We start from the raw sequence: 115,343 nt of genomic DNA, 5'->3' as shown, positions 1-115,343 counted from the left end.
ATGTCACGCTAGGACAGCCAGCTACCACCCTTTCTGGGGGAGAAGCCCAGCGTATGAAACTGGCTAGTGAACTTCACAAACGATCGACAGGAAAATCTTTCTACATTCTGGATGAGCCGACGACAGGTCTTCATACTGAGGATATTGCTCGCTTGCTTAAGGTTTTAGCTCGCTTTGTAGACGATGGCAATACAGTCCTTGTTATCGAGCACAATCTAGATGTTATTAAGACTGCAGACCATATTATTGACTTGGGTCCTGAGGGCGGTGTCGGTGGTGGAACCATCATCGCAACAGGAACTCCAGAAGAAGTAGCTGCTAACCAAGCCAGCTACACAGGACAGTATTTGAAAGGAAAGTTACATCATGAATAAACGTGTACAAGCATTTCTAGCTAAAATGCAAGAAAAAGAACTAGATGGTATCATCATCAATAACCTTAAAAACGTCTATTACCTGACTGGTTTTTGGGGCTCAAACGGAACAGTCTTTATCAGCCGTGACCGTCAGGTCTTGGTGACAGACTCTCGCTATATCATTGCAGCCAAGCAAGAAACCAATGGTTTTGAGATTGTGGCTGATCGTGATGAATTGGCTGTCATTGCAGGAATTGTTAAGGACATGGGCTTGTCTCGCATTGGTTTTGAAGATGAGATTTCAGTATCTTATTACCACCGTATGCAGGCAGCCTTTGAAGGAATTGACTTGCTTCCACAAACTCAGTTTGTCGAAGGACTCCGAATGATTAAGGATGAAGCGGAGATTGCAGCTATTCGCAAGGCTTGTTCTATCTCAGACCAAGCTTTCCGCGATGCGCTTGACTTTATCAAACCAGGAAAGACTGAAATTGAGATTGCCAACTTCCTTGACTTCCGCATGCGTGAGTTGGGAGCATCTGGCTTGTCTTTTGACACCATTCTAGCTAGCGGTATCAACTCTTCTAAACCTCATGCCCATCCCATGCACAAACCAGTTGAGCTAGGAGAAGCCATTACTATGGACTTTGGATGCCTCTACGACCACTATGTCAGTGATATGACACGGACTATCTATCTAGGACATGTTAGCGACGAGCAAGCAGAGATTTACAATACAGTTCTAAAAGCTAACCAAGCCTTGATTGACCAAGCCAAGGCTGGTTTAGGTTTCCGTGACTTTGACAAAATCCCTCGTGATATTATCATCGAGGCAGGCTATGGCGACTACTTTACTCACGGTATCGGACACGGTATTGGACTGGATATTCATGAGGAACCATACTTTAGCCAGACTTCTACAGAAACTATTAAGGCAGGTATGGCCTTGACCGATGAACCAGGTATCTACATCGAAGGCAAATATGGTGTTCGTATCGAGGATGATATTCTGATTACAGAGACAGGTTGTGAATTGTTGACCCTAGCTCCAAAAGAGTTGATAGTTATTTAAGAGTTAAACAACTCAAATGATTGACTTTTAAATTTTAAAGGTTTATACTGAAAGACGAAAACGGTAGGTGAGGCTACCATAGGGATACGGATGACTACCGCAAAGCAGTGGAGACACTACTCGTTGGTCAACAGTCCTGGTCGCGAAGGCCAAGACTAAGCTCATTACATTGCCCTATGGAGTTAAAGCTTGAACGAAAAAACAGATAACTAGTTTTTTAATCCTGCCATTTTATGGTGGGATTTTCTACTGTTTAAATCAAAGAAAGGAGATAGACGATGCAAATTGACGACCATCCGGAACCGCACATACACAGCCAATCGCTGATTTGTGTCGTTCTGCCCTTATAAAGTGATTGGTCTCTGTGTATGAAACACATCATTCATACAGATAGGAGAAACCAATGAAAACTACAAAAGAAAGATTAGCAACAGCTATTCATACATCTTTAAACGAAACTCTATCTTTTTATAAGACAAGTCTAACAGGCTTGGCTGAGGAGCAGGTGGAGAAAAATCGTGACCTATATGGCGAAAATACCATCACAAAGGGTCAAGAAGACAGTATCCTCAAAAAGATTTACGAATCCATTATCAATCCTTTTACGATCATCTTACTGGTCATCGCCGTGATTTCCTTGGTGACCAATGTCTGGTTGGCAAAACCAGGTCAAGAGGATCCGACGACTTCTATTATCATCGTTGTCCTAGTCCTCATTTCTGGTGGCATACGCTTTGTCCAAGAGCTCCGTAGTGATAAGGCTGCGACCAATCTATCAAAAATGATTGTCAACACAGCGACTGTCATTCGTCAAGGAGAAATCCAAGAAGTGCCTATCGATGATTTGGTAGTGGGTGACGTGGTTAAATTAAGTGCTGGAGACATGATTCCAGCAGATCTTCTTTTATTTGAGTCGCGCGATTTCTTTGTACAACAGTCGGGCTTGACAGGTGAAAGTGAATCGGTTGAAAAATTGGCCTTGACCAAGGCAACAGTTCAACAATCTGATAGTCTGCTAGAAGCAGAAGCGCTCGCCTTTATGGGAACCAATGTCTTGTCTGGTAGTGCCAAGGCCGTGGTTTTAGCAGTTGGTGATGATACCATGATGGGGGCCATTGAGCAGACTTTGAACACCTATGACGAGCCTACTTCGTTTGAGCGGGAGATGAATAGTATTTCGTGGCTCTTGATTCGTTTGATGCTGGTCATGGTGCCCATCGTTTTCTTGTCCAATGGTTTAACAGATGGTGACTGGCTGGAAGCTGGCGTATTTGCTTTGAGTGTTGGTGTTGGATTGACACCTGAGATGCTTCCTATGATTATCACGGCCAGTCTAGCAAAAGGCTCCATCATTATGGCCAAGGAAAAAGTGGTTATCAAGAAACTCAATGCCATACAGGACTTAGGGGCGATTGATATTTTGTGTACAGATAAGACAGGAACTATAACCCAAGACGAAATCGTTCTAGAATATCCCTTGGACATCCACGGACGCTTGGATTTGACCGTCTTGAGACGAGCTTATCTTAATTCCTATTTTCAAACTGGCTTGAAAAATTTGATGGACAGAGCTATCATCAAACGGACTGAAAAGGAAGCAAAAGAACACGATATCCTCCAAAATCTGGCTCAAACTTTTCAAAAAATAGATGAGCTTCCCTTTGATTTTGAACGCAGACGGATGAGTGTCATCGTTAAGGATGAACACGAAGTGGTTAGTTTGGTAACCAAGGGTGCCCTAGAGGAAATGTTGACGATTTCCAGTTATGCGGAATACCAAGGAGTGATTACTCCCTTGACAGATGCTATTAGAGAAGAAATTTTAGCAGAAGTCAGACAACTAAATCAACAAGGTTTGCGTGTCTTGGGAGTGGCCTATAAGTCAGGTTTGAGGGAAGGCCATGCCTATACAGTTGATGATGAAGGGGATATGATTCTAACTGGTTATTTAGCCTTCCTAGATCCTCCTAAACCATCTGCAGCACCAGCAATTAAGGCTCTGTTAGAACATGGAGTTCAAACAAAGATTTTGACGGGAGACAACGAAAAAGTTACCCAAGCAGTCTGTGAAAAGGTTGGTTTGGATATCAATCAGATGCTGTTTGGATCTGAAATTGATCAGATGAGTGATCAAGAATTGGCCCAAGCCGTAGAGGAGGTAACAGTCTTTGCCAAACTTTCTCCTGACCAAAAAGCGAGGATTATTTTGCAATTTAAGGCCAATGGTCATGCTGTCGGTTATATGGGAGATGGGATCAATGATGCTCCTTCTATGAAAGTTGCAGATGTGGGGATTTCTGTTGATACAGCAGTAGATATTGCCAAAGAAACAGCTGATGTTATCCTACTTGATAAGGATCTCATGGTGCTTGAAAAAGGACTTGTTGAAGGTCGTAAGGTCTATGCCAATATGACTAAATATATTAAAATGACAGTGAGTTCTAATTTTGGAAATATCTTATCCCTATTGGTCTCTGGAATCTTTTTGCCATTTTTACCAATGGCACCAGTCCATTTGATTATCCTAAATCTAGTCTATGATTTGTCTTGTATTGCCTTACCTTTTGACAAGGTGGATAAAGATTTTTTGAGAAATCCGCATACCTGGGAAGCTAAGTCTATCACACGTTTCATGGTTTGGATGGGACCTATCTCTTCTGCCTTTGATATTTTGACCTTTATTTTGCTCTATTTTATCATTGTACCCATGACAACAGGTCAAGTTTATGTTCATGGGGCAGAGTCGGCCGTAGGCTTTATTGTCTTGTTTCAGACAGGTTGGTTCATTGAATCCATGTGGTCACAGACCATGGTTATACATATGCTACGTTCAGCCAAAATTCCCTTTTTACAAAGTCGTCCAGCTTGGCTAGTCCTTGTGACAACCTTATTGGCTGCAGCCTTTGTGACCTTCCTTCCCTACAGTCCACTAGCTAGCCTACTTCATCTAACTCCTTTAAAACCGATTTATTTCATCTTTTTACTTTTCATCATTATTTTGTATATGATTAGCGTGACAACTGTGAAAAAAATCTATATCAAGAAATATCAAGAATGGCTGTGAATTTCATTTTGTCAAGAAAAAAGTACGAAAATGACGAAAAAAGTCAAAAAAATTTAAAAATAGGTCGCAAGTCGGATGTTTTTTATGGTATAATAGACTAAACTGATAGTAACATGTAGCGAAAGGGGTAGGTACATGATTAAAATTTATACAGTCTCAAGTTGTACTAGCTGTAAAAAAGCAAAAACCTGGCTCAATGCCCACCAGTTAAGTTATAAAGAACAAAACCTTGGTAAAGAAGGAATTACGCGAGAAGAATTACTGGATATTCTGACCAAAACAGATAACGGAATAGCCAGCATCGTTTCGTCTAAAAATCGCTATGCTAAAGCCCTTGGAGTGGATATTGAAGATTTGAGCGTCAATGAAGTCCTCAATCTGATTATGGAAACACCGAGAATTTTAAAGAGCCCAATCCTTGTGGATGAAAAACGCCTGCAAGTTGGCTACAAGGAAGACGATATTCGTGCCTTCCTACCACGCTCTGTCCGTAATGTAGAAAATGCAGAAGCACGTTTGCGTGCAGCTCTATAAACATCAAGGCTGGGAGCAACTCCCAGTCTTATTCTATTTTAATCTCAAAAAGAAAGAAGAAAGAAATGAAAAAAATAGTTCTTGTTAGTCTAGCTTTCCTTTTTGTCCTGGTTGGTTGCGGACAGAAAAAAGAAACTGGACCAGCTACAAAAACAGAAAAGGATACGCTTCAGTCGGCATTGCCAGTTATTGAGAATGCTGAGAAGAATACAGTTGTCACCAAGACTTTGGTCTTGCCGAAATCAGATGATGGTAGCCAGCAAACCCAAACCATTACATACAAGGACAAGACTTTTTTGAGCTTAACGATTCAACAAAAACGTCCAGTTTCTGATGAGTTGAAGACTTATATTGACCAACATGGAGTGGAAGAAACCCAAAAAGCTCTCCTTGAGGCGGAGGAGAAGGATGAGTCCATCATAGAAGCTCGTAAATTAGCAGGCTTTAAGCTTGAAACAAAACTATTAAGCGCAACAGAACTTCAAACAACGACTAGTTTTGATTTTCAAGTTTTGGACGTCAAAAAGGCTTCCCAGTTGGAATATTTGAAGAATATTGGCTTGGAAAATCTTTTGAAAAATGAACCAAGCAAATATATTTCAGACAGATTGGCAAATGGCGCGACAGAACAGTAGAAAATCCAAATAAATAGACTGCCTGAATTGTAGAAGGTAAGGAATTATGCTATAATGGTACTATTCTAAGGAAAGAGGGTGTTAGAATGGGATTTACTGAAGAAACAGTACGTTTTAAATTGGACGATTCCAATAAAAAAGAAATTAGTGAAACTTTGACTGATGTCTATGCTTCGTTGAACGATAAGGGCTACAACCCAATTAACCAAATCGTAGGTTACGTATTGAGTGGAGACCCTGCCTACGTTCCTCGTTATAATAATGCACGAAATCAAATCCGTAAGTATGAGCGTGATGAAATCGTTGAGGAATTGGTCCGCTACTACCTTAAAGGACAAGGAGTCGATCTATAACCTATGAGAATTATGGGATTGGACGTCGGTTCAAAAACGGTAGGGGTGGCGATTAGCGATCCGCTCGGTTTTACAGCTCAAGGGCTTGAAATCATCCAAATCAATGAGGAGCAAGGCCAATTTGGTTTTGATCGCGTTAAGGAGTTGGTTGATACTTACAAGGTGGAACGATTTGTAGTGGGCTTACCTAAAAACATGAACAATACAAGCGGACCGCGCGTGGAAGCTAGTCAAGCCTACGGAGCAAAGTTAGAAGAGCTTTTTAGTTTACCAGTAGACTATCAGGATGAACGCTTGACAACAGTGGCTGCTGAGCGCATGTTGATTGAACAAGCAGATATCAGCCGTAACAAGCGCAAGAAAGTCATTGATAAGTTAGCAGCTCAGCTGATTTTACAAAATTATTTAGATAGAAAATTTTAATATAAAGGAGAGGCTATGTCACACGATCATAACCACGACCACGAAGAACGTGAACTAATCACACTAGTAGATGAGCAAGGGAATGAAACCTTGTTTGAAATCCTTTTGACGATTGACGGAAAAGAAGAATTTGGTAAAAACTATGTTCTTCTAGTACCAGTTAACGCAGAAGAAGACGAAGATGGACAAGTTGAAATCCAAGCTTACTCATTCATCGAAAACGAAGATGGAACAGAAGGCGAATTGCAACCAATCCCAGAAGACTCAGAAGACGAATGGAACATGATTGAAGAAGTTTTCAATAGTTTTATGGAGGAGTAAAAATGTTCAGTGAACATTTTTACCCTTACGCTAAAAATAAAGACCGTAAGTAAGTCTGGGAGACTGTATCAGCCCAACTCCTGAAAATTAGAAGAGTTGGAATGTCCGGGGGATGTTTTTACCCCAACTCCTAGAAATTGGAAGAGTTGGAACGTCCGGAGGACGTTTTTAGCCCAAGTTAATATTCATAGTTGCTAGTGATTAGCTAACCAGGTGAGAGGTCGGGACGAAAATCCTGGCCTCGTTTTTGTTAGTTATGAGACTTTATTGAGGCAGTTGATTGAACCTGTAATTAAGGAGATGTATATGTTTGAAGTAGAAGAATGGCTCCATAGTAGGATTGGTTTGAATTTTCGATCAGGTTTGGATCGGATGCAAGAAGCAGTGGATTTGTTAGGAAATCCTGAGCAGTCTTACCCTATTATCCACGTAACAGGGACTAATGGGAAAGGATCTACCATTGCTTTTATGAGGGAGTTATTTATGGGGCATGGCAAAAAAGTTGCGACCTTTACCTCCCCTCATATCGTCTCTATCAATGATCGAATCTGCATTAATGGGCAACCAATAGCTGATGCAGACTTTATCCGTTTGGCTGAGCAGGTCAAGGAGATGGAGAAAACGCTTCTGCAAACTCATGACCAGTTGTCTTTTTTTGAGTTGCTGACCTTGCTTGCTTTTCTCTATTTTAGGGAGCAAGAAGTGGATTTGGTTTTACTAGAAGTGGGAATTGGCGGCTTACTTGACACGACCAATGTGGTAACTGGAGAGATTGCTGTCATCAGCTCCATCGGGCTTGACCATCAGGAGACCTTGGGTGATAGTCTGGAAGCAATCGCAGAGCAGAAAGCTGGTATTTTTAAGGTTGGTAAAAAGGCAGTGATTGCTAAGTTGCCTCCAGAAGCTAGGCTTGTCTGTCAGAAAAAAGCAGACTCTTTAGCTGTTGACCTTTATCAGGCAGGTCAGGATTTTTCAATGCTGAATGGGGATTTTTCAAGTTCTTTGGGAACTTTTTCGCAGTTGAAAATAGGATTGGAAGGAGCTTATCAGCAGGAGAATGCGGCCTTGGCATTGCAAACTTTTCTTCTCTTTATGAGGGAAGAAAAGGAAATTGTTGATGAGCAGGCTGTAAGACAGGCTTTAGCGAAAACCTATTGGGCTGGTCGTTTGGAGCGTATTCGTCCTCAGATTTATTTGGATGGTGCTCATAACCTCCCTGCCTTGACTCGCTTGGTTGAATTTATCAAAGAAAAAGAGCAGGAAAGCTATCGACTTCAAATCCTCTTTGGAGCCTTGAAACGTAAGGATTATCAAAGGATGTTGGGTTATCTGACTGAAAATTTACCTCAAGTGGGACTCAAGGTGACTGGTTTTGACTATCAAGGTTCTCTGGATGAGACAGATGTAATAGGCTACCATGTCATTCCTTCTTACAGAGAATTTATCAGCAGTTTTGAAGAAAGAGCAGATACGCAGGACTTGTTATTCATTACAGGGTCTCTCTATTTTATCTCAGAAGTACGGGGCTACCTGCTGGATCGTGAGCAGATAAATTGACCTCTTCTTTTGTCTTTGTTATACTAGATGAATTGCTGGCTAAGGAAAAATCTATTTCTTTAGCATGGCAAGAGAAAGGACATTTATTATGACATTCAAAACAGCAGCACTTTCTATTATTTCTTTAGCGAGTGTATCTTTGCTAGTTGCTTGTTCCCAAAGAACACAACCAGTTCAACAGCCTGTGGCTCAGCGGCAGGTCCAACAACCTGCTCAACAACCTGCTCAACAGAATACCAATACTGCAAATGCAGGGACTAATCAAAATCAAGCGGCTCCAGTACAGAACCAACCTGTTGCTCAACCGACTGATATTGATGGGACTTATACAGGCCAAGATGATGGAGACCGTATCACTTTAGTGGTCACTGGAACGACTGGTACGTGGACTGAGCTTGAATCTGACGGGGATCAGAAAGTCAAACAGGTCACATTTGATGCAGCAAATCAACGCATGATTATTGGTGATGATGTCAAAATTTACACTGTAAACGGTAATCAAATCATCGTAGATGATATGGATAGAGATCCATCGGACCAAATCGTTTTAACTAAATAAGACTATGCAAGTAGGAAGGGCTGGATTTTTCAGCCTTTTTACTTTTACCTAGAAAATAATCATAAATACTTGCCTTCTACCGAATACCTGAGTTATACTAGTATCAATTACCTGTTTTTAGTGTTCAAAATATCAAGGAGGGGATATGAAATATAGAAAATTTCAATTATTGATGTCCAAGTATGGCTTTAGTCTTTCGATTATGCTACTTGAACTTTGTCTGGTTTTTGGTCTCTTTCTTTATTTAGGACGCATGGCCCCCATTTTATGGATTACTGTCCTCATTCTACTGAGTATCATCACAATCATTTCGATAGTCAACCGTAATACGACTCCTGAGAATAAGGTAACCTGGTTGTTAGTAGCCTTTGTACCAGTATTTGGACCCCTGCTCTATCTGATGTTCGGGGAAAGGCGATTGTCCAAAAAAGAAATCAAACAATTGAAGAAGCTAGGCTCCATGCATTTCCAAGAAGCAAATAGCCAGTTACTCAAAGAGGAATTAAAAGAAAGTGACAAGGCGGCATATGGCGTCATCAAGTCCTTATTGAGTATGGATACCAATGCTGACATCTATGATCAAACTGCCTCTACATTTTTTCCTAACGGAGAAGCTATGTGGAAAAAGATGGTAGAAGATCTCAAAAAAGCTGAGAAATTTATCTTCTTGGAATATTATATTATAGAAGAAGGTTTGATGTGGAATCGTATTTTAGAAATCTTGGAGCAAAAAGTCGCTCAAGGCATTGAAGTTAAACTGCTCTATGACGATATTGGCTGTATGGCTACTTTAACAGGAGATTATGCACATCGACTTCGTCAGCTGGGCATCGAGGCCCATAAATTCAATAAAGTTATTCCTCGTTTGACAGTAGCCTATAATAACAGAGATCATAGAAAAATATTGATTGTTGATGGTCAGATAGCCTATACTGGTGGGGTCAATCTGGCAGATGAGTACATTAACCACGTCGAGAGATTTGGTTATTGGAAGGATAGTGGAATTCGCTTGGACGGGCTAGCAGTAAAAGCCCTGACACGCTTATTTTTGACCACTTGGTACATCAATCGAGGAGAAATTAGTGATTTTGATCAATATCATTTAGAAAATCATTCTATCCCAAGTGACGGTTTAACCATTCCATACGGAAGTGGACCCAAGCCAATTTTTCGAACGCAGGTAGGGAAAAAGGTTTATCAGAGTTTGATCAATCAAGCAACGGAATCGGTCTATATTACGACACCTTATTTGATCATAGATTATGATTTAACGGAGACAATCAAAAATGCAGCTATGAGAGGGGTCGATGTTCGAATTATCACCCCTTACATACCAGATAAGAAGTTCATTCAGTTAGTCACAAGAGGGGCTTATCCAGACCTTCTTTCTGCTGGAGTTCGGATTTATGAGTATAGTCCAGGTTTTATTCATAGTAAGCAGATGTTGGTAGACGAAGATTTTGCGGTGGTGGGGACAATCAATCTCGACTACCGAAGCTTGGTACACCATTATGAAAATGCAGTCTTACTCTATAAAACTCCTTCTATAATGGAAATCGCCCGAGATTTTCAAAATATATTTGCAGATTCTCAGGAAGTCTATCCTCATTCTATCAAAACGAGCTGGTATCAAAAGCTTGTAAAAGAAATTGCCCAGTTATTCGCCCCAATCTTATAAGAAATCTAGGACTGAGGATACCAACCAGTCCTCTTTTTCTTGCTTTTTACGAATAGAAAGATATAGGGGAGGGACGATGCTGACTCAGAAAGAAATAAACTATATCCTGACATTCAAACAGACACAGTTACACCGCTTTCGGGAAATTGAAACCTTTGTGAAACTATACAAAAAATCACTCAAACAGCCATCGCAAGCTGACAATCCTAGGACTTTTTGATATACTAAGACAGATAAATTGAATAGGAGAAACGATATGAGTGTGTATGGTAGAGTAGAAGAAGTTCATCAGGAGAATCGTGAACCTCTAGAATACCAAATCGAACAAGAATCGCATCATCGTGAATCAAGTCGTCTTCCTTTGGTGAAAATTTTACTATGGAGTACGCTTGTAACAGGAATAACTCTAGGAGTACCGCTATTACTCGATTTAATGAGTGCACAGGAAGTGCAGGATTTTTATGCAGGTTGGGCGCTTCATCAGACAGGGAAGATTTACAGCGACTATTATGGAAGTCAAGGTTTGCTTTATTATTTGCTGACTTACGTGACTCAGGGCGGATTTTTCTTTGCCATCTTTGAGTGGTTAGCCTTGGTAGCAGGAGGATTTTTCCTTTTTAGATCAGCGGACACCTTGACAAAGCAAGGAGAGCAAGCTGGACAAGTGGTGACTATTTTTTACATGCTAGTTACAGGTCTTGCTTTTGGTGGAGGCTATGCGACTCTTTTAGCGCTTCCTTTCTTATTCGCGGCCTTTAGTTTAGTTGCGACTTATCTAAGCAATCCAAGCCATGATAAGGGATTTGTACGGATTGGGCTGGCTTTGGCAGGCGGATTTTTCTTTGCTCCCTTGTCATCGCTCCTGTTTATTGCTGTAGTGAGTTTAGGCTTGTTGGTCTTTAACCTTGGGCATAGACGTTTTGCACATGGATTTTATCAGTTTCTTGCAGTGGCTTTAGGTTTTTCACTTGTCTTTTATCCAACTGCCTACTATAGTGTTGCAACAGGAAGTTTTGGGGATGCCATTAGTGGTATTCGTTATCCTATTGACAGTATTCGCTTTGATTTCACTTCTAAAATTTTAGAGAATATGGCTTTTTATGGCTTGTTGTCCCTTGGTTTGGGATTTGTAGTTTGTATCTTTTTAGGTCTCTTTCAATCCAAGCCCTCTAAACTATACGTCATTTCGGTTCCTGCAAGTCTTGTGACAATTTTAGGTTTGATTTTGCTTTTCTTTTCACAAGAGCCTCTGCACGCTTCCTATTTGATGGTCGTCTTCCCTGTTTTCCTACTTTTATTGGTAACCAATATTAAGAGTCAACAGAGGGGGCGTAGTGTTAGACGAAGAGAAACGCCAGTTAGTCTATGGAGTCGTTTCTTCAAAGGAAATCTATATCTGCCAGTTTTAGGGCTTGTCTATCTTTTGTCTGTTCCCTTTTTGATGAAGTTTGTCCTTTATCCAGTACCTTATCAAGAACGTAATCGTCTTGCTGATTTGGTAAAAGAGGAGACAAATACGGAAGATGCTATCTATGCATGGGATGATACTGCGACTCTCTATCGTAAGAGTGAGCGCTTGTCGCCATCGGCTATTTTGTCCCCATTGCACTATACAGCAACTGAGGAAAACCGGAATAAGCTACTCAATGACTTGAAAGAAAAACAACCTAAGGTGATTGTGGTAAACGATAAGGTGCCAGTCTGGTCTGAAGTGGAGATACTCTTAAAAGAAAATTACCAACAAGTAAAGACGGATTACTCAGAGTTTAAAGTCTATAAAATTAAATAGTTAAATCAATATCTTGTGTATTTTTAAAAATTTTAGGATTTTTACCACAAGATATTGATTTTTCTTTTTAGAGTGGTATAATACTTTTTAGAAAGAACATTTTAGAAAAGAGAATGCATATGATTGCACTAGAAGAAAAAATTACAATTTTGCCAACTCTCTTCGTCGAGAAACGAGATGGGAGACGTGTTGTATTTGATGTGGACAAGATTGACAAGGCTCTCCACAAGGCGGCAGACAAGGTTATGGATGTGACACCCTTGGTCGAAAAACGCCTCAATGCTCTGACCGAGCGAATTGTCACAGAAATTCATAGTCGTTTTCCGCAGGGAGTTAAGATTTATGAAATCCAAAATATCGTAGAACATGAACTCCTTGAAGCCAAAGAATATGCGCTGGCTGAGGAGTATATTACTTATCGGACGCAGAGGGATTTTGAGCGCTCAAAAGCGACAGATATTAACTTTAGTATCCATAAACTACTCAACAAAGACCAAGCAGTTGTCAATGAAAATGCTAATAAAGACAGCGATGTCTTTAATACCCAGCGTGATTTGACAGCAGGGATTGTTGGGAAATCAATCGGACTGCAAATGCTGCCTAAGCACGTAGCCAATGCCCACCAAAAAGGGGATATCCACTATCACGACTTGGACTACAGCCCCTATACCCCTATGACCAACTGCTGTTTGATTGACTTTAAAGGTATGTTGGAAAATGGTTTTAAGATTGGAAATGCAGAGGTAGAAAGTCCCAAGTCTATCCAGACTGCGACAGCTCAGATTTCCCAAATCATTGCCAACGTTGCTTCTAGCCAGTATGGAGGCTGTTCAGCTGACCGTATCGATGAAGTTTTGGCGCCTTATGCGGAGAAGAACTATCAAAAACATCTCAAAGATGCAGAAGAATGGGTCTTGCCTGAAAAACGGGAAGATTATGCCTGGAAGAAAACGCAAAAAGACATCTATGATGCTATGCAATCTCTTGAGTATGAAATCAATACTCTCTTCACTTCAAATGGTCAAACACCTTTTACTTCACTAGGTTTTGGTCTAGGAACTAGTCGTTTTGAGCGAGAAATTCAAAAGGCAATTTTAAACATTCGTATCAATGGGCTTGGTTCGGAACACCGCACAGCTATCTTCCCTAAACTTATCTTCACGCTTAAAAGAGGACTCAACTTAGAGGAAGGGACACCCAACTACGACATTAAGCAGTTGGCTCTTGAGTGTGCAACCAAGCGGATGTACCCAGACGTCTTGTCTTACGATAAGATTGTTGACTTGACAGGTTCTTTTAAGGTGCCTATGGGTTGCCGTTCTTTCCTTCAAGGATGGAAAGACGAGAATGGTGTAGAAGTCAATTCAGGCCGTATGAATCTGGGTGTTGTGACAGTTAACCTACCTCGTATCGCTCTCGAGTCTGAAGGAGACATGAATAAGTTCTGGGAAATCTTTAACGAGCGGATGAATATCGCTGAAGATGCTCTGGTTTACCGTGTCGAACGAACTAAGGAAGCAACACCAGCAAATGCTCCTATCCTGTATCAATACGGTGCTTTTGGTCATCGTCTAGGTAAAGAAGAAAGCGTTGACCAGCTCTTTAAGAATCGTCGTGCGACAGTTTCACTGGGCTATATCGGCTTGTATGAAGTAGCGACAGTTTTCTTTGGTAACAGCTGGGAAAGCAATCCAGATGCTAAGGAATTCACGCTAGACATTATTCGAGATATAAAACGCCGTGTAGAAGAGTGGTCTGACCAATATGGATATCATTTTTCTATCTACTCAACACCGTCTGAAAGTTTGACAGACCGTTTCTGCCGACTAGATACAGAGAAGTTTGGTTCTATTCCTGATATTACAGATAAGGAATACTACACTAACTCTTTCCACTACGATGTTCGTAAAAATCCAACACCGTTTGAAAAATTAGACTTTGAGAAAGTCTATCCAGAAGCGGGTGCGTCAGGTGGTTTCATTCATTATTGTGAGTATCCAGTCCTCCAGCAAAATCCAAAGGCCTTGGAAGCTGTCTGGGACTATGCCTATGACCGTGTGGGCTATCTTGGAACCAATACACCAATAGACCGTTGCTACAAGTGTGACTTTGAAGGGGATTTTGAACCAACTGAGAGAGGATTTGCTTGTCCAAACTGTGGCAATAGTGACCCTAAAACAGTAGACGTTGTTAAACGGACTTGTGGCTACTTAGGTAATCCTCAAGCGAGACCTATGGTCAATGGGCGTCACAAGGAAATCGCTGCGCGTGTCAAACACATGAATGGCTCAACGATTAAAATAGCTGGTCACCAAGTAACCAATTAGAAAGAACTGAAATGGGAAAATATCAATTAGACGATAAGGGGCGTGCACAAGTGACCCGTTATCACGAGAAACACTCTAAAGGTGGAGCTGGTAAAAAAGAACGCTTGCTCAACCTCAAAGAACAATTTTTAAACAAGAATAAGAAGAAATAAAAGTGAGAGTCAACTCTCGCTTTTCTCATAGTGGGAGGTAAGGATGGAACTACGCAGACCAAGATTAGCAGATAAAGAAACAGTTTTAGACATGATGGCAGAGTTTGAAAAGAGCCAATCAGCCCATGATGGTGGATTTTGGGATACAGAGAACTTTGTGTATGAAGAGTGGTTGGAAACAAATATGCAAAAAGAGATGGGAATAAACTTGCCTGAAAATCGTGTTCCTTCTATTCAATTTGTATCATTTGATGATGTAGGTCGTGCTCTAGGATTTTTGAATCTGCGATTGAGACTGAATGAGGGATTATTGAATTATGCTGGCCACATTGGCTACTCCATTCGTCCATCAGAAAGAGGCAAAGGTTATGCTAAGGAAACTTTCCGTCAGGGCTTGCAAGTTGCTAAGGAAAAGAACATCAAGAGAACTCTTGTGACCTGTAGCGTGAATAATCCTGCTAGCAGAGCAGTCATTCTAGCAAATGGTGGGCTCCTTGAAGATGTTCGTAATGGAGTTGAGCGTTATTGGGTAGAGGTAGCGAATGAATAATCCAAAACCACAAGAATGGAAAAGCGAGGAACTCAGTCAAGGGCGTATCATCGACTACAAGGCCTTTAACTTTGTAGATGGAGAAGGCGTGCGCAACTCTCTCTATGTAGCAGGTTGTATGTTTCACTGCGAGGGATGTTATAATGTTGCGACTTGGTCTTTCAATGCAGGAATTCCCTACACAGCAGAATTAGAAGAGCAAATCATGGCAGATCTTGCCCAGCCTTATGTTCAAGGCTTGACCTTGCTGGGAGGGGAGCCCTTCCTCAATACTGGCATTCTCTTGCCTCTAGTTAAACGCATCCGACAGGAATTGCCAGACAAGGACATTTGGTCCTGGACGGGCTACACTTGGGAAGAAATGATGCAGGAGACTCCAGACAAATTGGAACTCTTATCACTGATTGACATCCTTGTCGATGGACGGTATGACCGAACTAAGAGAAATCTCATGCTCCAGTTTCGAGGTTCGTCCAATCAACGCATCATCGATGTGCAAAAATCCCTCAAAAGTGGGCAAGTAGTGATTTGGGACAAGCTCAATGACGGAAAAGAAAGCTATGAACAGGTGAAGAGAGAATGAAGAAAAAAGACTTAGTAGACCAACTAGTCTCAGAGATCGAGACGGGGAAAGTCAGGACACTGGGAATATACGGTCATGGAGCTTCAGGCAAGTCAACCTTCGCTCAGGAATTGTACCAAACCCTAGATTCTGCAAAGGTAAACTTATTGGAAACCGATCCTTACATTGCTTCAAATCGTCATTTAGTGGTGCTAAAGGAGACTCCAGACCAAAAAGTGACCGCTTGTTTACCTGTGGTTCATGAACTGGTAAGTTTAGAAAGAGACATTCTCGCTTTAAAGGCTGGCATGGATATCTTAACAATTGAAGAACCTTGGAAAGCTAGTGAGGTCTTGTCTGGAGCAAAGCCAATTCTGATTGTCGAAGGGATGTCTGTTGGCTTTTTACCCAAAGAACTCTTTGACAAAACCATCTGTTTCTACACGGATGAGGAGACCGAATTAAAGCGACGCCTTGCTAGAGATACGACTGTGAGAAATCGCGATGCATCCTTTATATTGGCTAGTCATCAGATGAGACGGGAGCAGTATCTGCGATACTATAAAGAAACTGAGTCAAGGGCGGACATTCTAGTGGACCAATCAGAAGGTAAATTTGAGGTCAAGAGGAGTCAGTTTATATAGAAGAAAATCCCTAATTTTAGAAAGAAAAAGTAGGAAAACATTTTCATCGTAAAAAAACGAAAAAACAGCAACAAATCCCTTGCAATCGCAGGGGCTTTGTGTTATTCTATTATGGTGCTGTAAATTACAGCTTTAGCTTTGATGCAAGAGGTTGCGACACGCTCGGTTGCATTGCCACGCAACGCCGCGTCGGTTTTCTTGTGGAGCTAGCCTATTATCTTAAATAGACGAAAAGGAGAAAAAGATGGCAAACAAAAAAATCCGTATCCGTTTGAAAGCTTACGAACACCGTACGCTTGACACAGCGGCTGCAAAAATCGTAGAATCAGCTACTCGTACAGGTGCACAAGTTGCGGGTCCAATCCCACTTCCAACTGAACGTAGCCTCTACACAATCATTCGTGCGACTCACAAATACAAAGACTCTCGCGAACAATTTGAAATGCGTACACACAAACGTTTGATCGATATCGTTAACCCAACTCAAAAAACAGTTGATGCTTTGATGAAATTGGATCTTCCAAGTGGTGTAAACGTAGAAATCAAACTTTAATCTAAAATATAAAAGAGCAGAGGCTGGTGTTTCAATTTAATTGAACACGGGCTAAACTCGGTGTGAAAAAGATAAACTTCCTAGTGTCTGCTAGACACTGCGTCAGTTTCCTATTTTCACTTTGAGTTTGACGCCCTTTGTATCTTAGACTTGAGCATGAAAAACGCTCGTTAAAAACTTTTTGAATAAAAATATAGAAAAGGAACTATTTTCTCATGACAAAAGGAATCTTAGGGAAAAAAGTGGGAATGACTCAAATCTTCACTGAAGCTGGCGAATTGATCCCTGTAACAGTTATTGAAGCAACTCCAAACGTTGTCCTTCAAGTTAAAACTGTTGAAACAGACGGATACAACGCTATCCAAGTTGGTTTCGATGACAAACGCGAAGTATTGAGCAACAAACCTGCTAAAGGACATGTAGCGAAAGCTAACACGGCTCCTAAGCGCTTCATTCGTGAATTCAAAAACGTTGAAGGCTTGGAAGTTGGTGCTGAAATCACAGTTGAAACATTCGCAGCTGGAGACGTTGTTGACGTAACTGGTACTTCTAAAGGTAAAGGTTTCCAAGGTGTTATCAAACGCCACGGACAATCACGTGGACCAATGGCTCACGGTTCTCGTTACCACCGTCGTCCAGGTTCTATGGGACCTGTTGCACCTAACCGCGTATTCAAAGGTAAAAACCTTGCAGGACGTATGGGTGGCGACCGCGTAACAATTCAAAACCTTGAAGTGGTACAAGTTGTTCCAGAAAAGAACGTTATCCTTATTAAAGGTAACGTACCAGGTGCTAAGAAATCTCTTATCACTATCAAATCAGCAGTTAAAGCTGGTAAATAATAAAGAAAGGGGAAATCAGTCACAATGGCAAACGTAACATTATTTGACCAAACTGGTAAAGAAGCTGGCCAAGTTGTTCTTAACGATGCAGTATTTGGTATTGAACCAAATGAATCAGTTGTGTTTGATGTGATCATCAGCCAACGCGCAAGCCTTCGCCAAGGAACACACGCTGTTAAAAACCGCTCTGCAGTATCAGGTGGTGGACGCAAACCATGGCGTCAAAAAGGAACTGGACGTGCTCGTCAAGGTTCTATCCGCTCACCACAATGGCGTGGTGGTGGTGTTGTCTTCGGACCAACTCCACGTTCATATGGCTACAAACTTCCACAAAAAGTTCGTCGCCTAGCTCTTAAATCAGTTTACTCTGAAAAAGTTGCTGAAAACAAATTTGTAGCCGTTGATTCTCTTGAATTTACAGCTCCAAAAACTGCTGAATTTGCAAAAGTTCTTGCAGCATTGAGCATCGATTCTAAAGTTCTTGTTATCCTTGAAGAAGGAAATGAATTCGCAGCTCTTTCAGCTCGTAACCTTCCAAACGTGAAAGTTGCAACTGCTACAACTGCAAGTGTTCTTGACATCGCAAATAGCGACAAACTTCTTGTTACTCAAGCAGCTATCTCTAAAATCGAGGAGGTTCTTGCATAATGAATTTGTATGATGTTATCAAAAAACCTGTCATCACTGAAAGCTCAATGGCTCAACTTGAAGCAGGAAAATATGTATTTGAAGTTGACACTCGTGCACACAAACTTTTGATCAAGCAAGCTGTTGAAGCTGCTTTCGAAGGTGTTAAAGTTGCCAATGTTAACACAATCAACGTAAAACCAAAAGCTAAACGTGTTGGACGTTACACTGGTTTTACTAACAAAACTAAAAAAGCTATCATCACACTTACAGCTGATTCAAAAGCAATCGAGTTGTTTGCTGCTGAAGCTGAATAATCTAAGGAGGAAATATCGTGGGAATTCGTGTTTATAAACCAACAACAAACGGTCGCCGTAATATGACTTCTTTGGATTTCGCTGAAATCACAACAAGCACTCCTGAAAAATCATTGCTTGTTGCTTTGAAGAGCAAGGCTGGTCGTAACAACAACGGTCGTATCACAGTTCGTCACCAAGGTGGTGGACACAAACGTTTCTACCGTTTGGTTGACTTCAAACGTAACAAAGACAACGTTGAAGCAGTTGTTAAAACAATCGAGTACGATCCAAACCGTTCTGCAAACATCGCTCTTGTACACTACACTGACGGTGTGAAAGCATACATCATCGCTCCAAAAGGTCTTGAAGTAGGTCAACGTATCGTTTCAGGTCCAGAAGCAGATATCAAAGTCGGAAACGCTCTTCCACTTGCTAACATTCCAGTTGGTACTTTGATCCACAACATCGAGTTGAAACCAGGTCGTGGTGGTGAATTGGTACGTGCTGCTGGTGCATCTGCTCAAGTATTGGGTTCTGAAGGTAAATACGTTCTTGTTCGTCTTCAATCAGGTGAAGTTCGTATGATTCTTGGAACTTGCCGTGCTACAGTTGGTGTTGTCGGAAACGAACAACATGGACTTGTAAACCTTGGTAAAGCAGGACGTAGCCGTTGGAAAGGTATCCGCCCAACAGTTCGTGGTTCTGTAATGAACCCTAACGATCACCCACACGGTGGTGGTGAAGGTAAAGCACCAGTTGGTCGTAAAGCACCATCTACTCCATGGGGCAAACCTGCTCTTGGTCTTAAAACTCGTAACAAGAAAGCGAAATCTGACAAACTTATCGTTCGTCGTCGCAACGAGAAATAATATTAAACTAGTCGCTTAAGCAACTAGCAAATCCGCCAGCTCGGTAGCGCTCCATGTGAGCGCAAGCCGCTGTGGTACAACATTTAAAGGAGAAAATATAAAAATGGGACGCAGTCTTAAAAAAGGACCTTTCGTCGATGAGCATTTGATGAAAAAAGTTGAAGCTCAAGCTAACGACGAAAAGAAAAAAGTTATTAAAACTTGGTCACGTCGTTCAACGATCTTCCCAAGTTTCATTGGTTACACTATTGCAGTTTATGACGGACGTAAACACGTACCTGTTTACATTCAAGAAGACATGGTAGGTCACAAACTTGGTGAATTTGCACCAACTCGTACTTACAAAGGTCACGCTGCAGACGACAAGAAAACACGTAGAAAATAAGGAGAACATAAATGGCAGAAATTACTTCAGCTAAAGCAATGGCTCGTACAGTACGTGTTTCACCTCGTAAATCACGTCTTGTTCTTGATAACATCCGTGGTAAAAGCGTAGCCGATGCAATCGCAATCTTGACATTCACTCCAAACAAAGCTGCTGAAATCATCTTGAAAGTTTTGAACTCAGCTGTAGCTAACGCTGAAAACAACTTTGGTTTGGATAAAGCTAACTTGGTAGTATCTGAAGCATTCGCAAACGAAGGACCAACTATGAAACGTTTCCGTCCACGTGCGAAAGGTTCAGCTTCACCAATCAACAAACGTACAGCTCACATCACTGTAGCTGTTGCAGAAAAATAAGGAGGTAAAATCGTGGGTCAAAAAGTACATCCAATTGGTATGCGTGTCGGCATCATCCGTGATTGGGATGCCAAATGGTATGCTGAAAAAGAATACGCGGATTACCTTCATGAAGATCTTGCAATCCGTAAATTCGTTCAAAAAGAACTTGCTGACGCAGCAGTTTCAACTATCGAAATCGAACGCGCAGTAAACAAAGTTAACGTTTCACTTCACACTGCTAAACCAGGTATGGTTATCGGTAAAGGTGGTGCAAACGTTGATGCACTCCGTGCAAAACTTAACAAATTGACTGGAAAACAAGTACACATCAATATCATCGAAATCAAACAACCTGATTTGGATGCTCACCTTGTAGGTGAAGGTATTGCTCGTCAATTGGAGCAACGTGTTGCTTTCCGTCGTGCACAAAAACAAGCAATCCAACGTGCAATGCGTGCTGGAGCTAAAGGAATCAAAACTCAAGTATCAGGTCGTTTGAACGGTGCAGATATCGCCCGTGCTGAAGGATACTCTGAAGGAACTGTTCCACTTCACACACTTCGTGCAGATATCGATTACGCTTGGGAAGAAGCAGATACTACATACGGTAAACTTGGTGTTAAAGTATGGATCTACCGTGGTGAAGTTCTTCCAGCTCGCAAAAACACTAAAGGAGGTAAATAACCAATGTTAGTACCTAAACGTGTTAAACACCGTCGTGAATTCCGTGGAAAAATGCGCGGTGAAGCAAAAGGTGGAAAAGAAGTAGCATTCGGTGAATACGGTCTTCAAGCTACAACTAGCCACTGGATCACTAACCGCCAAATCGAAGCTGCTCGTATCGCCATGACTCGTTACATGAAACGTGGTGGTAAAGTTTGGATTAAAATCTTCCCACACAAATCATACACTGCTAAAGCTATCGGTGTGCGTATGGGATCTGGTAAAGGGGCGCCTGAAGGTTGGGTAGCACCAGTTAAACGTGGTAAAGTGATGTTCGAAATCGCTGGTGTATCTGAAGAGATCGCTCGCGAAGCGCTTCGTCTTGCTAGCCACAAATTGCCAGTTAAATGTAAATTCGTAAAACGTGAAGCAGAATAAGGAGAAGGCATGAAACTTAATGAAGTAAAAGAATTTGTTAAAGAACTTCGTGGTCTTTCTCAAGAAGAACTCGCGAAGCGCGAAAACGAATTGAAAAAAGAATTGTTTGAACTTCGTTTCCAAGCTGCTACTGGTCAATTGGAACAAACAGCTCGCTTGAAAGAAGTTAAAAAACAAATCGCTCGTATCAAAACAGTTCAATCTGAAGCGAAATAATAGACTAGGGAAGGAGAAATTTCAATGGAACGCAATAATCGTAAAGTTCTTGTTGGACGTGTTGTATCTGACAAAATGGACAAGACAATCACAGTTGTAGTTGAAACAAAACGTAACCACCCAGTCTATGGTAAACGTATTAACTACTCTAAAAAATACAAAGCTCATGATGAAAACAATGTTGCCAAAGAAGGCGATATCGTACGTATCATGGAAACTCGCCCGCTTTCAGCTACAAAACGTTTCCGTCTTGTAGAAGTTGTTGAAGAAGCGGTCATCATCTAATCAAACCTGAAAGGAGAAAACTGAAATGATTCAAACAGAAACTCGTTTGAAAGTCGCAGACAACAGCGGTGCTCGCGAAATCTTGACTATCAAAGTTCTTGGTGGTTCAGGACGTAAATTTGCAAACATCGGTGATGTTATCGTGGCATCTGTAAAACAAGCTACTCCTGGTGGTGCGGTTAAAAAAGGTGACGTTGTTAAAGCAGTTATCGTTCGTACTAAATCAGGTGCTCGTCGTGCTGATGGTTCATACATCAAATTTGACGAAAATGCAGCAGTTATCATCCGTGAAGACAAAACTCCTCGCGGAACACGTATCTTTGGCCCAGTTGCACGTGAATTGCGTGAAGGTGGCTTCATGAAGATCGTGTCACTTGCTCCAGAAGTACTTTAATTTTTAGAAACAAACTAGTCCCCTGGATTTACCTCCAGGGTGCCCTTATGGGCGTAAGAAAAATCAAGGAGAAACCTAATGTTTGTAAAAAAAGGCGACAAAGTTCGCGTAATCGCTGGTAAAGATAAGGGAACAGAAGCTGTTGTCCTTACTGCCCTTCCAAAAGTAAACAAAGTTATCGTTGAAGGTGTTAACATCGTTAAGAAACACCAACGTCCAACTAACGAACTTCCTCAAGGTGGTATCATCGAGAAAGAAGCAGCTATCCACGTATCAAACGTTCAAGTTTTGGACAAAAATGGTGTAGCTGGTCGTGTTGGTTACAAATTTGTAGACGGTAAAAAAGTTCGCTACAACAAAAAATCAGGCGAAGTGCTTGATTAATCACGAAGGAAAGGAGAAGTATAATGGCAAATCGTTTAAAAGAAAAATATCTTAATGAAGTAGTTCCTGCTTTGACAGAACAATTCAACTACTCATCAGTGATGGCTGTGCCTAAAGTAGATAAGATCGTTTTGAACATGGGTGTTGGTGAAGCTGTATCAAACGCTAAAAGCCTTGAAAAAGCTGCTGAAGAATTGGCACTTATCTCAGGTCAAAAACCACTTATCACTAAAGCTAAAAAATCAATCGCCGGCTTCCGTCTTCGTGAAGGTGTTGCGATCGGTGCAAAAGTTACCCTTCGTGGTGAACGTATGTACGAATTCTTGGATAAATTGGTTTCAGTTTCACTTCCACGTGTACGTGACTTCCACGGTGTTCCAACAAAATCATTTGATGGACGCGGAAACTACACACTTGGTGTGAAAGAACAATTGATCTTCCCAGAAATCAACTTCGATGACGTTGACAAAACTCGTGGTCTTGACATCGTTATCGTAACAACTGCTAACACTGACGAAGAGTCACGTGCATTGCTTACAGGCCTTGGAATGCCTTTTGCAAAATAATATAGGAGGTAAATCTAATGGCTAAAAAATCAATGATTGCTAAGAACAAACGTCCAGCGAAGTTCTCTACTCAAGCTTATACTCGTTGTGAAAAATGTGGTCGTCCACATTCAGTTTACCGCAAATTTAAACTTTGCCGTGTTTGCTTCCGTGAATTAGCTTACAAAGGACAAATCCCTGGTGTAACAAAAGCATCTTGGTAATTTAAGATATCAAGGGCGTCAAAACTCCAAGTGAAAATAGGAAACTTAACGAAGAAACTAAAGTTTCTAGGAAAGTTTATCTTTTTCACACAGAGTTTAGCCCGGGTTCAGTTGGGCTTGCCAATTTGAACACGAGCTACAGCTTTGGCAAAAAAGACCAATTTGCTCTGGAGCATCGCTCCTGCATCAAATTGCCTATTTTCGCTCTTGCTGTTACGCTCTTTGTATCATGTATTAACTAGCAAGTGCAACTTGCAAACTACTAGTAAGAGGAGAAAAACAAAATGGTTATGACTGACCCAATCGCAGACTTCCTAACTCGTATTCGTAATGCTAACCAAGCTAAACACGAAGTACTTGAAGTACCTGCATCAAACATCAAAAAAGGGATTGCTGAAATCCTTAAACGCGAAGGTTTTGTAAAAAACGTTGAAATCATCGAAGATGACAAACAAGGCATCATCCGTGTATTCCTTAAATACGGACCAAACGGTGAAAAAGTTATCACTAACTTGAAACGTGTTTCTAAACCAGGACTTCGTGTCTACAAAAAACGTGAAGACCTTCCAAAAGTTCTTAACGGACTTGGAATTGCTATCCTTTCAACTTCTGAAGGTTTGCTTACTGATAAAGAAGCACGCCAAAAGAATGTTGGTGGAGAAGTTATCGCTTACGTTTGGTAATATTTAGCTCCCAATTTCTTTGTGACTCTTCGTTATCGTCTCTTGCCTAACCCAAAGTTATGCCTGCGAGACGATGCCTAGATTCACTTTGAAATTGAAACCTAAATGTTCCTTTAAATCGAGAAATCGATTTAGCCCCCGTGAAAACTGGCCATTATGGCCTGACAATTTAACAGGAGAAAATAAACATGTCACGTATTGGTAATAAAGTTATCGTGTTGCCTGCTGGTGTTGAACTCACTAACAATGACAACGTTGTAACTGTAAAAGGACCTAAAGGAGAACTTACTCGTGAGTTCTCAAAAGATATTGAAATCCGTGTGGAAGGTACTGAAGTAACTCTTCACCGTCCAAACGATTCAAAAGAAATGAAAACTATCCACGGAACTACTCGTGCCCTTTTGAACAACATGGTTGTTGGTGTATCAGAAGGATTCAAGAAAGAACTTGAAATGCGTGGGGTTGGTTACCGTGCACAACTTCAAGGATCTAAACTTGTTTTGGCTGTTGGTAAATCTCATCCAGACGAAGTTGAAGCTCCAGAAGGAATTACTTTTGAACTTCCAAACCCAACAACAATCGTTGTTAGCGGAATTTCAAAAGAAGTAGTTGGTCAAACAGCTGCTTACGTACGTAGCCTTCGTTCACCAGAGCCATATAAAGGTAAAGGTATCCGTTACGTTGGTGAATTTGTTCGCCGTAAAGAAGGTAAAACAGGTAAATAATGTTGAGTGGTTGATTCTCAACCACCAACCTATTTTCCAACTTTGTGCATAGCACACGATTTAAAACTAAAGAGGTGAAAACTGTGATTTCAAAACCAGATAAAAACAAACTCCGCCAAAAACGCCACCGTCGCGTTCGCGGAAAACTCTCTGGAACTGCTGATCGCCCACGTTTGAACGTATTCCGTTCTAATACAGGCATCTACGCTCAAGTGATTGATGACGTAGCGGGTGTAACGCTCGCAAGTGCTTCAACTCTTGACAAAGAAGTTTCAAAAGGAACTAAAACTGAACAAGCCGTTGCTGTCGGTAAACTCGTTGCAGAACGTGCAAACGCTAAAGGTATTTCAGAAGTGGTGTTCGACCGCGGTGGATATCTATATCACGGACGTGTGAAAGCTTTGGCTGATGCAGCTCGTGAAAACGGATTGAAATTCTAATAGGAGGACACTAGAAAATGGCATTTAAAGACAATGCAGTTGAATTAGAAGAACGCGTAGTTGCTGTCAACCGTGTTACAAAAGTTGTTAAAGGTGGACGTCGTCTTCGTTTCGCAGCTCTTGTTGTTGTTGGTGACCACAACGGTCGCGTAGGATTTGGTACTGGTAAAGCTCAAGAAGTTCCAGAAGCAATCCGTAAAGCAGTAGATGATGCTAAGAAAAACTTGATCGAAGTTCCTATGGTTGGAACAACAATCCCACACGAAGTTCTTTCAGAATTCGGTGGAGCGAAAGTATTGTTGAAACCTGCTGTAGAAGGTTCTGGAGTTGCCGCTGGTGGTGCAGTTCGTGCCGTTGTGGAATTGGCAGGTGTGGCAGATATTACATCTAAATCACTTGGTTCTAACACTCCAATCAACATTGTTCGTGCAACTGTTGAAGGTTTGAAACAATTGAAACGCGCTGAAGAAGTTGCTGCCCTTCGTGGTATTTCAGTTTCTGATTTGGCATAAGAAAGGGGATAAAATGGCTCAAATTAAAATTACTTTGACTAAGTCTCCAATCGGACGCATTCCATCACAACGTAAAACTGTTGTAGCACTTGGACTTGGCAAATTGAACAGCTCTGTTATTAAAGAAGATAACGCTGCTATCCGTGGTATGATCACAGCAGTATCTCACTTGGTAACAGTTGAAGAAGTAAACTAATGAATTTTTAGGGGATGTGCACTATACCATCCCCTAAAACTAGATATAGTCATCTATGATGACGTCGTATAGGCGAGTTGATGGGGGAGACAACCTTTTCTCCCTTATCGGCGCTAGCATTTTACAAAAGAGGAGAAAATAAAAATGAAACTTCATGAATTGAAACCTGCAGAAGGTTCTCGTAAAGTACGTAACCGCGTTGGTCGTGGTACTTCATCAGGTAACGGTAAAACATCTGGTCGTGGTCAAAAAGGTCAAAAAGCTCGTAGCGGTGGCGGAGTTCGCCTTGGTTTTGAAGGTGGACAAACTCCATTGTTCCGTCGTCTTCCAAAACGTGGATTCACTAACATCAACGCTAAAGAATACGCAATTGTGAACCTTGACCAATTGAACGTCTTTGAAGATGGTGCTGAGGTTACTCCAGTTGTTCTTATCGAAGCAGGAATTGTTAAAGCTGAAAAATCAGGTATTAAAATTCTTGGTAACGGTGAGTTGACTAAGAAATTGACTGTGAAAGCAGCTAAATTCTCTAAATCAGCTGAAGAAGCTATCACTGCTAAAGGTGGTTCAGTAGAAGTCATCTAAGAGAGGTGACCTATGTTTTTTAAATTATTAAGAGAAGCTCTTAAAGTCAAGCAGGTTCGATCAAAAATTTTATTTACAATTTTTATCGTTTTGGTCTTTCGTATCGGAACTAGCATTACAGTTCCTGGGGTGAATGCCAATAGCTTGAATGCTTTAAGTGGATTATCCTTCTTAAACATGTTGAGCTTGGTCTCAGGGAATGCCCTAAAAAACTTTTCGATTTTTGCCCTAGGAGTTAGTCCTTATATCACCGCTTCTATTGTTGTCCAGCTCTTGCAAATGGATATTTTACCCAAGTTTGTAGAGTGGGGAAAACAAGGGGAAGTAGGCCGAAGAAAATTGAATCAAGCCACTCGTTATATTGCTCTAGTTCTCGCTTTTGTGCAATCTATCGGGATTACAGCTGGTTTTAATACCTTGGCTGGAGCTCAATTGATTAAAACTGCTTTAACTCCACAAGTTTTTCTGACGATTGGTATCATCTTAACAGCTGGTAGTATGATTGTCACTTGGTTGGGTGAGCAAATTACAGATAAGGGATACGGAAACGGTGTTTCCATGATTATCTTTGCCGGGATTGTTGCCTCAATTCCAGAGATGATTCAGGGCATCTATGTGGACTACTTTGTGAACGTCCCAAGTAGCCGTATCACTTCATCTATCATTTTCGTAATCATTTTGATTATTACTGTATTGTTGATCATTTACTTTACAACTTATGTTCAACAAGCAGAATACAAAATTCCAATCCAATATACGAAGGTTGCACAAGGTGCTCCATCTAGCTCTTACCTTCCATTGAAGGTAAACCCTGCTGGAGTTATCCCTGTTATCTTTGCCAGTTCCATTACTGCAGCGCCTGCGGCGATTCTTCAGTTTTTGAGCGCTACAGGTCATGATTGGGCTTGGGTAAGGGTAGCACAAGAGATGTTGGCAACCACTTCTCCAACTGGTATTGCCATGTATGCTTTGTTGATTATTCTCTTTACATTCTTCTATACGTTTGTGCAGATTAATCCTGAAAAAGCGGCAGAGAACCTACAAAAGAGCGGTGCCTATATCCATGGAGTTCGTCCTGGTAAAGGTACAGAAGAATATATGTCTAAACTTCTTCGTCGTCTTGCAACTGTTGGTTCCCTCTTCCTTGGTGTGATTTCCATTTTGCCGATTGCAGCTAAAGATGTATTTGGTCTTTCTGATGTTGTTGCCTTTGGGGGAACAAGTCTTTTGATCATTATCTCTACAGGTATTGAAGGAATCAAGCAATTGGAAGGTTACCTATTGAAACGTAAGTATGTTGGTTTCATGGACAGAACAGAATAAAAGTATTTACTGAATCAGTAATTACTGAGGGAGTGGAGGTTTAACTCTAACATTTGTGAGAGTTTGGTCTCCCCTCTTCTATTTTGTTTTTAAATAGGAGTGAAAAGACTTTTTGCTTCTATTTAAAAATAAAATAAGGAGATCAAATCATGAATCTTTTGATTATGGGCTTACCTGGTGCAGGTAAGGGAACTCAAGCAGCAAAAATCGTAGAACAATTCCATGTTGCACATATCTCAACAGGTGATATGTTCCGCGCTGCAATGGCAAATCAAACTGAAATGGGTGTTCTTGCTAAGTCATACATTGACAAGGGTGAATTGGTTCCTGACGAAGTTACAAATGGAATCGTAAAAGAACGTCTTTCACAAGATGATATTAAAGAAACAGGATTCTTGTTGGATGGTTACCCACGTACAATCGAACAAGCTCATGCTTTGGACAAAACATTGGCTGAACTTGGCATTGAACTAGAAGGTGTTATCAATATTGAAGTGAATCCTGACAGCCTCTTGGAACGTTTGAGTGGCCGTATCATCCACCGTGTAACTGGAGAAACTTTCCACAAGGTATTTAACCCACCAGTTGACTATAAAGAAGAAGATTACTACCAACGTGAAGATGATAAGCCTGAGACAGTAAAACGTCGTTTGGATGTGAATATTGCTCAAGGAGAACCAATCATTGCTCACTACCGCGCCAAAGGTTTGGTTCATGACATCGAAGGTAATCAAGATATCAATGATGTCTTCTCAGATATCGAAAAAGTATTGACAAATTTGAAATAAAGCGTTTTTCACACTTGCAAAAATCCGCTACAAATGTTATACTAAGATAGTCTGACTTATAATTGTTGTCTCTGTGTCTAGAGGCATCGAATCGAAATTTATGGAGGTGCTTTTGCGTGGCAAAAGACGATGTGATTGAAGTTGAAGGCAAAGTAGTTGATACAATGCCGAATGCAATGTTTACGGTTGAACTTGAAAATGGACATCAGATTTTAGCAACAGTTTCTGGTAAAATTCGTAAAAACTATATTCGTATTTTAGCGGGAGATCGTGTTACTGTCGAAATGAGTCCATATGACTTGACACGTGGACGTATCACTTACCGCTTTAAATAATCGAAAAACTTGGAGGGATAAGAAATGAAAGTAAGACCATCGGTCAAACCAATTTGCGAATACTGTAAAGTTATTCGTCGTAATGGTCGTGTTATGGTAATTTGCCCAGCAAATCCAAAACACAAACAACGTCAAGGATAAGATAGAAAGGAGAAAACATGGCTCGTATTGCTGGAGTTGACATTCCAAATGACAAACGCGTAGTAATCTCATTGACTTATGTTTATGGTATCGGACTTGCAACATCTAAGAAAATTTTGGCTGCTGCTGGAATCTCAGAAGATGTTCGTGTACGTGATCTTACATCAGATCAAGAAGATGCTATCCGTCGTGAAGTGGATGCAATCAAAGTTGAAGGTGACCTTCGTCGTGAAGTAAACTTGAACATCAAACGTTTGATGGAAATCGGTTCATACCGTGGTATCCGTCACCGTCGTGGACTTCCTGTCCGTGGACAAAACACTAAAAACAACGCTCGCACTCGTAAAGGTAAAGCTGTTGCGATTGCTGGTAAGAAAAAATAATATAGGAGGTAAAAGTCTTGGCTAAACCAACACGTAAACGTCGTGTGAAAAAGAATATCGAATCTGGTATTGCTCATATTCACGCTACATTTAATAACACTATTGTTATGATTACTGATGTGCATGGTAATGCAATTGCTTGGTCATCAGCTGGTGCTCTTGGTTTCAAAGGTTCTCGTAAATCTACACCATTCGCTGCTCAAATGGCTTCTGAAGCTGCTGCTAAATCTGCACAAGAACACGGTCTTAAATCAGTTGAAGTTACTGTAAAAGGTCCAGGTTCTGGTCGTGAGTCAGCTATTCGTGCGCTTGCTGCCGCTGGTCTTGAAGTAACAGCAATTCGTGATGTGACTCCAGTGCCACACAATGGTGCTCGTCCTCCAAAACGTCGCCGTGTATAATCATCGCATTACACTGCTTTTCGTTTAAGAGGGAGTAACTAAATGATCGAGTTTGAAAAACCAAATATAACAAAAATTGATGAAAATAAAGATTATGGCAAGTTTGTAATCGAACCACTTGAACGTGGCTACGGTACAACTCTTGGTAACTCTCTTCGTCGTGTACTTCTAGCTTCTCTACCAGGAGCAGCTGTGACATCTATCAATATTGATGGTGTGTTACATGAGTTTGACACAGTTCCAGGTGTTCGTGAAGACGTGATGCAAATCATTCTGAACATTAAAGGAATTGCAGTGAAATCGTACGTTGAAGACGAAAAAATCATCGAACTGGATGTTGAAGGTCCTGCTGAAGTAACAGCTGGTGACATTTTGACAGATAGCGATATTGAAATTGTAAATCCAGATCATTATCTCTTTACAATCGGTGAAGGTTCTTCTCTAAAAGCGACTATGACTGTTAACAGTGGTCGTGGATATGTACCTGCTGATGAAAATAAAAAGGATAATGCACCAGTTGGAACACTTGCTGTAGATTCTATTTATACACCAGTTACAAAAGTCAACTATCAAGTGGAACCTGCTCGTGTAGGTAGCAATGATGGATTTGACAAATTAACCCTTGAAATCTTGACAAATGGAACAATTATTCCAGAAGATGCTTTAGGGCTTTCAGCACGTATTTTGACAGAACATCTTGATTTGTTTACAAATCTTACTGAGATTGCTAAGTCAACTGAAGTGATGAAAGAAGCTGATACTGAATCTGACGACCGTATTTTGGATCGTACGATTGAGGAACTGGACTTGTCTGTGCGTTCATACAACTGTTTGAAACGTGCCGGTATCAATACTGTGCATGATTTGACAGAAAAATCTGAAGCAGAGATGATGAAAGTACGAAATCTTGGACGCAAGAGTTTGGAAGAAGTGAAACTCAAACTCATTGATTTGGGTCTTGGATTAAAAGATAAATAAAGGAGGAATACATGGCTTACCGTAAACTAGGACGCACTAGCTCACAACGTAAAGCAATGCTTCGCGATTTGACAACTGACCTTTTGATCAACGAATCAATCGTGACAACTGAAGCTCGTGCTAAAGAAATCCGTAAAACTGTTGAAAAAATGATTACTCTAGGTAAACGTGGTGATTTGCATGCACGTCGTCAAGCAGCTGCTTTCGTACGTAATGAAATCGCATCTGAAAACTATGATGAAGCAACTGATAAGTACACTTCTACTACAGCACTTCAAAAATTGTTCTCAGAAATCGCACCTCGTTATGCTGAACGTAATGGTGGATACACTCGTATCCTTAAAACTGAACCACGTCGTGGTGATGCAGCGCCAATGGCGATCATCGAATTAGTATAAAATCATCAATTTTGTTGAGTGTTATGATGATGGAGTCTTGTGCTCTTAGTCTAGCTCTGGTCTACCGCTAGGATTTCGGTCCTAGCGGGAACACTCATCATAAGTTGGGATAGTAGACGCTTGTTTACGAAATTGTTTTTTGCTTAAGAACAACTTCGTAAGCAGGCGTTTTTGAGTATTTTAGTTAGAATTATGCTATACTATTTGAAAAGAATCCTGTTTAATGTTCAGGTTTCCTAATTAAAAGAAGAATTGGAGTTTGCTTATGAAAGCGATTATAACTGTTGTTGGTAAAGATAAATCTGGAATTGTTGCAGGTGTTTCTGGCAAAATTGCAGAATTAGGTTTGAATATTGACGATATTTCTCAAACTGTTTTGGATGAATATTTCACGATGATGGCTGTCGTCTCTAGCGATGAAAAGCAGGATTTTACTTATCTTCGTAATGAATTTGAAGCTTTTGGGCAAATTTTGAATGTGAAAATCAATATTCAGAGTGCAGCGATTTTCGAAGCTATGTATAATATCTAGGAGGTTATCATGGATATTAGACAAGTTACTGAAACCATCGCCATGATTGAGGAGCAAAACTTCGATATCAGAACTATTACCATGGGGATTTCCCTTTTGGACTGTATTGATCCAGATATCAATCGTGCTGCGGAGAAAATTTATCAAAAGATTAGGACCAAGGCGGCTAAATTAGTGGCTGTTGGCGATGAAATTGCAGCTGAGTTGGGAATTCCTATCGTTAATAAGCGTGTATCGGTGACTCCTATTTCTCTGATTGGGGCTGCGACAGATGCGACGGACTATGTGGTTCTGGCAAAAGCGCTTGATAAGGCTGCGAAAGAAATCGGTGTGGATTTTATTGGTGGTTTCTCTGCCTTGGTACAAAAGGGGTACCAAAAGGGAGATGAGATTCTCATCCATTCTATTCCTCGCGCTTTGGCTGAGACGGATAAGGTTTGCTCGTCAGTCAATATCGGTTCAACCAAGTCGGGTATCAATATGACGGCTGTGGCAGATATGGGACGTATTATCAAGGAAACTGCTAATCTATCAGATATGGGAGCGGCCAAGTTGGTTGTATTCGCTAATGCTGTTGAGGACAATCCATTTATGGCGGGTGCCTTCCATGGTGTTGGGGAGGCAGATGTTATCATCAATGTCGGAGTTTCTGGTCCTGGTGTGGTGAAACGTGCCTTGGAAAAAGTTCGTGGACAGAGCTTTGATGTAGTAGCCGAAACGGTCAAGAAGACTGCCTTTAAAATCACTCGTATCGGTCAATTGGTTGGTCAGATGGCCAGTGAGAGACTGGGTGTGGAGTTTGGTATTGTGGACTTGAGTTTGGCGCCAACTCCTGCGGTTGGAGACTCTGTAGCACGTGTCCTTGAAGAAATGGGACTAGAGACAGTTGGTACGCATGGAACGACGGCTGCCTTGGCTCTCTTGAACGACCAAGTTAAGAAGGGGGGAGTTATGGCCTGCAACCAAGTTGGTGGTTTGTCTGGTGCCTTTATCCCTGTTTCAGAGGATGAAGGAATGATTGCTGCAGTGCAAAATGGCTCTCTTAATCTGGAAAAACTAGAAGCTATGACGGCTATCTGTTCCGTTGGTTTGGATATGATTGCCATTCCGGAGGATACACCTGCTGAAACCATTGCGGCTATGATTGCGGATGAGGCTGCAATTGGTGTCATTAACATGAAAACAACGGCTGTTCGTATCATTCCTAAAGGAAAAGAAGGCGATATGATTGAGTTTGGTGGCCTATTAGGAACTGCGCCTGTTATGAAAGTCAATGGGGCTTCGTCTGTTGATTTCATCACTCGTGGAGGACAAATACCAGCACCAATTCATAGTTTTAAAAATTAAGAAAATAGGAGAAATTTTAAGTTCTATTTAAGGTTGGCTGTGTATACTATAATCATTAAATAAAGACCTCCTAATATTATTTGAAACAGATAATACTGATTTAGTTTGAATTTGATTTTCATCTAATATCTTTATTTAATGAACTCCTAAACTTTTTCATAATAATCTCCTGCAAAAGTCACCTGTCTGGGTGGCTTTTGTTTTATCATCCATGATATAATAGAAGCAAACGGAGGACGGAAAATGGTAAAAGTACGATTGTATTTGGTACGTCATGGCAAGACTATGTTTAACACGATTGGTCGCGCGCAAGGTTGGAGCGATACTCCCTTAACAGCTGAAGGTGAGCGAGGGATTCAAGAATTAGGAATCGGTTTGCGAGAATCTGGTCTACAGTTTGAGCGCGCTTATTCGAGTGATTCTGGTCGTACCATTCAGACAATGGGAATCATCCTTGATGAACTTGGCTTGCAGGGGAAAATCCCTTATCGCATGGACAAGCGTATCAGAGAATGGTGTTTCGGTAGTTTTGATGGAGCCTACGATGGCGATCTTTTCATGGGTATTATTCCTCGTATCTTTAATGTGGACCACGTTCATCAATTGTCTTATGCTGAACTGGCTGAGGGCTTGGTAGAGGTCGATACAGCTGGTTGGGCTGAAGGTTGGGAAAAACTCAGTGGTCGAATCAAGGAAGGTTTTGAAGCAATTGCCAAAGAAATGGAAGAACAAGGTGGGGGCAATGCTCTTGTCGTCAGCCACGGAATGACCATTGGAACCATTGTTTATCTGATCGATGGTATGCATCCACATGGTCTTGATAATGGTAGCGTGACGATCCTTGAATATGAGGACGGCCAGTTTAGCGTAGAAGTTGTCGGCGACCGTAGTTACCGAGAATTAGGACGTGAGAAGATGGAAGAGGCCTCTATTTAATCAGTCCAGACTTATACTCTTCGAAAATCTCTTCAAACCACGTCAGCTTCGCCTTGCCGTATGTATGGTTACTGACTTCGTCAGTTTCATCTACAACCTCAAAACCATGTTTTGAGCTGACTTCGTCAGTCTTATCTACAACCTCAAAGCAGTGCTTTGAGCAACCTGCGGCTAGCTTCCTAGTTTGCTTTTTGATTTTCATTGAGTATTACTTTCTATGAGCTAGGGATTTGATAAGAATATCAAGATAAGAAAAACAGCCGAAGGTAATCCTTTCGGCTGTTTTTGATGGGGAAAACTAAAGTGTAATGCTATTGCTTTTAGAGATTTTCATAAACAAGAGTAAGGAAGCTACTGTTAGAATAGTCAAGATAGTTGACAAGGCTGCCGCAACACCGTAATTTCCTCTGAGAACCTCTGTATAAATAGCTACAGTCATTGTTCTTGTTTTGACATTGTAGAGGAGGATAGAAGTAGAGAGTTCTGAAATCATTGTGACCCAAGATAGGATGGCTCCAGAAATAATACCAGATAGCATCATTGGAGTTGTAATCTTGGCAAAGGTATTGAGACGACTACTTCCTAAGCTCTCAGCGGCTTCTTCAATACTTGGTGCTATTTGTTGTAAGCTAGCAACAGATGAGCGAATAGTATAAGGCAATCTTCTGACAGATAGGGACATAATCAAAATGAAAGCTGTCCCTGTAATCATAAGAAATCCACTTCCAAATAGACCAGTATTGAAGGAAGAAATGAAGGCAATCCCTAGAACGGTTCCTGGTACAATATAAGGTACCATACTGAGGCTGTCAATTAAGTTTGTAAACAAATTCCGTTTTCTAACGGCTAGGTAGGAGATAAATGTTGCGAATAGGACAACTAGGACTAAGGCAATCAAAGGGATACGAATGGTATTGAAAATAGCAGAGCCCATACGATTGAAAGCGACCTTGTAACTGTTTAGAGAATAGCCTTTGACAAATACCATACCTGATGTTTTTAGGAAAGAAGTATAAATCAAGTAGACTTGAGGTAAAACAGAGATAAAGATAATTCCGTAGACTGTTGCATAAATGGCAGCCATTTTTCCTTTTGTAGTTTTTTTAGGCTCAATTGGATGGAGCGAATTCATGCTGAAACTGTAGCGGTTTGCAATGTGTTTTTGGATAAGGAAAATTGTCAAGGCAATGATAATCGCCATAATTGCTAAAGCAGATGCAAAAGCAGAATTTCCTCCAACCTCGCTAATAAATTGGGTATAAATCAAGACGGGGAAAGTCCGATATCCTTCACCAATTAACATCGGCGTTCCAAAATCTGAGAATGCTCTCATAAATACAAGCAAGGCAGCAGCTAGTAAGGTTGGAACTAGGAGAGGTAAAACAACCGTTACGATACGCTTAAATCCGAAGGACCCCATGCTTTCAGCGGCTTCAAGTAGAGAATTATCAATACTTTTCATTGTCCCAGCAACATACAGAAATACCAGTGGGAATAGCTGCAGAGTAAAGACAAGTACAATTCCTTTGAATCCATAAATATCGATAGCTGGAAGATGAAGGGTATTTGTCAGGAATTTAGTGATGACCCCATTTCGTCCCAGCAAGAGAATCCAGGAGTAGGCTCCCACGAAAGGAGCTGACATGGAAGCAATGATAATCAATATTTGTAGAAATTTCTTTCCCTTGAAGTCATACATGGAAAAGAGATAAGCTAATAGGGTTCCTACAACTAAGGAAGTGACAGTAGCGGTAATGGAAACCTTGAAACTGTTGACGAGTGTCTCAGAATAGTAGGCTTTACTAAAGAAAGTGACAAAATTAGCTAGTGAAAATTGTCCCTCATGTATGAGTGCTTGCTTGAGCACGGTAACGATAGGATAAACCAGAAAGACAAGATAGGTAAGAAAGATGAAGAAAGAGGAGGCTGTCCAAATATTTAGTTTTTTACGTTCCATGGTTGACTCCTTTTATCAGGTTTTGGGAACCATCTGCAGAAAAGACGTTTAATTTTTGAGTATTGATTCGTAGACGAATACGATCGCCTTTTTGTAGATCTTCTTCAAAAGTTGATTCTTCGCTAACTTGAATTTTTGAGGCAAACCCTGTTTCGATGAAGTATTCAGTATTCAGTCCAAGATAGACGCTATCGCTAATAATTCCTTCAATATCTCCAGATTCATCTTTGATAAACTCTTCAGGACGAATGCTTACATGAATAGCTTGTTCCTCAGCCTGATCAAGAGCTGGCATTCGAAGAGCATAGCCATCTGAAAAGACGATATAAGCGCCGTCGCTCCGTTTTTCAAGAGTGGCAGGGATAATATTTGTGCGTCCGATAAAGGTTGCTACAAACTCATTAGCTGGTTTATGATAGAGTTCTTTTGGTCGGCCGATTTGTTGGATGACTCCGTCTTTCATAACAGCAATTTGGTCTGAAATAGCCATAGCTTCTTCTTGGTCGTGGGTCACATAGACGGTTGTAATTCCCACTTCGTGTTGGATTTCTCGAATGGCTTGACGCATATCCAAGCGAAGTTTGGCATCTAGGTTACTAAGCGGCTCGTCCATGAGGAGAACACTTGGATTAACAGCTAAGGCACGTGCCAAGGCGACACGTTGTTGTTGTCCCCCACTGAGTTTATCGGGCTTTCGATCCGCATATTGAGCAATTTGCATGAGTTCAAGATACTTATTGGTTTGTTGAATCAATTCTTCTTTTGGAACCTTCTTTTGCTTGAGACCAAAAGCAACATTATCTCGGACAGTCAAATGTGGGAAAATAGCGTAGTTTTGGAAAACCATTCCGATATTGCGTTTGCTGGGTTCCATATTATTGATTTTTGTATCATCGAAGTAAAATTCTCCACCTTCGATACTGTTGAAACCTGCAATCATACGAAGAAGGGTCGTTTTCCCACACCCTGAAGGCCCAAGAAGGGTAAAGAGACTTCCTTTTGGAATTGTAATGTTCAAATTCTCAATAACAGGGACATCGTGGTAGATTTTTTTGGCGTTAATAATTTTGATCTCACTCATAGTGAACCTCTTTTACTGTTTAGATTGGATATCTGTAAAGACTTCGTTGTATTTCTTAACGATATCTGATTTATTCTTGATGACATAATCATAATCTTCAGTGAGTGTTTTGATTTTGTCAATTGGTTTCATGTTTTCGCTTGTTTTAGCATTTTTACGAACAGGACGATTAGTAGTGGTTGTACCAAGTGTATCTTGTACTTCTTGAGAGATAATAAAATCGATAAATTTCTTGGCATTTTCCATATTTTTCGCTTTTTTAACGATAGCAGCACTAGCAGGTAGGAAGACGGTTCCTTCTTTTGGATAGACTACCTTGATATTAGCTCCGTCATTTAAGAGTTTAACTGCTGGATCTTCATAAGAGAGACCAACAGCCATTTCTCCGTCAGCGACTGCTTTATAGACACCAGATGAGCTTGATCCGATTTTACCATCAATAAGTGTGAAGAGATCTTTTACATAAGACCAAGCTTTATCGTCTTTGTAACCACCTTGAGCTTGTAGCATATTTGTTAATTGAGCAAAGGCGCTAGAAGAGTTTGCTGGGTCAGCAGTTGCGATTTTTCCTTTTAGTTCAGGTTTGAGAAGGTCGCTATATCCTTCGATGTTCATGCCTTTCGTTAAATCAGGATTGACGATTAAAACACTACCATCTAGTGTATAAGGAGTAGAGTAGCCGGTTGTGTTTTGATATTCTTTGATAACATTATCATTTTCTTTTGAAGTATAGTTTTCAAAGAGTTCTCCGTGGGTAGCATATTGTGTATAAGAACCACCAAAGATGACATCAGCTACAGGAGCTTCTTTTTCTGACTCTAGTTTTTTGAAAAGTTCTCCAGTACCAGCTTGAATCAGTTCTACTTTGATACCATATTTTTCTTCAAAGGCAGGAATAGTTGCTCCGATTAAGCCCTCTGAGTTTGGTGAATAAACGACTAGCGAACCGCCGTCTCCTTTATCAGATGAACCGCCGTCGGCAGATTCATTAGAAGAACAAGCAGCAAGACCAAAAAGAGCTAGTCCGCAAGCAGCATAATACATCCATTTCTTTTTCATGATGGATACCTCCGTTGTGTTATTTAAGTTTATTTTAAAACAGTGTAAGCGTTTTTAAAACCGACAATTCTATTCTATTAGAGTAAAATTCTCTACAAAAAGAAGAATAGCTTATTTTACTATTCTTCCGAGTGATTTCAATTCTTTTGGAGAAATATGGAGATACTTTTTAAAAACTTTGGCAAAATATTTATAGTCTGAAAATCCAACTTGATCAGAGATGTCGCTTAGAGGGGAGTTGGGAGATTCAGACATCTTATCTATAGCTTGTTTCAGGCGATATTGTAAGATATATTCATTTAGCGTCATGGGGAAGTCTTCTTTGATAACCTTATATAGATAGCTTTCGCTATAGTTTAAAGCTTCAGCAATAGTCGCAATCGTAAAATGCTCTGCATAATGCTTGTGGACAAAGGAAATAATTTGTTGAATGATTTGGTTTTGTGTATCAACCTGTTGGATAGAGGTGAGTAAAGTTTGATATTCTTCTAAAAAAGGAGTTTCTTGATAGGTGCTACCTTGTAATCGCAAAACAATGTTTTGAAGACATTCTGTCAATTCCTTGGTATCAATTGGCTTGGATAAGAAATCAACTGCTCCATATTGCATGGCTTTTTTGGCATTTTGAAAATCGTTATAACCTGATAAGATAACTTTTTCATAGGGAAGGGTACGAGTGGCTTCGAACATCATAAAAGCATCCATAATTGGCATTGTGATGTCTGTTAAGACAATATGAGGTTCTTTTTCTTGGATGAGTTTCATTCCCTCTTGACCGTGACTAGCAGTTCCTACGACTTGGATACCCAAGGCAGAGTAGTCTACGGCAATCTCTAGCCATTTTCGGATGAGGTGTTCGTCTTCTACGATAATGAGCTTAAACATGAGTTAGTCCTTTCGTTATAAATTTGACCCAAGTTTCTCCATGACGATTGACTCCTAGATCTAGCTGGACATCAGAAAAGAAATTGCTCAATCGTTTGTAGCTGTTCACGATGCCATGCTGGGTATGAGGGCTTTCTAAAGAGTCTAAAATAGCGAGTCGCTCTTGTTTGGTGAGTCCTCCAGCATTATCCTTGACTAAAAAAGTTAGAGAATCTGCTTCCAAGGTAATTTGGATATCTATATGAAGATCAATACGGTATTGCATCCCATATTTTATAGCATTTTCTACGAGAGGAAGCAAGAAAAGTTTAGGAATAGGCTGATTATCGACAGTTTCTGGGCAGACAATATCATAGGAAAAGTGCTCGAAACGAATCTTATGAATCATCAGGTAATCCTCTATAATCTTTAAATCCTGACAAATGGTTGTTTCTTTTTCTAAATCGGTGATACTGTAGCGAAGAATGCGCGTGAGGTTTTGAATCAGATCTTGTGTGAGGGCGGCATCCATTAAAGAAGTAATTTTAATTGTCTCAAGTGTATTGTAGAGAAAATGAGGATTGAACTGAGCTTCCAGCATTTTTCTTTCAAAAATCCACTTTTCTTTTTCTATGGTCAACATTTTTTGATGAAGTTGATCTAATTCGTACAACATATTGTTGATTTTTTCTGCCATAAACTCAAACTCATCACCTGTTTGTAGAGAAAGCCTTTTTTCTGCTTGTTTGGGAATTTCTTGAAGTTGGTAAACCAAACTTTCAATAGGAACAGCGTTGTGTGTCGCAATTTTATGAGCAATTCGTCTTGCTTGCCAGAAGTAGAGGAAGAATATACATAAGGTGAGGACGGAGGCTAGGCCGAGTAAGCTAGGAATGGGAAAGAAGGATTGAAAAGTATAGATTGAAAAAATAGCACCGACTTTTTCTTTTTGAACAATAAGCGGTTCATTCGCATACCAGTGGGTGCGAGAGTGTAGGAGCTTTTCATCCAATTTTTCAAGAGTGGAACGAGTAAACTGATTTGTATTGTTGGAAAACATATTTCCAAAGCTATCGGTAATGATGTATTTGGAATTGATCATTGGGAAACTTGAGATGAAATCATTCTCATTTACGAAAGCAATAGTATAGGCTTTAACTCGTTGGTTTTGAAGTAGTGGTTTGATAAAGAGTGTGTAATGTTGCTTGTCTGAAGATAGTGCAATTTTTTCTGTAACTTTATCTTGAGAAGGATTTTGAATGAGCAGTTTTAGATAGTAGGGTGATAAAATACTTTCTTGATGATTGCGATTGGTACTAAATAGTAATTCACCTGTATCACTTAGGATAATGAGGTCGGAACTAAGTTTTAATTTAGCTTTTGTCTCGTAGAATAAGCTAAAGACTTCTCGCTCTGTGTGTTTGCCATCCAAAAATCCAAGAATCATTTTATGGTTCATGGTAGTCAGGAGCTCATTATTTGCTTCTTTCATTTCTTGAACCTGTTTTACAATCTGTCTCGTATCTTTGGAGAGTTGCTGCTTTTGTAAAAAATAGGAAAAACCAAAAAGTAAAATGAGTAGTAAGAGTGAGGTCACAAAGGCTGCGATAGAGCTTCTATGGAGAATTTCTTTTTGGAGAGATTTTTTAAAGGAATGAGACATCCGCTACCTCCTTGGAAGGGTTTTCTGTTATAAGTATAGCAGTTTAAAAATTTTAGAGCAAGGTAAAATAGAAAAGTATAGAATAGAACGAGACCAAATTCCCTCAAAAATGGTATAATAGTAACATCACAAAATTGGAGAGAGACCATGAGTTTTTACAATCATAAAAAAATTGAGCCTAAGTGGCAAGGCTACTGGGCAGAACATCATACCTTTAAGACAGGAACAGATGCATCAAAACCGAAGTTTTATGCTCTCGATATGTTCCCTTATCCGTCTGGAGCGGGTCTGCACGTAGGACACCCAGAAGGTTACACCGCAACCGATATCCTCAGCCGTTACAAACGTGCGCAAGGCTACAATGTCCTTCACCCAATGGGTTGGGATGCTTTTGGTTTGCCAGCTGAGCAGTATGCTATGGATACAGGTAATGACCCAGCAGAATTTACAGCTGAAAATATTGCCAACTTCAAACGCCAAATCAATGCGCTTGGATTTTCTTATGACTGGGATCGTGAAGTTAACACAACAGATCCAAACTACTACAAGTGGACTCAGTGGATTTTCACTAAGCTTTACGAAAAGGGCTTGGCCTATGAAGCGGAAGTGCCAGTAAACTGGGTGGAAGAATTGGGAACAGCCATTGCCAACGAAGAGGTTCTTCCTGACGGAACTTCTGAGCGTGGAGGCTATCCAGTTGTCCGCAAACCAATGCGCCAATGGATGCTCAAAATCACTGCCTATGCAGAACGTCTGCTTAACGATTTAGATGAACTTGACTGGCCAGAGTCTATCAAGGACATGCAACGCAACTGGATTGGGAAGTCAACTGGTGCCAATGTAACCTTTAAAGTTAAGGGAACAGACAAGGAATTCACCGTCTTTACCACTCGTCCTGACACCCTTTTCGGTGCGACTTTCACTGTATTGGCTCCTGAGCATGATTTGGTTGATGTTATCACAAGCCCAGAGCAAGCAGAGGCTGTAGCAGACTACAAACACCAAGCCAGCCTTAAATCAGACTTGGCTCGTACAGACCTTGCCAAGGAAAAAACAGGAGTTTGGACTGGTGCTTATGCTATCAACCCTGTTAATGGCAAGGAAATCCCAATCTGGATTGCGGACTATGTGCTTGCTAGTTACGGGACAGGTGCGGTAATGGCTGTTCCTGCCCATGACCAACGTGACTGGGAATTTGCCAAACAATTTGACCTTCCAATCGTAGAAGTGCTTGAAGGTGGAAACGTAGCAGAAGCTGCCTACACAGAAGATGGCCTTCATGTCAATTCAGACTTCCTAGATGGACTCAATAAAGAAGACGCTATTGCCAAGATTGTGGCTTGGTTGGAAGAGAAAGGTTATGGACAAGAGAAGGTTACCTACCGTCTCCGCGACTGGCTCTTTAGCCGCCAACGTTACTGGGGTGAGCCAATTCCAATCATTCATTGGGAAGATGGAACTTCGACAGCTGTTCCTGAAAATGAATTGCCACTTGTCTTGCCTGTAACCAAGGACATCCGTCCTTCAGGTACTGGTGAAAGTCCGCTAGCTAACTTGACCGACTGGCTTGAAGTGACTCGTGAAGATGGCGTCAAGGGTCGTCGTGAAACAAACACCATGCCACAGTGGGCTGGTTCAAGCTGGTACTACCTTCGCTATATTGACCCGCACAATACTGAGAAATTGGCTGATGAGGACCTCCTCAAACAATGGTTGCCAGTAGATATCTACGTGGGTGGTGCGGAACATGCTGTACTTCACTTGCTTTATGCTCGTTTCTGGCATAAATTCCTCTATGACCTCGGTGTCGTTCCAACTAAGGAACCATTCCAAAAACTCTTTAACCAAGGAATGATTTTGGGAACAAGCTACCGTGACCACCGTGGCGCTCTTGTGGCGACTGACAAGGTTGAAAAACGTGACGGTTCTTTCTTCCATGTGGAAACAGGAGAGGAGTTGGAGCAAGCGCCAGCTAAGATGTCTAAATCCCTCAAGAACGTTGTTAACCCAGACGACGTGGTGGAACAATACGGTGCCGATACCCTTCGTGTCTATGAAATGTTCATGGGCCCACTTGATGCTTCGATTGCTTGGTCAGAAGAAGGTCTGGAAGGAAGCCGTAAATTCCTTGACCGTGTTTACCGTTTGATTACAAGTAAAGAAATCCTTGCGGAAAACAATGGCGCTCTTGACAAGGTTTACAACGAAACAGTCAAAGCTGTCACAGAACAAATCGAATCATTGAAATTCAACACAGCCATTGCCCAACTTATGGTCTTTGTCAACGCGGCTAACAAGGAAGACAAGCTCTATGTGGACTACGCCAAAGGCTTCGTTCAGTTGATTGCACCATTTGCACCTCACTTGGCAGAAGAGCTCTGGCAAACAGTTGCAGCAACTGGCGAATCTATCTCTTATGTAGCTTGGCCAACATGGGACGAAAGCAAATTGGTTGAAGACGAAATCGAAATCGTCGTTCAAATCAAAGGAAAAGTTCGTGCCAAACTCATGGTCGCTAAAGACCTATCACGCGAAGAATTGCAAGAAATTGCTCTCGCTGATGAAAAAGTCAAAGCAGAAATTGACGGTAAGGAAATCGTGAAAGTGATTGCGGTACCGAATAAACTGGTTAATATCGTTGTAAAATAAGATAGAAATCCTTCAGAGTAGAATCTGGGGGATTTTTTGAATCTTCTTATGAAAGTATGATATACTATGGGCAACTATAAAGTTTGAAAAGTGAAATAAGGAGAATAAGATGCCAGTAAATGAATATGGTCAGATGATTGGGGAGTCAATGGAAGGTTATACATCCGGTGCACTGCCTTCTATTGATTTCTTAGAAGGGCGTTATGCTAGGGTAGAGGCTCTTTCAGTGGAAAAGCATGCGGAGGATTTATTAGCTGTTTATGGCCCGGATACTCCTGAGGAGATGTGGACCTACCTCTTTCAGGAGCCAGTGGCAGATCTGGAGGAACTGGTCAGCCTTTTAAATCAGATGTTAGCTCGTAAGGACCGTTTTTATTATGCAATCATAGACAGGTCAACTGGTAAGGCTTTAGGAACTTTTTCTCTCATGCGTATTGACCAGAATAATCGAGTAATAGAAGTGGGAGCTGTCACTTTTTCTCCAGAGCTCAGGGGGACACGGATAGGGACAGAAGCCCAGTATCTACTGGCTTGCTATGTCTTTGAAGAGCTTAACTATCGTCGTTATGAGTGGAAATGCGATGCTTTAAATCTGCCATCCAGACGAGCAGCGGAACGTTTGGGCTTTATTTATGAAGGAACCTTCCGCCAGGCAGTGGTTTATAAGGGGCGTACGAGGGATACGGATTGGTTGTCTATGATTGATAAGGACTGGCCTCAAGTCAAAGCTCGTTTGGAAACATGGTTGCATCCTGAAAACTTTGATAAAACTGGGCAACAATACAAGAGCTTGAGAGAACTTTAAGAGGTGTTGAGATGATTACTATTAAAAAGCAAGAAATTGTCAAGCTAGAGGATGTTTTGCATCTCTATCAGGCTGTCGGTTGGACAAATTATACAAATCAACCTCTGATGCTGGAGCAGGCCTTATCTCATTCATTAGTAATTTATCTGGCACTTGATGGCGATACTGTGGTGGGCTTGATTCGTTTGGTTGGAGATGGTTTTTCATCAGTTTTTGTACAGGATTTGATTGTTTTGCCTAGCTATCAGCGCCAAGGGATTGGTAGCTCCTTGATGAAAGAGGCTTTAGAAAATTTTAAAGAGGCCTATCAAGTCCAGCTGGTGACAGAAGAGACAGAAAAAAACGTGGGATTTTATCGTTCTATGGGCTTTGAAATCTTATCCACCTATGACTGTACAGGAATGATTTGGACGAATCGAGAAAAATAACAAAACTTGTTTTTTCTTAAGCAAAGTTTAAGGATGGTCTAGTATCATATAGTCATTAAATAAAGACCTCCTAACTTTATTTAATGAAATCCTAAAACTTTTTTTTCATCATAATCTCCTAATGAAGTCACCTAATCAGGTGACTTTTTTGTGGGGTGAGGTGATGCTGATAGAAATTTTTAAAAAATGCTAGAATTTGAGAAAAGTTAAGCTAGTTTTAAGCTTTGTCTTGTATCATATAGTTATTAAATAAAGACCTCCTAACTTTATTTAATAAAATCCTAAACTTTTCTTTTTCATAATAATCTCCCTTAACTCCACCCAATCAGGTGGAGTTTTTTGGCTCTATTTCAGGCTTTTGGGGACTATTCTAAAAATCATTTTTCGATATTTTTCGATATTTTTCGGATTTTGGTCGGGGAATTGGCGGGGACTTTTTTAGGAAATATGACTAAGAAATAGGTTTGCTGTTACTTCAGCTACTTCAAACTCAATTTGATTGTAAGTGACTGTTAATTGAAGGACTGGAACTGCTGTAATAATGATTTTGCTTGTCCAGTAGTGGCGTATTAAATGAGAAGTGACATGTAAGATTGTCTCTTCGTTTACTAAATCAAAATTTCTATGAAATTGATAGAATCCCTAATTTTCTCTTAAACTTGAAAGTCTTGTTGTACGGCGGTTAAAGATGATGTAAAACATTGACAAAATGTGTGAACTGTGGGATAATAAAAAGAAATTGAGTACTAGTTCTATATCATAGGCTAGAAAAGACCCCAAGCTCACGACCAAATAAGCTTGAGGTCTTTTTTGACACTATTTGTCCTTGTTTAGCCATTTATCGACTAATCGAAGAACGACACCGACCACAATTGGTCCGATGATAGTTTTGAGTACTAATTCCATCATGGGCTATCTCACCTCCTTTCGTAGGCGGTGTAGCAGTGCCGTAGAATATTAGACCACATAAGTGCTAAACTCGGGAGTCGCCCAATCAGGCGGAGTTTTTTGGCTCTATTTCAGGCTTTTGGGGACTATTCTAAAAATAATTTTTCGATAACTTTCGTTTAGTTATTGGATATGGGTTAAAGCTTGACAAGCTAAATAGATGAGGATGTAAAGTTTTGACAAATTTTGTGAACTATGGGATAATAAAAGGGAATTAAGTATTGTGTCTATATCATAGGCTAGAAAAGACCCCAAGCTCACGTCCAAATAAGCTTGGGGTCTTTTTGACACTATTTGTCCTTGTTTAGCCATTTATCGACTAAGCGAAGAACGACACCGACCACAATTGGTCCGATGATAGTTTTAAGTATTGTATCCATCATGGGCTATCTCACCTCCTTTCGTAGGCGGTGTAGCAGTGCCGTAGAATATTATACCACATACGTGCTAAACTCAGGAGTCACCCAATCGGGTGGCTTTTTTGTTTGTGGCTTGGTTTTTTGATATAATAGAGCCATGAGTAGAATTTTAGATAATGAGATAATGGGGGATGAGGAGTTGGTAGAACGCACGCTCCGTCCTCAGTACTTACGTGAATATATTGGGCAGGACAAGGTCAAGGATCAGCTCCAAATCTTTATCGAAGCTGCCAAAATGCGGGATGAAGCGCTGGATCATGTCCTCTTATTCGGGCCTCCAGGCTTGGGGAAAACGACCATGGCTTTTGTTATTGCCAACGAACTAGGTGTCAATCTCAAGCAGACTTCGGGTCCAGTCATTGAAAAAGCCGGAGATCTGGTAGCTATTTTGAATGACTTAGAACCTGGGGATGTCCTCTTTATTGATGAGATTCATCGTTTGCCCATGTCGGTGGAAGAGGTGCTTTATAGTGCCATGGAGGACTTTTATATCGATATCATGATTGGTGCTGGTGAAGGTAGTCGCAGTGTTCATTTGGAGTTACCACCTTTTACCTTGATTGGTGCGACGACTCGGGCTGGTATGCTCTCAAATCCACTACGGGCACGTTTTGGGATTACAGGTCATATGGAGTATTATGCTCATGCTGATTTGACGGAAATTGTTGAGCGGACGGCAGATATTTTTGAGATGGAAATCACTCATGAGGCAGCATCTGAGTTGGCCTTGCGTAGTCGAGGTACTCCTCGTATTGCCAATCGCCTCCTCAAGCGCGTGCGCGATTTTGCCCAGATTATGGGGAATGGGGTTATCGATGATGTTATTACGGATAAGGCTTTGACCATGCTGGATGTTGACCATGAAGGTCTGGACTATGTGGACCAGAAAATCCTTCGTACCATGATTGAGATGTACGGTGGTGGCCCTGTCGGATTAGGAACTCTTTCTGTTAACATAGCAGAAGAACGTGAGACAGTTGAAGACATGTATGAGCCCTACTTGATTCAAAAAGGCTTTATCATGCGGACGCGGTCTGGACGGGTGGCGACTGCTAAGGCATATGAGCACTTAGGTTATGAATACAATGAAAAATAAGCAAGAAATTCTAGAGGCTTTTAGAAAAAATCCAGATATGATGGCTATTCTGACGATCATCCGAAACCTTGGTCTGAAAGACTCGTGGTTGGCAGCAGGTTCTGTCAGAAATTTTATTTGGAATCTCTTGTCAGACAAATCCCCTTTTGACTGTGAAACAGATGTAGATGTGATTTTCTTTAATCCAGATATTTCTTATGAGGAAACCTTATTACTGGAGAAAAAGCTACGAGAGGATTCTCCTCAGTACCAGTGGGAATTGAAAAATCAGGTCTATATGCATCAGCACAGTCCTCACACTGCTCCCTATACCAGTTCCCGTGATGCTATGAGTAAGTATCCAGAACGGTGTACGGCAGTTGGACTGCGCTTGAATGAAGAATCCGATTTTGAACTCTATGCACCTTATGGTTTGGAGGATATTTTGAATTTTCAAGTTCGTCCAACTCCTCATTTCTTAGAAAATGAAGACCGAATGGAACTTTATCGAACACGTCTATCCAAGAAAAATTGGCAGGAGAAATGGAAAAATTTGATTTTTAAAAATACTTAAGGAAACTTTAAGCTAAGAAGTGTATACTAAGTTCATAAGTTAAGAAGACCTTAACTTAAACTCCTAAAACTTTTTCATAATAATCTCCCTATAAAATAAAGTCGCCCAATCAGGCGGCTTATTTTTTTGGAAATGGGCTTTGTGCCTGAGAATAATACTCAATGAAAATCAAAGAGCAAACTAGGAAGCTAGCCGCAGGTTGCTCAAAACACTGTTTTGAGGTTGCAGATAGAGCTGACGTGGTTTGAAGAGATTTTCGAAGAGTATAAATAGCTTAGTGATAGAAGAAAATAGGGAAATATGGTATAATGAAACGATAGATTTTTGAATAGGAATAAGATCATGTTTGGATTTTTTAAGAAAGATAAGGCTGTGGAAGTAGAGGTTCCGACACAGGTTCCTGCTCATATCGGCATCATTATGGATGGAAATGGCCGTTGGGCTAAAAAACGTATGCAACCGCGAGTTTTTGGACATAAGGCGGGCATGGAAGCATTGCAAACTGTGACCAAGGCAGCCAACAAACTAGGCGTTAAGGTTATTACGGTCTATGCTTTTTCTACAGAAAACTGGACACGTCCAGATCAGGAAGTCAAGTTTATCATGAACTTGCCAGTAGAGTTTTATGATAATTATGTCCCGGAATTGCATGCGAATAATGTTAAGATTCAAATGATTGGGGAAACAGACCGCCTACCTAAGCAAACCTTTGAAGCTCTGACTAAAGCTGAGGAATTGACTAAGAACAACACAGGTTTGATTCTTAATTTTGCCCTCAACTATGGTGGACGTGCTGAGATTACACAGGCTCTTAAGTTGATTTCTCAGGATGTGTTAGATGCCAAAATCAACCCAGGTGACATCACAGAGGAATTGATTGGCAACTATCTCTTTACCCAGCATTTGCCTAAGGAGTTACGAGACCCAGACTTGATTATCCGTACTAGTGGAGAATTACGTTTGAGCAATTTCCTTCCATGGCAGGGAGCCTACAGTGAGCTCTATTTTACGGACACCTTGTGGCCTGATTTTGACGAGGCGGCCTTGCAGGAAGCCATTCTTGCCTACAATCGTCGTCATCGCCGATTTGGAGGAGTTTAGGAGGAAATATGACACAGGATTTACAGAAAAGAACCTTGTTTGCAGGGATGGCCCTGGCTATTTTCCTACCAATTTTAATGATTGGAGGACTCTTGCTTCAGATAGCAATTGGAATCATAGCCATGCTAGCCATGCATGAACTTTTGAAGATGAGAGGTCTAGAGACCATGACTATGGAGGGCCTCTTAACCCTCTTTGCAACCTTTGCTTTGACCATTCCCTTGGAGAATTACCTGACTTTTTTGCCAGTTGATGGAAATGTGGTTGCCTATAGTGTGTTGATTTCAATCATGTTAGGAACGACTGTTTTTAGCAAGTCTTATACGATTGAGGACGCTGTTTTCCCTCTTGCTATGAGTTTCTATGTGGGCTTTGGTTTTAATGCTCTATTAGATGCTAGAATTGCAGGTTTAGATAAGGCACTATTAGCCTTGTGTATTGTTTGGGCGACAGACAGTGGTGCCTATCTTGTTGGGATGAACTATGGTAAACGAAAATTAGCTCCGACAGTTTCTCCAAATAAAACCTTTGAGGGTGCCTTGGGTGGTATTTTAGGTGCGATTTTAGTAACCATCATCTTTATGATAGTTGACAGTACAGTTGCTCTTCCGTATGGAATTTACAAGATGTCAATCTTTGCTATTTTCTTTAGCATTGCTGGACAATTTGGTGATTTACTAGAAAGTTCGATCAAGCGTCACTTTGGTGTCAAGGATTCTGGGAAATTTATCCCTGGACATGGTGGTGTTTTGGATCGTTTCGATAGTATGTTGCTTGTATTTCCAATCATGCACTTGTTTGGACTCTTTTAATCAAAAGATGGAGGAAACACTATGCTCGGAATTTTAACCTTTATTCTGGTTTTCGGGATTATTGTAGTAGTGCACGAGTTCGGACACTTCTACTTTGCCAAGAAATCAGGGATTTTAGTACGTGAATTTGCCATCGGTATGGGACCTAAAATCTTTGCTCACATTGGCAAGGATGGAACGGCCTATACCATTCGAATCTTGCCTCTGGGTGGCTATGTCCGCATGGCCGGTTGGGGTGATGATACAACTGAAATCAAGACAGGAACGCCTGTTAGTTTGACACTTGCTGATGATGGTAAGGTTAAACGCATCAATCTCTCAGGTAAAAAATTGGATCAAACAGCCCTCCCTATGCAGGTGACCCAGTTTGATTTTGAAGACAAGCTCTTTATCAAAGGATTGGTTCTGGAAGAAGAAAAAACATTTGCAGTGGATCACGATGCAACGGTTGTGGAAGCAGATGGAACTGAGGTTCGAATTGCACCTTTAGATGTTCAATATCAAAATGCAACTATCTGGGGGAAACTCATTACTAATTTTGCAGGCCCTATGAACAACTTTATCTTAGGTGTCGTTGTTTTCTGGATTTTAATCTTCATGCAGGGTGGTGTCAGAGATGTCGATACCAACCAGTTCCATGTCATGCCCCAAGGGGCCTTGGCTAAGGTGGGAGTACCAGAAACGGCACAGATTACCAAGATTGGTTCACATGAGATTAGCAACTGGGAAAGTTTGATTCAGGCTGTGGAATCAGAAACCAAAGATAAGACGGAACCGACTTTGGATGTGACGATTTCTGAAAAGGGTAGTGACAAACAAGTTACGGTTACACCCGAAGAAAGTCAAGGCCGTTACCTTCTAGGTGTTCAACCGGGGATTAAGTCAGATTTTCTATCCATGTTTGTAGGTGGATTTACAACTGCTGCTGACTCGGCCCTCCGAATTCTCTCAGCACTGAAAAATCTGATTTTCCAACCGGATTTGAACAAGCTAGGTGGACCTGTTGCCATCTTTAAGGCAAGTAGTGATGCCGCTAAAAATGGAATTGAGAACGTCTTGTACTTCTTGGCAATGATTTCCATCAATATCGGGATTTTTAATCTTATTCCGATTCCAGCTCTGGATGGTGGTAAGATTGTGCTCAATATCCTAGAAGCCATCCGCCGCAAACCATTGAAACAAGAAATTGAAACCTATGTCACCTTGGCCGGAGTGGTCATCATGGTTGTCTTGATGATTGCTGTGACTTGGAATGACATTATGCGACTCTTTTTTAGATAATCGAGGAATATTATGAAACAAAGTAAAATGCCTATCCCAACGCTTCGCGAAATGCCAAGCGATGCTCAAGTTATCAGCCATGCTCTTATGTTGCGCGCTGGTTATGTTCGTCAAGTATCTGCAGGTGTTTATTCTTACTTACCACTTGCCAACCGTGTGATTGAAAAAGCTAAAAACATCATGCGCCAAGAATTCGACAAGATTGGTGCCGTTGAGATGTTGGCTCCAGCCCTTCTCAGTGCAGAGTTGTGGCGCGAATCAGGTCGTTACGAAACTTATGGTGAAGACCTTTATAAACTAAAAAACCGCGAAAAATCAGACTTTATCCTAGGCCCAACTCACGAAGAAACCTTTACAGCTATTGTCCGTGATTCTGTTAAGTCTTACAAGCAATTGCCACTTAACCTTTACCAAATCCAACCTAAGTATCGTGATGAAAAACGTCCACGTAATGGCCTTCTTCGTACACGTGAGTTCATCATGAAGGATGCTTACAGTTTCCACGCTAACTATGATAGTTTGGACAGTGTTTATGATGAGTACAAGGCTGCTTATGAGCGAATTTTCACTCGTAGTGGCTTAGATTTCAAGGCTATCATCGGTGATGGTGGAGCCATGGGTGGTAAGGACAGCCAAGAATTTATGGCCATTACACCTGCTCGTACAGACCTTGACCGCTGGGTTGTCTTGGACAAGTCAGTTGCCTCATTTGACGAAATTCCTGCAGAAGTGCAAGAAGAAATCAAGGCAGAATTGCTCAAATGGATGGTTTCTGGTGAAGATACCATTGCTTACTCAAGTGAATCTAGCTATGCGGCTAACTTAGAAATGGCAACAAACGAGTACAAACCAAGCAACCGTGTTGTCGCTGAAGAAGAAGTGACTCGTGTTGCAACTCCAGATGTTAAATCAATTGATGAAGTTGCAGCCTTCCTCAATGTTCCAGAAGAACAAACAATCAAGACCCTCTTCTACATGGCAGATGGTGAGCTTGTTGCAGCCCTTCTAGTTGGAAATGACCAACTCAACGAAGTCAAGTTGAAAAACCACTTGGGAGCAGATTTCTTTGACGTTGCTAGCGAAGAAGAAGTGGCAAATCTTGTTCAAGCAGGTTTTGGTTCACTTGGGCCAGTTGGTTTGCCAGAGAATATTAAAATTATTGCAGATCGTAAGGTGCAAGATGTTCGCAATGCAGTTGTCGGTGCTAACGAAGATGGCTACCACTTGACTGGTGTGAATTCAGGTCGTGATTTTACTGCAGAATATGTGGATATCCGTGAAGTTCGTGAGGGTGAAATTTCCCCAGACGGGCAAGGAGTCCTTAACTTTGCGCGTGGTATCGAAATTGGTCATATCTTCAAACTTGGCACTCGCTATTCAGCAAGCATGGGAGCAGATGTCTTGGATGAAAATGGCCGTGCTGTGCCAATCATCATGGGATGTTACGGCATTGGTGTCAGCCGTCTCCTTTCAGCAGTGATGGAGCAACACGCTCGCCTCTTTGTTAACAAAACACCAAAAGGTGAATACCGTTATGCTTGGGGAATCAATTTCCCTAAAGAGTTGGCACCATTTGACGTGCACTTGATTACTGTCAATGTCAAGGACGAAGAAGCGCAAGCCTTGACAGAAAAACTTGAAGCAAGCTTGATGGGAGCTGGTTACGAAGTCTTGACAGATGATCGTAACGAACGTGTTGGTGTTAAATTCAGCGATAGCGACTTGATTGGGTTGCCAATCCGTATCACTGTTGGGAAGAAAGCGGCCGATGGCATCGTAGAAGTTAAGATCAAGGCAACTGGTGACACCATTGAAGTTCATGCAGATAACTTGCTCGAAACGCTTGAAATTCTCAGCAAGAAATAAAAACTATAATCAGAAGAAAAACAAGGAAAAAATGTAACTAGTTTTTACCTTGTTTTTTCTGTATAATGGGAAAAATGAGTAGATAAAGAGGTAAATGTATGCTAAAATTTCCAAAGGATTTTGTCTGGGGATCCTCTACTTCTGGGCCACAGACAGAAGGACGTGTAGCTGGTGACGGTAAGGGAGATAATCTCTGGGATTACTGGTTCCAAGTGGAGCCAAATCGCTACTATAATGGGATTGGTCCAGATAAAACATCGACCTTTTATGAAAATTGGGAACAGGATATCGACCTCTTGTTAGAAACTGGTCACACGGCCTTTCGGACTTCTATTCAGTGGTCACGGATTTTTCCACAAGGGCGTGGGGAAGTCAATGCTCAAGGTGTGGATTTCTATCGTAAGGTTTTTGAGGCTATTAAGGCTAAAGGAATTCGTCTTTTAGTCAATCTCTATCATTTTGATCTGCCTTTTGCTCTTCAAGAAGATGGTGATGGTTGGGAAAATAAGGCGACTGTCTCAGCTTATGAAGACTATGCTCGTTTTTGTTTTGAGACTTATGGAGATTTAGTGGATCAATGGATTACCTTTAACGAGCCCATCGTTCCTGTGGAATTTGGCTATTTTTACGATGCCCATTATCCACATAAGGTGGATGCAGAAGCGGCGGTTAAAGTAGCCTATCACACACAATTGGCCAGCAGTCGGGCGGTTAAGGCTTGTCATGAACTTTTGCCAGACTCCAAGATTGGGATTGTCTTAAACTTGACACCGGCTTATCCACGTAGCCAGCATCCTGCTGATGTCAAGGCAGCTCGCATTGCGGACCTTTTCCAGGCTCAATCTTTCTTAGATCCGTCCGTTTTGGGTACTTATCCACAGGAGTTGGTAGAAATCTTACATGAATACGGTCTCTTGCCTGATGCTACAGAGGAGGAGTTGGAGCTCATTCGTGACAATACGGTGGACTTCCTTGGTGTCAACTACTATCAACCTTTGCGTGTTATGGCTCCTCGATTTTCTAAGCATCCAGAGAGTCCACTCTTACCAGAACATTTTTACGAGCCTTATGTGATGCCTGGACGTAAAATCAATCCTCATCGTGGCTGGGAGATTTATGAGCAAGGGATCTATGACATTGCTCAAAATATCAAGGAAAATTATGGTAATATCGAATGGATGTTGACAGAGAATGGTATGGGTGTTGAAGGGGAAGAAAAATTCCGTCAAGATGGGATGATTCAAGATGATTACCGTATTGGCTTTGTAAAAGGTCATCTTCGTGAACTTCACCGTGCCATTAAAGATGGAGCCAACTGTAAAGGATACTTAATCTGGACCTTTATTGATTGCTGGTCATGGCTCAATAGTTATAAAAATCGCTATGGCTTGGTCGAATTAGACTTGGAAACGCAAGAACGTCGTCTGAAGAAATCAGGGCACTGGTTCAAGGAATTAAGCGGCAATAATGGATTTTAAAAAAGGACTCTGACTAATGATTTTAATTGGTCAGAGTTTTTTGCTTACAGGAGATGAATTTGAACTATACCAATTTTTACTCTTGACAAGTGAAAGAAACAAGTATATACTGTTTTTGCTGATTCTATAAAAGAGGAATTAGACTATACCAATTTTAAGGAGAAAGCACAGCTGGTCTGTGTCGTATATACTATGTGTGGAATTGTTGGTGTTGTTGGAAACACAAATGCAACTGATATTTTGATTCAAGGGCTTGAAAAGCTCGAATACCGTGGCTATGATTCTGCGGGAATTTTTGTCCTAGGTGGTGCTGAAAACCACCTAGTCAAGGCTGTTGGTCGTATTGCAGAATTGTCTGCCAAGACAGCTGGTGTTGAGGGAACAACTGGTATTGGACATACTCGTTGGGCTACTCATGGAAAACCAACTGAAGACAATGCTCACCCACATCGCTCTGAGACTGAACGTTTTGTTTTGGTGCACAATGGGGTGATTGAAAACTACCTTGAAATCAAGGAAGAATACCTTGCAGGCCACCACTTTAAGGGGCAAACAGATACTGAAATCGCCGTTCACTTGATTGGAAAATTTGCGGAAGAAGATGGCTTGTCAGTTCTTGAAGCCTTCAAAAAAGCTCTTCACATCATCCGTGGTTCTTATGCCTTTGCCTTGGTTGACTCACAAGATCCTGAAGTTATCTATGTGGCTAAGAACAAATCACCACTTTTGATTGGTCTTGGGGAAGGCTATAACATGGTCTGCTCAGATGCGATGGCTATGATTCGTGAGACCAACCAATACATGGAAATCCATGACCAAGAGCTGGTAATCGTCAAGGCTGATAGTGTAGAAGTTCAAGACTATGATGGCAACAGTCGTGAACGTGCTAGCTACACTGCTGAGCTTGACTTGTCAGATATCGGTAAGGGAACTTATCCTTACTACATGCTTAAGGAAATTGATGAGCAACCAACGGTTATGCGTAAACTCATTCAAGCCTACACGGATGATGCTGGTCAGGTTGTCGTAGACCCAGCTATCATCCAGGCTGTTCAAGACGCAGACCGTATCTACATCCTTGCAGCTGGAACATCTTACCACGCAGGATTTGCTTCTAAGAAGATGCTGGAAGAATTGACAGATACGCCAGTTGAACTTGGAATCTCATCTGAGTGGGGCTACGGCATGCCACTTCTCAGCAAGAAACCACTCTTCATCTTTATCAGCCAGTCTGGTGAAACAGCGGATAGCCGTCAGGTTTTGGTCAAGGCTAATGAAATGGGAATCCCAAGCTTGACAGTAACAAACGTACCAGGTTCAACTCTTTCACGTGAAGCTAACCATACCATGCTTCTTCATGCAGGTCCTGAAATTGCCGTAGCATCAACTAAGGCCTATACAGCGCAAATTGCAGCCCTTGCTTTCCTTGCAAAAGCAGTCGGAGAAGCAAATGGCAATGCTAAAGCGCAAGCCTTTGATTTAGTTCATGAGTTGTCAATCGTAGCTCAGTCTATCGAATCAACTCTTTCAGAGAAAGAAACCATTGAAGCCAAGGTTCGTGAGCTACTTGAAACAACTCGTAACGCCTTTTACATCGGACGTGGTCAAGATTACTATGTAGCCATGGAAGCAAGCCTTAAACTCAAAGAGATTTCTTACATCCAGTGTGAAGGCTTTGCAGCAGGAGAACTCAAGCACGGAACTATTGCCTTGATTGAAGAAGGAACACCTGTCTTGGCCCTCTTGTCAGATCCAGTCCTTGCCAACCACACTCGTGGAAATATCCAAGAGGTGGCAGCCCGTGGTGCCAAGGTTCTCACTATTGCAGAAGAAAATGTTGCTAAAGAGACAGACGACATCGTTCTTACGACCGTCCACCCTTATCTCTCACCAATCTCAATGGTTGTGCCAACGCAATTAGTCGCTTACTTTGCAACCCTCCACCGTGGTCTTGATGTGGACAAACCACGTAACCTTGCCAAGTCAGTAACGGTAGAATAAGCTAAAAAAGTCTAGTTATCTAGGCTTTTTCTTGTGAGCAAATCGGTTGCTTGTACTCAAGATTCGTGTTATACTCTTCGAAAGTCTCTTCAAACCACGTCAGCTTCCATCTGCAACCTCAAAACACTGTTTTGAGCAGCCTGCGGCTAGCTTCTTAGTTTGCTCTTTGATTTTCATTGAGTATTAGAATAATTTTTCAAATTGAAGGACAGAAATAGACAAGGAGAAGCGCAATGGTAGAATTGGGAATTTCGACATTTGGGGAAACAACAGTGCTTGAAGGGACTGGGCAAACTTACAGTCATGCTGAACGCATTCGCCAGTTGCTGGCAGAGATTGAACTGGCTGACAAGGTTGGTTTGGATGTATATGGGATTGGTGAGCACCATCGAGCGGATTTTGCGGTATCAGCCCCAGAGATTATCCTGGCAGCTGGGGCAGTCAATACCAAGAAAATTCGTTTGACTAGTGCGGTCAGCATTCTCTCGAGCATGGATCCGATTCGTTTGTTCCAACAGTATGCCACTATTGATGCTTTGTCAAATGGACGTGCGGAGATTATGGCCGGAAGGGGTTCTTTCACGGAATCTTTTCCCTTGTTTGGCTATGATTTGAAAGACTACGAAGCTCTTTTTGATGAGAAATTAGACTTGCTTCAATTAGTCAATGAAAAGACAAAACTAGATTGGCAAGGTCGATTGACCCAAACAATCTCTGGCAAAGAAGCTTATCCTCGTCCAGTTCAGGACAAATTGCCCTTGTGGATAGCGACAGGTGGTCATGTTGAATCAACTGTGAAGATTGCTCAGGCTGGTCTACCGATTGTCTATGCCATTATCGGTGGTAATCCTCGTTATTTTAAAAAATTGATTCAGGCTTATCGTGAGATTGGGAGCGAAGCAGGCCATGCCAGTCATGAACTAAAGATTGGAGCTCATTCTTGGGGCTGGATTGCCGAAGATGGCGAGCAGGCTGTAAAAGATTATTTCCATCCGACCAAGCAAGTAGTGGATGCTATTTCCAAAGACCGTCCACACTGGCAGGAATTGCGTTATGAGCAATATTTGGAGCAAGTTGGGCCAAATGGTGCTATGTTTGTGGGCAATCCAGATCAGGTGGCAGAAAAATTGATTCGCATGATTGAGGATTTAGGTTTGGATCGTTTTATGTTGCACCTACCGCTTGGTTCTATGCCACATGAACAAGTCCTGAGAGCTATTAAACTTTTCGGAACGCAAGTGGCTCCAAAAGTACGGGCTTATTTTGCTATGAAAGAGGCTTAATAAAAAATCCTAATCAAATGTATTATAACCACAAATATTGTACAAAAATCAATCCCCCGAGCTATAACGCTTGGGGGATTGTTCTATAGGAGGGCTAGTTTAGTTCTCTTTTTTTGTTTTTTAGCAAGAAGCCGAGACCTAGAAGGGCAAGGAGGCTGATTCCTGCAAACAGGAGTTTGTAATCGTTGAGCTTAGTTATATCTAGCTATGCAAAGGTTATACAGTAGCAGTTTTAGCTAATCCATTCACCGTTTTCATTGACCAAATAGCCTTCAACTCTTGTATTAACTGCAAGTTTACCTGATGAATCAACATAGTACCATTTGCCAGAAACTTCAAACCATTGATTTTCTTTCATAGCTCCTGATGGATCTAGATAGTACCAAGTATCTCCATCCTTAACCCAACCGGTTGACATAGAACCGTTACTATTTAGGAAGTACCAAACATTACCATCTTTCACCCAGCCAGTAACCATAGAGCCATCATCTTTTAGATAATACCAAGTATCTCCATCTTTTATCCAACCAGTAGCTAGAGAACCGTCTGCTTTATGGAAATACCAGATGCCATTTTCTTGTTTCCAACTAGCTTTAGTTGTCTGATTTGGAGTTTCCGGTTTCTTATTTGTATAAGCTGGGGTGTAGGAAGTTACAATAGCTTGTGTAGAAGTAGCTGGAAGTGATTGAGTATTACTGTCCTTATGTGGCTTCTCAGCTTGTGAACCAGTTGTAGCTTGGCTAGGTTTATTTTCTGCATCAGCTACTGTTGCAGATGGTTTAGTAGAATCAGGTTTAGCTTCTGGAGCTGGATCTTGATGTGCAGGGTGAGAAGCTTCATTTTGATGTTCAGGCTTGGAAGGGGTTGAGTCTGGTTTCTCTTCTGCGGTTGACCCATGGTTAGTTCCATTTTGAGAGACTCGAAGAACAGTGGCTGTAAGGGCATTTAATTTCAAGCCTTTTTCAGTCCACTCAAGTCCTTTCGGGTTGGCAATTCCTACTGGTCCTGCTTGGTTTTCATCTGCTAAAACTTCAGCATTTCTGAGGTGGGCGAAGGCAGTTCCCAAATTAAATTCGCGAGCTTTTTCGTCCGCATTGACAAAGACTGCGTAGATATCACCGTTTGGAGCAGTAATTTGGTAGCCAATTACTACATCCTCTTTTTCTACACCATTTTGACCTGGGACAGTGATGAGGTGGACACGGTCTTTGATATCTTGGAGACTCTTAAGTCGGAAGGCATCTGTAGATTGACGAAGGGCAATCAACCCTTTCATATAGTCACGGCTCTTAACATTTTCAGGATAAGCTTTGCCATCTGTAGCCTTAGTCCAGTCAAACTTGTTAACTGCATCGCTAGAATCGTAAGAGTCATGGATGAAGTAAGGATAGTCAAACGGATTGCCGTCCTTATCACGCAACAAGTGAGATTTGTTTGGAACCTTATCCTCCGCTACTGGAGTCTTGTAGGCTGGGTCACGGAATTGTTTGGTGCGACCATATTCCTGACCAGAGTGGATAAATGGAGTTCCTTGAGCTGTCAAGACCATGAGATTTCCAAGTCGCAAACGACGGTGGATTTCAGCATAGTTCTCAGCCTTGCTTGGGTCTTTTTTGATAGACTGGGCAATGATGTCAAAGAGGGTCAAGTTATCATGGGCTGCGATGTATTGGATGACATCTCCAGGATTGTCTGCTTCAAAGTTGGTTGGCTGAGCAATGAGATTTTTGAAGACAGTGTTGACATCACGCTTGCCACCTGTGATAAAGGCAGGTTGACCTTCATTTGGATAACCAGACTTGAGGTTGTTACGGATGTCATCTGAGAAGACAGCGACAGTATCGGTATGTTTCATCCAATCTTGGTCAGCTGCTTTAGTAGGCATGTTTTCATCACCGGCATAGGTTCTCCAACCTTCACCCAGCATGATGAGATTTGGATTGAGGGCGCGTGCAGCCTTGTAAGCTTCTTCGATAGAAGCCGCATCATGGTCTCCCATCATATCGAAGCGGAATCCATCTACTTTGTAGGTATCGACTAGGTATTTGATAGAATCAACTAGGAGCCGTTTGGTCATATGGTGAGTTGTCCCCAAACGTCCACCACCAAAGCTAGTTCGAGGTGTTCCGTCAGCATCCATAAAGTGGTAGTAGTTTGGCTCTAGGTCTTCAAAGAGATCGACTTTGGCTGTATGGTTATACACTACGTCCAGGATAGCTCCCATGCCACGTTTGTGGATTTCGTTGATGAGGTTTTTAAACTCTGCGATTCGTTTTTCTGGATTTTTAGGATCGCTTGAATACATACCAGTCAATGAGAAGTAGTTTTGAGGGTCATATCCCCAGTTGTAGTTGCTGTTGCTTGAAGCATAGTCAGACAAGCGTTCATGGTTCTTCAACTCATTGACAAAGTAGTAAGACAAGACTGGAAGGAGCTGGATGTGGGTCACACCCAAGTCTTTGAGATAGTCTAGTTTTTCAATAAAGGCTTCAAAGGTACCAAATGGTTTGGTCAAGTCTTTTGCAATGGCAGGATCTGAAGTGAAGTCACGCACATGAGCTTCGTAGATAACGGCATCTTCACGAGTCTTGAAGTTGTGAATCTTACCATAAGTCAAGTCTTGAGGTCCTAGTTTAGCTGGATTTACAAAGGCGGCTTTAGCCACTTTATGGGAAGCGTCTGTTTTTGCAAGATCACTATTCCAAGCAGCGAGGGATTTAGCGTAAGGATCGAGTGCAAGAACAGTTTTACCCTGACGCTCGATTTGGTATTGATAATAGTAGCCAGTGAAATCTGTGATTCCTAATTTGTTTGTGCTATCTAGAGTTTGTTTCCAAGTTCCTCTTTCTCCTTTTTCAAGAGCGACAGTTCCAACTACTTTGTCAGGGTCATTCTTGTCGTAGACAACAACAGAAACCTTATCAGCACTTGGTGACCAAAGGGTTAAATCAACTTGTTTTCCTTCTTCTTTTAGGTCAGCTCCCAGTTTGCCATCATAACTGTAAGTCTCATCTTTAAGACGCCAGCTTGTTTTGGTAGTGAAGTGGTCGGAATTGTAGCTAACAGTATATGGATGTTTTGTATCTGAGAAATCTCCGCTGTAAGTCACTTTCTTACCAGCTTCATCGATTGCAACATCGGTGATAGTTACCTTGTCTCCTAGGTGATTAGTGATGTTAGAGTGTTTGAGGATATCCTCTTTTTTAGCACCGACAAGTGTTGAAAAACTACTTTCAATGCTAGAAGTTCCTACGTGCTGAGCCCCTGTCATGCGAATATCATGGACATAGTATGGATTTGTGTAAATCGATTCGTCATCGTCTTTTAGGAAAATTTGGCTATGATTTTTCAAATCTGTGAACTTATAATCTTCTTTACGGATCTTCACGTCGTCTCCTTGTTTGCTCTCATCTAGTAATAAAAAGCCGAATTCTTTGGCGGCATCCTTAAGAGGAATGTCGATATAGCGACCATATTTGCCTGTAGCTGTAAAGTCTGTTCCGTCAGGCCATTGAGCGCTACTTGGATTTTTCACATCTCCCCAGTACCAGAGAGATTTCTTGTCATAGTTGCCATCCGTGCGGTAGTAGTTGACGCGAACAGTTCCTGCAGGTTGTGGTTCGTAAGAGAAAACCTTGTAATCTTGGTCCAACCAAGCCTCGTTCATTTTTGGAACTAGTTTTTCTACAGATTTATCGCCGGTTAGATTTTTTCCAGCTGTATTGTTGATGAGGAAGCTAATTTTCTTGGCTTGTTCTCCCTTTAATTTGACATCTAGGTAGTAGCCATAGTCATCTTTCTTGGCATCCTTGAAGGACAAAGCTCCGTTAGGCCAGTTTTCAGAAGGTTTTTCAACATCGTCCCAAGTCCATAGTCCTTGAGCATCCTTGTTTTCTTCAGGAAGTTTTTTGACATGGATACGGAAGTAGTTATCTTCGATTGGCTCTTCGGCCTTAGTTTCAGTTGCTACTGGACTAGTAGAAGTAGTTGGCTCATTTGAACGATCTTCTCCAGTTTGTGGTGCTGAATCGGCTGGGTTTGCAACAGGAGTTGTTGGCTCTGTTGCAGGTTTTTCTTCTTTTTTCTCTAGGGAAGCGTTTGCATTATTAGGTGAAGAAAAATCGCTTTCGTTCTTGCCAGCGATGTTTGTTGCATCAGTAAGAGGTTGGGCAAGGGCAGTAGTAGTTTCACTATTACTTGCGTTAGTAGTTGGTGTACTTTCGTTGGCTGAGATAGTTGGCGTAGCCATAGCAAGTAGGACAAGACTTGCGCCGATAAGGACAGAACCAGTTCCATTTTTGAGGGAACGGATGCTGTAGACCATTTTTTTCTCAGTTTGAGCTGGTGTTTTTCTCATAATGATTCTCCAATCAATAAATTTCTATATCAGTATAGCATGTAGTAAAACAATATGCAAGCGTTTTCTTTGGTTTGTAAAAGAAATTCTTACTTTTGAGAAGTTTTCTGTACTATTTTATATATCAGTATAAATGATGGAGATAAAAATGTCACATAAGCCAAGCCGTATTATTAGGAAGATGATGTGTTCCCAGCTATTTTTATTCAGAAATTGATTTCTAATATTTCTTTAAAAGTTCATCTAGCGAAATTATAAATAGGAAGAGAAAAAGCTAGCGCTTCTCAAGTTTTATCTAGTTTCCAAACTATAGTATTTACTGGAAATCTAAAGAAAATATCAGAAAAATTCAGCAAACGTTTTCTTCTTATTTTCTTGACTTTTTTGCTGGTTTGTGCTTGACTTTTACTTGAAATTTGATAGACTATAGACAAATAGGAAAACGTATTCATTTAAAAACGGAGGAATAAGGAATGAATCAAGAAAAACGTTTGCATCGCTTTGTCAAAAAGTGTGGACTCGGTGTGTGTAGTGCTGTTGTTGCGGCCTTTTTATTGAGCGCTCAGGGAGTAGCTTTGGCTACAGAGCAAGGGAATCGTCCAGTTGAGACAGAAAACATCGCTCGTGGAAAACAAGCTAGTCAAAGTTCTACTGCTTATGGAGGAGCTGCTACACGAGCAGTGGATGGTAATGTTGACAGTGACTATGGGCACCATTCTGTAACGCATACAAACTTTGAAGACAATGCTTGGTGGCAAGTTGATCTCGGAAAAACAGAGAATGTTGGAAAAGTTAAACTTTACAATCGTGGAGATGGGAATGTAGCTAATCGTCTTTCCAATTTTGATGTTGTTTTGTTAAATGAAGCAAAACAAGAAGTTGCTCGTCAACACTTTGATAGTTTGAATGGGAAGGCAGAACTTGAAGTTTTCTTCACCGCCAAAGACGCTCGTTATGTAAAAGTGGAGTTGAAAACTAAAAATACCCCATTGAGCTTGGCAGAAGTGGAAGTATTTCGTTCAGCAACAACTCAAGTTGGACAGGATAGAACTGCACCAGTAGTAGATCAAACATCAGCATTGAAAGACTACCTTTTTGGCTTAACTTATAATCCTTTGGATATTTTAACTCGCAAGGGAGAAACCTTAGAAAATCGCTACAACACAAGTGCTAAGGAACAAAATGGAGAGTTTGTCGTTGTAGAAAAAATCAAGAAAACCCTCTCTACAGGCACAGCAGATGTTTCCATCAATGGAAATCAAAATGTCTTTCTAGGTGGCTTGTATAAGGCAAACCAAAATCTGCTAGAAAATCAGCCAGAATTGATTAGTCTTGCCCGTGCAAAGGGGACAGTCAGCGTCGATTTACCTGGTATGATTCAGTCTGACAGCCGAATTGAAGCAGATCCTACAACTAGTGGTATGCAGTCTGCGATGAATACCTTGGTTGAAAGATGGACAAAGAATTACTCATCTAGCCATTCCGTTCCTGCCCGTGTTCAGTATGAATCAACTACAGCCTATAGCATGAACCAATTGAAAGCAAAATTTGGTGCAGACTTTGAAAAAGCAGGTGCACCGCTCAAGATTGACTTTGAGGCTGTGCAAAAGGGTGAAAAGCAAATTGAAGTTGTAAACTTTAAACAAATCTACTATACAGCGACATTTGATGCACCGACCAATCCAGCGGCTGTATTTGACAAGAGTGTGACACCTGAAGATTTAAAACAAAGAGGTGTTGATTCACAAACTCCACCTGTATATGTATCAAATGTTTCTTACGGACGTCAAATCTATGTTAAGTTTGAGTCAACAAGTAAGTCTACTGAATTAAAAGCAGCTATCAATGCGGTTATCAAAGGCGCAACAATTGCTCCAAATTCTGAATGGAGCCGTCTATTGAAGAATACTTCTGTAACAGCGGTAATTGTAGGAGGTAATGCTAGCGGTGCCGCCAAAGTTGTCACAGGAACAGTCGAAAACTTGAAGGAACTCATCAGAGAAGGAGCTAACTTTAGCGCTCAAAGTCCAGCTGTGCCAATCGCATATAAGACTGCCTTCCTAAAAGATAATGCCCAAGCAACTTTACAAAATAGTACAGACTATATCGAAACGAAGGTTACTTCTTACAAAAATGGCTTCTTGAAACTTCATCATAAGGGTGCTTATGTTGCGCGTTACTACATCTATTGGGATGAAATTACATATGATGAACAAGGAAATCCAGAAATCCGTTCACGTCAATGGGAAGATAACGGAAAAAACAGAACTTCAGGCTTCCAAACAGAGATTCAATTTAAAGGAAATGTCCGTAATCTTCGTATCAAGGTTCAAGAAAAGACGGGTCTTGTATGGGAACCATGGCGTACAGTTTACAACCGCACAGACTTACCACTAGTACAACAGCGTACAATTACACATTGGGGAACAACTCTAAACCCTAAAGTTGATGAAAAAATTGTGAATGAGTAACGATTTGATTTACTTGATTCGATAGTAAACAGTGAAGAGGAGGAACTTCGATTTCTCCTCTTTTATGATTGACTTTTGAGAGAATGAAAAGGGTAACTTCTATAGCAGATTGAAACTAGAATAGTACGTTGTTGCTATTAAAACATTTTCAAACGTCTCACACTTAATTCCACCATAAAAATCCGTTTTAGACTAATTTCCACTTCGGCAAGTCAAGTGGAAGTTACTTTGAGAAGTTACGCTAGCGAAAAGATTAACAATAAAAAAGAAAAATATCTTGACAAGCAAGGGGAAATTTTGTTACAATAATAGACGGTACTTTTTACTTTTGGTCTCTCAAGAGTGTACAGGGACGTGCTGACAAATGTTGCAAAAGTACACACAGATGATAGCTGTCACCAAGTGTATCATCACCAAAAATAAAAAAACACAGGAGAATGTAGATGCCTACAATTAACCAATTGGTTCGCAAACCGCGTAAATCAAAAGTAGAAAAATCTAAATCACCAGCTTTGAACGTTGGTTACAACAGTCATAAAAAAGTTCAAACAAACGTTTCTTCACCACAAAAACGTGGTGTTGCAACTCGTGTTGGAACAATGACACCTAAAAAACCTAACTCAGCCCTTCGTAAATTCGCTCGTGTACGTTTGAGCAACCTTATCGAAGTTACTGCCTACATCCCAGGTATCGGACACAACTTGCAAGAGCACAGCGTGGTTCTTCTTCGCGGTGGACGTGTAAAAGACCTTCCAGGGGTACGTTACCATATCGTCCGTGGTGCACTTGATACTGCAGGTGTTAACGATCGTAAACAAGGCCGTTCTAAATACGGTACTAAACGTCCAAAAGCATAAGGAAAGGGGATAAAGAGAAATGAGTCGTAAAAATAGAGCTCCAAAACGTGACGTATTGCCAGATCCGCTTTACAATTCACAACTAGTTACTCGTCTTATCAACCGCGTTATGCTTGATGGTAAACGTGGTACAGCTGCTTCAATCGTTTACGGTGCTTTTGAGCAAATCAAAGAAGCTACTGGTAACGATGCACTTGAAGTATTTGAAACAGCTATGGAAAACATCATGCCTGTACTTGAAGTACGTGCACGTCGTGTTGGTGGTTCTAACTACCAAGTCCCAGTTGAAGTTCGTCCAGAACGTCGTACAACACTTGGACTTCGTTGGTTGGTAACAATCGCTCGTCTTCGTGGTGAACACACAATGCAAGACCGTCTTGCAAAAGAAATCTTGGATGCTGCTAACAACACTGGTGCAGCAGTTAAGAAACGTGAAGACACTCACCGTATGGCTGAAGCTAACCGTGCATTCGCACACTTCCGTTGGTAAGATAGGATGCGAAAGCGTTAAGAAAGTCCCAGAGAAAATAGGGAATCGAAGCAGGTTGCGATTGCAACCAATGAGATTCATCTTTTTCTCCAGACTTTTAGCTTGAGCTCAACTATATCATGATGCTAGGAACGGTAAGGATGCAAGGTGAAAATAGGAAACTGACGCAGTATTCGACGAATACAAGGAAGTTTATCTTTTTCACACAGCATCCCGTTCCGGCTCAAATCGGCTAATTAACTTTAGCCCGAGTTCAATTCAACTTGTAAATCTACAAGTTGCAACCAACAATAGCATGAAAACATTGAGAACGGGTAGGTCCTGCCTATCCGTTTTTATTAAAATCATGTTATAATAGAATAGAAATCAAAAATAAATAGGAGAAACAAACCTCATGGCACGCGAATTTTCACTTGAAAAAACTCGTAATATCGGTATCATGGCTCACGTCGATGCTGGTAAAACAACAACTACTGAGCGTATTCTTTACTACACTGGTAAAATCCACAAAATCGGTGAAACTCACGAAGGTGCGTCACAAATGGACTGGATGGAGCAAGAGCAAGAACGTGGTATCACTATCACATCTGCTGCGACAACAGCTCAATGGAACAACCACCGCGTAAACATCATCGACACACCAGGACACGTGGACTTCACAATCGAAGTACAACGTTCTCTTCGTGTATTGGATGGTGCGGTTACCGTTCTTGACTCACAATCAGGTGTTGAACCTCAAACTGAAACAGTTTGGCGTCAAGCAACTGAGTATGGAGTTCCACGTATCGTATTTGCCAACAAAATGGACAAAATCGGTGCTGACTTCCTTTACTCTGTAAGCACACTTCACGATCGTCTTCAAGCAAACGCACACCCAATCCAATTGCCAATCGGTTCTGAAGATGACTTCCGTGGTATCATCGACTTGATCAAGATGAAAGCTGAAATCTATACTAACGACCTTGGTACAGATATCCTTGAAGAAGATATTCCAGCTGAATATCTTGACCAAGCTCAAGAATACCGTGAAAAATTGATCGAAGCAGTTGCTGAAACTGACGAAGAATTGATGATGAAATACCTCGAAGGTGAAGAAATCACTAACGAAGAATTGAAAGCTGGTATCCGTAAAGCGACTATCAACGTTGAATTCTTCCCAGTATTGTGTGGTTCTGCCTTCAAGAACAAAGGTGTTCAATTGATGCTTGATGCGGTTATCGACTACCTTCCAAGCCCACTTGACATCCCAGCAATCAAAGGTATTAACCCAGATACAGACGCTGAAGAAACTCGTCCAGCATCTGACGAAGAGCCATTTGCAGCTCTTGCCTTCAAGATCATGACTGACCCATTCGTAGGTCGTTTGACATTCTTCCGTGTTTACTCAGGTGTTCTTCAATCAGGTTCTTACGTATTGAACACTTCTAAAGGTAAACGTGAACGTATCGGACGTATCCTTCAAATGCACGCTAACAGCCGTCAAGAAATCGACACTGTTTACTCAGGTGATATCGCTGCTGCCGTTGGTTTGAAAGATACTACAACTGGTGACTCATTGACAGATGAAAAAGCTAAAATCATCCTTGAGTCAATCAACGTTCCAGAACCAGTTATCCAATTGATGGTTGAGCCTAAATCTAAAGCTGACCAAGACAAGATGGGTATTGCCCTTCAAAAATTGGCTGAAGAAGATCCAACATTCCGCGTTGAAACAAACGTTGAAACTGGTGAAACAGTTATCTCTGGTATGGGTGAGCTTCACCTTGACGTCCTTGTTGACCGTATGCGTCGTGAGTTCAAAGTTGAAGCGAACGTAGGTGCTCCTCAAGTATCTTACCGTGAAACATTCCGCGCTTCTACTCAAGCTCGTGGATTCTTCAAACGTCAGTCTGGTGGTAAAGGTCAATTTGGTGATGTATGGATTGAATTTACTCCAAACGAAGAAGGTAAAGGATTCGAATTCGAAAACGCAATCGTCGGTGGTGTGGTTCCTCGTGAATTTATCCCAGCGGTTGAAAAAGGTTTGGTAGAATCTATGGCTAACGGTGTTCTTGCAGGTTACCCAATGGTTGACGTTAAAGCTAAGCTTTATGATGGTTCATACCACGATGTCGACTCATCTGAAACTGCCTTCAAGATCGCGGCTTCACTTGCTCTTAAAGAAGCTGCTAAATCAGCACAACCAGCTATCCTTGAACCAATGATGCTTGTAACAATCACTGTTCCAGAAGAAAACCTTGGTGATGTTATGGGTCACGTAACTGCTCGTCGTGGACGTGTAGATGGTATGGAAGCACACGGTAACAGCCAAATCGTTCGTGCTTACGTTCCACTTGCTGAAATGTTCGGTTATGCAACAGTTCTTCGTTCTGCATCTCAAGGACGTGGTACATTCATGATGGTATTTGACCACTACGAAGATGTACCTAAGTCAGTACAAGAAGAAATCATTAAGAAAAACAAAGGTGAAGACTAATCAGTCCTCACTCTAGAAGGAAGTCACTTAGTGGCTTCCTTTTGTCTTTAGAAAATACCTCTAAATATGGTAAAATAGTAGAAGAATAATGTGAGGAAAATGAATGTCAAATAGTTTTGAAATTTTGATGAATCAACTGGGGATACCTGCTGAGATGAGACAGGTCCCTGCTTTATCACAGGCCGATATTGAGCGAGTTGTGGTTCATAAAATTAGTAAGGTATGGGAGTTTCATTTCGTATTTTCTAATATTTTACCGATTGAAATCTTTTTAGAATTAAAGAAAGGTTTGAGTGAGGAATTTTCTAAGACAGGCAATAAAGCTGTTTTTGAAATCAAGACTCTGTCTCAAGATTTTTCAAACCAACTCTTGCAGGCCTATTATAGAGAGGCTTTTTCTGAAGGGCCATGTGCTAGTCAAGGTTTTAAGTCTCTTTATCAGAATTTGCAAGTTCGTGCTGAGGGTAATCAACTCTTTATTGAAGGATCTGAGGCGATTGATAAGGAACACTTTAAGAAAAATCACCTTCCTAATTTAGCCAAACAACTTGAAAAGTTTGGTTTTCCAACTTTTAACTGTCAGGTCGAGAAGAATGATATGCTGACCCAAGAGCAGGAAGAGGCCTTTCACGCTGAAAATGAGCAGATTGTTCAAGCGGCCAATGAGGAAGCGCTCCGTGCTATGGAACAACTGGAACAGATGGCACCTCCTCCAGCGGAAGAGAAACCAGCCTTTGATTTTCAAGCGAAAAAAGCTGCAGCTAAACCGAAGTTGGACAAGGCGGAGATTACTCCTATGATTGAAGTGACGACGGAGGAAAATCGTCTGGTCTTTGAAGGGGTTGTGTTTGATGTGGAGCAAAAAGTGACCAGAACAGGGCGTGTTTTGATCAACTTTAAAATGACCGACTACACTTCAAGTTTTTCTATGCAAAAGTGGGTTAAGAATGAGGAAGAGGCTCAGAAATTTGATCTCATTAAGAAAAATTCTTGGCTCAGAGTTCGTGGGAATGTGGAGATGAATAATTTCACACGCGATTTGACTATGAACGTGCAGGATGTGCAGGAAGTTGTTCACTATGAGCGGAAGGATTTGATGCCAGAAGGTGAGCGTCGGGTTGAGTTTCATGCTCATACTAACATGTCGACTATGGATGCTCTACCAGAGGTTGAAGAAATCGTTGCGACAGCTGCTAAATGGGGACACAAGGCAGTTGCCATCACCGACCATGGAAATGTTCAATCCTTCCCACATGGCTATAAGGCGGCTAAGAAAGCGGGAATCCAGCTGATTTATGGAATGGAAGCCAATATCGTGGAGGACCGTGTCCCTATCGTCTATAACGAAGTGGAGATGGACTTGTCGGAAGCAACCTACGTGGTCTTTGACGTGGAAACGACGGGACTTTCAGCTATCTATAATGATTTGATTCAGGTTGCGGCTTCTAAGATGTACAAGGGGAATGTCATTGCTGAATTTGATGAATTTATCAATCCTGGACATCCCTTGTCAGCTTTTACTACTGAGTTGACTGGAATTACAGATGACCATATCAAAAATGCCAAGCCACTGGAACAAGTTTTGCAAGAATTCCAAGAATTTTGTAAGGATACAGTCTTAGTTGCCCATAATGCCACCTTTGACGTTGGCTTTATGAATGCCAACTATGAGCGTCATGGTCTTCCAAGGATTAGTCAGCCGGTTATTGATACACTGGAGTTTGCTAGAAATCTCTATCCTGAGTATAAACGTCATGGTTTGGGACCTTTGACCAAGCGTTTTGGTGTGGCCTTGGAACATCACCACATGGCCAATTACGATGCGGAAGCTACTGGTCGTCTGCTCTTTATATTTATCAAAGAGGTAGCAGAAAAACATGGTGTGACCGATCTAGCTAGACTCAACATTGATTTGATTAGTCCAGATTCTTATAAAAAAGCTCGGATCAAGCATGCGACCATTTATGTCAAGAATCAGATAGGTCTAAAAAATATCTTTAAGCTGGTTTCCTTGTCTAATACCAAGTACTTTGAAGGGGTGCCACGGATTCCGAGAACAGTTCTAGATGCTCATCGGGAAGGATTGATTCTGGGGTCGGCTTGTTCAGAAGGTGAAGTTTTTGATGCGGTTGTTTCCCAAGGTGTGGATGCAGCGGTTGAGGTGGCCAAGTATTACGACTTTATTGAGATCATGCCACCAGCTATCTATGCTCCTTTGATTGCCAAGGAGCAGGTCAAGGATATGGAGGAACTCCAGACCATTATCAAAAGTTTGATAGAGGTGGGAGACCGCCTTGGCAAGCCCGTTTTGGCTACGGGGAATGTCCACTATATCGAACCAGAAGAAGAGATTTACCGTGAAATTATCGTCCGTAGTTTGGGACAGGGGGCTATGATTAACCGAACTATTGGTCACGGTGAACATGCCCAACCAGCTCCTCTGCCAAAAGCCCATTTTAGAACGACCAATGAAATGTTGGATGAATTTGCCTTCTTGGGAGAGGAACTAGCTCGCAAATTGGTTATTGAAAACACCAATGCCTTGGCAGAAATCTTTGAACCTGTTGAGGTTGTTAAGGGGGACTTGTACACGCCTTTCATCGACAAGGCGGAAGAAACGGTCGCTGAATTGACCTACACGAAAGCTTTTGAGATTTATGGAAATCCACTGCCAGATATTGTCGATTTGCGGATTGAAAAAGAACTAACCTCTATTCTGGGGAATGGATTTGCTGTGATTTATCTGGCATCGCAGATGCTGGTGCAACGTTCCAATGAACGGGGTTACTTGGTTGGTTCTCGTGGGTCTGTAGGATCTAGTTTTGTTGCGACTATGATTGGAATTACAGAGGTCAATCCTCTCTCTCCTCACTATGTCTGTGGTCAGTGTCAGTACAGTGAGTTTATCACCGATGGTTCTTACGGTTCAGGATTTGATATGCCCAATAAGGACTGTCCAAACTGTGGTCACAAACTCAGTAAAAATGGCCAAGATATTCCTTTCGAGACCTTCCTTGGTTTTGATGGGGATAAGGTTCCCGATATTGACTTGAACTTCTCGGGAGAAGATCAACCTAGTGCCCACTTGGATGTGCGTGATATCTTTGGTGAGGAATATGCCTTCCGTGCAGGAACGGTTGGTACGGTGGCTGCCAAGACTGCTTATGGATTTGTCAAGGGCTATGAGCGAGATTATGGCAAGTTTTATCGTGATGCAGAGGTGGAACGTCTTGCTCAAGGTGCAGCTGGTGTCAAACGAACGACAGGCCAACACCCAGGGGGAATCGTTGTTATTCCTAACTACATGGATGTCTACGATTTTACGCCTGTCCAGTATCCAGCGGATGATGTGACGGCTGAATGGCAGACCACTCACTTTAACTTCCATGATATCGACGAGAACGTCCTCAAACTCGATGTACTGGGACATGATGATCCGACCATGATTCGAAAACTTCAGGATTTGTCTGGTATTGATCCTAATGAAATCCCCATGGATGACGAAGGCGTGATGGCCCTCTTTTCTGGGACTGATGTGCTAGGGGTGACTCCTGAGCAAATCGGAACGCCGACGGGTATGCTGGGGATTCCGGAGTTTGGAACCAACTTTGTCCGAGGTATGGTCGATGAAACCCATCCGACGACTTTTGCGGAATTGCTTCAGTTGTCAGGGTTGTCCCACGGTACTGACGTTTGGTTGGGGAATGCTCAGGATCTGATTAAGCAAGGAATAGCGGACCTATCGACTGTTATCGGTTGTCGGGACGACATCATGGTGTACCTCATGCATGCTGGTCTGGAACCTAAGATGGCCTTTACCATCATGGAACGGGTACGTAAGGGATTGTGGCTCAAGATTTCCGAAGAGGAGCGAAATGGTTATATCGAAGCCATGAAGGCCAATAAGGTGCCAGAGTGGTATATCGAGTCCTGTGGGAAAATTAAGTACATGTTCCCTAAAGCCCATGCGGCAGCCTACGTTATGATGGCCTTGCGTGTAGCTTACTTCAAGGTTCACCATCCCATTTATTACTACTGTGCTTACTTCTCTATCCGTGCTAAGGCTTTTGATATCAAGACCATGGGTGCGGGCTTGGATGCCATCAAACGCAGAATGGAAGAAATCTCTGAAAAACGGAAGAATAATGAAGCCTCTAATGTGGAAATCGATCTCTATACAACTCTTGAGATTGTCAATGAAATGTGGGAACGTGGTTTCAAGTTTGGGAAGTTAGACCTCTACCGTAGTCAGGCGACAGAATTCCTCATTGATGGAGATATGCTCATTCCGCCATTTGTTGCTATGGATGGTCTGGGAGAGAACGTTGCCAAGCAGTTGGTGCGAGCGCGTGAAGAGGGAGAATTCCTTTCTAAAACAGAACTACGCAAACGCGGTGGGCTCTCATCAACCTTGGTTGAAAAGATGGATGAAATGGGTATTCTGGGAAATATGCCAGAGGATAACCAGTTGAGTTTGTTTGATGATTTGTTTTAAAAAAATTGTTTAATCATCTATCCAAAGAGGCTAATGTATATCCAATAGATTTACATTAGCCTTATTTTTTGTTAAAATAATAGATAGAAAGAGGGTGAGAGTATGTCAAAGACGAGCATGAGTATCCGTCTGGATAGTGAGGTGAAGGAGCAGGCCCAACAGGTGTTTAATAACCTGGGAATGGATATGACAACAGCTATCAATATTTTTCTTCGTCAGGCTATTCAATATCAGGGTTTACCTTTCGATGTTAGACTAGACGAGAGTCGGAAGTTGCTTGAGGTATTAACGGATTTAGACCAAAATCGTAATATGAGCCAATCCTTTGAATCAGTCTCAGACTTGATGGAGGATTTGCGTGCTTAAGATTCGTTATCATAAACAGTTTAAAAAAGATTTTAAGTTGGCTATGAAGCGTGGTTTGAAGGCAGAATTATTAGAAGAAGTTTTAAATTTTCTTGTTCAAGAAAAAGAACTTCCTGCTAGATATCGTGATCATCAATTGACGGCATCCAAGCATTTTCAAGGAGTTCGTGAATGCCATATCCAGCCGGATTGGCTCCTGGTCTATAAAGTAGACAAGGAAGAATTGATTTTAAATTTGCTTAGGACAGGCAGTCATAGTGATTTGTTTTAATAAATTTTAAGGGGATTCTCATGAAACTAAGAATATTCGCAGAAGATAAGCCGGCTGAGAAGGTATTTGAATATCAATTAGAACTTGCTGATCAGACAATTCTTCTATCAACAGCACTCTTGTCAGGTACTATTGCTTTAGCAGGGGTATTCTCTGCTTTGAAAGAAAAATAAAAATAGAAAAGAGAAACAACATGGTTTTACCAAATTTTAAAGAAAATCTAGAAAAATATGCGAAATTGTTGGTTGCGAACGGAATCAATGTGCAACCTGGTCACACTTTGGCTCTCTCTATCGATGTGGAGCAACGTGAGTTGGCTCACTTAATCGTCAAAGAAGCTTATGCCTTGGGTGCGCATGAGGTCATCGTTCAGTGGACAGATGATGTCATTAACCGTGAGAAATTCCTCCACGCACCGATGGAGCGTCTGGATAATGTACCAGAATACAAGATTGCTGAGATGAACTATCTCTTGGAGAACAAGGCTAGCCGTCTTGGGGTTCGTTCATCTGATCCAGGTGCCTTGAACGGGGTGGATGCTGACAAGCTATCAGCTTCTGCTAAAGCTATGGGACTTGCTATGAAGCCAATGCGTATCGCAACGCAATCCAATAAAGTCAGCTGGACTGTGGCAGCCGCTGCTGGACTTGAGTGGGCTAAGAAAGTCTTTCCAAATGCTGCGAGCGACGAAGAAGCAGTCGATCTCCTTTGGGACCAAATTTTCAAAACTTGCCGTGTTTATGAAGAAGATCCTGTTAAGGCTTGGGAAGAACATGCAGCTATTCTCAAGAGCAAGGCAGATATGCTCAATAAAGAGCAATTTTCAGCCCTTCACTACACAGCGCCAGGGACAGATTTGACACTTGGTTTGCCAAAGAACCACGTTTGGGAATCAGCTGGTGCTATCAATGCACAGGGCGAAGGATTCTTGCCAAATATGCCGACAGAGGAAGTCTTCACAGCGCCTGATTTCCGTCGCGCAGATGGCTATGTCACTTCTACAAAACCGCTTAGTTATAACGGAAACATTATTGAAGGTATTAAGGTGACCTTTAAGGATGGACAAATCGTAGATATCACTGCTGAGAAGGGTGATCAGGTTATGAAGGATCTTGTCTTTGAAAATGCGGGTGCGCGTGCCTTAGGTGAATGTGCCTTGGTGCCAGATCCAAGCCCAATTTCTCAGTCAGGCATTACCTTCTTTAACACCCTTTTTGATGAGAATGCATCAAATCACTTGGCTATCGGTGCAGCCTATGCAACTAGCGTTGTTGGTGGAGCGGAGATGAGCGAAGAGGAGCTTGAAGCTGCGGGGCTTAACCGTTCAGATGTTCACGTAGACTTTATGATTGGTTCTAACCAAATGGATATCGATGGTATCCGTGAGGATGGGACACGTGTACCACTCTTCCGTAACGGAGATTGGGCAAATTAAGGAGATAATATGTTAGGAAGTATGTTCGCTGGTCTCCTAGTGGGATTTTTAGCAGGTACTCTGACCAATCGTGGAGAGCGAATGGGATGTTTTGGAAAAATGTTTCTAGGCTGGATTGGTGCTTTTATAGGCCACTTGCTTTTTGGGACTTGGGGACCGATAATAGCAGGAACTGCCATTATTCCGGCAGTACTAGGTTCCATGATTGTCTTAGCCATTTTCTGGAGACGAGGAAGTTAATTTCCTAAATCTGATACTCAATGAAAATCAAAGAGCAAACTAGGAAACTAGCCGCAGGCTGCTCAAAGCAGTGCTTTGAGGTTGTAGATGAAACTGACGAAGTCAGCTCAAAACACTGTTTTGAGGTTGCAGATAGAACTGACGAAGTCAGCTCAAAACACTGTTTTGAGGTTGTAGATGAAACTGACGAAGTCAGTAACATATATACGGCAAGGCGACGTTGACGCGGTTTGAAGAGATTTTTGAAGAGTATGAAACGAAAAGGAGGTTGATCATTGAGACAGCCTCCTTTTGAGTGTGATATAATAGTTCTATGAGATTAGATAAATTTTTAGTTGCCTCCGCTGTGGGGAGTCGGACTGAGGTCAAAAACTTGCTCAAGGCTGGGCGCGTGACTGTAAATGGTAAAAAAGAGAAATCAGCTAAATTGCAGATTGATGAAGAAAGAGATGAGATTCGCTTTGATGGGCAAGTGTTGGAGTATGAAGAGTTTGTCTACTATATGATGAACAAGCCCAAAGGAGTTATCTCAGCGACTGAGGATCCAAAGCACAGAACCGTTCTGGACTTGCTGGATGATATTGCTCGGAGTAAGGAAGTTTTCCCAGTAGGGCGCTTGGATATTGACACGCATGGTCTTTTGCTCTTGACTAATGACGGCAAGCTGGCCCATGCTCTTCTTTCACCTAAGCGTCATGTGGATAAGACGTATCTGGCTCAGGTCAAGGGAATGATGACCCAAGAAGATGTGGAGACATTTGCCAAGGGAATTCCTCTTAAAGACTTTACTTGTCAGCCTGCTAAACTGGAGCTTGTGTCCATAGATCCAGAAAAGAATCAAAGCCAAATTCGTGTGACCATTGCAGAAGGGAAGTTTCATCAGGTCAAGCGTATGGTGGCCTACTGTGGCAAGGAGGTAGTGGACTTGCAACGTTTGACTATGGGAACTCTAGTATTGGATGAGAACCTAGAACGAGGGGAATGGCGTCGCTTGACTAAGGAAGAATTAGAAGTTCTCCGTGCTAGTATTGCTTAATTTAGTTTATATTTGAAAAAGGTGAGGGAGAATGTCCTTGCCTTTTATGTTTTTCAGTTGCTTCCTTTGTAAAAAGCGTTATAATAGACTGTAGAATAAAAGGAGGAATCTATGAACGCGATTCAAGAATCATTTACTGATAAACTATTTGCCAACTATGAAGCAAATGTAAAATACCAAGCGATTGAAAATGCTGCCAGCCACAACGGAATTTTTGCAGCTCTGGAACGTCGCCAAAGCCATGTAGACAACACACCTGTTTTCTCATTGGATTTGACCAAGGACAAGGTAACCAACCAGAAAGCGTCTGGTCGTTGCTGGATGTTTGCGGCTCTCAACACCTTCCGTCACAAACTCATCTCGCAATACAAATTGGAGAACTTTGAGTTATCACAAGCCCACACCTTCTTCTGGGACAAGTATGAGAAATCAAACTGGTTCTTGGAGCAAGTCATTGCGACTTCAGACCAAGAATTGACTAGTCGCAAGGTTAGCTTCTTACTCCAAACACCACAACAAGATGGCGGTCAATGGGATATGGTCGTTTCTCTCTTTGAGAAATACGGTGTCGTGCCTAAGTCAGTTTACCCTGAGTCTGTTTCATCTAGTAGCAGCCGTGAGCTAAATGCAATCCTTAACAAATTGCTTCGCCAAGATGCTCAAATCTTGCGTGACTTGCTTGCTTCTGGCGCAGACCAAGCGACTGTTCAAGCTAAGAAAGAAGACCTCTTGCAAGAAATCTTTAATTTCCTTGCTATGTCATTGGGGCTTCCACCACGAAAATTTGACTTTGCTTATCGCGATAAAGACAACAACTACCAAAGCGAAAAGGGCATTACACCACAAGAATTTTACAAGAAATATGTTAATCTTCCACTAGAAGACTACGTTTCTGTTATCAATGCTCCAACTGCTGATAAACCTTACGGAAAATCTTACACAGTTGAGATGTTGGGGAATGTGGTTGGTAGCCGTGCAGTTCGTTACATCAATGTTCCAATGGAGCGCTTGAAAGAATTGGCGATTGCCCAAATGCAAGCAGGTGAGACTGTTTGGTTTGGTTCTGATGTCGGCCAGCTCAGCAACCGTAAGGCTGGAATCCTTGCGACAGATGTTTATGACTTTGAATCAAGCATGGACATTAAACTTACTCAAGACAAGGCTGGACGTTTGGACTATAGCGAAAGCTTGATGACCCACGCCATGGTCTTGACAGGTGTTGATTTGGACGAAAATGGGAAATCAACCAAGTGGAAGGTTGAAAACTCATGGGGAGACAAGGTCGGTACAGATGGTTACTTTGTTGCCTCAGACGCTTGGATGGACGAATACACATACCAAATCGTTGTTCGTAAGGAATTGCTGACAGCAGAAGAACAAGCTGCCTATGAAGCAGAACCAATTGTACTTGCACCATGGGATCCAATGGGAGCTTTGGCAGAATAAAAACATAGAAAAAAGGAATCAGGCTTAGAACCTGGTTCCTTTTAAGTTGCTTGATTACATGATGTGAAGAACATGTGCCACAATACCCACTGCGAAAAGGGCAAGGATAATAGTGATTGGAGATACTTTTTTCTTAAGCAAGTACATGCAAAGTAAAGTAAGGAGTAGTCCTGATAGTCCAGGAATCAACATATCCAAGTTTTGTTGGAAAGTAGTAACTTTTTCAGGTGTTTGAGACAATCCTTGTCCTACTTGTGCGAATGCTTCTTGGATACCTTTAGATCCTTCTGGCAATTTATCCCAATGGATATAAGCCTTTTCATCTAGTTGAACTTTGGAAACATCGAAAGCAAATTTAATATTTACCCAGCGTTGAACAAGGACAGCAAGAATGAACATCCCAAGGATAGAAGCACCTTTAGTGATGTCTTGAAGGATGCCGCCAGACATATCTTTAGTGATTTCTGATCCAGCCTTGTATCCAATCTCTTGAACATACCACAAGAATGACATACGAATCAAGTTCCATGCAACAAAGAAGAGGAGTGGGCCCAAGATATTGCCAGTAAGGGCAAGTGAAGCACCGAGAGATCCAAGGATTGGGCGTACTGTAAACCAGAATACTGGGTCACCGATACCAGCAAGAGGTCCCATCATACCGATTTTAACCCCTTGGATAGCAGCGTCATCGATTTCCACACCGTTAGCACGTTCTTCTTCAAGTGCAAGAGTAACCCCCATGATTGGAGCAGCTACGTATGGATGAGTGTTGAAGAACTCAAGGTGACGCTCAAGAGCAGCGATTTGATCTTCTTTTTTAGTATAGAGTTTTTTGATAGCTGGAATGAGTGTATAAGCCCAGCCCAAGTTTTGCATCCGTTCAAAGTTCCAAGACCCTTGTAAGAAGGTTGAACGCCACCAAACTTTTTTACGATCTGATTTAGTTAATTGAAGTTTTTCAGTCATGATGTTTTCAGTCCTTTCTTATCTTAGTAGTCTTCTAGGATATCGCCGATTGGGTCGTTAGAAGTTGCGGCTCCTCCGCCACCATTTCCACCAGTTTTAGAAAGGTGAAGGTAGATAAGAGCGATAGCAACACCGATAGCACCGAATCCGATTAGAGTAATGTCTGATACGGCAGCAAGAACGAAACCAAGAGCGAAGAATGGCCATACTTCACGAGTTGCCATCATGTTGATAACCATGGCGTAACCAACGGCAACGACCATACCACCACCGATAGCCATACCATCTTTGAGCCAGTCTGGCATGGCACTAAGGATACTTTGTACAGTTTCAGTTGGTACCATAAGGAGAAGAGTTGCAGGAAGCGCGATACGAAGTCCTTGGAAAAGTAGCGCAATAAAATGCGCACGCTCCACAGCGCCGAAGTCACCTTTTTTAGCGGCAGCATCTGCAGTATGAACCAAACCAACTGAGATTGTACGTACAATCATAGTTAAGAATAGACCAGCAACGGCAAGAGGGATAGCAACCGCTTGGGCAACACCGATACCTGTCTTAGTAAAGTCACCACCAAGAACCATGATAATGGCAGCAGCGACAGAAGCAAGTGCAGCATCAGGAGCGATAGCAGCACCGATATTTGACCAACCAAGGGCAATCATTTGAAGCGATCCACCGAGGATAATCCCTGCTTCCAAGTGACCTGTTACAAGCCCAATAAGGGTACAGGCTACAAGTGGTTGGTGAAATTGGAATTGGTCGAGGACACCTTCAAGACCTGCAAGGAAGGCTACAACGACTACTAAAACCATAGAAATAATAGACATCTTTAAAATCCTTTCATAAATAATGGCTTATTTGACATTGGCTTTGTTAATCAAGTCAAACAAATCTTTTTTAGAATCATTTGGTACTTTACGGACATCGAATTCAACACCGAGGTCACGCATTTTTTCAAATGTAGCAACGTCTTCTTTGTCCATAGACAAAACAGTATTGACTAATGTTTTACCTGTTGAGTGAGCCATTGATCCTACGTTAAGAGTCTTGATTGGCACGCCGCCTTCGATGGCACGAAGGGCATCTTGAGGTGTTTCAAACAAGATAAGGGCATGTGTTTCTCCAAAACGTGGGTCTTTTGAAACCTCAATCAATTTTTGAATTGGAACCACGTTAGCCTTGACATTACCTGGAGCTGCTTGTTTAATCAATTCTTTACGAAGGTCGTCTTTAGCTACGTTATCTGAAGCAACGATGATACGGTCTGCTTTTGAATCTGGAGTCCAAGCAGTTGCAACCTGGCCGTGAAGTAGACGTGTGTCAAGACGGGCAAGATTGATTTTCAATTTACCGTCTCCGATGACAGTTCCTTCTGGGATAGCAGCTTGGGCAACTGGAGTAGCTGCAGCGCTTGCTACTTCCTCAACTGGGTTTAGCTCTTCTGGAAGAGCCTTGATGCCATCTTTGGCTTCTTTAATAATATTCGCAGCGACTTTTTCTACACCTGCAGCAGCGTCCATCAGGCGCTCTGTGTAGGCTTGAATTAACATCGGTAAATTCAAGCCTGTGATGATGGCAAACTTACGTTCAGGATTTTCTCCCATCACGCGACTAGCTTGGTTGAATGGAGATCCACTCCAAAGGTCAGCCAAAACTAGAACCTCATCTTCTGCGTCAAATGCAGCAACAGCGTTATTAAACTTAGCGTATAGATCATCAGGACCTTCATTTGGCATAAAGGTTACAACTTGAACCTTTTCTTGTTCACCAAAGATCATAGATCCTGACTGATGAATACCCGCAGCAAATTCGCCGTGGCTCGCAATAATGATTCCGATACTCATTATTGTCATTCCTCCTTTGTTTTAGTTTTCGTTTAAGAAAACTTTAAGACTTTTTAAGTATAAACCGTTTTCATATAAAAAGCAACTATTTATCATAAAAAATTAAAAAGCTTTTATTTGCAGATGTTGATATATTGAGTTTTTGAGGAGTAATCTTGAATTCTTATTTAAAAATTTAATAAAAAAGTTGGAAGAAGTTTCCAACTTTTAAAATAGGTTTCTTAGATTAGTGGGTGAAGTCGAGTACCATACGTCCTTGGATTTGCCCTTTTTCCATTTCGTCGAAAATGGCTACGGCATCTTCTATTGGACGTTTTTGAACAACTGGAACTACTAAACCTTCTGCCCCGAATTGGAAGGCTTCTTCCAAGTCTTTACGAGTTCCAACAAGAGAACCGATGACTTGGATTCCATCTAGAACGGTTTTGACGATGCTGAGTTCCATCATTTCAGAAGGAAGACCAACAGCGACGACGCGACCACCAGCACGAACTGAGTCAACAGCCTGGTTGAAGGCAACTTTAGACACAGCAGTTACAACAGCTGAATGAGCTCCACCATCTGTTTTTTCTTTGATGAGTCCTGGTACATCATCAACTTCTAGGCCGTTAATAACAATGTCAGCACCTACTTCTTTTGCAAGGGCAAGTTTGTCATTGTTGATATCAACTGCGATGACATGAGCATTGAATACTTTTTTAGCGTATTGAACAGCGAGGTTACCAAGTCCACCTGCACCGTAAAGGACAACCCATTGACCTGGTTCAACTTTTGCTTCTTTAATCGCTTTATAGGTTGTTACGCCAGCACATGTGATAGAAGAAGCTTGGGCTGGATCAAGTCCGTCAGGAACTTTGACAGCATAGTCAGCAGTTACGATACACTGTTCAGCCATACCACCGTCTACTGAGTAGCCAGCATTTTTTACTGTACGGCAAAGGGTTTCGCGACCAGTTGTACAGTATTCGCAAGTACCACATCCTTCAAAGAACCAAGCAACGCTGACGCGGTCACCGACTTTAAGGCTTTTCACATCTGGGGCAATTTCTTTAACGATACCAACACCTTCGTGACCTAGGACACGTCCTGGTACCTGACCGAAGTCGCCATGGGCAACGTGGAGGTCAGTGTGGCAAACACCACAGTATTCAATTTCTACAAGTGCTTCCCCAGTTTCAAGTGGGCGGAGTACTTTTTCTTCAACAGCAACACCAGTGCTTTCTGGATTTACAACAACAGCTTTCATAGCTATCCTCCTTTATATTGACCGAGAACAGGGACAACGGGACTGGATTGATTTTGTGTCAACAGAGTCGAGTGTGACGAGCTCTCTTGTATTTATATGTGAAGTATATCACAAAAGAAAGCCTTTTCCAAGGTTTTGGAGGCAAAAAGTAGAACAATCGATTAACTGGTTGATGAGACTGTGAAAAGAACACAAAGACCAGCTCGCAAGCTGGTCAGTATGGACTATAAGAATAAGTCTTGTAGGGTTTTGGCAACTCCATCTTGGTCATTGGTCAGGGCAATTTGCTCGTCGGCATAAGGGAGTAGCTCTGGGTTGGCATTTTTCATGGCATAGCCCTTTCCAGCAAAAGCGAGCATTTCGGTATCATTGTGTTCATCTCCAAAGGCAATCAAATCCTTTTTGTCGCGGTTCATTACCTTGAGCAAGTAGTCCAAAGCAAAGGCCTTATTAACTCCTTTGGGTGTACACTCAAGGATATTGAGCGGACCTCCCCAGGTATTGATAGACAGTTGATGCTGGTAGAAGGCGTTCATTTCTTTTGCCAAGGCATACTTGTCACTGGCTCTGGTCTGCAAGAGAATACAGTTAGGATCCTTGGTTACCAACTCAGGCTGGAATTGATCTTCAGGCTGGAAAGCTTCTACACCAAATAGTTTGGGATTGGCAATTTCTTCATTAGGATTTGTAATGTAGAATTTTTTACGATATTCTCCAGCGATAAAATCGGCTTGAATATCCTCTGAACGTCGAACCATGTCTAGCAGATATTTTTTGTCTACAGTTAAACACTTTTCAAAATCCCAAACTTGGTCTGGTAAATGAGTAAGGGAGCCGTTGAAATTAATCATAGGAGTGTTTAAGCCTAGTTCACGGTAAAAATCTTTTGACATGCGGTAAGGGCGCCCTGTCGTAATAATAACTTGATGGCCTTTTTCAGTAACTTTTTTGATGGTTTTTTTGGTAAAGTCAGAAATTTGACTGTCTGAGTTGAGCAGGGTTCCATCCAGGTCTAGTGCAATAATTTTTTTCGTCATATGAACCTTTCTAGTGTCTTTCCAGATAAGATGTCTTCTATTATAACAAAAAGCAGACAGAAAAGCAGATTCCAAACAAAAAATGAAATTCCATCAAATTCTTAAATAAATTAAACAAAGATATTGAAAAAGTGAATGATAAATGATATAATTCTATTATTGTTCGTAAAAATTAAAAGGAGATTGATAATGGACAAATTATTTAAACTAAAAGAGAACGGTACAGACGTTCGTACAGAGGTTCTCGCTGGTTTAACAACTTTCTTTGCAATGAGTTATATTCTCTTTGTAAACCCACAAATTCTTTCGCAAACAGGAATGCCTGCTCAGGGTGTGTTTCTCGCAACGATTATTGGTGCAGTAGCAGGTACCTTGATGATGGCCTTCTACGCTAACTTACCTTATGCCCAAGCGCCAGGTATGGGACTGAATGCCTTCTTTACCTTCACAGTCGTATTTGGGCTTGGTTATTCATGGCAAGAAGCCCTAGCTATGGTCTTCATCTGTGGGATTATCTCATTGATTATTACCTTGACAAATGTTCGTAAAATGATCATTGAATCGATTCCAAACGCCCTTCGCTCAGCTATTTCAGCTGGTATTGGTGTCTTCCTTGCCTATGTAGGGATTAAGAATGCTGGACTTTTGAAATTTACGATTGATCCAGGCAACTATACGGTTGTAGGAGAAGGGGCTGACAAAGCTCAAGCAACGATTGCAGCAAATGCTTCAGCAGTTCCAGGCTTGGTCAGCTTTAATAATCCAGCTGTTTTGGTGGCTCTTGCAGGACTTGCTATCACAATTTTCTTTGTTATCAAAGGAATTAAAGGGGGAATTATCCTCTCTATCTTGACAACAACTGTTCTTGCTATCGCAGTTGGTTTGGTAGATTTGTCTAGTATCGATTTTGCTAATAACCATGTTGGTGCAGCTTTTGAAGACTTGAAGACAGTCTTTGGTGCAGCTCTTGGTTCAGAAGGTTTGGGAGCTTTGATTTCAGATACAGCTCGCTTGCCTGAAACTCTGATGGCTATTCTTGCCTTCTCATTGACAGATATTTTTGACACAATTGGTACCTTGATCGGTACAGGTGAAAAAGTTGGTATCGTAGCGACAAATGGTGAAAATCACCAATCAGCCAAGTTAGACAAGGCTCTTTACTCTGACTTGATTGGTACTTCAATTGGTGCCATCGCAGGTACTTCGAACGTAACGACTTATGTTGAGTCTGCTGCTGGTATTGGTGCAGGTGGACGTACTGGTTTGACAGCCTTGGTTGTAGCTATCTGTTTTGCGATCTCAAGTTTCTTTAGCCCACTTCTAGCGATTGTACCAACAGCCGCTACAGCTCCAATCTTGATTATCGTTGGGATTATGATGTTGGCTAGCTTGAAAAATATCCATTGGGACGATATGTCTGAAGCGGTTCCTGCTTTCTTCACATCTATCTTTATGGGATTCAGCTACTCTATCACTCAAGGGATTGCAGTTGGTTTCTTGACTTACACTTTGACTAAGCTTGTCAAAGGTCAAGCTAAAGATGTTCACGTCATGATTTGGATTTTGGATGCCTTGTTTATCCTTAACTATATCAGCATGGCCTTATAATAGAATGACCCAGGGGGGATTTCCCCCTTTTTTTAATACAAAGTCTAGGAGATGAATGATGGAAGAGAAAAGTATGTGGAAAGAATTGTTGAATCGTGCAGGCTGGATTTTAGTCTTTTTGCTAGCGACAATTCTATATCAGATTCCTTTAGCAGTTACTGCTATTTTAACTTTAAATGCAGTACCACTGTTACAGTCAGGACTGATAGTTGCTGGTCTTTCGATTGTAGTGTTGGCACTATTTATTTTTGGAGCTCGTAAAACGCAGTTAGCAAGTTTTAATTTTTCTTTTTTTAGAGCTAAGGACCTAGCACGATTGGGATTAAGTTATTTAGTCATTATCTGTTCAAATATACTTGGTTCTATCTTGTTACAACTGTCAAATGAGACGACAACAGCTAACCAGTCTCAGATTAACGATATGGTCCAGAATAGTTCTTTAATTTCCAGTTTCTTCTTGTTGGCCTTGCTTGCTCCAATTTGTGAGGAAATCTTGTGTCGGGGAATTGTTCCTAAAAAGATTTTCCGAGGAAAAGAGAACTTGGGATTTGTAGTCGGTACGATTGTGTTTGCTTTATTGCATCAACCAAGTAATTTACCTTCTTTATTGATCTATGGAGGAATGTCAACTGTGCTAACTTGGACAGTTTATAAAACCCAACGTTTGGAAATGTCTATCTTGCTTCACATGATTGTGAATGGGGTTGCTTTCTGTTTGTTGGCTCTTGTGGTGATCATGAGTCGGACATTAGGGATTTCTGTTTAAGATTTTTGACAATTGCTTACTTGTTTCTATTGGGAAAAAAGATGAATGCAATCGTGTCCATCTTTTTCTTTTTATGGTAAAATAGAGAAATAATATGGTGAAAAGCCTTGAGGGAGTGACCGATATGTCAACTAAAGTAAATCATGCAAAGACAGCTATTTGCGGAATTATCAATGTAACCCCAGATTCCTTTTCGGATGGTGGTCAATTTTTTGCTCTTGAGCAGGCACTCCAGCAGGCTCGTAAATTGATAGCAGAAGGGGCTAGTATGCTAGATATCGGCGGAGAATCGACTCGGCCGGGAAGTAGCTATAGCTATGTTGAGATAGAAGAGGAAATCCAGCGTGTTGTTCCAGTGATTAAAGCGATTCGCAAGGAAAGTGATGTCCTCATCTCTATTGATACTTGGAAGAGTCAGGTAGCAGAAGCTGCTTTGGCTGCTGGTGCCAATCTAGTTAATGATATCACTGGTCTTATGGGTGATGAGAAAATGGCGGAGGTGGTTGCTAAGGCTGGTGCGAAAGTGGTCATCATGTTTAATCCAGTTATTGCTCGACCTCAGCATCCTAGCTCGCTCATCTTTCCTCATTTTGGTTTTGGACAAGCTTTTACAGAGGAAGAGTTAGCTAACTTTGAAAAATTGCCAATCGAAGAGTTGATGGAGACTTTCTTTGAACGTGCACTAGCGAGAGCAAATCAAGCTGGAATTGCACAAGAAAATATCCTGTTGGATCTAGGAATTGGCTTTGGTCTGACCAAGAAAGAAAATTTGCTTCTTTTACGGGACCTGGATAAACTACATCAGAAGGGCTATCCAATCTTTCTTGGAGTGTCGCGCAAGCGGTTTGTCATCAATATTCTTGAAGAAAATGGTTTTGAAGTCAATCCTGAGACAGAACTTGGTTTCCGCAATCGAGATACGGCTTCGGCTCATGTAACTAGTATTGCTACAAGACAGGGTGTAGAAGTGGTGCGCGTGCATGACGTAGCTAGTCACAGGATGGCAGTTGAAATTGCCTCCGCTATTCGTCTGGCTGATGAAGCGGAAAATTTAGATTTAAAACAATACAAATAAGATGAAAGAATTTGAAAACAATCAGTGGATTGCTAACTACCGGACGGATCAACCGCATTTTGGCTTGGAACGAATGGTGGAACTGTTAGCTTTGCGTGGCAATCCCCATCTCAAACTCAAGGTCATCCATATCGGAGGAACTAACGGCAAGGGTTCGACCATTACTTTTTTGAAAAAGATGCTAGAAAAGCTAGGGCTGAGAGTTGGCGTGTTTAGCTCGCCCTATCTCATTCATTACACAGACCAGATTAGCATCAATGGGGAATCTATCCCAGAAGCTAGGCTAGAAGCCCTCATGGCAGACTATCAGTCTTTGCTGGAGGCGGGAGCAGCCGCTAGTTTACAGGGCACAACCGAGTTTGAGATTATCACAGCCATAGCCTATGACTACTTTGCTTCAGAGCAAGTAGATGTGGCTATTATGGAAGTCGGCATGGGTGGTCTTTTAGATAGTACCAATGTCTGTCAGCCCATTTTGACAGGAATTACGACTATTGGATTGGACCATGTGGCCCTACTTGGTGACACCTTGGAGGCCATAGCAGAGCAGAAAGCTGGTATTATCAAACAAGGTATTCCTTTGGTGACAGGTCGTATCGCTCCAGAAGCTTTGGCTGTGATTGACCGCATTGCGGAAGGGAAAGATGCGCCGAGACTTGCCTACGGGACAGATTATCAGGTTCGTCATCAAGAAAGTGTGGTGACAGGGGAAGTCTTTGACTATACCAGTTCTGCCAGACGAGGTCGCTTCCAGACAGGTTTACTTGGCTTGCACCAGATAGAGAATGCTGGGATGGCCATAACTTTACTTGATGCTTTTTGTAAAGAAGATGGTCGAGAACTAGCAAGCAATCACTTGCTTGCTCAAGCTCTGGAAGAAATAAGATGGCCAGGGCGTCTGGAAATCGTGTCAAGAGATCCCTTGATGATCTTGGATGGAGCCCACAATCCCCATGCTATCAAGGCTTTATTAGCAACCTTGCAAGAACGCTTTGCGGATTATCGTAAGGAAATCCTCTTTACCTGTATCAAAACCAAGGCCTTGGAGGATATGTTGGACTTGCTGGGGACCATGCCAGATACCGAGCTTACTCTGACACATTTTGACGATAGTCGGGCGACTGATGAAAGCGTGCTGGAAGAGGCAGCTAAGTCTAGAAATCTCAGCTACCAAGGTTGGCAGGATTTTCTAGAGCAGAAATTGACAGATAAAAAAGAAGAGAAAAAAACAGTTAGGATTGTCACAGGTTCCTTGTATTTCTTGAGCCAAGTGAGAGCCTATCTGATGGAGAGGAAAAACGAGAATGGATACACAAAAGATTGAAACAGCTGTAAAAATGATTATCGAGGCTGTCGGAGAGGACGCTAACCGCGAGGGCTTGCAGGAAACACCTGCTCGTGTAGCCCGTATGTACCAAGAGATTTTTTCAGGTCTTGGTCAAACAGCGGAGGAACATTTGTCAAAATCCTTTGAGATTATTGACGATAATATGGTGGTAGAAAAGGATATTTTTTTCCATACCATGTGTGAACACCACTTCTTGCCATTTTATGGTAGAGCGCATATTGCCTACATTCCAGATGGTCGTGTGGCAGGCTTGTCTAAGCTAGCCCGTACGGTTGAAGTTTATTCGAAAAAACCACAAATTCAAGAACGGTTGAATATCGAAGTAGCCGACGCCTTGATGGAGTATCTAGGTGCTAAGGGAGCCTTTGTTGTCATTGAAGCAGAACATATGTGTATGAGCATGCGTGGTGTCAGAAAACCAGGCACTGCAACCTTGACGACAGTAGCTCGTGGTCTATTTGAAACAGATAAGGACCTTCGAGATCAGGCTTATCGTTTAATGGGACTATAATACTCTTCGAAAATCAAATTCAAACCACGTCAGCTTCCATCTGCAACCTCAAAACAGTGTTTTGAGCAGCCTATGGCTAGCTTCCTAGTTTGCACTTTGATTTTCATTGAGTATAAAAAAAATCCGCTTGAAGCGGATTTTTCGAGAAAGGAATCATTATGGATCAACTGCAGATTAAGGATTTGGAAATTTTTGCCTATCATGGTCTTTTTCCCAGTGAGAAGGAATTGGGGCAGAAGTTTGTCGTTTCAGCCATCCTATCCTATGATATGACCAAGGCGGCTACAGACTTGGATTTGACAGCCTCTGTCCATTATGGAGAATTGTGTCAGCAGTGGACGACTTGGTTTCAGGAAACCACTGAGGACTTGATTGAAACGGTAGCCTACAAACTGGTAGAACGTACCTTTGAGGCCTATCCTCTTGTCCAAGAAATAAAGCTGGAACTGAAAAAACCTTGGGCGCCAGTGCATTTGCCGCTAGATACTTGCTCGGTAACCATTCATCGTCGCAAGCAACGAGCCTTTATCGCCCTAGGAAGCAATATGGGAGATAAACAAGCAAACTTGAAGCAAGCAATTGAGAAAATGCGAAATCGAGGTATCCATATTCTCAAAGAGTCCAGTGTCTTGACGACGGAGCCTTGGGGTGGTGTGGAGCAGGATAGCTTTGCTAATCAGGTGGTTGAGGTAGAAACATGGTTGCCCGCACCAGTCTTGTTAGAGACCTTGTTAGCCATTGAGTTAGAGATGGGACGGGTGAGAGAAGTGCATTGGGGACCTCGTTTGATTGATTTGGACTTGCTCTTTGTAGAGGATCAGATCCTTTATACAGACGACCTCATCCTGCCTCATCCTTACATAGCGGAACGCCTTTTTGTCCTTGAGTCCTTACAGGAAATTGCGCCTCATTTTATCCATCCGACATTAAAGCAACCGATCCGTAACTTGTATAATGCTTTGAAAAAATAAAAAAAACTCTAGTTTTCAGTCGTTTGCAACTGAAGGCTAGAGTTTTTATACTCTTCGAAAATCAAATTCAAACCACGTCAGCGTCGCCTTACCGTAGGTATGGTTACTGACTTCGTCAGTTCTATCCACAACCTCAAAACAGTGTTTTGAGCAACCTGCGGCTAGCTTCCTAGTTTACTCTTTGATTTTCATTGAGTATTAAAATAGGTCATTTTCTTCTGGGAGGAGGATAGTTTCTCTACCATCCATGTCTAAAACCAAGACTCTCGGGGGATAAAGAGGGTCAAAGGGATGGTTAAAATCAAAATCAATGGCTGTAGGGAGGTGTTGACTTGAAAAGTGGAAGGTAATTTTTCCTTGGTTATTGAGCAATTGAAACTCGAGTTCCTCCTCCAATTTAAAGACATTTTTTAAGAAGTGGTCGATGATATACCAAAAAGAGTCAATAACGTCATCAGGCAAGCTGGTAACAATGCCAAAACTAGCTGACCGCATGTGGGTATTGGTAAAAGCCATATTTCTACCCCCTTTCTTTCCCTTATCATACAGCAAATAGGATTAAAAATCAAGAAAAGGTGATTTTTTGAAAAGGATTTTAGCTACAGGGAAAAATTCCCAAAAATCTACCGAAGTTACGTTTAGAAAAATATTTTTCATATCTATTGACTTTTAGGGGTGAAATTTGGTATTATAGTAGGCGGTATTGTTTACCCCATTTGAAAGGCCCCGGAACCTTCCAAATACTTTTCGATGGGAAGGAACACCCATCACCGTAAACAAAAATCGAACTATATATAGGAGAAATCATGAACAAAACAACATTTATGGCTAAACCAGGCCAAGTTGAACGTAAATGGTACGTAGTTGACGCAACTGATGTACCACTTGGACGTCTTTCTGCAGTAGTTGCTAGCGTACTTCGCGGAAAAAACAAACCAACATTTACACCACACACTGATACAGGTGACTTTGTGATTGTTATCAATGCTGAAAAAGTTAAATTGACTGGTAAAAAAGCAACTGATAAAATCTACTACACTCACTCAAACCACCCAGGTGGATTGAGACAAATCTCTGCAGGTGAACTTCGTTCTAAAAATGCAGTACGTTTGATCGAGAAATCAGTTAAAGGTATGCTTCCACACAATACTCTTGGACGCGCTCAAGGTATGAAGTTGAAAGTATTTGTTGGAGCCGAGCACACTCACGCTGCACAACAACCAGAAGTTCTTGACATTTCAGGACTTATCTAAGGAAAGGAACAATAAAGTATGTCACAAGCACAATATGCAGGTACTGGACGTCGTAAAAACGCTGTTGCACGCGTTCGCCTTGTTCCAGGAACTGGTAAAATCACTGTTAACAAAAAAGATGTTGAAGAGTACATCCCACACGCTGACCTTCGTCTTGTCATCAACCAACCATTCGCAGTTACTTCAACTGTAGGTTCATACGACGTTTTCGTTAACGTTGTAGGTGGTGGATATGCAGGTCAATCAGGAGCTATCCGTCACGGTATCGCTCGTGCCCTTCTTCAAGTAGACCCAGACTTCCGCGATTCATTGAAACGCGCAGGACTTCTTACACGTGACTCACGTAAAGTTGAACGTAAGAAACCAGGTCTTAAGAAAGCTCGTAAAGCATCACAATTTAGTAAACGTTAATTCGAGAGAATTACTATACTTACAAAGAGCACCTTTCGAGGTGTTCTTTTTATACTTTCTTACTAAATTGGTGCAATTGACACAGTTGTTGCGACTTTAGTCGCTTACAAATATGGCTGCAATCTGACAAGGTCTGTTGCTCAAAACGTTAATCAATACGATTATATCAAGGTTTTAAAGTACTAAAAAGTTTACCTTATTGTTGGTTTTTATACTCTTAAGAAATCAAAAGCAACATAAGTCGTCATTCTAAAATCAGTATTTGGAGTTGTATGAGATAAGTTTTTGAGTTTGGTATTTGATTTTTGTTTAGTCTTACTTCGTTTTCCCCTGAAGTTAAGTTCTTACTCAGCATCATTAGTTAAAAAGGAAAAAGAATGCGTTTTATCTTTGGATTTGAGGTTTATAAAATAGGATAAAAGTGTTGAAATTTAGATATTACAGACAAAATAAAATATTTAAAAGCTACAGAGAAACATGGTATAATGTAACTAAAGGAGGTAGCATATGTCCTTAGATATAGATATAGATATAGATATAGATAAAGAAAAGATGACAATCATGGGAGTAGCTTTTGAAAACCGATCTGTTTTTAAGAGTGTTTGGTATGCTTTAAGTACAAATATGATTGAAGGATGGCGACCTACGGTTAGTGATGTTGAAAAATTACGAGATGAAGCTCTTGCTCTGGGGATGGCTTGATGAAACGTAAATGTTAGGAGTCTTATGACTATATTGATCCGAATAATTTATATACCTATCCGGGTTCTTCAGTTCTAAGAAATAAGCAGGAAGGAAAAAAGCACGCGAGCTTGAATATCGTATGATTGCTAGTAAGAGTTTGAAATTATTTATCAATCCTATCTTAGAAAGGTTGAAAAGGGATAATTCTTTAATAACATCTTGATTTGTTAAAAGATATTTTGTCCACTACATTTTTTCAATTGAGTATTATTTGTCATAGATAGAACATTGCATTCAGAATAACGAAAAACGCATCAAAAATGGTGCGTTCTGTTTTTATGCTACATAAAAGGAGGACAACAAATTGAAAATTTTTAAGGGAGAGTTTTATCGAATCTCTGTATTAACAGACAAGTTAGTAAGGTTAGAATACTCTCAAACTGGAAGTTTTGAGGATAGAACGACACAACTTATCTACAATAGAGATTTTGGTCAAGTTTCGTTAGATTATATCGAGACATCAAGCGTACTAGATATTATGACGGACTATTTTCATCTGCACTTTAATAAAGGAGAATTTAACGCCGAAAATTTATTTATAGAATTAAAAGGAAATTTTGCCGTATATGGTAGTCGCTGGTATTTTGGTGAATCTATTGAAACGTTAAAAGGAACAGCTCGGACTCTGGATGAGGCAGATGGAGCAATCTCGTTAGAAGATGGAATTATTAGCCGAAATGGTATAGCCTTATTGGATGATTCTCAAGGATTTATTTGGGATGAACAGTCTGGTTATATTGAGAGAGAAAATCAAATTGATCTCTATTTCTTTGCCTATGGGCATGATTATAGAGGAGCAATCAGAGACTTTTACCATTTGACTGGTTCAACACCCTTGTTGCCAAGATATGCTTTAGGCAATTGGTGGAGTAGGTATTGGCCTTATACGTCAGATGAATACTTGGATTTAATAGACAGATTTGAAACAGAGAACATTCCATTATCTATCGGTGTTTTAGATATGGATTGGCATATAACTGACATTCCAGCTCGTTTTGGAAGTGGCTGGACAGGATATAGTTGGAATAAAAACTTAATACCTAATCCAGAACAGTTATTGCAACAACTTCATGATAGAAAGTTAAAACTCTCCTTAAATGTCCATCCTGCTGATGGTATACGGGCTTATGAAGAAGCTTATCCTCGAGTCGCCAAACGATTAGGGTTAAATGTAGAATTAGAAGAACCTGCTATTTTTGATTTTTTTAATCCCTCTTTTAGGGAAGCCTACTTTAAAGATGTTCATTATGAGCTAGAAAAGCAGGGAGTAGATTTCTGGTGGATTGACTGGCAACAGGGGACTCAAGGCATGTTGGATCCACTGTGGCTTTTAAACCATTATCACTATCAGGATAGTTGTAAAAATGCAGAAGGTGGTTTGATTTTATCAAGATATGCAGGTCCTGGTAGTCATCGCTACCCTGTTGGTTTTTCAGGGGATACTATTATTAGTTGGAATTCCTTAAGATTTCAACCTTATTTTACAGCGACAGCATCAAATATCGGTTATAGTTGGTGGAGCCATGATATTGGTGGGCACATGCTGGGGGATTATGACGAAGAGCTACAAACTAGATGGCTACAGTTTGGTGTTTTTAGTCCGATTACTCGCTTACATAGTTCTAGAAGTCCCTTCAATAGTAAAGAACCTTGGTTTTTTTCAGAAACAACATCTAAGATTATGAAGAAATACCTTCGTTTGAGACATCAGATGATTCCATATCTATACACTATGAATGTACAGACACATGAGGAAGGTGCCACATTAATTAGCCCAATGTATTATTTCTACCCAGAGAATGATGAGAGCTATAATGTCCCAAATCAATACTTTTTTGGAACAGAACTGATGGTGGCTCCCGTTGTAGAAAAGATGGATTTGGCATTCCAATCTGCAAAAGTGGATGTATGGTTCCCTGAAGGTGAATGGTATGACTTCTTTTCAGAGAAAAAATATACAGGTGGTGTGAAGTTGAGTGTTTATAGAGATATTTCGACGATACCTGTGTTCGCAAAAAGTGGTGCAATCATTCCCTTGGTTGGTTCTGAGATAGATATGGGTGTTGATTTACCTGAAGTTGTAGATTGGTATGTATTCCCAGGCAAGCAACATTCTTTTGAAATGATTGAAGATCAAAATGGTCAAAGATATAAAACAAGATTATCAATCGATTGGGAAATGGGAATGGTAGAGTTGGCATTACAAGGAGATTCTAGTATCGTTCCAAGCAATAGAAAACATAGAATTCATTTTAAAGGAACGAATGTGTCTATGATTGAATTGCCAAATAAGAATGATACAGCTAGATTTGAATGTAAAGATAATAAAACAATATCTTTAAATGATGAAGTTTTTAGACTACTAAAGACGGCTTCTCTTCCATATGAATTAAAAGATAGATTGTTAAATCAATTCATCAATGCGAAAAATTCTCATGAGTTAATGAATATCTTGCATCATCAGGATAAGGAATTGAGAGGGCGTTTGTTGGAAATGATATTTACTAATGAAAACTAATTGAGATAATTAGAAAGTCATTTGTTTAGTGTATATGAAGCTTCGGTATGGTATTTGTTATCATTGGTCACATTGAAAATGTGAAATAAGCACCTACAACATAGACTTTACAACACTTCATGTTTCATATCATGGGGTGTTTTTCTATTTAAGTCAAAGCCCATCAAAAAATCTCACTATTCATCAGGCTAAAAGAAACCTAATCATAGTGAGATTGTGAAATTATAGTAGGGTTTGTATGGCCTCTTCAATTTGTTTGGGGTCTGTTTTTGAAGAGAAGCGTTCAAAGACCTGCCCATCACGACCGATGAGAAACTTAGCGAAATTCCATTCAATTCGTTTTCCTAGTGGGCCAGATTTTTGTTCTTTCAACCAAACATAGAGAGGGTCTGCCTCCTTGCCGTTGACCTTGATCTTGGCAAAGCGTGGGAAAGTGGTTTGATAATGTAGGCTACAGAAGGCGTTGATTTCCTCTGCGCTACCGGGTGCTTGCCCCATAAACTGATTGCAAGGAAAGTCTAAAATCTCAAAACCTTGTTCTTGATAGCGGTCATAGAGTTCTTGAAGTCCCTGGTACTGAGGCGTTAAACCACATCCAGTAGCAGTGTTGACAACCAAGAGAACTTTCCCACGATAGGCATCTAGTGGAGTTTCTTGCTTGTCTTGGTTCAAGACTGAAAAATCGTATAGTGTAGTCATTGATTGCTTTTCTCCTTCTGTTTGGTATTTTTAGGAGTTTTCTCCTCTTGTAGTGATAGAAATCCGTAGGTCAGGGTTCCAAAAATGCTGCCGATAATCAGACCGTACATTAGGAAAGGACCACTTTTATCGAATTGCATGAGCAACTTCACAAAATCTGAAAAGGACATCTGCTGAACGAAGACTTTATGAAAGATGAGTAGGGTAAAGAGGCCAACCTGAAGACCGATAAACACAACCCAGCTTCGAAATTTGATTTGGGCTTTGCTGTAGGTTTTGAGGATGATTTCTGACTTGTCATCCTTTTCAAGATGAAGCTCTTGGACGGCTTTTTGAGCTTTTATACTCATGAACAAAATGAGTCCAAAATAGATGTAGGGCATAACATTTCGAACAATTTCTATAAAGCTTCCGAACAAAATATAGAATAGGAAGAGAATGAAGGAAGAGTAAAAGATTTGGATCATGGAACGGGCGCAAGCCTTGTAGATAACCTCTTGACGGCATTCATCAAAAGGACCCTGAATGTGAAAGAAATTTCGAAGTAGGCGAGTGGTTAAGTCTTCTTTTTTCATGCTAGTAACCTCCTAAATGAGTGGTTTTACTGACTTTCTTTTACGAATTGATAGAGATAATAAAGATAAGTGATAGAAGAAAGGATAGCGATAGTGAGCAGTAAATAATACTTCCAACCGCTTGAGATGACCATCAGTTGTGGAAAAGATAGAATCATAAAGTATAGTGCTAAGTTAAGTGTGCGCGTTTTTGGGGAGTCAATCTTTAGATAAGTCAGTCCTTTGTTAAGTGCTAGAATAAAGACTAGCACGAGGAATGTCTCGTCGATTGGCAAGTTCCCTGAAATGATGATGAAGATGAGCAGAGAACTGAACAAAAGATGATAGGTAAGTAAAGTTAGTAATGATTTCATAGGTACCTCCTAATCCTGGTCTTTTTTAGCTCTTGCAATACGAAGTGAGTCGACAATATGCATCATCACTCCGAAAAGGAAAGCTCCCAGTATAGTTTTAAAAATATGTTTTGTATTTAGAAGAGAAGTGATAAAATTTGGATTTTCACTTGTTAGGGTATCAATGAGTGGAATTATAAAAAATATCACTATTCCATAAATCGAACCTGCTTTCAGACCAGGATGACGTAACTGTTTCTTTTCTTTTTTCATGAGTTTCCTCCTAATCATTATCCTGATCTTTCTTGGCTTTTGCAATGCGACGGGAGATGAGGAACTGTATGCTTGCCCCGAAGAAGATAGAACCGAGAATGCTTGCTACACCATTTCTTATAGTGAGAAGAGACTGAAAATAGTCCTGACCTTCACCTATGAGTATATCGAGAAGAGGAGTTATAAAAAATATCCATAGACCAAAGAACAAACCTGCTTTCAGACCTGGGTAGCGAAGTTGCTTACTTTCTTTCTCACTCAGCATATCTGGATCAATAGCTGTAATCCCTGTTTTTTTCATTTGGTAGGTGACATAGCCAGCAGCGATGAGGGCAATCGCTAAAATCAGAGGAGGATAGATTAGAGCCACTTCTTGAGGGTATTTATAGGCCAGAAGGAGTGGAATAAGATTTCCGAAAATCATCAGATAAAAGAGGATGATAAAGACTTGGTTACCGATACGATCGGCCTCGCGTCGTTTGTATTCGTCAAGTGGATCAGAAATACCGTATGTGCGCTTGATCAGTTTTTCAGTGAAGGTTTCTTTTTTCATAAGTTTGCTCCTTTTTTAAAAATCATCCTCCCAAAAGAGACTGTTGAGGTCAGTTTGGAGGCTGCGGGCGAGATTGAGACAGAGTTCCAGGGTTGGATTGTACTTGTCGTTTTCAATCATATTGATGGTTTGTCTCGAGACACCGATATCCTTGGCTAGCTCGAGCTGGGAAATGCCCAGTTCCTTGCGAAATTCTTTCACACGATTCATCTGGTCTCCTTTCTGAAGTGTGTCGTATATATTTGACTATATTATATTCTTCTATAGAACGAATGTCAAGCATATTTGACATATTTCTTAAAGAAATCTTACTTGTTTTTGGCCTATTTGTCTGACTAGTGCAAGCTGGTCGGATTTGTGGTAAAATAGATAAGATATGACAAAAGAATTTCATCATGTAACGGTCTTACTCCACGAAACGATTGATACGCTCGACGTAAAGCCTGACGGTATCTACGTTGATGCGACTTTGGGCGGAGCAGGCCATAGCGAATATTTATTGAGTAAATTAAGTGAAAAAGGCCATCTCTATGCCTTTGACCAGGACCAGAATGCCATTGACAATGCGCAAAAACGCTTGGCACCTTACATTGAAAAGGGAATGGTGACCTTTATCAAGGATAACTTCCGTCATTTACAGGCATGTTTGCGCGAAGCTGGTGTTCAGGAAATTGATGGAATTTGTTATGACTTGGGAGTGTCTAGTCCTCAATTGGACCAGCGTGAGCGTGGTTTTTCTTATAAAAAGGATGCTCCACTAGATATGCGCATGAATCAGGATGCTAGTTTGACAGCCTATGAAGTGGTGAATCACTATGACTATCATGACTTAGTTCGTATTTTCTTCAAGTATGGTGAGGATAAATTCTCTAAACAGATTGCGCGTAAGATTGAACAGGCTCGGGAAGTCAAGCCAATCGAGACTACGACTGAGTTGGCAGAGATTATCAAGTCGGCTAAACCTGCAAAGGAGCTCAAGAAGAAGGGCCATCCTGCCAAACAGATCTTCCAAGCTATTCGAATTGAAGTCAATGATGAACTGGGGGCGGCAGATGAATCTATCCAGCAGGCTATGGATATGTTGGCTCTGGATGGTAGAATTTCAGTGATTACCTTTCATTCCTTAGAAGATCGCTTGACCAAGCAATTGTTCAAGGAAGCTTCAACGGTTGAAGTTCCCAAAGGTTTGCCTTTCATCCCAGATGATCTCAAGCCCAAGATGGAATTGGTGTCCCGTAAGCCAATCTTGCCAAGTGCAGAAGAATTAGAAGCCAATAACCGCTCGCACTCAGCCAAGTTGCGCGTGGCCAGAAAAATTCACAAGTAAGAGGAAAAATGATGGCAGAAAGAATGGAAAAAACAGGTCAAATACTACAGATGCAACTTAAACGGTTTTCGCGTGTGGAAAAAGCTTTTTACTTTTCCATTGCTGTAACCACTCTTATTGTAGCAATTAGTATTATTTTTATGCAGACCAAGCTTTTGCAAGTACAGAATGATTTGACAAAAATCAATGCGCAGATAGAGGAAAAAAAGACCGAATTGGACGATGCCAAGCAAGAGGTCAATGAACTATTACGTGCAGAACGTTTGAAAGAAATTGCCAATTCACACGATTTGCAATTAAACAATGAAAATATTCGAATAGCGGAGTAAGATATGAAGTGGACAAAAAGAGTAATCCGTTATGCGACGAAAAATCGGAAATCGCCGGCTGAAAACAGACGCAGAGTTGGAAAAAGTCTGAGTTTATTATCTGTCTTTGTTTTTGCCGTTTTTTTAGTCAATTTTGCGGTCATTATTGGGACGGGCACTCGCTTTGGAACAGATTTAGCGAAGGAAGCTAAGAAGGTTCATCAAACCACCCGTACAGTTCCTGCCAAACGTGGGACTATTTATGACCGAAATGGAGTCCCAATTGCTGAGGATGCAACCTCCTATAATGTCTATGCGGTCATTGATGAGAACTATAAGTCAGCAACGGGTAAGATTCTTTACGTAGAAAAAACACAATTTAACAAGGTTGCAGAGGTCTTTCATAAGTATCTGGACATGGAAGAATCCTATGTAAGAGAGCAACTCTCGCAACCTAACCTCAAGCAAGTTTCCTTTGGAGCAAAGGGCAATGGGATTACCTATGCCAATATGATGTCTATCAAAAAAGAATTGGAAACTGCAGAGGTCAAGGGGATTGATTTTACAACCAGTCCCAATCGTAGTTACCCAAACGGACAATTTGCTTCTAGTTTTATCGGACTAGCTCAGCTCCATGAAAATGAAGATGGCAGCAAGAGCTTGCTGGGAACCTCTGGAATGGAGAGTTCCTTGAACAGTATTCTTGCAGGGACAGACGGCATTATTACCTATGAAAAGGATCGTCTGGGAAATATTGTCCCCGGAACGGAACAAGTTTCCCAACAAACTGTAGATGGCAAGGATGTTTATACAACATTGTCTAGCCCGCTCCAATCTTTCATGGAAACTCAGATGGATGCCTTTCTACAAAAAGTAAAAGGTAAGTATATGACCGCGACCTTGGTCAGTGCAAAGACCGGTGAAATCCTTGCTACCACCCAACGACCGACCTTTGATGCAGATACTAAGGAAGGGCTGACTAAGGACTTTGTTTGGCGTGATATTCTTTATCAAAGTAACTATGAACCAGGATCAGCCTTTAAGGTCATGATGTTAGCTTCTTCTATTGATAATAATACCTTCCCAAGTGGAGAATACTTCAATAGCAGTGAATTCAAAATAGCGGATGCGACGACTCGAGATTGGGATGTTAATGCTGGTTTGACTACTGGTGGGATGATGACTTTCTTACAAGGTTTCGCTCACTCCAGTAATGTTGGAACGAGTCTACTTGAACAAAAAATGGGAGATGCTACTTGGTTGGATTATCTAAAACGCTTTAAATTTGGGGTTCCAACTCGCTTTGGCTTGACAGATGAATACGCTGGTCAACTTCCAGCTGATAATATTGTTAGTATTGCTCAAAGCTCATTTGGGCAAGGAATTTCAGTGACACAAACACAAATGCTTCGTGCCTTTACAGCTATTGCTAATGATGGAGTTATGCTGGAGCCAAAATTTATAAGTGCTATTTATGATACTAACAATCAGTCTGTACGTAAGTCACAAAAAGAAATAGTAGGAAATCCTGTTTCCAAAGAGGCAGCAAGCACAACTCGAAATCACATGATCTTAGTTGGGACGGACCCTCTATATGGAACTATGTATAATCACTACACAGGAAAGCCAATTATAACAGTTCCTGGACAAAATGTAGCAGTTAAATCCGGTACGGCTCAAATCGCTGATGAGAAAAATGGAGGATACTTGGTTGGTTCTACCAATTATATTTTCTCAGTTGTGACTATGAATCCTGCTGAAAATCCTGATTTTATCTTGTATGTAACGGTTCAACAGCCTGAGCATTTTTCAGGTATCCAGTTGGGAGAATTTGCCACCCCAATCTTGGAGCGGGCTTCAGCTATGAAAGAATCTCTCAATCTTCAATCTCCAGCCAAAAATTTAGATAAAGTTACGACAGAATCTTCTTATGCAATGCCTAGCATCAAGGATATTTCACCTGGTGAGTTGGCGGAAGCCTTACGCCGAAATATTGTGCAACCAATCGTTGTAGGTACTGGAACAAAGATTAAAGAGACTTCTGTAGAAGAAGGGACCAATCTTGCACCAAACCAACAAGTTCTCCTTTTATCGGATAAGGTAGAAGAAATTCCAGACATGTATGGCTGGAAAAAAGAGACTGCCGAGACCTTTGCTAAATGGTTGGATATTGAACTGGAATTTGAAGGTTCAGGTTCCGTTGTTCAGAAGCAAGATGTTCGGACTAATACAGCTATCAAAAACATTAAAAAAATTACATTAACTTTAGGAGACTAATATGTTTATTTCTATTAGTGCTGGAATTGTGACATTTTTACTAACTTTAGTAGGAATTCCGGCCTTTATCCAATTTTATAGAAAGGCGCAAATTACAGGCCAGCAGATGCATGAGGATGTTAAACAGCACCAGGCAAAAGCTGGGACTCCTACAATGGGGGGACTTGTTTTCCTCATTGCTGCAGTTGTGGTGAGTTTCCTCGTCGCTCTTTTTTCGAAACAATTGACCAATAATGTTGGTATGATTTTGTTTATTTTGGTCTTGTATGGCTTGGTTGGTTTTTTAGATGACTTTCTCAAGGTCTTCCGAAAGATCAATGAGGGGCTAAACCCCAAACAGAAATTGGCTCTTCAGCTGCTAGGTGGCGTCATTTTCTACCTTTTTTATGAGCGCGGTGGCGATATGCTTTCAGTCTTTGGTTACCAAGTGCATCTAGGGATTTTCTATATTATCTTCGCTCTTTTCTGGCTAGTTGGTTTTTCAAACGCAGTCAACTTGACAGATGGTATTGACGGTCTAGCTAGTATTTCCGTTGTGATTAGCTTGTCTGCCTATGGAGTTATTGCCTATGTGCAAGGTCAGATGGATATCCTTCTAGTGATTCTTGCCATGATTGGTGGTTTGCTTGGGTTCTTTGTCTTTAACCATAAGCCTGCTAAGGTCTTTATGGGAGATGTGGGAAGTTTAGCTCTTGGTGGAATGCTGGCAGCTATTTCAATGGCTCTCCACCAAGAATGGACTCTCTTGATTATCGGAATTATTTATGTCTTTGAAACAACTTCGGTCATGATGCAAGTCAGCTATTTCAAACTGACAGGTGGTAAACGTATTTTCCGTATGACGCCTGTGCATCACCATTTTGAGCTTGGAGGATTGTCTGGTAAAGGAAATCCTTGGAGCGAGTGGAAGGTTGATTTCTTCTTTTGGGGAGTGGGGCTTCTAGCAAGTCTCCTGACCCTAGCAATTTTGTATTTGATGTAAGAATGGCACCCTGATGTTTCAGGGTGTTTTTGCTTTTTTAAAAATATTGGTCAATTAAAGTCAAAATCCTTGACCTTTTCTGACTAATGTAGTATATTATGAACGTAAGGTAAATGAAAGCCTTACTAGAACGCTTATTTAAAGTAAAATAGAAAGAGGTGGGGTCTATGTTTAATCTAGAAATCTTCAGAAGTAAAGATAGTCTACTCCTGCTTGAAAAAGAAAAACCAGAAATAGTACCTAGAGTAGCGATTTAGCTAGTCTAAATTTTTTAAAACAAAGGTCAAAGATAGTCAATATCAGTAATCATAACTAAGTAAACAAAAGAGGTAAAGAATATGAATAACAACTTTAATAATTTTAATAACATGGATGATTTATTTAACCAATTGATGGGTGGTATGCGAGGATACAGTTCTGAAAATCGTCGCTACTTGATTAATGGACGTGAAGTGACACCTGAGGAATTTGCTCATTATCGTGCGACTGGTCAATTACCAGGAAATGCAGAAACTGATGGACAAATGCCACAACATACGTCAGGTATGAAACAAGATGGTGTCCTTGCTAAACTAGGTCGAAACTTGACAGCAGAAGCTCGCGAGGGCAAGTTGGATCCTGTTATCGGACGGAACAAGGAAATTCAAGAAGCATCTGAAATCCTCTCACGCCGTACCAAGAACAATCCTGTTTTAGTCGGAGACGCAGGTGTTGGTAAGACAGCAGTTGTCGAAGGCTTGGCACAAGCCATTGTGAACGGAGATGTTCCAGCTGCTATTAAGAATAAGGAAATTATTTCCATTGACATCTCAGGTCTTGAGGCTGGTACTCAATACCGTGGTAGCTTTGAAGAAAACGTTCAAAACTTAGTAAATGAAGTGAAAGAAGCAGGGAATATCATTCTCTTCTTTGATGAAATTCATCAAATTCTCGGTGCTGGTAGCACTGGTGGAGACAGTGGTTCTAAGGGGCTTGCGGATATTCTCAAACCAGCCCTCTCTCGTGGAGAATTGACAGTGATTGGGGCAACAACTCAAGACGAATACCGTAATACCATCTTGAAGAATGCTGCTCTTGCTCGTCGTTTCAACGAAGTCAAGGTCAATGCTCCTTCAGCAGAGGATACTTTTAAAATTCTTCAAGGAATTCGTGATCTCTATCAACAACACCACAATGTCATCTTGCCAGACGAAGTCTTGAAAGCAGCGGTGGATTATTCTGTTCAGTATATTCCACAACGTAGCTTGCCAGATAAGGCTATCGACCTTGTCGATGTTACGGCGGCTCACTTGGCAGCTCAGCATCCTGTAACAGATGTGCATGCTGTTGAACGTGAAATTGAGGTAGAAAAAGACAAGCAAGAAAAAGCTGTTGAGTCAGAAGATTTTGAAGCAGCTCTAAACTATAAAACACGCATCGCAGAATTGGAAAAGAAAATCGAAAACCACACAGAAGATATGAAAGTGACTGCAAGTGTCAACGATGTGGCTGAATCTGTAGAACGAATGACCGGTATTCCAGTATCTCAAATGGGGGCTACGGACATCGAACGTTTGAAAGATATGGCTCATCGCTTGCAAGACAAGGTAATCGGTCAAGATAAGGCAGTTGAAGCTGTTTCTCGTGCTATCCGTCGTAACCGTGCTGGTTTTGATGAAGGTAATCGCCCAATCGGTAGTTTCCTCTTTGTAGGACCAACTGGGGTTGGTAAGACAGAGCTTGCTAAGCAATTGGCGCTAGATATGTTTGGAACCAAGGATGCGATCATCCGTTTGGATATGTCTGAATACAGTGACCGCACAGCTGTTTCTAAGCTAATTGGTACAACAGCAGGATATGTGGGTTATGATGACAATAGCAATACCTTAACAGAACGTGTTCGTCGCAATCCATACTCTATCATTCTCTTGGATGAAATTGAGAAGGCTGATCCTCAAGTCATTACCCTTCTCCTCCAAGTCTTGGATGATGGTCGTTTGACTGATGGTCAAGGAAATACCGTTAACTTTAAAAACACAGTCATTATCGCAACATCAAATGCTGGTTTTGGCTATGAAGCTAACTTGACAGAAGATGCGGACAAACCAGAATTGATGGACCGTTTGAAACCATTCTTCCGTCCAGAATTCCTCAACCGCTTTAATGCAGTTATCGAGTTCTCGCACTTGACGAAGGAAGACCTTTCTAAGATTGTGGATTTAATGTTGGCTGAAGTCAACCAAACCTTGGCTAAGAAAGACATTGACTTGGTAGTCAGTCAAGCAGCTAAGGACTATATCACAGAAGAAGGCTACGATGAAGTCATGGGGGTTCGTCCACTCCGTCGTGTGGTTGAACAACAAATCCGTGACAAAGTCACAGACTTCCACTTGGATAACCTTGATGCTAAACACCTAGAAGCTGACATGGAAGATGGTGTTTTGGTCATTCGTGAGAAATCCTAAGACAGAATTTTGAGAATAAAAAAGAAGGAGCCAGCTGAAAAAACTGGTTCCTTTTTTGTGTTTAAATCACATGACGCTCAAAGGCATCATCTGAAATCCCTTGTTCCAAGATGAGTTTTGCCCATTCTTTAGCAGAGAAGAGGCTGTGGTCCTTGTAGTTTCCGCAAGATTCGATGGTTGTCCCTGGGACATCTTCCCAAGTAGTAGTTTCAGCGATTTCCTTGAGCGAATCCTTGATAACAGCCGCGATTTCAGCACTGGTGTGACGCCCCCACATAATCATGTGGAAACCTGTGCGGCAACCAAATGGTGAACAGTCAATCATACCGTCAATGCGAGTACGGATGAGTTTGGCTAAGAGGTGCTCGATAGTGTGCAGACCAGCGGTAGGGATTGAGTCTTCATTGGGTTGTACTAAGCGAATGTCATAATTGGAGATGATGTCTCCTTTTGGCCCTGTTTCTTCCCCAATCAAGCGGACATAGGGTGCTTTAACAATAGTGTGGTCAAGTTCAAAACTTTCAACAATAACTTCTTTTGACATGGTAAATCCTTTCAGTTTTCTAATTTCATTATAACATAAAGCCGGCTCCTGAGACAGAGAGAAAACCTCTCCGAGGGTGGAGAGGTTGAAATCGTTACTTGCGATACAAGCGGTCGTATTGGTAGTAAGGGTCAAAGGTTACATTGATACCTAGTTTGCGAAGGACATTCTTGTCTTCATCGGTTAAGATGATGGTTGAGTGGGCTTCGCTTCCTTTGAGGTTGCCAAGTTCTTCCATAGCACGAGCAGCATCAGGATTTTCTGTAGCTGTGATAGCAAGTGCAATCAGGATTTCATTTGAATGAAGGCGTGGATTGCGGCTACCCAGATGATCAATTTTAAGACCTTGGATTGGCTTAACAACTTCAGGTTCGATTAGTTTTACTTCTTTAGCGATGTCAGCTGATTTCTTGATGGCGTTGATAAGAGCAGCGGCTGTAGGGCCAAAGAGTTCAGAGTTCTTACCTGTGACGATTTCCCCATTTGGTAATTCAAGGGCTAGAGCTGGTCCGTCAGTTTCTTCTGCTTTTTGACGGGCAACGACAGCAACCTTACGGTCTGTAGGTGTGATGCCGAGGTCGTTCATGAGCAACTCGATTTTCTTGACAGCAGATTCGCCCACTTTTTCGGCTTTGAAATCAAGAACAGTCTGATAGTAGCGACGGATGATTTCTTGTTTAGAGGCTTCAATGGCAGCCTCGTTATCTGTGATAGCGAAACCAACCATGTTGACACCCATGTCTGTTGGAGAAGCGTATGGAGACTCTCCTAGGATACGTTCCAACATACGTTTGAGCACTGGGAAAATCTCGATATCACGGTTGTAGTTGACAGTGGTTTCTCCATAGGTTTGAAGATGGAAAGGGTCAATCATGTTGACATCATCAAGGTCAGCTGTGGCAGCCTCGTAGGCCAAATTGACTGGGTGATGAAGGGGAAGATTCCAAACTGGGAAGGTTTCAAATTTAGCGTAGCCAGACTTGATACCATTGATTTGGTCGTGGTACATATTGGACATACAGGTTGCCAATTTTCCAGAACCAGGTCCAGGAGCGGTTACGACAATCAAGTTACGACTGGTTTTGATGTAGTCGTTTTTTCCCATACCTTCAGGAGAAATGATGTGATCCATATCCGTCGGATATCCTTTGATTGGATAATGAAGATAAGAATCAATTCCGTTTTTCTCAAGTTGGTTGCGGAAGGCATCTGCAGCGGGTTGACCAGCGTACTGTGTGATGACAACAGAGCCGACAAAAATCCCTAATTCATTGAATTTATCAATCAAGCGAAGAACTTCTTGGTCATAAGAAATGCCCAAGTCACCACGTGCTTTGGAATGCTCGATATTGCTAGCATTAATGGCAATTACAACTTCAACTTGCTCTTTCAATTCTTGTAAGAGCTTGATTTTGTTGTCAGGCTCATAGCCAGGAAGCACACGAGCAGCGTGGAAATCTTCTAGCATTTTGCCACCAAACTCCAAGTAGAGCTTGCCGTCAAATTGGTTAATGCGCTCTAAAATGTGGTCGCGCTGTAGATTCAAATATTGTTCAGAACTAAAAGCTTGTTTTTTCATTTTTTTACCTCTGACCTCTATTATAATAAAAAATTGGAAGTTAGGAAACTCTGGACTTAAAAAAGGAATCAAAAAGATTAGGCAAACGCTTGCACAAAATTCCAAAAAGCGCTATCATAGACTGTAGATTATGAAGATAATGAGGTAAGAAGATGCAAGAAAAATGGTGGCACAATGCCGTAGTTTATCAAGTTTATCCTAAGAGCTTTATGGATAGCAATGGAGATGGAATTGGCGACTTGCCAGGTATTACCAGTAAGTTAGACTATCTAGCCAAGCTGGGGATCACAGCGATTTGGCTTTCTCCTGTTTATGACAGCCCTATGGATGATAATGGCTACGATATTGCTGATTATCAAGCGATTGCAGCTATTTTCGGAACTATGGAGGACATGGACCAACTAATTGCGGAAGCTAAGAAACGTGATATTCGTATCATCATGGACTTGGTAGTCAATCATACCTCAGATGAACATGCTTGGTTTGTCGAGGCCTGTGAAAATCCTGATAGCCCTGAGCGAGATTACTATATTTGGCGGGATGAACCCAATGATTTGGATTCTATCTTTAGTGGTTCTGCTTGGAAATACGATGAAAAGTCAGGTCAATATTATCTCCACTTTTTCAGTAAGAAACAGCCCGATCTCAACTGGGAAAATGAAAAACTTCGTCAGAAAATTTATGAGATGATGAACTTCTGGATTGATAAAGGCATTGGTGGTTTCCGCATGGATGTCATTGACATGATTGGCAAAATTCCTGACGAGAAAGTAGTCAATAATGGTCCTATGCTCCATCCCTATCTCAAGGAGATGAATCAGGCGACCTTTGGAGATAAGGATCTCTTGACAGTAGGGGAGACTTGGGGAGCAACGCCTGAGATTGCTAAGCTCTACTCTGATCCAAAGGGGCAAGAATTGTCTATGGTTTTCCAGTTCGAACACATCGGTCTTCAGTATCAGGAAGGTCAGCCTAAATGGCACTATCAAAAAGAACTGAATATTACTAAGTTAAAAGAGATTTTCAACAAATGGCAGACAGAATTAGGAGTTGAGGAAGGCTGGAATTCGCTCTTCTGGAACAATCATGACCTTCCTCGTATCGTCTCAATCTGGGGAAATGACCAGGAATACCGCGAAAAATCTGCCAAAACCTTTGCGATTTTGCTTCATCTCATGAGAGGGACACCTTATATCTACCAAGGTGAGGAGATTGGGATGACCAACTATCCGTTTGAAACACTGGACCAAGTAGAAGATATTGAATCCCTCAACTATGCGCGTGAGGCTCTTGAAAAAGGTGTTCCGATTGAAGAAATCATGGACAGTATCCGTGTTATTGGACGTGACAATGCCCGCACCCCTATGCAATGGGACGAGAGCAAAAACGCCGGGTTCTCAACAGGTCAACCTTGGTTGGAGGTTAATCCAAACTATCAAACAATCAACGTTCAAGAAGCGCTGGCAAATCCAGATTCTATTTTCTATACCTATCAGAAACTGGTTCAAATCCGTAAGGAAAACAGCTGGCTGATTCGAGCTGACTTTGAATTGCTTGATACGGCTGATAAGGTCTTTGCCTATATCCGTAAGGATGGCGACCGTCGCTTCCTAGTCGTGGCTAACTTGTCCAATGAAGAGCAAGTCTTTGTAGTAGAAGGAAATGTCAAATCTGTCTTGATTGAAAACACCCTAGCTCAAGAAGTCTTTGAAAAACAAATCTTAGCTCCATGGGATGCTTTCTGTGTGGAATTACTATAAACATTTTTTACAGAAAAATCTAAAATTGGAATCGTATAAAAACAAGGGAGGACTGTATGAAAGATAGAAATCCTTTGTTTTTTTATGACTAAAGTTTATAAACTTTCATTCTCAAAATTCAATTAACTTTACAAATTCCCACTATTTTGGTAAAATAAATATATGTTATAAAAACTAACATAAAGGAGAAAGAAGATGACTACAAAGAAGCGTGTTCTTAGTGCAGGCCTGACTGTTGCGGCTGCTTTGCTTTTAACTGCTTGCGGACAATCAGGTTCAGATACAAAAACTTACTCATCAACCTTTAGTGGAAATCCAACTACATTTAACTATCTATTAGACTATTACGCTGATAATACATCGATTATAACCAACCTAGTTGATGGTTTGCTTGAAAATGACAATTACGGGAATCTAGTTCCATCTTTGGCAGAAGACTGGTTTGTTTCAAGCGACGGTCTGACTTATACCTACAAATTGAGAAAAGATGCCAAATGGTTCACGGCTGACGGTGAAGAGTACGCCCCAGTCAAGGCACAAGATTTTGTGACAGGGATTAAGTACGCAGTGGACAATAAATCTCAGGCCATTGACTTGATTCAAAACTCGATCAAGGGCTTGAATGATTATATTACAGGAGCGGATTCTGACTTTTCTAAGATTGGGGTGAAGGCTATTGACGACCAGACTGTTGAGTATACTTTGGCACGTCCAGAGCCTTACTGGAACTCAAAAACAACCAATAGTATTCTTTTCCCAGTCAATGAAGAGTTTTTAAACTCAAAAGGGAAAGATTTTGGGACTCTATCTCCAGATAGCATTCTCTACAGCGGACCTTACTTGTTAAAAGATTTCACATCAAAATCATCGATTGAGTATGTGAAGAACCCGCATTACTATGATCATGACAAAGTATCGATTGAACACGTGAAATTAGCTTATTTTGATGGTTCAGACCAAGAATTGACCATCCGTAACTTTGAAAGTGGAGCTTATTCAATCGCTGGGGTTTATCCAAATAGTTCTAACTTTGCTAAGACCAAGGAAAAATATAAGGATAATATCGTCTATAGCTTGCAGGACAAGACTTCTTGGTACTTCAATTTCAACGTCAACCGTAAGGCTTACAACCATACGTCTAAAACGACAGATGAGCAGAAGAAGTCAACTGAGACAGCTGTCTTGAACAAGAACTTCCGCCAAGCAGTGAACTTTGCCTTGGACCGCACAGCCTATTCTGCTCAGTCAAATGGGGAAGAAGCAGCTAGCAAGACTCTTCGTAACACCCTAGTGCCTCCTACATTTGTCCAAGTTGGAGACAAGACCTTTGGAGAAGTAGTCGCTTCTAAATTGGTCAACTATGGCACAGAATGGTCAGGTATAAACTTGGCAGATGCTCAGGATGCCTATTTCAACAAAGAAAAAGCCCAAGCAAAATTTGCGGAAGCTAAAAAAGAATTGACAAGTCAAGGTGTGACCTTCCCAATTCACTTGGATGTGGCGGTTGATCAGACAAGTAAAAATGCCGTGACAGGCATGAACTCAGTTAAGCAGACCCTTGAGTCAGTTTTAGGTGTTGATAACATTGTCATTGATGTTCAGCAACTTTCAACAGATGATTTTAATAACGTAGCCTTCTTAGCGCCAACAGCAGCTGATCGTGACTATGATTTGAACTTTGATGGTTGGGTAGGTGACTATCAGGATCCATCAACTTATCTCAATCCTTTCAATGCAGAGGATGGCTTCTACCTTAAGATTTTTGGACTAGATGCCAAGGAAGACAAGGAAAAAATCACTAGCCTAGGTCTTGATACCTACACTAAGATGCTCAAAGATGCAGATAGTGAAAACAAAGATGTAGCCAAGCGTTATGAAAAATACGCTGAAGCACAGGCTTGGATGATTGACAATTCTCTGATTATGTCAGCTATGTCAAGTGGTGGAACAGCATCTGTAACCAAAGTAACGCCATTTACAAGAGGCTATTCATTGGTTGGTATCAAGGGTGATGGCAATAACTACAAGTACATGAAACTGCAAAAAGACACTGTGACGACCAAACAGTTTGAAGAAGCTAAGACCAAATGGGAGCAAGAAAGCAAAAAAGCAATCGAAAAAGCTCAAAAAGAAGCAGAAAAACATGTTAAATAGTTAGAAATAGCCTTTTCAAGCAAAATCATAAAGACAAATATCAGTTTTGGTGCTTGTCTTTTTAAATCACTCGGCTATTGAAAACTGAGAAATGATTTGTTTTGTGCTAAAATAGATTGAAACGAATACTTAATAAAAATCAAAGAGTAAATGGGAAGTTAGCTCAAAGTACAGCTTTGAGGTTGCAGATGGACGCTGACGTGGTTTGAAGAGATTTTCGAAGAGTATAAGATTCTCTCTTTTACTATAATTAAGGAGATGTAAAGATAAATGATAAGGGAGAGACTATGTACGACTATCTAATCGTTGGTGCTGGTTTGTCGGGAGCAATTTTTGCTTATGAAGCAACCAAGCGTGGAAAAAAAGTAAAAGTTATTGATAAACGTGACCACATTGGTGGAAATATCTACTGTGAGAATGTAGAAGGGGTTAATGTTCATAAATACGGTGCTCATATCTTCCATACTTCTAATAAAAAAGTTTGGGATTATGTGAATCAATTTGCTGAATTTAACAACTACATCAACTCGCCTCTAGCTAATTACAAGGGTAGCCTTTATAATCTACCTTTTAATATGAATACTTTCTATGCTATATGGGGGACAAAAACCCCTCAAGAAGTCAAAAATAAGATTGCTGAGCAAACGGCTCATATGAAGGACGTTGAACCGAAAAACTTAGAGGAACAGGCTATCAAGTTGATCGGTCCAGATATTTATGAAAAATTGATTAAAGGATATACTGAAAAGCAATGGGGACGTTCTGCGACTGACCTTCCACCCTTTATCATCAAACGTCTACCAGTTCGTTTGACTTTTGATAATAACTACTTCAATGACCGTTACCAGGGTATTCCAATTGGCGGTTACAACGTCATCATCGAAAATATGCTCAAGGATGTGGAAGTAGAACTTGGTCTTGACTTTTTTGCCAATCGTCAGGAATTAGAAGCTTCTGCTGAAAAAGTTGTCTTTACAGGAATGATTGACCAATACTTTGATTATAAACATGGTGAGTTAGAATACCGTAGTCTTCGTTTTGAGCATGAAGTTCTTGATGAAGAAAACTATCAAGGAAATGCTGTTGTCAACTATACAGAGCGAGAAATTCCTTATACTCGTATTATTGAGCATAAACACTTTGAGTATGGTACTCAGGACAAAACGGTTATTACTCGTGAATACCCAGCTGATTGGAAACGTGGAGATGAGCCTTATTATCCAATCAATGATGAGCGAAACAATGTCCTGTTTGCTAAATATCAAGAAGAAGCAGCACAGAATGATAAGGTCATTTTCTGTGGACGTTTGGCTGATTATAAATACTACGACATGCATGTGGTCATTGAACGGACCTTGAATGTAGTCGAGGAAGAGTTGGGACAATGATGCAAGGATTCCGTCATTTTAGAATCTTTGCTACTTAAGATTTTTAGAAGTAAGGCCAACAAGATTCTTTTCTGCTTATCAGAAGAGAACCTATGTTGGCTTTTTTGGCATAAATGAACAATTTTATTTTTCAGAATATATAAAATATAACAAATAACTCTTAAAATTCAGAAAATTCTATTGACAGGACTTGAAAAAGAGTCTATAATGAATAAAAAAACAAAGGAGAATACTATGAAAACAAAGAAAGTATTAGCTCTTGCAGGAGTAACCTTATTAGCAACTGGTGTTTTAGCTGCTTGTTCTGGGGGTTCAGGCGCTCAAGGTGAAAAAACCTTTGCATTTACCTACGAGACACATCCGGATAATCTCAACTATTTGACAACTGGTAAGGCGGCAACTTCTGAGATTACTAGTAATGTGATTGATGGATTGCTTGAAAATGATAAATACGGGAACCTTGTTCCTTCATTGGCAGAAGACTGGTCGGTTTCTAAGGATGGCTTGACTTATACTTATAAGATTCGTCAGGATGCCAAGTGGTATACATCTGAGGGAGAAGAGTACGCTCCTGTTAAGGCTCAGGACTTTGTAACAGGACTTAAATATGCAACAGATAAGAAAGCAGAAGCCCTTTACTTGGTACAGGATTCAATCAAAGGGCTGGATGCCTATGCCAAAGGTGAAATCACAGACTTCGCTCAAGTCGGGATTAAAGCCCTTGACGACCAAACAATCCAATACACCTTGAACAAACCTGAAACTTTTTGGAATTCTAAAACAACCATGGGTGTGCTTGCGCCAGTCAATGAAGAGTTTTTGAATTCAAAAGGGGATGATTTTGCCAAAGCTACGGATCCAAGTAGTCTCTTGTATAACGGCCCTTATTTGTTGAAATCCATTGTAACTAAATCCTCTGTTGAATTTGCGAAAAATCCGAACTACTGGGATAAAGACAATGTGCATATTGACAAGGTCAAATTGTCATTCTGGGATGGGCAAGATACCAGCAAACCAGCAGAAAACTTTAAAGATGGTAGCCTTACAGCAGCTCGTCTTTATCCAACAAGTGCAAGTTTCGCAGAGCTTGAGAAGAGTATGAAAGACAATATTGTCTATACTCAACAAGACTCTACGACTTATTTAGTAGGAACAAATATTGACCGTCAATCTTATAAACACACATCTAAGACTAGCGACGAACAAAAGACATCTACTAAAAAAGCTCTCTTAAACAAGGATTTCCGTCAGGCTATTGCCTTTGGTTTTGACCGTACAGCTTATGCTTCTCAGTTGAATGGAGAAACTGGAGCAAGCAAAATCTTGCGTAATCTCTTTGTGCCACCAACATTTGTTCAAGCAGATGGGAAGAACTTTGGCGATATAGTCAAAGAAAAATTAGTGACTTATGGGGATGAATGGAAGGATGTCAATCTTGCAGATTCACAAGATGGTCTTTACAATCCAGAAAAAGCTAAAGCAGAATTTGCCAAAGCCAAATCAGCCCTACAAGCTGAGGGAGTACAATTCCCAATTCACCTAGATATGCCTGTTGACCAGACAGCAACTACAAAAGTTCAACGTGTCCAATCTATGAAACAATCCTTGGAAGCAACTTTAGGAACTGATAATGTCGTTATTGATATCCAACAATTGCAAAAAGATGAATTGCTTAATGTAACTCTATTTGCCGAAAATGCTGCTGGCGAAGACTGGGATTTATCAGATAATGTCGGTTGGGGTCCAGACTTTGCCGATCCATCAACCTACCTTGATATTATCAAACCTTCTGTAGGAGAAAGTACTAAAACATATTTAGGATTTGACTCAGGGGAAGATAATGTAGCTGCTAAAAAAGTAGGTCTATATGACTACGAAAAATTGGTTACTGAAGCTGGTGATGAGACTACAGATGTTGCTAAACGATATGATAAATACGCAGCAGCCCAAGCTTGGTTGACAGATAGTGCCTTGATCATCCCAACAACTTCTAAAACTGGTCGTCCAATCTTGTCTAAGATGGTACCATTTACAATACCATTTGCATTGTCAGGAAATAAAGGTACAAGTGACCCAGTCTTGTATAAATACCTTGAACTTCAAGACAAGGCAGTTACTGCAGATGAATATCAAAAAGCTCAAGAAAAATGGATGAAAGAAAAAGCAGAATCCAATAAAAAAGCGCAAGAAGAACTCGCAAAACATGTGAAATAAGATAAAAAGAGACTGAGCAAAAAGTCTTTAAAAGCAAAACGCATATTGTCAGGTGATGAAAGCCTTGATCGTATGCGTTTTATTGTGGGGAAATGTACTTGATCTCTGTATTTCATTTTGAAAATGACAAAATCCTGAGTTTAGAGTTCTCAGGATTTTTTCGTTTACTGTTGTGGTTGCTGTTGAACTTGTGGATTTTGTGGCGTTGGTTGTACTGGTTGTGTCGGTTGAACAGCTTGTCCTTGATTAGGATCAGTTGCTGGAGCATTATTGGGTTGTTGACCAACCGTAGTACTTGCCTGTGTAGTTGAACTTTCAGCTGTTGAGGATTGTTGAGTAGAGGGTTCAGTCCATATTGGGCGAGCTCCATTTTTGAATACAAATTCCCCGTTTCTGAAAAGTCCGTCTGGCATCGTCCAGTCTTCTGGATGAGTATCTTCTGATAGATACGTTATCATTGAGCGATAAACTTTAGCTGCAACTAGGAAACCATCTCCAACGATAGGAGTTAAACGATTCGAATAACCTGTCCATACAGCCATAGAATACTTACGAGTATAACCTACAAACGATTCATCTGGAGCTACGTAGCCAGTGTTTTTGACATATTTTTCGATTTCTTCATCAGTATAGTTAGAAGTACCAGTCTTACCAGCTTGTGGAAGCCATGGTAGGTAGGCACCACGTCCGATACCATAAACTAAGACTGTTTTCATCATTTCGGTCATCATATAGGCCGTAGTCTCTTTCATAGCTCGTGTACCAGCATCAGAAAATTCTTTTTCACTACCGTCACTGAAGACGACCTTATTGATATACATGGGTTTGTGGTAAATTCCACCGTTGGCAAAGGCAGCATAAGCAGCAGCCATTTTTTCACTGCTTGCACCGTATTGTTTGTTAGATTCTGTTGTATTACTTGAAATGGCGTTTGCATAATGCATGCTTGGATAGTCGATACCAAGACCATTAAGGAAGGTTTTAGCTCTATCTAGACCGACCTTATTCAAAGTCTCAACGGCTGTGACATTTCGTGATTGTTGAAGAGCATACTGGATTGTAATGTTTCCAAAGTAGCCATGATCCCAGTTGTAGAGTGGAGTATCAGTGCCAGGATAGTTATAAGGAACATCATGTACTATAGTTGCAGTAGAGTCATAGACTCCATATTCTAAAGCGGGAGCATAGTCAGTGATTGGTTTCATACTAGAACCCCAGTCACGATTGGTCTCCACAGCTTGGTTGGTACCAAATGAAACGTTACTTGCTTGGTGACGAGCTCCAAGTTGGGCGATGACTTTACCATTTGAAACATCTACGACCGTAGATGCGACTTGCAAATCATCGTCAGGGTAAGAGACGTATTGATCGGAGTTGTAGATATCCCACAGATGTTTTTGAGCTTCTTGGTCTACATTTGTGTAAACATCCATCCCAGTAGTTAGAAGGTTATAGCCAGTTTCTTGTTCTACTTGATTGATGACCTCCTTGAGGTAATTATCCATGTAAGCAGGGTAATTACTTGCTGATTTGAGACTTTGTAGTCCATCAGTAATTGGTGTATTGACTGCTTTCTCATACTGTTCAGCAGAGATGTAACCTTGATTTTTCATTTCAGATAAGACCAAGTTTCGGCGGTCTTGGGCTGCTTCTGGATGTGAATAGGGGTCATATTGGTTTGGTGCCTGAGGCATTCCAGCCAGCAAGGCTAACTGAGGTAAACTTAAATTATTGAGGTCTTTACCATAGTAGTTTTGAGCTGCTGTCTGCATTCCATAGTTGCCATTAGACATGTAGACCTTATTTATATAGTAGGTCAAGATTTCCTGTTTGGTTGCTTTTTGTTCTAACTGAATCGCTAACCAAGCTTCCTGAGCCTTACGAGAAATAGTCTGGTCGGAAGTCGAGGTTGAAAAGTAAGTCAACTTAATCAACTGTTGGGTGAGAGTTGATCCACCTTGGAGGGAATTACTTTGCAGATTGCGCAAGAAAGCTCCCAGGATACGGATGG

118 protein-coding genes and 1 riboswitch (2 of these 119 running past the window's edge) are annotated in these 115,343 nt (G+C 41.2%); of the genes, 93 read left to right on the top strand and 25 right to left on the bottom strand.

All coding sequences use genetic code 11. The features are described from left to right. From uvrA to HWX15_RS03765, 49 genes are all read left to right on the top strand, one after another. Positions 1 to 374: the 3' end of an excinuclease ABC subunit UvrA gene (uvrA, locus tag HWX15_RS04005; RefSeq protein WP_175880337.1), read on the top strand. Its footprint begins 2,458 nt before the window's first position; the window shows 374 of its 2,832 coding nt (coding positions 2,459–2,832); the start codon falls outside the window, past its left edge; it ends in the stop codon at positions 372 to 374. Continuing rightward, positions 367 to 1,428: a M24 family metallopeptidase gene (locus HWX15_RS04000; RefSeq protein ID WP_175880336.1), complete on the top strand. Its 1,062-nt coding sequence runs from the start codon at positions 367 to 369 to the stop codon at positions 1,426 to 1,428. Before uvrA ends, HWX15_RS04000 begins: the two co-directional genes overlap by 8 nt. A gap of 57 nt (positions 1,429 to 1,485) precedes the next feature. Beyond that, positions 1,486 to 1,637, top strand: a riboswitch (M-box (ykoK) riboswitch). A 194-nt stretch (positions 1,638 to 1,831) separates the two neighbouring features. Next, positions 1,832 to 4,492, top strand: a complete 2,661-nt coding sequence (mgtA, locus tag HWX15_RS03995; protein ID WP_175880335.1) for a magnesium-translocating P-type ATPase — start codon at positions 1,832 to 1,834, stop codon at positions 4,490 to 4,492. Between the two features lie 135 nt (positions 4,493 to 4,627). Next, positions 4,628 to 5,026 (top strand): transcriptional regulator Spx, encoded by a 399-nt coding sequence (spx, locus tag HWX15_RS03990; protein ID WP_000591165.1) that lies wholly within the window; start codon positions 4,628 to 4,630, stop codon positions 5,024 to 5,026. 65 nt (positions 5,027 to 5,091) lie between these two features. After that, positions 5,092 to 5,661 (top strand): SP0191 family lipoprotein, encoded by a 570-nt coding sequence (locus HWX15_RS03985; protein ID WP_004269739.1) that lies wholly within the window; start codon positions 5,092 to 5,094, stop codon positions 5,659 to 5,661. Positions 5,662 to 5,747: 86 nt separating this feature from the next. Then, positions 5,748 to 6,014: an IreB family regulatory phosphoprotein gene (locus tag HWX15_RS03980; RefSeq protein ID WP_000507059.1), complete on the top strand. Its 267-nt coding sequence runs from the start codon at positions 5,748 to 5,750 to the stop codon at positions 6,012 to 6,014. A 3-nt stretch (positions 6,015 to 6,017) separates the two neighbouring features. After that, positions 6,018 to 6,437: a Holliday junction resolvase RuvX gene (gene ruvX, locus HWX15_RS03975; RefSeq protein ID WP_012972608.1), complete on the top strand. Its 420-nt coding sequence runs from the start codon at positions 6,018 to 6,020 to the stop codon at positions 6,435 to 6,437. 15 nt (positions 6,438 to 6,452) lie between these two features. Then, a complete protein-coding gene (locus HWX15_RS03970) occupies positions 6,453 to 6,758 on the top strand; it encodes a DUF1292 domain-containing protein (RefSeq protein WP_000017620.1) in 306 nt (101 codons plus the stop codon). Between the two features lie 306 nt (positions 6,759 to 7,064). Further along, on the top strand, positions 7,065 to 8,315 hold the full coding sequence (locus HWX15_RS03965) for a folylpolyglutamate synthase/dihydrofolate synthase family protein (protein ID WP_175880334.1): 1,251 nt from the start codon (positions 7,065 to 7,067) through the stop codon (positions 8,313 to 8,315). A gap of 88 nt (positions 8,316 to 8,403) precedes the next feature. After that, entirely contained in the window at positions 8,404 to 8,874 is a 471-nt protein-coding gene (locus HWX15_RS03960; RefSeq protein WP_254867335.1) for an SP_0198 family lipoprotein, read from the top strand. A gap of 145 nt (positions 8,875 to 9,019) precedes the next feature. Continuing rightward, the gene (cls, locus tag HWX15_RS03955; protein ID WP_000877326.1) at positions 9,020 to 10,552 is read left to right on the top strand and encodes a cardiolipin synthase; all 1,533 of its coding nucleotides are present in this window, start codon (positions 9,020 to 9,022) and stop codon (positions 10,550 to 10,552) included. A gap of 256 nt (positions 10,553 to 10,808) precedes the next feature. Next, positions 10,809 to 12,341, top strand: a complete 1,533-nt coding sequence (locus HWX15_RS03950; RefSeq protein WP_023939690.1) for a hypothetical protein — start codon at positions 10,809 to 10,811, stop codon at positions 12,339 to 12,341. A gap of 119 nt (positions 12,342 to 12,460) precedes the next feature. Beyond that, entirely contained in the window at positions 12,461 to 14,668 is a 2,208-nt protein-coding gene (gene nrdD, locus HWX15_RS03945; protein ID WP_175880332.1) for an anaerobic ribonucleoside-triphosphate reductase, read from the top strand. A gap of 11 nt (positions 14,669 to 14,679) precedes the next feature. Further along, positions 14,680 to 14,820: a hypothetical protein gene (locus HWX15_RS03940; protein WP_000521615.1), complete on the top strand. Its 141-nt coding sequence runs from the start codon at positions 14,680 to 14,682 to the stop codon at positions 14,818 to 14,820. Between the two features lie 43 nt (positions 14,821 to 14,863). After that, entirely contained in the window at positions 14,864 to 15,370 is a 507-nt protein-coding gene (locus tag HWX15_RS03935) for a GNAT family N-acetyltransferase (protein WP_175880331.1), read from the top strand. Further along, positions 15,363 to 15,953 (top strand): anaerobic ribonucleoside-triphosphate reductase activating protein, encoded by a 591-nt coding sequence (nrdG, locus tag HWX15_RS03930; protein WP_175880330.1) that lies wholly within the window; start codon positions 15,363 to 15,365, stop codon positions 15,951 to 15,953. The genes HWX15_RS03935 and nrdG overlap by 8 nt, the downstream gene beginning before the upstream one ends. Next, entirely contained in the window at positions 15,950 to 16,576 is a 627-nt protein-coding gene (locus HWX15_RS03925; protein WP_173306467.1) for a uridine kinase family protein, read from the top strand. Before nrdG ends, HWX15_RS03925 begins: the two co-directional genes overlap by 4 nt. Positions 16,577 to 16,820: 244 nt before the next feature. Continuing rightward, positions 16,821 to 17,129 (top strand): 30S ribosomal protein S10, encoded by a 309-nt coding sequence (gene rpsJ / locus HWX15_RS03920; protein ID WP_001284513.1) that lies wholly within the window; start codon positions 16,821 to 16,823, stop codon positions 17,127 to 17,129. A gap of 215 nt (positions 17,130 to 17,344) precedes the next feature. Continuing rightward, entirely contained in the window at positions 17,345 to 17,971 is a 627-nt protein-coding gene (gene rplC, locus HWX15_RS03915; protein WP_000160197.1) for a 50S ribosomal protein L3, read from the top strand. 24 nt (positions 17,972 to 17,995) lie between these two features. Then, positions 17,996 to 18,619 carry a 50S ribosomal protein L4 gene (gene rplD, locus HWX15_RS03910; protein WP_000024539.1) on the top strand — a complete coding sequence of 208 codons (624 nt, stop codon included), beginning with the start codon at positions 17,996 to 17,998 and terminating at the stop codon, positions 18,617 to 18,619. Next, entirely contained in the window at positions 18,619 to 18,915 is a 297-nt protein-coding gene (locus tag HWX15_RS03905) for a 50S ribosomal protein L23 (RefSeq protein WP_001055347.1), read from the top strand. The genes rplD and HWX15_RS03905 overlap by 1 nt, the downstream gene beginning before the upstream one ends. Before the next feature lie 17 nt (positions 18,916 to 18,932). Continuing rightward, positions 18,933 to 19,766: a 50S ribosomal protein L2 gene (gene rplB, locus HWX15_RS03900; RefSeq protein WP_000512911.1), complete on the top strand. Its 834-nt coding sequence runs from the start codon at positions 18,933 to 18,935 to the stop codon at positions 19,764 to 19,766. A gap of 103 nt (positions 19,767 to 19,869) precedes the next feature. Continuing rightward, on the top strand, positions 19,870 to 20,151 hold the full coding sequence (rpsS, locus tag HWX15_RS03895; RefSeq protein ID WP_000533766.1) for a 30S ribosomal protein S19: 282 nt from the start codon (positions 19,870 to 19,872) through the stop codon (positions 20,149 to 20,151). An 11-nt stretch (positions 20,152 to 20,162) separates the two neighbouring features. Beyond that, complete coding sequence (gene rplV, locus HWX15_RS03890; RefSeq protein WP_000818137.1) at positions 20,163 to 20,507, top strand: 50S ribosomal protein L22; 345 nt, start codon at positions 20,163 to 20,165, stop codon at positions 20,505 to 20,507. Positions 20,508 to 20,519: 12 nt separating this feature from the next. Beyond that, positions 20,520 to 21,173 (top strand): 30S ribosomal protein S3, encoded by a 654-nt coding sequence (rpsC, locus tag HWX15_RS03885; protein ID WP_000529936.1) that lies wholly within the window; start codon positions 20,520 to 20,522, stop codon positions 21,171 to 21,173. Positions 21,174 to 21,176: 3 nt separating this feature from the next. Continuing rightward, positions 21,177 to 21,590 carry a 50S ribosomal protein L16 gene (gene rplP, locus HWX15_RS03880; RefSeq protein WP_000960946.1) on the top strand — a complete coding sequence of 138 codons (414 nt, stop codon included), beginning with the start codon at positions 21,177 to 21,179 and terminating at the stop codon, positions 21,588 to 21,590. Between the two features lie 9 nt (positions 21,591 to 21,599). Further along, complete coding sequence (gene rpmC, locus HWX15_RS03875) at positions 21,600 to 21,806, top strand: 50S ribosomal protein L29 (protein ID WP_000772918.1); 207 nt, start codon at positions 21,600 to 21,602, stop codon at positions 21,804 to 21,806. A gap of 24 nt (positions 21,807 to 21,830) precedes the next feature. Then, positions 21,831 to 22,091 (top strand): 30S ribosomal protein S17, encoded by a 261-nt coding sequence (gene rpsQ, locus HWX15_RS03870; RefSeq protein WP_000440801.1) that lies wholly within the window; start codon positions 21,831 to 21,833, stop codon positions 22,089 to 22,091. Between the two features lie 25 nt (positions 22,092 to 22,116). Next, positions 22,117 to 22,485, top strand: a complete 369-nt coding sequence (gene rplN, locus HWX15_RS03865; protein ID WP_000616545.1) for a 50S ribosomal protein L14 — start codon at positions 22,117 to 22,119, stop codon at positions 22,483 to 22,485. A gap of 78 nt (positions 22,486 to 22,563) precedes the next feature. Then, on the top strand, positions 22,564 to 22,869 hold the full coding sequence (gene rplX, locus HWX15_RS03860) for a 50S ribosomal protein L24 (protein WP_000497691.1): 306 nt from the start codon (positions 22,564 to 22,566) through the stop codon (positions 22,867 to 22,869). Positions 22,870 to 22,892: 23 nt separating this feature from the next. Continuing rightward, positions 22,893 to 23,435: a 50S ribosomal protein L5 gene (gene rplE / locus HWX15_RS03855; RefSeq protein WP_000013542.1), complete on the top strand. Its 543-nt coding sequence runs from the start codon at positions 22,893 to 22,895 to the stop codon at positions 23,433 to 23,435. 17 nt (positions 23,436 to 23,452) lie between these two features. After that, a complete protein-coding gene (locus tag HWX15_RS03850; RefSeq protein WP_001085697.1) occupies positions 23,453 to 23,638 on the top strand; it encodes a type Z 30S ribosomal protein S14 in 186 nt (61 codons plus the stop codon). A gap of 284 nt (positions 23,639 to 23,922) precedes the next feature. Then, the gene (gene rpsH / locus HWX15_RS03845) at positions 23,923 to 24,321 is read left to right on the top strand and encodes a 30S ribosomal protein S8 (protein ID WP_000245504.1); all 399 of its coding nucleotides are present in this window, start codon (positions 23,923 to 23,925) and stop codon (positions 24,319 to 24,321) included. A 188-nt stretch (positions 24,322 to 24,509) separates the two neighbouring features. Continuing rightward, the gene (gene rplF, locus HWX15_RS03840; protein ID WP_000086640.1) at positions 24,510 to 25,046 is read left to right on the top strand and encodes a 50S ribosomal protein L6; all 537 of its coding nucleotides are present in this window, start codon (positions 24,510 to 24,512) and stop codon (positions 25,044 to 25,046) included. A gap of 83 nt (positions 25,047 to 25,129) precedes the next feature. Then, complete coding sequence (rplR, locus tag HWX15_RS03835; protein ID WP_000624044.1) at positions 25,130 to 25,486, top strand: 50S ribosomal protein L18; 357 nt, start codon at positions 25,130 to 25,132, stop codon at positions 25,484 to 25,486. 17 nt (positions 25,487 to 25,503) lie between these two features. After that, positions 25,504 to 25,998 (top strand): 30S ribosomal protein S5, encoded by a 495-nt coding sequence (gene rpsE / locus HWX15_RS03830; protein ID WP_000874202.1) that lies wholly within the window; start codon positions 25,504 to 25,506, stop codon positions 25,996 to 25,998. Positions 25,999 to 26,011: 13 nt separating this feature from the next. Next, positions 26,012 to 26,194: a 50S ribosomal protein L30 gene (gene rpmD / locus HWX15_RS03825; RefSeq protein ID WP_000057241.1), complete on the top strand. Its 183-nt coding sequence runs from the start codon at positions 26,012 to 26,014 to the stop codon at positions 26,192 to 26,194. 144 nt (positions 26,195 to 26,338) lie between these two features. After that, entirely contained in the window at positions 26,339 to 26,779 is a 441-nt protein-coding gene (gene rplO / locus HWX15_RS03820) for a 50S ribosomal protein L15 (RefSeq protein ID WP_000766087.1), read from the top strand. 12 nt (positions 26,780 to 26,791) lie between these two features. Next, a complete protein-coding gene (gene secY / locus HWX15_RS03815) occupies positions 26,792 to 28,102 on the top strand; it encodes a preprotein translocase subunit SecY (protein WP_049511466.1) in 1,311 nt (436 codons plus the stop codon). 149 nt (positions 28,103 to 28,251) lie between these two features. After that, the gene (locus tag HWX15_RS03810; RefSeq protein WP_001050436.1) at positions 28,252 to 28,890 is read left to right on the top strand and encodes an adenylate kinase; all 639 of its coding nucleotides are present in this window, start codon (positions 28,252 to 28,254) and stop codon (positions 28,888 to 28,890) included. A gap of 116 nt (positions 28,891 to 29,006) precedes the next feature. Further along, entirely contained in the window at positions 29,007 to 29,225 is a 219-nt protein-coding gene (gene infA / locus HWX15_RS03805; RefSeq protein WP_001029883.1) for a translation initiation factor IF-1, read from the top strand. 24 nt (positions 29,226 to 29,249) lie between these two features. Next, the gene (gene rpmJ / locus HWX15_RS03800) at positions 29,250 to 29,366 is read left to right on the top strand and encodes a 50S ribosomal protein L36 (RefSeq protein ID WP_001808836.1); all 117 of its coding nucleotides are present in this window, start codon (positions 29,250 to 29,252) and stop codon (positions 29,364 to 29,366) included. 17 nt (positions 29,367 to 29,383) lie between these two features. Continuing rightward, positions 29,384 to 29,749, top strand: coding sequence for a 30S ribosomal protein S13 (gene rpsM, locus HWX15_RS03795; RefSeq protein ID WP_000090781.1), 366 nt, complete (start codon positions 29,384 to 29,386; stop codon positions 29,747 to 29,749). A 17-nt stretch (positions 29,750 to 29,766) separates the two neighbouring features. Next, positions 29,767 to 30,150 (top strand): 30S ribosomal protein S11, encoded by a 384-nt coding sequence (rpsK, locus tag HWX15_RS03790; RefSeq protein ID WP_001118385.1) that lies wholly within the window; start codon positions 29,767 to 29,769, stop codon positions 30,148 to 30,150. A gap of 42 nt (positions 30,151 to 30,192) precedes the next feature. Continuing rightward, positions 30,193 to 31,128, top strand: coding sequence for a DNA-directed RNA polymerase subunit alpha (locus HWX15_RS03785; protein ID WP_000568988.1), 936 nt, complete (start codon positions 30,193 to 30,195; stop codon positions 31,126 to 31,128). Between the two features lie 11 nt (positions 31,129 to 31,139). Next, positions 31,140 to 31,526, top strand: a complete 387-nt coding sequence (gene rplQ, locus HWX15_RS03780; protein WP_000331493.1) for a 50S ribosomal protein L17 — start codon at positions 31,140 to 31,142, stop codon at positions 31,524 to 31,526. A 265-nt stretch (positions 31,527 to 31,791) separates the two neighbouring features. Beyond that, positions 31,792 to 32,058, top strand: a complete 267-nt coding sequence (locus HWX15_RS03775) for an ACT domain-containing protein (protein ID WP_000644123.1) — start codon at positions 31,792 to 31,794, stop codon at positions 32,056 to 32,058. Between the two features lie 9 nt (positions 32,059 to 32,067). Continuing rightward, positions 32,068 to 33,405: a PFL family protein gene (locus HWX15_RS03770; RefSeq protein ID WP_175880329.1), complete on the top strand. Its 1,338-nt coding sequence runs from the start codon at positions 32,068 to 32,070 to the stop codon at positions 33,403 to 33,405. Between the two features lie 243 nt (positions 33,406 to 33,648). Continuing rightward, positions 33,649 to 34,341 (top strand): histidine phosphatase family protein, encoded by a 693-nt coding sequence (locus HWX15_RS03765; RefSeq protein WP_175880328.1) that lies wholly within the window; start codon positions 33,649 to 33,651, stop codon positions 34,339 to 34,341. Here the strand turns inward: HWX15_RS03765 and HWX15_RS09875 are convergent. From HWX15_RS09875 to HWX15_RS03735, 6 genes are all read right to left on the bottom strand, one after another. Further along, a complete protein-coding gene (locus tag HWX15_RS09875) occupies positions 34,334 to 34,543 on the bottom strand; it encodes a hypothetical protein (protein ID WP_254867334.1) in 210 nt (69 codons plus the stop codon). The two genes, HWX15_RS03765 and HWX15_RS09875, sit on opposite strands and share 8 nt — an antisense overlap. A 96-nt stretch (positions 34,544 to 34,639) precedes the next feature. Then, positions 34,640 to 36,298 carry an ABC transporter permease gene (locus HWX15_RS03755; protein WP_175880327.1) on the bottom strand — a complete coding sequence of 553 codons (1,659 nt, stop codon included), beginning with the start codon at positions 36,296 to 36,298 and terminating at the stop codon, positions 34,640 to 34,642. After that, positions 36,288 to 37,379 carry an ABC transporter ATP-binding protein gene (locus HWX15_RS03750; RefSeq protein WP_050142599.1) on the bottom strand — a complete coding sequence of 364 codons (1,092 nt, stop codon included), beginning with the start codon at positions 37,377 to 37,379 and terminating at the stop codon, positions 36,288 to 36,290. The genes HWX15_RS03755 and HWX15_RS03750 overlap by 11 nt, the downstream gene beginning before the upstream one ends. 12 nt (positions 37,380 to 37,391) lie before the next feature. Next, positions 37,392 to 38,438, bottom strand: a complete 1,047-nt coding sequence (locus tag HWX15_RS03745; RefSeq protein WP_000731166.1) for an ABC transporter substrate-binding protein — start codon at positions 38,436 to 38,438, stop codon at positions 37,392 to 37,394. A 111-nt stretch (positions 38,439 to 38,549) separates the two neighbouring features. Then, on the bottom strand, positions 38,550 to 39,323 hold the full coding sequence (locus HWX15_RS03740) for a response regulator transcription factor (RefSeq protein WP_175880326.1): 774 nt from the start codon (positions 39,321 to 39,323) through the stop codon (positions 38,550 to 38,552). Further along, the gene (locus HWX15_RS03735) at positions 39,316 to 40,965 is read right to left on the bottom strand and encodes a sensor histidine kinase (RefSeq protein WP_175880325.1); all 1,650 of its coding nucleotides are present in this window, start codon (positions 40,963 to 40,965) and stop codon (positions 39,316 to 39,318) included. Before HWX15_RS03735 ends, HWX15_RS03740 begins: the two co-directional genes overlap by 8 nt. Positions 40,966 to 41,112: 147 nt before the next feature. Between HWX15_RS03735 and leuS the strand changes: the two genes are divergently transcribed. The 3 genes from leuS (at position 41,113) to HWX15_RS03720 (ending at position 44,847) form a co-directional block, all read left to right on the top strand. Continuing rightward, a complete protein-coding gene (gene leuS, locus HWX15_RS03730; protein ID WP_175880324.1) occupies positions 41,113 to 43,614 on the top strand; it encodes a leucine--tRNA ligase in 2,502 nt (833 codons plus the stop codon). A gap of 109 nt (positions 43,615 to 43,723) precedes the next feature. Further along, a complete protein-coding gene (locus tag HWX15_RS03725) occupies positions 43,724 to 44,419 on the top strand; it encodes a GNAT family N-acetyltransferase (protein WP_175880323.1) in 696 nt (231 codons plus the stop codon). Positions 44,420 to 44,430: 11 nt separating this feature from the next. After that, a complete protein-coding gene (locus HWX15_RS03720) occupies positions 44,431 to 44,847 on the top strand; it encodes a GNAT family N-acetyltransferase (RefSeq protein WP_175880322.1) in 417 nt (138 codons plus the stop codon). 816 nt (positions 44,848 to 45,663) lie between these two features. Here the strand turns inward: HWX15_RS03720 and HWX15_RS03715 are convergent. Further along, positions 45,664 to 45,756, bottom strand: a complete 93-nt coding sequence (locus tag HWX15_RS03715) for a type I toxin-antitoxin system Fst family toxin (protein ID WP_000970382.1) — start codon at positions 45,754 to 45,756, stop codon at positions 45,664 to 45,666. A gap of 329 nt (positions 45,757 to 46,085) precedes the next feature. After that, positions 46,086 to 46,178 carry a type I toxin-antitoxin system Fst family toxin gene (locus HWX15_RS03710; protein WP_000969509.1) on the bottom strand — a complete coding sequence of 31 codons (93 nt, stop codon included), beginning with the start codon at positions 46,176 to 46,178 and terminating at the stop codon, positions 46,086 to 46,088. A gap of 133 nt (positions 46,179 to 46,311) precedes the next feature. Between HWX15_RS03710 and ruvB the strand changes: the two genes are divergently transcribed. From ruvB to HWX15_RS03665, 9 genes are all read left to right on the top strand, one after another. Next, positions 46,312 to 47,310 carry a Holliday junction branch migration DNA helicase RuvB gene (gene ruvB, locus HWX15_RS03705; RefSeq protein ID WP_009014280.1) on the top strand — a complete coding sequence of 333 codons (999 nt, stop codon included), beginning with the start codon at positions 46,312 to 46,314 and terminating at the stop codon, positions 47,308 to 47,310. Then, the gene (locus HWX15_RS03700; protein WP_175880321.1) at positions 47,291 to 47,863 is read left to right on the top strand and encodes a nucleotidyltransferase family protein; all 573 of its coding nucleotides are present in this window, start codon (positions 47,291 to 47,293) and stop codon (positions 47,861 to 47,863) included. Before ruvB ends, HWX15_RS03700 begins: the two co-directional genes overlap by 20 nt. Before the next feature lie 342 nt (positions 47,864 to 48,205). Further along, positions 48,206 to 48,964 carry an isoprenyl transferase gene (locus tag HWX15_RS03695; RefSeq protein WP_000466722.1) on the top strand — a complete coding sequence of 253 codons (759 nt, stop codon included), beginning with the start codon at positions 48,206 to 48,208 and terminating at the stop codon, positions 48,962 to 48,964. A gap of 8 nt (positions 48,965 to 48,972) precedes the next feature. Further along, positions 48,973 to 49,776: a phosphatidate cytidylyltransferase gene (locus HWX15_RS03690; RefSeq protein WP_175880320.1), complete on the top strand. Its 804-nt coding sequence runs from the start codon at positions 48,973 to 48,975 to the stop codon at positions 49,774 to 49,776. Positions 49,777 to 49,797: 21 nt separating this feature from the next. After that, the gene (rseP, locus tag HWX15_RS03685; RefSeq protein WP_175880319.1) at positions 49,798 to 51,057 is read left to right on the top strand and encodes an RIP metalloprotease RseP; all 1,260 of its coding nucleotides are present in this window, start codon (positions 49,798 to 49,800) and stop codon (positions 51,055 to 51,057) included. 12 nt (positions 51,058 to 51,069) lie between these two features. Next, positions 51,070 to 52,923, top strand: coding sequence for a proline--tRNA ligase (locus tag HWX15_RS03680; protein ID WP_175880318.1), 1,854 nt, complete (start codon positions 51,070 to 51,072; stop codon positions 52,921 to 52,923). A 98-nt stretch (positions 52,924 to 53,021) separates the two neighbouring features. Then, complete coding sequence (gene bglA / locus HWX15_RS03675; RefSeq protein ID WP_175880317.1) at positions 53,022 to 54,401, top strand: 6-phospho-beta-glucosidase; 1,380 nt, start codon at positions 53,022 to 53,024, stop codon at positions 54,399 to 54,401. A gap of 192 nt (positions 54,402 to 54,593) precedes the next feature. Next, the gene (glmS, locus tag HWX15_RS03670) at positions 54,594 to 56,402 is read left to right on the top strand and encodes a glutamine--fructose-6-phosphate transaminase (isomerizing) (RefSeq protein WP_175880316.1); all 1,809 of its coding nucleotides are present in this window, start codon (positions 54,594 to 54,596) and stop codon (positions 56,400 to 56,402) included. A gap of 233 nt (positions 56,403 to 56,635) precedes the next feature. Beyond that, complete coding sequence (locus HWX15_RS03665) at positions 56,636 to 57,685, top strand: LLM class flavin-dependent oxidoreductase (protein ID WP_175880315.1); 1,050 nt, start codon at positions 56,636 to 56,638, stop codon at positions 57,683 to 57,685. Between the two features lie 94 nt (positions 57,686 to 57,779). Here the strand turns inward: HWX15_RS03665 and HWX15_RS10235 are convergent, their stop codons facing one another. Next, positions 57,780 to 57,884, bottom strand: a complete 105-nt coding sequence (locus tag HWX15_RS10235) for an LPXTG cell wall anchor domain-containing protein (protein ID WP_225350392.1) — start codon at positions 57,882 to 57,884, stop codon at positions 57,780 to 57,782. 33 nt (positions 57,885 to 57,917) lie between these two features. Further along, entirely contained in the window at positions 57,918 to 62,042 is a 4,125-nt protein-coding gene (locus HWX15_RS03650) for a pullulanase (protein WP_254867333.1), read from the bottom strand. A 473-nt stretch (positions 62,043 to 62,515) separates the two neighbouring features. On the opposite strand from HWX15_RS03650, the gene HWX15_RS03645 reads away from it, so the two are divergent. The 13 genes from HWX15_RS03645 (at position 62,516) to pepC (ending at position 77,625) form a co-directional block, all read left to right on the top strand. Beyond that, positions 62,516 to 64,513 carry a thiol-activated cytolysin family protein gene (locus HWX15_RS03645; RefSeq protein WP_175880314.1) on the top strand — a complete coding sequence of 666 codons (1,998 nt, stop codon included), beginning with the start codon at positions 62,516 to 62,518 and terminating at the stop codon, positions 64,511 to 64,513. Between the two features lie 443 nt (positions 64,514 to 64,956). Then, a complete protein-coding gene (rpsL, locus tag HWX15_RS03640) occupies positions 64,957 to 65,370 on the top strand; it encodes a 30S ribosomal protein S12 (RefSeq protein WP_001142332.1) in 414 nt (137 codons plus the stop codon). 19 nt (positions 65,371 to 65,389) lie between these two features. Next, positions 65,390 to 65,860: a 30S ribosomal protein S7 gene (gene rpsG / locus HWX15_RS03635; RefSeq protein ID WP_000087873.1), complete on the top strand. Its 471-nt coding sequence runs from the start codon at positions 65,390 to 65,392 to the stop codon at positions 65,858 to 65,860. A gap of 394 nt (positions 65,861 to 66,254) precedes the next feature. Further along, positions 66,255 to 68,336, top strand: coding sequence for an elongation factor G (gene fusA / locus HWX15_RS03630; RefSeq protein ID WP_000090345.1), 2,082 nt, complete (start codon positions 66,255 to 66,257; stop codon positions 68,334 to 68,336). 103 nt (positions 68,337 to 68,439) lie between these two features. After that, positions 68,440 to 72,831 carry a PolC-type DNA polymerase III gene (locus HWX15_RS03625; RefSeq protein WP_175880313.1) on the top strand — a complete coding sequence of 1,464 codons (4,392 nt, stop codon included), beginning with the start codon at positions 68,440 to 68,442 and terminating at the stop codon, positions 72,829 to 72,831. Between the two features lie 102 nt (positions 72,832 to 72,933). Then, the gene (locus HWX15_RS03620; protein ID WP_000047861.1) at positions 72,934 to 73,197 is read left to right on the top strand and encodes a type II toxin-antitoxin system RelB/DinJ family antitoxin; all 264 of its coding nucleotides are present in this window, start codon (positions 72,934 to 72,936) and stop codon (positions 73,195 to 73,197) included. Further along, positions 73,190 to 73,468: a type II toxin-antitoxin system YafQ family toxin gene (locus HWX15_RS03615; protein WP_042900272.1), complete on the top strand. Its 279-nt coding sequence runs from the start codon at positions 73,190 to 73,192 to the stop codon at positions 73,466 to 73,468. Before HWX15_RS03620 ends, HWX15_RS03615 begins: the two co-directional genes overlap by 8 nt. Positions 73,469 to 73,488: 20 nt before the next feature. Next, a complete protein-coding gene (locus HWX15_RS03610) occupies positions 73,489 to 73,641 on the top strand; it encodes a hypothetical protein (RefSeq protein WP_175880312.1) in 153 nt (50 codons plus the stop codon). A 20-nt stretch (positions 73,642 to 73,661) separates the two neighbouring features. Then, positions 73,662 to 74,903 carry an aminopeptidase gene (locus tag HWX15_RS03605; RefSeq protein ID WP_000243934.1) on the top strand — a complete coding sequence of 414 codons (1,242 nt, stop codon included), beginning with the start codon at positions 73,662 to 73,664 and terminating at the stop codon, positions 74,901 to 74,903. A gap of 9 nt (positions 74,904 to 74,912) precedes the next feature. Next, positions 74,913 to 75,143, top strand: a complete 231-nt coding sequence (locus HWX15_RS03600; RefSeq protein WP_175880311.1) for a GlsB/YeaQ/YmgE family stress response membrane protein — start codon at positions 74,913 to 74,915, stop codon at positions 75,141 to 75,143. A 20-nt stretch (positions 75,144 to 75,163) separates the two neighbouring features. Further along, positions 75,164 to 75,367, top strand: coding sequence for a hypothetical protein (locus HWX15_RS09870; RefSeq protein ID WP_254867332.1), 204 nt, complete (start codon positions 75,164 to 75,166; stop codon positions 75,365 to 75,367). A gap of 89 nt (positions 75,368 to 75,456) precedes the next feature. Then, on the top strand, positions 75,457 to 76,179 hold the full coding sequence (locus tag HWX15_RS03590) for a pseudouridine synthase (RefSeq protein ID WP_175880310.1): 723 nt from the start codon (positions 75,457 to 75,459) through the stop codon (positions 76,177 to 76,179). Between the two features lie 111 nt (positions 76,180 to 76,290). Further along, the gene (gene pepC / locus HWX15_RS03585) at positions 76,291 to 77,625 is read left to right on the top strand and encodes an aminopeptidase C (RefSeq protein ID WP_175880309.1); all 1,335 of its coding nucleotides are present in this window, start codon (positions 76,291 to 76,293) and stop codon (positions 77,623 to 77,625) included. Between the two features lie 54 nt (positions 77,626 to 77,679). On the opposite strand, the gene HWX15_RS03580 is transcribed toward pepC, so the two are convergent. From HWX15_RS03580 to HWX15_RS03560, 5 genes are all read right to left on the bottom strand, one after another. Then, on the bottom strand, positions 77,680 to 78,591 hold the full coding sequence (locus HWX15_RS03580) for a PTS system mannose/fructose/sorbose family transporter subunit IID (RefSeq protein WP_061642936.1): 912 nt from the start codon (positions 78,589 to 78,591) through the stop codon (positions 77,680 to 77,682). Positions 78,592 to 78,614: 23 nt separating this feature from the next. Then, complete coding sequence (locus HWX15_RS03575) at positions 78,615 to 79,418, bottom strand: PTS mannose/fructose/sorbose transporter subunit IIC (RefSeq protein WP_175880308.1); 804 nt, start codon at positions 79,416 to 79,418, stop codon at positions 78,615 to 78,617. A 27-nt stretch (positions 79,419 to 79,445) separates the two neighbouring features. Next, a complete protein-coding gene (locus tag HWX15_RS03570; protein ID WP_175880452.1) occupies positions 79,446 to 80,435 on the bottom strand; it encodes a PTS sugar transporter subunit IIB in 990 nt (329 codons plus the stop codon). A gap of 226 nt (positions 80,436 to 80,661) precedes the next feature. Further along, positions 80,662 to 81,681: an alcohol dehydrogenase AdhP gene (gene adhP, locus HWX15_RS03565; protein ID WP_000649181.1), complete on the bottom strand. Its 1,020-nt coding sequence runs from the start codon at positions 81,679 to 81,681 to the stop codon at positions 80,662 to 80,664. 224 nt (positions 81,682 to 81,905) lie between these two features. Further along, a complete protein-coding gene (locus HWX15_RS03560; protein WP_175880307.1) occupies positions 81,906 to 82,718 on the bottom strand; it encodes a Cof-type HAD-IIB family hydrolase in 813 nt (270 codons plus the stop codon). Positions 82,719 to 82,907: 189 nt separating this feature from the next. On the opposite strand from HWX15_RS03560, the gene HWX15_RS03555 reads away from it, so the two are divergent. From HWX15_RS03555 to folK, 6 genes are all read left to right on the top strand, one after another. Continuing rightward, positions 82,908 to 84,326 carry an NCS2 family permease gene (locus HWX15_RS03555; protein WP_000359264.1) on the top strand — a complete coding sequence of 473 codons (1,419 nt, stop codon included), beginning with the start codon at positions 82,908 to 82,910 and terminating at the stop codon, positions 84,324 to 84,326. 58 nt (positions 84,327 to 84,384) lie between these two features. Next, positions 84,385 to 85,092, top strand: a complete 708-nt coding sequence (locus HWX15_RS03550; protein WP_175880306.1) for a CPBP family intramembrane glutamic endopeptidase — start codon at positions 84,385 to 84,387, stop codon at positions 85,090 to 85,092. A gap of 94 nt (positions 85,093 to 85,186) precedes the next feature. Then, a complete protein-coding gene (folP, locus tag HWX15_RS03545) occupies positions 85,187 to 86,167 on the top strand; it encodes a dihydropteroate synthase (protein ID WP_175880305.1) in 981 nt (326 codons plus the stop codon). Between the two features lies 1 nt (position 86,168). Then, positions 86,169 to 87,491, top strand: coding sequence for a bifunctional folylpolyglutamate synthase/dihydrofolate synthase (locus HWX15_RS03540; protein WP_175880304.1), 1,323 nt, complete (start codon positions 86,169 to 86,171; stop codon positions 87,489 to 87,491). Further along, a complete protein-coding gene (gene folE, locus HWX15_RS03535) occupies positions 87,472 to 88,026 on the top strand; it encodes a GTP cyclohydrolase I FolE (protein ID WP_004247172.1) in 555 nt (184 codons plus the stop codon). The genes HWX15_RS03540 and folE overlap by 20 nt, the downstream gene beginning before the upstream one ends. A 158-nt stretch (positions 88,027 to 88,184) precedes the next feature. Then, complete coding sequence (gene folK / locus HWX15_RS03530; RefSeq protein ID WP_175880303.1) at positions 88,185 to 88,997, top strand: 2-amino-4-hydroxy-6-hydroxymethyldihydropteridine diphosphokinase; 813 nt, start codon at positions 88,185 to 88,187, stop codon at positions 88,995 to 88,997. A gap of 198 nt (positions 88,998 to 89,195) precedes the next feature. Here the strand turns inward: folK and HWX15_RS03525 are convergent, their stop codons facing one another. Further along, positions 89,196 to 89,513 carry a DUF960 domain-containing protein gene (locus HWX15_RS03525; protein ID WP_175880302.1) on the bottom strand — a complete coding sequence of 106 codons (318 nt, stop codon included), beginning with the start codon at positions 89,511 to 89,513 and terminating at the stop codon, positions 89,196 to 89,198. A 290-nt stretch (positions 89,514 to 89,803) separates the two neighbouring features. Between HWX15_RS03525 and rplM the strand changes: the two genes are divergently transcribed. The 4 genes from rplM to HWX15_RS03505 all read left to right on the top strand — a co-directional run bounded on the left by rplM (position 89,804) and on the right by HWX15_RS03505 (position 93,923). Next, the gene (gene rplM, locus HWX15_RS03520; RefSeq protein ID WP_175880301.1) at positions 89,804 to 90,250 is read left to right on the top strand and encodes a 50S ribosomal protein L13; all 447 of its coding nucleotides are present in this window, start codon (positions 89,804 to 89,806) and stop codon (positions 90,248 to 90,250) included. Positions 90,251 to 90,268: 18 nt separating this feature from the next. Then, positions 90,269 to 90,661 carry a 30S ribosomal protein S9 gene (gene rpsI / locus HWX15_RS03515; RefSeq protein ID WP_000075973.1) on the top strand — a complete coding sequence of 131 codons (393 nt, stop codon included), beginning with the start codon at positions 90,269 to 90,271 and terminating at the stop codon, positions 90,659 to 90,661. Positions 90,662 to 91,168: 507 nt separating this feature from the next. Continuing rightward, positions 91,169 to 91,363: a hypothetical protein gene (locus HWX15_RS03510; RefSeq protein WP_175880202.1), complete on the top strand. Its 195-nt coding sequence runs from the start codon at positions 91,169 to 91,171 to the stop codon at positions 91,361 to 91,363. 346 nt (positions 91,364 to 91,709) lie between these two features. Continuing rightward, the gene (locus HWX15_RS03505) at positions 91,710 to 93,923 is read left to right on the top strand and encodes a glycoside hydrolase family 31 protein (RefSeq protein WP_175880300.1); all 2,214 of its coding nucleotides are present in this window, start codon (positions 91,710 to 91,712) and stop codon (positions 93,921 to 93,923) included. Positions 93,924 to 94,145: 222 nt separating this feature from the next. Here HWX15_RS03505 and HWX15_RS03500 read toward each other — a convergent pair whose 3' ends face one another. Genes HWX15_RS03500 through HWX15_RS03475 form a run of 6 tightly spaced genes read right to left on the bottom strand, consistent with a single transcriptional unit; the run spans position 94,146 to position 96,565 of the window. Beyond that, positions 94,146 to 94,622: a glutathione peroxidase gene (locus HWX15_RS03500; RefSeq protein ID WP_175880299.1), complete on the bottom strand. Its 477-nt coding sequence runs from the start codon at positions 94,620 to 94,622 to the stop codon at positions 94,146 to 94,148. Next, the gene (locus HWX15_RS03495; RefSeq protein ID WP_175880298.1) at positions 94,619 to 95,197 is read right to left on the bottom strand and encodes a DUF3278 domain-containing protein; all 579 of its coding nucleotides are present in this window, start codon (positions 95,195 to 95,197) and stop codon (positions 94,619 to 94,621) included. The genes HWX15_RS03500 and HWX15_RS03495 overlap by 4 nt, the downstream gene beginning before the upstream one ends. 26 nt (positions 95,198 to 95,223) lie before the next feature. Continuing rightward, a complete protein-coding gene (locus HWX15_RS03490) occupies positions 95,224 to 95,550 on the bottom strand; it encodes a hypothetical protein (protein ID WP_050222282.1) in 327 nt (108 codons plus the stop codon). A 9-nt stretch (positions 95,551 to 95,559) separates the two neighbouring features. Then, positions 95,560 to 95,802 carry a hypothetical protein gene (locus tag HWX15_RS03485; protein ID WP_050222283.1) on the bottom strand — a complete coding sequence of 81 codons (243 nt, stop codon included), beginning with the start codon at positions 95,800 to 95,802 and terminating at the stop codon, positions 95,560 to 95,562. A gap of 10 nt (positions 95,803 to 95,812) precedes the next feature. Next, positions 95,813 to 96,355 carry a DUF3278 domain-containing protein gene (locus HWX15_RS03480; RefSeq protein ID WP_175880297.1) on the bottom strand — a complete coding sequence of 181 codons (543 nt, stop codon included), beginning with the start codon at positions 96,353 to 96,355 and terminating at the stop codon, positions 95,813 to 95,815. 15 nt (positions 96,356 to 96,370) lie between these two features. After that, positions 96,371 to 96,565 (bottom strand): helix-turn-helix transcriptional regulator, encoded by a 195-nt coding sequence (locus HWX15_RS03475; protein WP_001082470.1) that lies wholly within the window; start codon positions 96,563 to 96,565, stop codon positions 96,371 to 96,373. Positions 96,566 to 96,731: 166 nt separating this feature from the next. Between HWX15_RS03475 and rsmH the strand changes: the two genes are divergently transcribed. The 5 genes from rsmH (at position 96,732) to HWX15_RS03450 (ending at position 103,693) form a co-directional block, all read left to right on the top strand. Next, positions 96,732 to 97,682, top strand: a complete 951-nt coding sequence (rsmH, locus tag HWX15_RS03470) for a 16S rRNA (cytosine(1402)-N(4))-methyltransferase RsmH (protein WP_175880296.1) — start codon at positions 96,732 to 96,734, stop codon at positions 97,680 to 97,682. An 11-nt stretch (positions 97,683 to 97,693) separates the two neighbouring features. Continuing rightward, positions 97,694 to 98,011, top strand: coding sequence for a cell division protein FtsL (gene ftsL / locus HWX15_RS03465; protein ID WP_000840840.1), 318 nt, complete (start codon positions 97,694 to 97,696; stop codon positions 98,009 to 98,011). Positions 98,012 to 98,014: 3 nt separating this feature from the next. Continuing rightward, the gene (gene pbp2x / locus HWX15_RS03460; protein ID WP_175880295.1) at positions 98,015 to 100,267 is read left to right on the top strand and encodes a penicillin-binding protein PBP2X; all 2,253 of its coding nucleotides are present in this window, start codon (positions 98,015 to 98,017) and stop codon (positions 100,265 to 100,267) included. A 1-nt stretch (position 100,268) separates the two neighbouring features. After that, entirely contained in the window at positions 100,269 to 101,249 is a 981-nt protein-coding gene (gene mraY / locus HWX15_RS03455; RefSeq protein ID WP_175880294.1) for a phospho-N-acetylmuramoyl-pentapeptide-transferase, read from the top strand. A 338-nt stretch (positions 101,250 to 101,587) separates the two neighbouring features. Continuing rightward, positions 101,588 to 103,693, top strand: a complete 2,106-nt coding sequence (locus HWX15_RS03450; RefSeq protein WP_175880293.1) for an ATP-dependent Clp protease ATP-binding subunit — start codon at positions 101,588 to 101,590, stop codon at positions 103,691 to 103,693. A gap of 61 nt (positions 103,694 to 103,754) precedes the next feature. Here the strand turns inward: HWX15_RS03450 and HWX15_RS03445 are convergent, their stop codons facing one another. Further along, complete coding sequence (locus HWX15_RS03445; RefSeq protein ID WP_000032547.1) at positions 103,755 to 104,237, bottom strand: S-ribosylhomocysteine lyase; 483 nt, start codon at positions 104,235 to 104,237, stop codon at positions 103,755 to 103,757. A 94-nt stretch (positions 104,238 to 104,331) separates the two neighbouring features. After that, complete coding sequence (locus tag HWX15_RS03440; protein WP_050259728.1) at positions 104,332 to 105,816, bottom strand: DUF1846 domain-containing protein; 1,485 nt, start codon at positions 105,814 to 105,816, stop codon at positions 104,332 to 104,334. Between the two features lie 152 nt (positions 105,817 to 105,968). Between HWX15_RS03440 and HWX15_RS03435 the strand changes: the two genes are divergently transcribed. The 4 genes from HWX15_RS03435 to HWX15_RS03420 all read left to right on the top strand — a co-directional run bounded on the left by HWX15_RS03435 (position 105,969) and on the right by HWX15_RS03420 (position 113,332). After that, entirely contained in the window at positions 105,969 to 107,576 is a 1,608-nt protein-coding gene (locus tag HWX15_RS03435) for a glycoside hydrolase family 13 protein (protein WP_175880292.1), read from the top strand. 195 nt (positions 107,577 to 107,771) lie between these two features. Then, positions 107,772 to 109,730 (top strand): peptide ABC transporter substrate-binding protein, encoded by a 1,959-nt coding sequence (locus HWX15_RS03430; protein ID WP_175880291.1) that lies wholly within the window; start codon positions 107,772 to 107,774, stop codon positions 109,728 to 109,730. Between the two features lie 287 nt (positions 109,731 to 110,017). Then, a complete protein-coding gene (gene glf, locus HWX15_RS03425; protein WP_175880290.1) occupies positions 110,018 to 111,118 on the top strand; it encodes a UDP-galactopyranose mutase in 1,101 nt (366 codons plus the stop codon). A 234-nt stretch (positions 111,119 to 111,352) separates the two neighbouring features. Then, complete coding sequence (locus HWX15_RS03420; RefSeq protein ID WP_175880289.1) at positions 111,353 to 113,332, top strand: peptide ABC transporter substrate-binding protein; 1,980 nt, start codon at positions 111,353 to 111,355, stop codon at positions 113,330 to 113,332. A 164-nt stretch (positions 113,333 to 113,496) separates the two neighbouring features. Here HWX15_RS03420 and pbp1a read toward each other — a convergent pair whose 3' ends face one another. Continuing rightward, a protein-coding gene (gene pbp1a, locus HWX15_RS03415; protein ID WP_175880288.1) for a penicillin-binding protein PBP1A crosses the window boundary here: on the bottom strand, positions 113,497 to 115,343 show its 3' portion. It continues 307 nt past the right edge of the window; only the last 1,847 of its 2,154 coding nucleotides appear in the window; the start codon falls outside the window, past its right edge; its stop codon occupies positions 113,497 to 113,499.

The sequence above is a fragment of the Streptococcus thalassemiae genome (assembly GCF_903645285.1).
Classification (GTDB): Bacteria; Bacillota; Bacilli; order Lactobacillales; family Streptococcaceae; genus Streptococcus; species Streptococcus thalassemiae.
This window is presented reverse-complemented; position numbering and strand designations above follow the sequence as displayed.

Excerpts from the sequence above, each read along its gene's own strand:
- rpsI (WP_000075973.1), top strand. The coding sequence starts at position 90,269 with ATGTCACAAGCACAATATGCAGGTACTGGACGTCGTAAAAACGCTGTT.
- secY (WP_049511466.1), top strand. The coding sequence starts at position 26,792 with ATGTTTTTTAAATTATTAAGAGAAGCTCTTAAAGTCAAGCAGGTTCGA.
- rplO (WP_000766087.1), top strand. The coding sequence starts at position 26,339 with ATGAAACTTCATGAATTGAAACCTGCAGAAGGTTCTCGTAAAGTACGT.
- nrdD (WP_175880332.1), top strand. The coding sequence starts at position 12,461 with ATGATTGCACTAGAAGAAAAAATTACAATTTTGCCAACTCTCTTCGTC.
- HWX15_RS03745 (WP_000731166.1), bottom strand. The coding sequence starts at position 38,438 with ATGAAAAAGAAATGGATGTATTATGCTGCTTGCGGACTAGCTCTTTTT.
- HWX15_RS03645 (WP_175880314.1), top strand. The coding sequence starts at position 62,516 with ATGAATCAAGAAAAACGTTTGCATCGCTTTGTCAAAAAGTGTGGACTC.
- rpsQ (WP_000440801.1), top strand. The coding sequence starts at position 21,831 with ATGGAACGCAATAATCGTAAAGTTCTTGTTGGACGTGTTGTATCTGAC.
- rpsM (WP_000090781.1), top strand. The coding sequence starts at position 29,384 with ATGGCTCGTATTGCTGGAGTTGACATTCCAAATGACAAACGCGTAGTA.
- HWX15_RS03625 (WP_175880313.1), top strand. The coding sequence starts at position 68,440 with ATGTCAAATAGTTTTGAAATTTTGATGAATCAACTGGGGATACCTGCT.
- HWX15_RS03770 (WP_175880329.1), top strand. The coding sequence starts at position 32,068 with ATGGATATTAGACAAGTTACTGAAACCATCGCCATGATTGAGGAGCAA.
- rplV (WP_000818137.1), top strand. The coding sequence starts at position 20,163 with ATGGCAGAAATTACTTCAGCTAAAGCAATGGCTCGTACAGTACGTGTT.
- rplC (WP_000160197.1), top strand. The coding sequence starts at position 17,345 with ATGACAAAAGGAATCTTAGGGAAAAAAGTGGGAATGACTCAAATCTTC.
- pbp2x (WP_175880295.1), top strand. The coding sequence starts at position 98,015 with ATGAAGTGGACAAAAAGAGTAATCCGTTATGCGACGAAAAATCGGAAA.
- HWX15_RS03940 (WP_000521615.1), top strand. The coding sequence starts at position 14,680 with ATGGGAAAATATCAATTAGACGATAAGGGGCGTGCACAAGTGACCCGT.
- HWX15_RS03550 (WP_175880306.1), top strand. The coding sequence starts at position 84,385 with ATGGAAGAGAAAAGTATGTGGAAAGAATTGTTGAATCGTGCAGGCTGG.
- HWX15_RS03650 (WP_254867333.1), bottom strand. The coding sequence starts at position 62,042 with ATGAGAAAAACACCAGCTCAAACTGAGAAAAAAATGGTCTACAGCATC.
- HWX15_RS09870 (WP_254867332.1), top strand. The coding sequence starts at position 75,164 with ATGAAAATCAAAGAGCAAACTAGGAAACTAGCCGCAGGCTGCTCAAAG.
- HWX15_RS03720 (WP_175880322.1), top strand. The coding sequence starts at position 44,431 with ATGATTACTATTAAAAAGCAAGAAATTGTCAAGCTAGAGGATGTTTTG.
- rplF (WP_000086640.1), top strand. The coding sequence starts at position 24,510 with ATGTCACGTATTGGTAATAAAGTTATCGTGTTGCCTGCTGGTGTTGAA.
- rpmJ (WP_001808836.1), top strand. The coding sequence starts at position 29,250 with ATGAAAGTAAGACCATCGGTCAAACCAATTTGCGAATACTGTAAAGTT.
- HWX15_RS03755 (WP_175880327.1), bottom strand. The coding sequence starts at position 36,298 with ATGGAACGTAAAAAACTAAATATTTGGACAGCCTCCTCTTTCTTCATC.
- HWX15_RS03620 (WP_000047861.1), top strand. The coding sequence starts at position 72,934 with ATGTCAAAGACGAGCATGAGTATCCGTCTGGATAGTGAGGTGAAGGAG.
- rpsG (WP_000087873.1), top strand. The coding sequence starts at position 65,390 with ATGAGTCGTAAAAATAGAGCTCCAAAACGTGACGTATTGCCAGATCCG.
- HWX15_RS03725 (WP_175880323.1), top strand. The coding sequence starts at position 43,724 with ATGCCAGTAAATGAATATGGTCAGATGATTGGGGAGTCAATGGAAGGT.
- rseP (WP_175880319.1), top strand. The coding sequence starts at position 49,798 with ATGCTCGGAATTTTAACCTTTATTCTGGTTTTCGGGATTATTGTAGTA.
- HWX15_RS03695 (WP_000466722.1), top strand. The coding sequence starts at position 48,206 with ATGTTTGGATTTTTTAAGAAAGATAAGGCTGTGGAAGTAGAGGTTCCG.
- HWX15_RS03525 (WP_175880302.1), bottom strand. The coding sequence starts at position 89,513 with ATGGCTTTTACCAATACCCACATGCGGTCAGCTAGTTTTGGCATTGTT.
- HWX15_RS03435 (WP_175880292.1), top strand. The coding sequence starts at position 105,969 with ATGCAAGAAAAATGGTGGCACAATGCCGTAGTTTATCAAGTTTATCCT.
- HWX15_RS03710 (WP_000969509.1), bottom strand. The coding sequence starts at position 46,178 with ATGATGGATACAATACTTAAAACTATCATCGGACCAATTGTGGTCGGT.
- HWX15_RS03445 (WP_000032547.1), bottom strand. The coding sequence starts at position 104,237 with ATGTCAAAAGAAGTTATTGTTGAAAGTTTTGAACTTGACCACACTATT.
- HWX15_RS03610 (WP_175880312.1), top strand. The coding sequence starts at position 73,489 with ATGAAACTAAGAATATTCGCAGAAGATAAGCCGGCTGAGAAGGTATTT.
- rpsH (WP_000245504.1), top strand. The coding sequence starts at position 23,923 with ATGGTTATGACTGACCCAATCGCAGACTTCCTAACTCGTATTCGTAAT.
- glmS (WP_175880316.1), top strand. The coding sequence starts at position 54,594 with ATGTGTGGAATTGTTGGTGTTGTTGGAAACACAAATGCAACTGATATT.
- rpmD (WP_000057241.1), top strand. The coding sequence starts at position 26,012 with ATGGCTCAAATTAAAATTACTTTGACTAAGTCTCCAATCGGACGCATT.
- HWX15_RS03850 (WP_001085697.1), top strand. The coding sequence starts at position 23,453 with ATGGCTAAAAAATCAATGATTGCTAAGAACAAACGTCCAGCGAAGTTC.
- HWX15_RS09875 (WP_254867334.1), bottom strand. The coding sequence starts at position 34,543 with ATGAAAATCAAAAAGCAAACTAGGAAGCTAGCCGCAGGTTGCTCAAAG.
- adhP (WP_000649181.1), bottom strand. The coding sequence starts at position 81,681 with ATGAAAGCTGTTGTTGTAAATCCAGAAAGCACTGGTGTTGCTGTTGAA.
- HWX15_RS03560 (WP_175880307.1), bottom strand. The coding sequence starts at position 82,718 with ATGACGAAAAAAATTATTGCACTAGACCTGGATGGAACCCTGCTCAAC.
- rpsL (WP_001142332.1), top strand. The coding sequence starts at position 64,957 with ATGCCTACAATTAACCAATTGGTTCGCAAACCGCGTAAATCAAAAGTA.
- rplM (WP_175880301.1), top strand. The coding sequence starts at position 89,804 with ATGAACAAAACAACATTTATGGCTAAACCAGGCCAAGTTGAACGTAAA.
- HWX15_RS03810 (WP_001050436.1), top strand. The coding sequence starts at position 28,252 with ATGAATCTTTTGATTATGGGCTTACCTGGTGCAGGTAAGGGAACTCAA.
- HWX15_RS03680 (WP_175880318.1), top strand. The coding sequence starts at position 51,070 with ATGAAACAAAGTAAAATGCCTATCCCAACGCTTCGCGAAATGCCAAGC.
- HWX15_RS03475 (WP_001082470.1), bottom strand. The coding sequence starts at position 96,565 with ATGAATCGTGTGAAAGAATTTCGCAAGGAACTGGGCATTTCCCAGCTC.
- HWX15_RS03960 (WP_254867335.1), top strand. The coding sequence starts at position 8,404 with ATGACATTCAAAACAGCAGCACTTTCTATTATTTCTTTAGCGAGTGTA.
- HWX15_RS03555 (WP_000359264.1), top strand. The coding sequence starts at position 82,908 with ATGGACAAATTATTTAAACTAAAAGAGAACGGTACAGACGTTCGTACA.
- folK (WP_175880303.1), top strand. The coding sequence starts at position 88,185 with ATGGATCAACTGCAGATTAAGGATTTGGAAATTTTTGCCTATCATGGT.
- bglA (WP_175880317.1), top strand. The coding sequence starts at position 53,022 with ATGCTAAAATTTCCAAAGGATTTTGTCTGGGGATCCTCTACTTCTGGG.
- HWX15_RS03750 (WP_050142599.1), bottom strand. The coding sequence starts at position 37,379 with ATGAGTGAGATCAAAATTATTAACGCCAAAAAAATCTACCACGATGTC.
- nrdG (WP_175880330.1), top strand. The coding sequence starts at position 15,363 with ATGAATAATCCAAAACCACAAGAATGGAAAAGCGAGGAACTCAGTCAA.
- HWX15_RS03700 (WP_175880321.1), top strand. The coding sequence starts at position 47,291 with ATGAATACAATGAAAAATAAGCAAGAAATTCTAGAGGCTTTTAGAAAA.
- pepC (WP_175880309.1), top strand. The coding sequence starts at position 76,291 with ATGAACGCGATTCAAGAATCATTTACTGATAAACTATTTGCCAACTAT.
- rsmH (WP_175880296.1), top strand. The coding sequence starts at position 96,732 with ATGACAAAAGAATTTCATCATGTAACGGTCTTACTCCACGAAACGATT.
- HWX15_RS03785 (WP_000568988.1), top strand. The coding sequence starts at position 30,193 with ATGATCGAGTTTGAAAAACCAAATATAACAAAAATTGATGAAAATAAA.
- rpmC (WP_000772918.1), top strand. The coding sequence starts at position 21,600 with ATGAAACTTAATGAAGTAAAAGAATTTGTTAAAGAACTTCGTGGTCTT.
- HWX15_RS03690 (WP_175880320.1), top strand. The coding sequence starts at position 48,973 with ATGACACAGGATTTACAGAAAAGAACCTTGTTTGCAGGGATGGCCCTG.
- HWX15_RS03510 (WP_175880202.1), top strand. The coding sequence starts at position 91,169 with ATGTCCTTAGATATAGATATAGATATAGATATAGATAAAGAAAAGATG.
- HWX15_RS03420 (WP_175880289.1), top strand. The coding sequence starts at position 111,353 with ATGAAAACAAAGAAAGTATTAGCTCTTGCAGGAGTAACCTTATTAGCA.
- mraY (WP_175880294.1), top strand. The coding sequence starts at position 100,269 with ATGTTTATTTCTATTAGTGCTGGAATTGTGACATTTTTACTAACTTTA.
- HWX15_RS03495 (WP_175880298.1), bottom strand. The coding sequence starts at position 95,197 with ATGAAAAAAGAAGACTTAACCACTCGCCTACTTCGAAATTTCTTTCAC.
- HWX15_RS03480 (WP_175880297.1), bottom strand. The coding sequence starts at position 96,355 with ATGAAAAAAGAAACCTTCACTGAAAAACTGATCAAGCGCACATACGGT.
- HWX15_RS03590 (WP_175880310.1), top strand. The coding sequence starts at position 75,457 with ATGAGATTAGATAAATTTTTAGTTGCCTCCGCTGTGGGGAGTCGGACT.
- HWX15_RS03440 (WP_050259728.1), bottom strand. The coding sequence starts at position 105,816 with ATGAAAAAACAAGCTTTTAGTTCTGAACAATATTTGAATCTACAGCGC.
- HWX15_RS03985 (WP_004269739.1), top strand. The coding sequence starts at position 5,092 with ATGAAAAAAATAGTTCTTGTTAGTCTAGCTTTCCTTTTTGTCCTGGTT.
- HWX15_RS03575 (WP_175880308.1), bottom strand. The coding sequence starts at position 79,418 with ATGTCTATTATTTCTATGGTTTTAGTAGTCGTTGTAGCCTTCCTTGCA.
- HWX15_RS03540 (WP_175880304.1), top strand. The coding sequence starts at position 86,169 with ATGAAAGAATTTGAAAACAATCAGTGGATTGCTAACTACCGGACGGAT.
- HWX15_RS03775 (WP_000644123.1), top strand. The coding sequence starts at position 31,792 with ATGAAAGCGATTATAACTGTTGTTGGTAAAGATAAATCTGGAATTGTT.
- HWX15_RS03735 (WP_175880325.1), bottom strand. The coding sequence starts at position 40,965 with ATGTCTCATTCCTTTAAAAAATCTCTCCAAAAAGAAATTCTCCATAGA.
- rplD (WP_000024539.1), top strand. The coding sequence starts at position 17,996 with ATGGCAAACGTAACATTATTTGACCAAACTGGTAAAGAAGCTGGCCAA.
- rplQ (WP_000331493.1), top strand. The coding sequence starts at position 31,140 with ATGGCTTACCGTAAACTAGGACGCACTAGCTCACAACGTAAAGCAATG.
- ruvX (WP_012972608.1), top strand. The coding sequence starts at position 6,018 with ATGAGAATTATGGGATTGGACGTCGGTTCAAAAACGGTAGGGGTGGCG.
- HWX15_RS03765 (WP_175880328.1), top strand. The coding sequence starts at position 33,649 with ATGGTAAAAGTACGATTGTATTTGGTACGTCATGGCAAGACTATGTTT.
- rpsE (WP_000874202.1), top strand. The coding sequence starts at position 25,504 with ATGGCATTTAAAGACAATGCAGTTGAATTAGAAGAACGCGTAGTTGCT.
- HWX15_RS03605 (WP_000243934.1), top strand. The coding sequence starts at position 73,662 with ATGGTTTTACCAAATTTTAAAGAAAATCTAGAAAAATATGCGAAATTG.
- rpsJ (WP_001284513.1), top strand. The coding sequence starts at position 16,821 with ATGGCAAACAAAAAAATCCGTATCCGTTTGAAAGCTTACGAACACCGT.
- mgtA (WP_175880335.1), top strand. The coding sequence starts at position 1,832 with ATGAAAACTACAAAAGAAAGATTAGCAACAGCTATTCATACATCTTTA.
- HWX15_RS03740 (WP_175880326.1), bottom strand. The coding sequence starts at position 39,323 with ATGTTTAAGCTCATTATCGTAGAAGACGAACACCTCATCCGAAAATGG.
- HWX15_RS03715 (WP_000970382.1), bottom strand. The coding sequence starts at position 45,756 with ATGATGGAATTAGTACTCAAAACTATCATCGGACCAATTGTGGTCGGT.
- rplE (WP_000013542.1), top strand. The coding sequence starts at position 22,893 with ATGGCAAATCGTTTAAAAGAAAAATATCTTAATGAAGTAGTTCCTGCT.
- HWX15_RS03905 (WP_001055347.1), top strand. The coding sequence starts at position 18,619 with ATGAATTTGTATGATGTTATCAAAAAACCTGTCATCACTGAAAGCTCA.
- HWX15_RS03580 (WP_061642936.1), bottom strand. The coding sequence starts at position 78,591 with ATGACTGAAAAACTTCAATTAACTAAATCAGATCGTAAAAAAGTTTGG.
- HWX15_RS03950 (WP_023939690.1), top strand. The coding sequence starts at position 10,809 with ATGAGTGTGTATGGTAGAGTAGAAGAAGTTCATCAGGAGAATCGTGAA.
- spx (WP_000591165.1), top strand. The coding sequence starts at position 4,628 with ATGATTAAAATTTATACAGTCTCAAGTTGTACTAGCTGTAAAAAAGCA.
- HWX15_RS03665 (WP_175880315.1), top strand. The coding sequence starts at position 56,636 with ATGGTAGAATTGGGAATTTCGACATTTGGGGAAACAACAGTGCTTGAA.
- rplX (WP_000497691.1), top strand. The coding sequence starts at position 22,564 with ATGTTTGTAAAAAAAGGCGACAAAGTTCGCGTAATCGCTGGTAAAGAT.
- rplP (WP_000960946.1), top strand. The coding sequence starts at position 21,177 with ATGTTAGTACCTAAACGTGTTAAACACCGTCGTGAATTCCGTGGAAAA.
- ruvB (WP_009014280.1), top strand. The coding sequence starts at position 46,312 with ATGAGTAGAATTTTAGATAATGAGATAATGGGGGATGAGGAGTTGGTA.
- HWX15_RS03450 (WP_175880293.1), top strand. The coding sequence starts at position 101,588 with ATGAATAACAACTTTAATAATTTTAATAACATGGATGATTTATTTAAC.
- HWX15_RS03500 (WP_175880299.1), bottom strand. The coding sequence starts at position 94,622 with ATGACTACACTATACGATTTTTCAGTCTTGAACCAAGACAAGCAAGAA.
- HWX15_RS03925 (WP_173306467.1), top strand. The coding sequence starts at position 15,950 with ATGAAGAAAAAAGACTTAGTAGACCAACTAGTCTCAGAGATCGAGACG.
- HWX15_RS03485 (WP_050222283.1), bottom strand. The coding sequence starts at position 95,802 with ATGAAAAAAGAAAAGAAACAGTTACGTCATCCTGGTCTGAAAGCAGGT.
- rpsS (WP_000533766.1), top strand. The coding sequence starts at position 19,870 with ATGGGACGCAGTCTTAAAAAAGGACCTTTCGTCGATGAGCATTTGATG.
- HWX15_RS03430 (WP_175880291.1), top strand. The coding sequence starts at position 107,772 with ATGACTACAAAGAAGCGTGTTCTTAGTGCAGGCCTGACTGTTGCGGCT.
- ftsL (WP_000840840.1), top strand. The coding sequence starts at position 97,694 with ATGGCAGAAAGAATGGAAAAAACAGGTCAAATACTACAGATGCAACTT.
- leuS (WP_175880324.1), top strand. The coding sequence starts at position 41,113 with ATGAGTTTTTACAATCATAAAAAAATTGAGCCTAAGTGGCAAGGCTAC.
- HWX15_RS03980 (WP_000507059.1), top strand. The coding sequence starts at position 5,748 with ATGGGATTTACTGAAGAAACAGTACGTTTTAAATTGGACGATTCCAAT.
- HWX15_RS03490 (WP_050222282.1), bottom strand. The coding sequence starts at position 95,550 with ATGAAATCATTACTAACTTTACTTACCTATCATCTTTTGTTCAGTTCT.
- HWX15_RS03970 (WP_000017620.1), top strand. The coding sequence starts at position 6,453 with ATGTCACACGATCATAACCACGACCACGAAGAACGTGAACTAATCACA.
- fusA (WP_000090345.1), top strand. The coding sequence starts at position 66,255 with ATGGCACGCGAATTTTCACTTGAAAAAACTCGTAATATCGGTATCATG.
- HWX15_RS03935 (WP_175880331.1), top strand. The coding sequence starts at position 14,864 with ATGGAACTACGCAGACCAAGATTAGCAGATAAAGAAACAGTTTTAGAC.
- HWX15_RS04000 (WP_175880336.1), top strand. The coding sequence starts at position 367 with ATGAATAAACGTGTACAAGCATTTCTAGCTAAAATGCAAGAAAAAGAA.
- folP (WP_175880305.1), top strand. The coding sequence starts at position 85,187 with ATGGTGAAAAGCCTTGAGGGAGTGACCGATATGTCAACTAAAGTAAAT.
- cls (WP_000877326.1), top strand. The coding sequence starts at position 9,020 with ATGAAATATAGAAAATTTCAATTATTGATGTCCAAGTATGGCTTTAGT.
- folE (WP_004247172.1), top strand. The coding sequence starts at position 87,472 with ATGGATACACAAAAGATTGAAACAGCTGTAAAAATGATTATCGAGGCT.
- rplN (WP_000616545.1), top strand. The coding sequence starts at position 22,117 with ATGATTCAAACAGAAACTCGTTTGAAAGTCGCAGACAACAGCGGTGCT.
- glf (WP_175880290.1), top strand. The coding sequence starts at position 110,018 with ATGTACGACTATCTAATCGTTGGTGCTGGTTTGTCGGGAGCAATTTTT.
- HWX15_RS03600 (WP_175880311.1), top strand. The coding sequence starts at position 74,913 with ATGTTAGGAAGTATGTTCGCTGGTCTCCTAGTGGGATTTTTAGCAGGT.
- HWX15_RS03570 (WP_175880452.1), bottom strand. The coding sequence starts at position 80,435 with ATGAGTATCGGAATCATTATTGCGAGCCACGGCGAATTTGCTGCGGGT.
- HWX15_RS03965 (WP_175880334.1), top strand. The coding sequence starts at position 7,065 with ATGTTTGAAGTAGAAGAATGGCTCCATAGTAGGATTGGTTTGAATTTT.